This window comes from Ruegeria sp. CDSB114 (assembly GCF_059611025.1).
The window spans coordinates 1,075,932-1,186,607 of record NZ_JBXWOT010000001.1 but is presented as its reverse complement, the minus strand read 5'-3'; the positions used below and the strand labels follow the sequence as shown (position 1 = coordinate 1,186,607).

Genomic DNA, 110,676 nt, shown 5'->3' with positions numbered 1-110,676 from the left:
CAAGCTGGGCATGCGCGGATCAAACACGGCGGAATTGATTTTTGATGACGTCGAGGTGCCCTTTGAAAATGTTCTGGGCGAAGAGGGTAAGGGTGTCGCGGTTCTGATGTCAGGGCTGGACTACGAACGCGTTGTGCTCGCCGGGATCGGAACCGGAATCATGGCCGCCTGTCTGGACGAAGTCATGCCGTATTTGGCCGAGCGCAAGCAGTTCGGCAAACCGATTGGCAGCTTTCAGCTGATGCAAGGCAAGATTGCTGACATGTACACGGCCACGAATTCTGCCCGGGCTTATGTCTACGAGGTCGCCAAGGCCTGTGACCGTGGGGATGTGACCCGGCAAGATGCGGCAGCGTGCTGTCTGTATGCTTCGGAACAGGCCATGACGCAGGCCCATCAGGCAGTCCAGGCTATGGGCGGCGCGGGGTTCCTGTCGGATTCGCCGGTCAGCCGCATTTTCCGCGACGCCAAGCTGATGGAAATCGGCGCCGGCACTAGCGAAATCCGCCGGATGCTGATCGGACGGGAATTAATGAACGAAATGCTCTGAGCAAAAAAAACGCCCTGCCGACGAGGTAACGGCAGGGCGTTCTGTGTAAAGGATCAGAAGCGGTGAACGTAGGATACGCCGACCAGCCAAGGATCGATTTCAGCGGTGCCGATATCGGCACCGTTCAGTGTGACATCCGAGTCGATATCGAACCAGCGAACGTTCAGACGCACGGCGCCTTTTTCGGTGACCATATAGTCCAGACCGGCCTGCAGTGCGAGGCCGACCGAGTTGTCGAGTTCGAGATCACCCAGAGCCGATTTTTCGTCGAAGAAGATGGTATAGTTGATGCCCGCGCCGACATAGGGTTTCCAGACCGAGTTGGTCGGGAAGTGATAGTTCAGCGACAGTGTGGGCGGCAGGTGTTTGACGGTCCCTGCGTCGAGGCTGCCACCCAGAGTGACCTCATGGCTGAACGGTGTGGCGGCCAGCAGCTCGATACCCAGATTATCCCGAACGAAATACTCGGCAGTAAAGATCGGGCGTGTGTCGGAATCGACATCTGCATCCAGCCCGGCGAGGGACCCATTGTCGGATTTCGGGTCGAGATAGCCGACACCGACACCAACGGTCCAGTCGCCCTGATTTTGGGCGAAAACGGGCGCAGCAAACGCGACGAGCGCGGTCGAAAGAGTCAAAGCGGCGAGTTTCTTGGTCATTTTACGGCCTTTGGATTTGTTGATGACCGGGTTTTGCATGAAGCAGAGCCCGCCGACTCTGATCTGCATCAAATTCCCGTGACCGTCTTTGGTGGCTCGATTCAGAAAAGACATAGAAAAACAAAGGGTTTCGGTAATGTGTCCCGCTGAAGGCATACCTGGTTTGCATCAGGGTGGGGGCTGGGATCTGCCGGACCGGTTGAACATGGCGCGGCAATGCTTGGAACAGCCCCCAGAGCAGACGGCGATCATCGACCTGACCGGGGGTGAGGGCAAGGTCGTCACGTTTGCACAACTCGGACGCTTGGCCGATGACATCGCACTCGCCTTGCTCGATCGGGTGCGGCCTGGGGATCGCGTTGGAGTACTGCTCAGCCAGTCACCCGGCTGCGCGGCTGCGCATCTTGCGATCTGGAAGATCGGCGCGATTTCGGTGCCTTTGTTTAAATTGTTCAAACATGACGCGCTGGCCTCGCGTGTCGCGGATGCAGGGGCGCAACTGGTGTTGACAGACGCAGAGGGTGCTGCGCTGCTGGGGGATTTGGCCGTACCGGTTCGGGTCGATCAGATAGCTCCGTCTGATGATCCGGTGCCCTTTGCGGATACCGGCCCCGAGGATCCGGCAGTTCTGATCTATACTTCCGGCACCACGGGCAGCCCCAAAGGCGCGCTGCATGGGCATCGGGTTTTGACCGGCCATTTGCCGGGGGTCTCGATCAGCCACAACCATCTGCGCGAAGGTGACTTTCTGTGGACGCCCGCCGACTGGGCATGGATTGGCGGGTTGTTCGATGTGTTGATGCCAGGGCTGGCGCTGGGCATTCCGGTGGTCGCGGCCCGGCTCGAGAAATTCACCCCCGAGGCCTGTGCGGATGTGATCGCACGTGGCGGGGTACGGAACGTGTTCTTTCCGCCTACCGCATTGCGGATGCTCAAGGCCACGGATCAGGCGATCCCCGGTCTGCGCTCGGTCGCTTCCGGAGGGGAGCCGCTGGGTGCCGAGATGTTGGAATGGGGGAAGCAGGCGTTCGGCCTGACGATCAACGAATTCTACGGCCAGACCGAATGCAACATGGTGGTGTCTTCCTGCGCTCAGGATTTTCCCGTGCGCCCGGGTTGCATCGGTAAACCGGTTCCGGGGCATGAAGTTGCAGTGATCGACCAGGATGGCCAGCCCACAGATCAAGAGGGCGACGTGGCCATCCGCCGAGGCTCGGCCTCGATGCTGCTGGAATACTGGAACCGGCCTGAGGCCACGGCCGAGAAGTTCCGCGGCGATTGGCTGATCACCGGAGATCGCGGCGTGTGGGAGGGTGAGTACTTACGCTTTGTTGGCCGCGATGACGATGTGATCACTTCCGCCGGGTATCGCATCGGCCCCGCCGAGATCGAGGATTGCCTACTGACCCACCCGGCGGTGGCGACAGTTGGTGTGGTCGGCAAGCCCGATCCGTTGCGGACCGAGATCGTGAAGGCGTATGTGGTGTTGAAACCGGGAGCCACGGTTGCGGAGCGAGAGTTGCAGGATTGGGTCAAAGACCGTCTGGCGCAGTATTCCTATCCTCGCGAGGTGGCGTTTCTGGAGGAACTGCCGATGACTGTGACGGGGAAAGTGATCCGGAAGGAATTGAAGGCGCGGGCGGCGTTGGAGGTCAGAAGATGAGTTTCAGAAACTCCGCGTCATTTGGAAAGCGCATCGAATATTGGGTTATCGGGCTGCTGCTAAAAGATGGCTTCGATGTATTTGTACCGCTTGTCGATGATGATGGCATTGACGCGATCATCCGAGGCAGAGCAGGACAAAAGATCGACCTGCAAATCAAAGCACGTTCGGGTCAGGTGAAATTTGGTTCTTCCGCTTTGTTCGGCGTCGGGCAGTCTCATCCGAAGGAACGAGATGGTTATTACTTTTTGTTCTATTCAGAACGTCTCGACGAAATGTGGCTAATGTCGTCAGCGGATTTCATAAAGAACTGCGTGACCACTTCCTCTGGAAAAAATGCAGGACATCGGAGTATTTGGATGAATGGGCGCTCGAAAGTCAGAAATCAAGAATATCCGAACCCAAGGTTTGATACATGGCGCATTTCAATGCAGGGCCAACCCGACTTTTCGCGATTGAGACAGGCGCTAGGGGAATAAGATGAAACTCAGATCAAAAGCCATACCCACCTCTGAGGGCTTTAAAGTAAACCGCGCGGCTCATCTCGACGCGCTGGGGCAAATCTCTGACGTTGCCGAAGCGGCCCGTATGGGCGGGGGTGAGAAATCCCGCGCGCGGCATGAATCGCGGGGCAAGATGCTGCCCCGGCGCCGGGTTGCGAACCTGCTGGACCCAGGGTCCCCGTTTCTGGAAATCGGCGCGACGGCGGCGCATGGGATGTATGGTGATGCAGCGCCAAGCGCTGGTGTGATTGCGGGCATTGGCCGGGTGCAGGGGCGCGAGGTCATGGTGGTTTGCAACGACGCCACCGTGAAGGGCGGCACTTATTATCCGATGTCGGTCAAGAAACACCTGCGCGCGCAGGAGATTGCCGAGGAAAGCCAACTCCCCTGTATCTATCTGGTCGACAGCGGCGGGGCGAACCTGCCCAACCAGGATGAGGTCTTTCCCGACCGTGACCACTTTGGCCGCATCTTCTATAATCAGGCCCGAATGAGTGCCAAAGGAATCCCGCAGATCGCGGTGGTCATGGGTTCGTGTACGGCGGGCGGGGCCTATGTGCCCGCGATGTCGGATGTGACGATCATCGTCAAAGATCAGGGCACGATCTTTCTGGCCGGTCCGCCCTTGGTCAAAGCCGCGACCGGAGAGGTTGTCAGCGCCGAGGATCTGGGCGGTGGCGACGTCCATACCCGTCTGTCCGGCGTGGCCGATTACCTGGCTGAGGACGACGCCCACGCGCTGGCCTTGGCGCGGCAGGCGGTGGGATCTCTGAACCTGCGCAAACCGCAGACCGTGGATTGGGCCAGCCCCGAAGACCCGGCTTATGACCCCGAGGAAATTCTGGGCGTTGTTCCCGCCGACCTGCGCACGCCCTATGATATCCGCGAGGTGATCGCGCGGCTTGTCGATGGCTCTCGGTTCGACGAATTCAAACCGCGCTTTGGTGAGACGCTTGTGACCGGGTTTGCCCATGTCAAAGGCTGCCCGGTTGGGATCATCGCCAACAACGGCGTGCTGTTTTCCGAGGCCGCCCAAAAGGGCGCGCATTTTGTCGAGCTGTGCTCGCAACGCAAAATTCCGCTGGTATTCCTGCAAAATATCACCGGCTTTATGGTGGGCCGCAAATACGAAAACGAAGGCATCGCGCGGCACGGGGCAAAGATGGTGACAGCCGTTGCCACGACCTCGGTGCCCAAGATCACCATGCTTGTCGGGGGCTCGTTCGGGGCCGGGAACTATGGCATGGCGGGGCGGGCCTATCAGCCCAGGTTCCTGTGGACTTGGCCGAACTCGCGTATTTCTGTAATGGGGGGCGAGCAGGCGGCGGGCGTGCTGGCCACCGTCAAACGAGACGGGATCGAGCGGCAGGGTGGCAGTTGGTCGGCTGAGGAAGAGATCGAATTCAAGCGCCCAACATTGGATATGTTCGAGGAACAATCTCACCCACTCTATGCCTCGGCGCGCCTATGGGACGACGGCATCATCGACCCGCGCAAAAGTCGCGATGTTCTGGCCTTGTCGCTGAGTGCCGCCCTGAATGCCCCGATTGAAGAGACACGTTTCGGCGTGTTCAGGATGTGAATATGCCAACGTCATTCGAAAAACTGAGCATTGATTGGAATGCAGATCCAAATGCTCCGCTGCCCAAGGTTGGAATTGGGAAAAACCAGTGCTGGCTGCGTTTTGCTCCGAACGTATGGAGCAATCCAACTGAGTTGTCACATGGTGCGCTGTATTTGAAATTCGAAAAATGCCACAGGTTCCGGTTTTTGCCAGTCAATGATGAAGGTTGGTACAAGGGTCAATGCCGCTTCAGTAAACTCGCGCCAGAATGGGGAGAGTTCTTTGCTGTGACCGGTGATCTCTTGGAGGAACAGGAAAGAACTCCCTGGGTTATTGTTGGAGAAAAGCCGGCGCTTACCAATCACTACATATTCTATCTCCGTGATGAAACGTTCGAATGCACAGCGTCTTCATGGGATATCAAAACTGAAATGCCGAATGGCGTGTCATTCGAAGGGCCGGTTTACAATGTTCAACAAAATCCTGATTGCTAACCGGGGCGAGATTGCCTGTCGGGTGATGGAAACGGCTCAGAAAATGGGTGTGTCCTGTGTTGCAGTGTATTCCGAAGCGGATGCCTCCGCCAAGCACGTGCAAATGGCAGATGAGGCGGTGCATATCGGCGGGGCCGCCCCGGCGGAGAGCTATCTGAAAGGCGATGTGATCATACAGGCCGCGCTGGATACGGGCGCGCAGGCGATCCACCCCGGCTATGGGTTTCTGTCTGAAAACCCCGGTTTCGTTGACGCGGTTGAGGCTGCGGGTCTGATCTTTATCGGGCCCTCGGCGGATGCGATCCGCAAGATGGGCCTCAAAGACGCGGCAAAAGTGTTGATGGAGCAGGCGGGCGTGCCCGTGGTTCCGGGTTATCACGGCGATAACCAAGACCCTGATCAGCTGGCGGGCGCGGCCCAGACCATCGGCTATCCAGTGCTGATCAAAGCCGTTGCGGGGGGCGGCGGCAAGGGGATGCGGCTGGTAGAGCACCCCGAAGACTTTACTGAGGCTCTAGACAGTGCGCGGGGAGAGGCGAAAACCGCCTTTGGCAACGATGCCGTTCTGGTCGAAAAATTCGTATCCAAGCCCCGGCATATCGAGGTGCAAGTGTTCGGCGATGGCACCCAAGCGGTACATTTGTTCGAACGCGATTGTTCGCTGCAACGGCGGCACCAGAAAGTGATCGAAGAGGCCCCGGCTCCTGGAATGACAACTGAAATGCGTGAGGCCATGGGGCAGGCGGGCGTGCGGGCCGCCGAGGCGATTGGCTACAAAGGCGCAGGCACGGTTGAGTTCATCGTCGATGCCTCGGACGGGCTGCGCCCGGATCGGTTCTGGTTCATGGAGATGAACACGCGCTTGCAGGTGGAACACCCCGTGACCGAGGCGATTACCGGCGTTGATCTGGTCGAATGGCAGTTGCGAGTCGCTTCGGGTGAGGCGTTGCCAAAAACGCAGGATGACCTGACGATCAACGGGCATGCGTTCGAAGCCCGGCTTTACGCCGAGGACGTGCCCAAAGGGTTTCTGCCCGCAACAGGTACGCTGACACATCTGCGCTTTCCTGCGGAATGCCGCGCCGATAGCGGAGTGCGGTCCGGCGATACAATCAGCCCTTGGTACGATCCGATGATTGCCAAGGTCGTGGTGCATGGCCCGACGCGTGCGGTGGCGCTGGAAAACCTGCACCGGGTTCTGCGGCGGACCGAGGTTGCCGGGACGGTCACGAATCTCTCGTTTCTTGGCGCGCTGACCCGGCACCCCGGATTTGCGGCGGGCGATGTCGATACCGGGCTGATCGGTCGGGATATCGACGGGCTGGTCCGAACTTCTGATGCGCGCGCGCGCTTGATTGTTGCAGCAGCCATGACGGCGCTTGATCTGGTCGAGACCGGGCCCGACACGGGTTTCAGCCTGTGGGCGCCGCTGCACCGGGCCGTCCAGTTGAAGTGCGATAGCGAGCTCATTGATCTAGACGTACAGGTCGAAGGACCTGACCGGCAGGTCTGGCAGATCAAGGACACAACGGTTCTGGCGCAACGGCGCAATGGAGGCTGGTACATTGATGACCGCCCGATGCCGCCCGTGGCACTGGCTGGTGCGACAATCACAGTATTCGATGACTATGGGCAAGTGTTTGAGCATGTCGATCCGCTGGATCGCGATGCAAGCGCCTTGGGTGATACCAATGTGGTCGAGGCGCCGATGCCCGGTCTGGTCAAGGCCATGTTCGCCACCGTAGGGCAAGCCGTTTCAGAGGGTGATCGACTGGCCATTCTGGAAGCGATGAAAATGGAACATTCCTTGCTGGCTGCCCGTGATGGCGTGATCGCCGAGGTGCTGGCCGAAACGGGCGCTCAGGTCGAGGCTGGCGCGGCGCTGGTCCGGCTGGAGGAGGAATGATCTGTCCCGCTGCGCCGCAACGTGGCACAGTCTGGACAACACGGCATAACGGGAGGCGAAAGCTATGGGTGAACGGGTCGACATTTTTGAAGTAGGGCCACGTGATGGGCTGCAGAACGAACAGCGGGAAATTCCTGTTGCCGAGAAGGTCGCTCTGATCGATTGCCTGAGCAAGGCGGGCTTCAATCGGATCGAAGTTGCCAGTTTTGTGTCTCCGAAATGGGTGCCCCAGATGGCTGGCAGTGCCGATGTTCTGGCCGGGATTCAGCGGGTTGGTAAGGTGCGCTATGCGGCGCTGACGCCGAATATGCGCGGGTACGAGGACGCCTTGTCTGCCAAAGCGGATGAGATTGCCGTATTCGCATCTGCCTCGGAAGGGTTCTCGAAGGCCAATGTCAACGCGACCATCGCCGAATCCATTGAGAGGTTCAAACCGATCCTAGAGGCTGCGCGCCATATTGATCTGCCGGTGCGCGGTTACGTGTCCTGCGTGACCGACTGCCCCTATGATGGTCCGACCCCACCCGAGAAGGTGGCCGAGATTGCGGACACACTATTTGCGCTGGGTTGCTATGAGGTATCGCTGGGAGATACGATCGGGCAAGGAACACCGGACACTATCGCCCATATGCTTCTGGCGGTGCGTGAGACGGTGCCTGTTACCCGCTTGGCGGGACATTTCCACGACACCAATGGTCGGGCCATCGACAATATCGACGCTGCATTGGCGCTGGGCGTGCGGACATTTGACTCAGCAGTCGGGGGGCTGGGCGGTTGCCCCTACGCACCTGGCGCCGCAGGGAACGTGGCCACCGAAGCCGTGGTCGCGCATCTAGAGCGTCTTGGATACGAAACGGGACTTGATCTGGGGATCGTGGAACAAGCGGCACAAATGGCACTGGCCATGAGGGCGGAGTAGGCAATGTTTGAAACGATCTCGGTCACGGTTGATCCACGTGGCGTTGCAACCCTGACGCTGAACCGCCCGGAGAAGCATAATGCGATGTCCGCGCAGATGATCCGGGAACTGACACAAGCGGCGGTGCAGTTGGGCAGCGATGGCACTGTGCGCGTCGTCGTTCTGACCGGAGCAGGCAAAAGCTTTTGTGCCGGTGGGGATCTGGGCTGGATGCAGGACCAGATGGCAGCGGATCCTCAGACACGCTTTGTCGAAGCACGCAAACTGGCCGAGATGTTGCAGGCGTTGAACGTGATGCCCAAACCGCTGATCGGAGCGTTACAGGGCAACGCCTTTGGTGGCGGCGTGGGCCTTGCCGCCGTCTGCGACGTGGCAATAGGTGTCGAGACCCTGAAAATGGGCCTGACCGAGACGCGACTGGGTCTGATCCCGGCCACCATCGGCCCCTATGTTGTCGCTCGGATGGGGGCGGCACGTGCGCGGCGGGTCTTTATGTCGGCCCGATTGTTTGACGCGGCCGAGGCCGTCGATTTGGGCCTATTGGCCAAAACGGTCTCAGCAGAAGATCTGGCGGACGCTGTCGAGGCCGAGGTTGAACCCTATTTGTCATGTGCGCCTGGTGCGGTGGCCTCGGCCAAGGCCTTGGTCCATAGTCTAGGGCCGCGTGTTGACGATCCCGTTATCGACCAAACGATCCGGGCGCTTGTTGCGCGCTGGGAAACCGACGAGGCGTATGAGGGAATCAGCGCATTCTTCGACAAGCGAAAACCTGTATGGAATAGTTAGGTTTACGTTCTGTCGGTCTGGACGTTTCACGGATCGAAGTTCGGCTGGAATGAAACGGAATATTAGGGTGCCATGCGGTTGTGTTTGGTTGACCCTCTGACCCCGCGCGGATAGAGAATGTCCAGTCAACACGCTAATTGACGGCGCTCCCCTACGGGGCACGCGCAGGAAAGGAGCTATTCGTGGAAGACCTGCTGCGGGAGTACCTCCCGATCCTGGTGTTTCTGGTCGTCGCTGCGGGCCTTGGAATCTTCCTGATTCTTGCCGCAGTGGTGCTGGCCGTCCGCAATCCCGACCCGGAAAAGGTCAGCGCTTATGAATGCGGCTTCAACGCCTTCGACGATGCGCGGATGAAATTCGACGTCCGATTCTATCTGGTCGCGATTCTTTTCATCATCTTCGATCTGGAAATTGCGTTCCTGTTCCCTTGGGCCGTGGCTTTCAAAGACATCAGCGATGTCGGATTCTGGTCCATGATGGTGTTCCTGGGCGTTCTGACCATCGGCTTTGCCTATGAATGGAAGAAGGGGGCCCTGGAATGGGAGTGATGACGGGTGCAAACACCGCCGGCGTCGATAAAGAAGTCGCCACCCAGGCCCTGAATGCCGAGCTGCAGGACAAAGGGTTCCTGCTAACTTCGACCGAGGATATCATCAATTGGGCGCGCACCGGGTCGTTGCACTGGATGACCTTCGGGCTGGCCTGTTGCGCAGTTGAGATGATGCACACCTCGATGCCGCGTTATGATGCAGAACGGTTTGGTATCGCGCCACGCGCGTCCCCACGTCAGTCGGATGTGATGATTGTGGCCGGAACGCTTACCAACAAAATGGCGCCTGCGCTGCGTAAGGTCTATGACCAGATGCCCGAGCCGCGCTATGTGATCTCGATGGGCTCCTGCGCCAATGGCGGCGGGTATTACCATTATTCCTATTCTGTTGTGCGCGGCTGTGACCGCATTGTGCCGGTCGATATCTACGTGCCTGGATGCCCTCCGACGGCTGAGGCGCTGTTGTATGGTCTGATGCAGCTGCAGCGCAAAATCCGCCGCACCGGCACCATTGTACGCTGAGGAGAGGGCAATGAGCGAAGCACTCAAAGAACTCGGCGCGCAGCTGGAACTCAAACGGACCGATTGCGTTCTGTCCTGGGATGTCACCCATGATGAGTTGAACGTGGACGTGGCCCCGTCGAACCTTGTGGAATTTATCGAATTCCTGAAGGGCGATGCCAGTTGCAAGTTTTCGACCCTGGTGGACATCACAGCCGTTGACTATCCCGAACGGGCGAAGCGGTTCGATGTGGTCTATCACTTCCTGTCGATGTACCAGAACCAGCGTATCCGCCTGCGCGTGTCGATCCGTGAGGATGACATGGTGCCGTCGATTGTCGACGTTCACCCCTCGGCCAACTGGTTCGAGCGCGAGGTGTTCGATATGTTTGGCATCCTTTTCTCGGGCCATCCTGATCTGCGGCGAATCCTGACCGACTATGGCTTTCGTGGCTATCCGCTGCGCAAGGATTTCCCGACCACCGGTTATACCGAAGTCCGTTATGACGAGGCGCAAAAGCGTGTGGTCTATGAGCCGGTCAATCTGGTGCAGGAATACCGTCAGTTTGATTTCATGTCTCCGTGGGAGGGTGCGAATTACATCCTGCCCGGCGATGAGAAACAGGAGAGCGAATAATGGGTGGCATTTGGTGGCTGATCCTTTCTGCACTGACCATCATCCCGATGGTGAAGATTTTGCCGTTCTTCGGGATTAACAAATACTGGTGCCTGCTCTGTCTGATCCCCTTTGGCACGATCGCGTTGCTGTGGTGGGTCGGGCTGAAACTGCAAGAGCTGGAGCGCCGCTGAGATGATGATGCTGGGGGAACTGATCGTGCTGGGTGCGCTGGGGGTCCTTCTGGCGGGGGCTGCAGCCAAGGCGGCCGAGGCCGAAAAGGTCCGGGTTCGGGCCGAAGCGAAAAAGAATAGGCGGGGGCGTTGATGGACGGCTCAAGATATGATGACGGCAGCACGGACGCGCTGAGCGGAGAACAGAAGATCCGCAATTTCAACATTAACTTTGGCCCGCAACACCCTGCGGCGCACGGGGTTTTGCGGCTTGTGCTTGAGCTGGATGGCGAGATTGTTGAGCGTTGCGACCCGCATATCGGTTTGTTGCACCGTGGCACCGAAAAGCTGATGGAAAGCCGGACGTATCTGCAGAACCTGCCGTATTTCGACCGTCTGGACTATGTGGCGCCGATGAACCAGGAACATGCCTGGTGTCTGGCCATCGAAAAGCTGACCGGGGTCGAGGTGCCGCGCCGCGGCTCATTGATCCGGGTACTGTATTCCGAGATCGGGCGCATTCTGAACCACTTGCTGAACGTGACCACTCAGGCGATGGATGTGGGCGCGTTGACCCCGCCTCTTTGGGGTTTCGAAGAACGCGAAAAGCTGATGGTGTTCTATGAACGCGCCTGCGGCGCCCGTCTGCACGCGGCTTATTTTCGCCCCGGCGGTGTGCATCAGGACCTGCCGCCGGAACTGCTGGACGATATCGAGGCGTGGAGCCACGAATTCCCCACCATTCTCGACGACATTGATGGTCTGCTGACCGAAAACCGCATCTTCAAACAGCGCAACGCCGATATTGGTGTGGTGACTGAGGATGACATCCAGAAATACGGTTTTTCGGGTGTAATGGTCCGTGGATCGGGCCTGGCCTGGGACCTGCGTCGCGCGCAGCCCTATGAATGCTATGACGAGTTTGAATTCCAGATCCCCGTCGGCAAGAACGGTGACTGCTATGACCGTTATCTTTGCCGCATGGAAGAGATGCGCCAGTCGCTGCACATCATCCGTCAGGCCATCGCCAAAATCCGCGAATGCCCCGGAGATGTGCTGGCCCGCGGCAAGATCACCCCGCCGAAACGCTCGGATATGAAAACCTCGATGGAAAGCCTGATCCATCACTTCAAGCTGTATACCGAAGGCTTCCACGTGCCCGCGGGCGAGGTCTATGCCGCCGTCGAGGCCCCGAAGGGTGAGTTCGGCGTCTATCTGGTCGCCGATGGCACCAACAAGCCTTACAGGGCCAAACTGCGCGCGCCGGGCTTCCTGCACCTGCAAGCCATGGATCACATCGCCGGAGGCCACCAACTGGCCGACGTCGCAGCCATCATCGGCACCATGGACGTTGTGTTTGGGGAGATTGATCGGTGAAGAAGCTCTTAGCGTTTACCTTAGCTATCCTTCCTATGGGCCATGCGGTATCGGCGGCGCCTTTGAGTGATTTTTGCCTCTTTCTATCCCCAGACCTTCTGGAGAAAGTAGCCGACTGTAGCGCAACGAAAGGTTGTTATCCGGTTGACGAGTTTCCGGAGGTGTTCGAGCACTACAGATCGCTTGAAGAGCGCGCTTCGAACTATGTGTTGAGCAAACTTAGCTCATCAGAAAGCTGCATGGTGTATTCTAGATTGTTGGCGGGGTCAGGCGTTGAGAACTGTCCCGCCGGACAAGAGCCATTTTTGTGGGCCATTTTTGATCTAGTGGACGCCAAAGTGATCTCGTCCAATAATTCAAATGATCCAAATTTATGGAAACTTGGATTGGCAGAAAATGGGGAATGTGCTTAATGCTCCGCCGTCTTCATCCCGAACAACCCGAAAGCTTCGCCTTTACCGCTGCCAACCGGCAATGGGCCAAAGCGCAGATCACCAAATACCCCGAGGGGCGTCAGGCCAGTGCAGTCATCCCACTGCTGTGGCGCGCGCAGGAGCAGGAGGGCTGGCTGAGCCGCCCGGCGATTGAATCTGTCGCTGACATGCTGGGCATGGCCTATATCCGCGTGCTCGAAGTCGCCTCGTTCTATTTCATGTTTCAGCTGCAGCCGGTTGGCTCGGTCGCGCATATTCAGGTGTGCGGGACCACGTCCTGCATGATCTGCGGGGCCGAGGATCTGATCGCGGTCTGCAAGGACAAGATCGCCGCCAAGCCGCATGCTTTGTCCGCCGATGGCAAGCTGAGCTGGGAAGAGGTCGAATGCCTTGGCTCTTGCACCAACGCGCCAATGGCGCAGATCGGCAAGGACTATTACGAAGACCTGACCGCCGAGGGTTTTGGCAAGATCATCGACGATCTGGCCGCTGGCAAGGTGCCGACACCGGGCCCTCAGAACGGGCGCTATGCGGCAGAGCCTTTGAAGGGGCTGACCAGCCTGTCAGAATATGACAGCGGCCGAACCCAGTATAACGCCAGCGTTCAGTTGGCGACTGATCTGGGGGATACCGTCAAGCGCATCGACGGGACCGAGGTTCCGATCCTGACGCCATGGCTGGGCAAGGATGGCAAGGCGGCGGCGACAAAGGCTGCTCCGAATCCTCCCAAGGCCCCCGCACCGGCCAAACCCGCGGTGAAACAAGCGGCTGAGGCGAAGGCGGTCAAAGAAGACCAGCCCGACACGCTTTCGGGTGCGCGGGACGGCAAGTCGGACGATCTGAAGCTGCTTAAAGGTGTCGGGCCTAAGCTTGAGAAGACGCTGAACGAGCTGGGCTTCTATCATTATGATCAGATCGCCAAATGGACGCCCGAGCAGGTTGCCTGGGTTGATGCGCGGTTGAAGTTCAAAGGCCGGATCGAGAGAGACGGCTGGATTGATCAGGCCACCAAGCTGGCGGCGGGTGAAGAAACCGAGTTCGCCAAGCGGGCCAAGGACGACGGTACATACGAAGACTAGGATGTGTGCCCGCTCTGGGCATTTAGGACAAGATGGACAAGGACAAGGAACAGGCCATGGCCCGCAAGGGTCGACATATCGGAGTGGTCATCGCCGTGACCATGCTGATCTGGCTTGCCATGACCATGTTCATTGGCCCTGCGATGGAACTGCCGGGACGCTATGCGCTGTTGTTTGATTTTGCTGCGTTGGCCGGGTTCATCTATGCGGGCGTCAACATATTTCAACTCTGGCGCATGCGTCAGGACAGCTGAAGGTAACACATGATGCTGAAGGATCAGGACAGGATCTTTACCAACATCTACGGGATGCATGAGCGTACATTGCGCGGTGCACAGGCCCGGGGGCATTGGGACGGCACCGCTAGCCTGATCGGCAACGGGCGCGACTGGATCATCCAGACGATGAAGGATTCAGGGCTGCGCGGCCGGGGCGGTGCGGGTTTTCCAACCGGTCTGAAGTGGTCCTTCATGCCCAAGGAAAGTGACGGTCGCCCGTCCTATCTGGTGGTAAATGCGGATGAATCCGAGCCTGGCACCTGCAAAGACCGTGAAATCATGCGCCATGATCCGCATACGCTGATCGAAGGCTGCCTGATAGCCTCTTTCGCGATGAATGCGCATACTTGCTATATCTACCTGCGCGGTGAATACATCCGCGAGCGTGAGGCGCTGCAGGCCGCGATTGACGAAGCCTATGACGCCGGTTTGTTGGGCAAGAACGCCGCTGGGTCAGGCTGGGACTTCGATCTGTTCCTGCATCACGGGGCGGGCGCCTATATCTGTGGTGAAGAAACTGCCCTGATCGAAAGCCTTGAGGGCAAAAAGGGCATGCCGCGGATGAAGCCGCCGTTCCCGGCGGGCGCAGGTTTGTATGGGTGCCCAACCACGGTGAACAATGTGGAATCCATTGCGGTAGTGCCGACGATCTTGCGTCGCGGGGCCGACTGGTTCGCAGGCTTTGGCCGTCAGAACAACGCGGGCACCAAGCTGTTTGCGATCTCGGGCCATGTGAACAATCCTTGCGTCGTTGAAGAGGCGATGTCGATTCCGTTTGAACAGCTGATCGAAACCCATTGCGGCGGCATTCGCGGCGGCTGGGACAATTTGCTGGCGGTTATTCCGGGTGGTTCGTCGGTGCCCTGTGTGCGCGGTGAGAACATGCGCGACGCGATCATGGACTTTGACCACCTGCGCAACGATCTGGGCTCGGGCCTGGGTACGGCTGCGGTGATCGTGATGGATAAATCCACCGATATAATTAAAGCGATCTGGCGATTGTCGAAGTTTTACAAACATGAAAGCTGCGGTCAGTGCACACCGTGTCGTGAAGGCACCGGATGGATGATGCGCGTCATGGATCGCCTTGTGCGCGGTGAGGCCGAGTTGGAAGAGATCGACATGCTGTTTGACGTGACCAAACAGGTCGAAGGCCACACGATCTGTGCCCTCGGTGATGCGGCAGCCTGGCCAATCCAGGGCCTGATCCGCAATTTCCGGGAAGAAATCGAAGACCGCATCAAGGCCCAGAAATCGGGCCGCACGGGTGCGATGGCAGCGGAGTGATTCAAATGGAAGTATTCTCGGACTATGGCCATGCACTTGCATCGGTGATGATCTTCACCCTCGTCGTCCTGTTCCTAGCCCCATTTTCGGCAATGGCCAAACAGGGTAAGGGGCTGGCGCCAGGCGCCACGCCCGAGCAAGATTATTCAGACAGGGCCTATCGGTTGAACCGTGCCTATCTGAACGGCACTGAAACGCTTCCTGCTTTTGCGGCGGTGACGATCGCGGCAATTTTGTTGGGGGTCAGCCCGTTTTGGGTAAACTTGCTCGCCTCGGTGGCACTGGTTTCGCGTCTGGCAATGCTGTTTGTTCATCTGCGTGGACTGGGTAAGCCGAACTCTGGCTTGCGCTCGGTTCTTTACGTGGTTGCCTGGCTTTGCATGTTCGTGATGGGGATCATGGCATTGGTGGCGGCGTTTTAATGATTGAACGAACTGTTGATCTTGTGACCAGAACCAAGAATGTTTCCCTCATCGGCGCAGTTTTACTGTTGGTGGCGGTTTCGGCCTGCGGGCTGATTAAGCCTTCGGAAGATCGTATTCTATTCGATGGCAAGTCGTTCAGAGCCAAAGCAAAGCACATCAACAAAAAAGCGTCTCCTTCGGATTTCACCGTTGTGATCAAAGGAGTATCTGCCTCATTGGATGGTGCACGCGAGGCCGGCCGTTATGAGGGCACCAAGTTTTGCATCGCGAATTTCGGATCCTCCAGGATCGACTGGAAGGTCGGGCCGGATACCGAACCACAAAACCTTCAGATCAACGATGACAGACTAACCTTTGCCGGGAGCTGCCGCCGTCCATGAAGCGGTTTTTTGCATATCACGCCGTGACAGGCCCATTGCTATTGCATAGCAATGCTGGCCTCCGTCGTCTTGGTCTTTCCAAGACGAAAGGATTTGTCATGTCTGGTATCAAAATGCTTGCCGTTGCAACGGCGCTGACACTGCCTGCGGTTGCTTTGGCTAAACCTCCCTTGCGCGAAGTCAAAGAGATCGACAACGAACTCTATTACATCGCTATCGCGAACGAAATTTCGGAATACTGCCCCTCCATCAGCGGGCGGCGTATGAAGGCGATTGGTGTGATGTGGGGCTTGCGGTCGAAGGCGAACCAGTTGGGCTATTCCGACAGTGAAATCCGCTCCTATGTCGATTCGGATGCAGAAAAAGACCGAATGCGCGCCAAGGGCGAGGCCTATCTGGCCCAAAATGGCGTGTCGTATGACCGGCCGAATTCCTTCTGTACGCTTGGTCGCGCGGAAATTGAAAGAAACAGCGCCATCGGCGTGTATTTGAGGGCGAATTGAGTATGGGTTTCAGAGCTTTGATGACGGGCTTTGCTGGTGTTTTGCTTTTGGTCTTAGCTGGATGCGAGTCAACATCCAGCCAAGCTTTGGACGCTGACACATCTCGCGCTCAGTTTCGTACACAGGTTCCGCAGAGCCTCTATGATGTGGCCTTTGCCAACGCTATGGCAGAGCAGATTGCAGGCGGTTGTCCGAATTTGTCGCTCAATCGTTCGCAGATCAGGCAAAGCATGAAAACGGTAGCTGACGACCTAGAAGCCAAGGGGTATCGGGAAAGTGATTTTGTCTATCTCGAAAGAAATTTGCCGCGGAAGCGGATACAGGACGACGCTATTCGCTATATCCAAGGAAACGGCATCGTGATTGGCGTTCCAGATACGATGTGCTCGGCAGGGCGAAGCGAAATCGCCAAAAAATCTGCTATCGGCACATTCCTGAAAGGGTAGTTTAAATCATGTCTGACCTCCGCAAAGTTAACATCGACGGACAGGAAATCGAAGTCGATGGTGCGATGACCCTGATTCAGGCCTGCGAACAGGCCGGGGTCGAAGTGCCGCGCTTTTGCTATCACGAGCGTCTGTCGATTGCCGGGAACTGCCGGATGTGTCTGGTCGAAGTTGTTGGGGGGCCGCCCAAACCTGCGGCCTCTTGTGCGATGCAGGTGCGCGATCTTCGTCCGGGGCCGGAAGGGCAAGCACCGGTGGTCAAAACCAACTCGCCCATGGTCAAGAAGGCCCGCGAAGGAGTGATGGAGTTCTTGCTGATCAACCACCCGCTGGATTGCCCGATCTGCGATCAGGGTGGCGAGTGCGATCTGCAAGATCAGGCGATGGCTTATGGCATGTCGGGCACGCGGTTTAAGGAAGCCAAGCGCGCGGTCGATGATCTGGATCTGGGTCCGCTGGTTGGCACCGCGATGACCCGCTGTATCAGTTGCACCCGCTGCGTGCGCTTTACAACCGAAGTGGCCGGGATCACTCAGATGGGTCAAACCGGGCGGGGCGAAGACGCCGAGATCACGTCATATCTGAACCAGACGCTGGATTCGAATCTGCAAGGTAATATCATCGACTTGTGCCCCGTCGGGGCGCTGACCTCGAAACCCTATGCTTTCACCGCGCGCCCTTGGGAACTGACCAAGACCGAAAGCATCGACGTGATGGATGCCTTGGGCTCGAACATTCGCGTGGATACCAAAGGGCGCGAAGTCATGCGCTTTTTGCCGCGCAATCATGATGGCGTGAACGAAGAATGGATCAGTGATAAGACGCGGTTTGTGTGGGACGGCCTGCGTCGTCAGCGGCTGGACAAGCCATACCTGCGTGAAAACGGTAAGCTGCGCCCGGCGACGTGGCCCGAGGCGTTGACCAAAGCGGCCGAGGCGTTGAAAGGGGCTGAAAAGCCCGCCGGTATCGTGGGCGACTTGGCCCCGGTCGAGGCTACGTTTGCTCTGAAGCAGATGATTGAAGGGCAGGGCGGGGTTGTCGAATGCCGTACCGATGGCGCCAAGTTGCCAACGGGCAACCGCGCGGCCTATGCCGGGACCGCCGCGATCGAAGATATCGACAGCGCCGAGCGCATTCTGCTGATCGGAACCAACCCGCGCGATGAGGCGCCGGTGCTGAACGCGCGCATTCGCAAAGCCTGGGCGCATGGGGCCGAGATTGCTGTGGTCGGCCCGGCTGTCGATCTGACCTATGACTACCACCATGTCGGCGATGATCGTGCGGCATTGCAGCAGGTGGTGGATATGGGCGGAGATGATGAGGTCAAGGGCAAAGGCTCGTTGGTCATCATTGGTCAGGGTGCATTGCAGGAAGCGGATGGCGCTGCGGTTTTGGCCGCTGCGCAAACCATTGCGGCGAATACCGAAAGCGGTTTGATTGTCCTGCACACAGCCGCCTCACGTGTTGGTTCTATGGATGTCGATGCCACCAACGAAGGTGGCATGGATGCAATCAGCGCGGCGGATGTGATCTATAATCTCGGTGCCGATGAAGTTGAAATCGGCGACGGCGCCTTTGTCATCTATCAGGGCAGCCATGGCGATCGAGGTGCGCACCGCGCCGACGTGATCCTGCCGGGCGCAGCCTATACCGAGGAAAACGGCCTGTTTGTGAACACCGAAGGCCGCCCGCAACTGGCGATGCGTGCCGGGTTTGCACCAGGTGAGGCGAAGGAAAACTGGGCGATCCTGCGCGCATTGTCTGCCGAACTGGGTGCGACGCTGCCTTATGACTCGCTGGCGCAACTACGCACCGCGCTGATCGAGGCGGTGCCGCATCTGGCCCGTATCGACGAGGTGATCGAAAACGAGGTTCAGGCGCTGAAGCTCGGCCCTCTGGGCAAGGCGAGCTTCCGTCACACCGTCAAGGACTTCTACCTGAGCAACCCGATTGCACGGGCCTCGCAGTTGATGGCTGAGCTATCGGCGCAGACGCAGGCACGCAAAGGCGAAAAGATCGCGGCGGAATGAACCGAAACTCTGTCATATCGCATTTCGACCCTTTGCTGGTCGGACAGGGGCTCGCCCCTGTTTTGCCTATGAAACGGAATAAAAAGGGTGGCGTAGAGGCTGCAGATGCTGTTTACACCAACGCGCCGACCCAGACGCACTTTGCGCAGGCACATGGCCTTAGCATTTCGTGCGGAAAACGGAATACCCACGGTGTGAGGACCAATGGCTGAATTCTTTAACACCCCAGGCGGAATAGCCCTCATCATTCTGGCACAAGTGCTTGCCGTTGTGGCCTTTGTGATGATCTCGCTGTTGTTCCTTGTCTATGGAGACCGGAAGATCTGGGCGGCGGTTCAGATGCGCCGTGGCCCCAACGTGGTGGGCGTCTATGGCCTGCTGCAATCCGTGGCCGACGCGCTGAAGTATGTGGTTAAAGAGGTGGTTATCCCAGCGGGTGCAGACCGCACCGTCTTTATCCTCGCGCCTTTGACCTCATTTGTTCTGGCGATGATCGCCTGGGCCGTGATTCCGTTCAACGACGGCTGGGTGCTGTCGGATATAAATGTCGCCATCCTGTATGTCTTCGCCGTGTCCTCGTTGGAGGTTTATGGCGTGATCATGGGGGGGTGGGCGTCGAACTCAAAGTACCCTTTCCTTGGCTCATTGCGCTCTGCCGCTCAGATGATTTCCTACGAGGTCTCGATTGGTCTGATCATCATCGGTGTGATCCTGTCGACCGGGTCGATGAACTTCGGTGACATCGTGCATGCGCAAGACGGGCGCTTTGGGTTCTTCAGCTGGTACTGGTTGCCGCATTTCCCAATGGTCTTCCTGTTTTTCATCTCGGCGCTGGCCGAAACCAACCGCCCACCGTTTGACCTGCCAGAGGCGGAATCCGAACTGGTCGCGGGCTATCAGGTCGAATACTCGGCCACGCCTTTCCTGTTGTTCATGGCTGGCGAATATATCGCCATTTTCCTGATGTGCGCGCTGACCACGCTGCTGTTTTTCGGCGGCTGGCTGTCCCCGATCCCGGGCCTGCCCGACGGCGTGTTGTGGATGGTCGCTAAGATGGCGTTCTTCTTCTTCCTCTTCGCAATGGTTAAGGCGATCACGCCGCGCTACCGCTATGACCAGCTGATGCGGCTGGGTTGGAAAGTCTTCCTGCCGTTTTCGCTGGCCTGGGTGGTATTCGTGGCCTTTGCGGCAAAATTCGACTGGTTCTGGGGTGCATTCGCTCGCTGGAGCGTAGGAGGCTGACATGACCCAAATCGACTACACCCGCGCCGCCAAGTACTTCCTGCTACAGGACTTCTGGGTCGGCATGAAGCTGGGACTGAAGTACTTCTTCGCACCGAAGGCCACCCTGAACTACCCGCATGAAAAGGGTCCTCTGTCTCCGCGTTTTCGCGGTGAACACGCCCTGCGTCGCTACCCCAACGGTGAAGAACGCTGTATTGCCTGCAAACTCTGCGAGGCGATCTGCCCTGCACAGGCCATTACAATCGACGCCGAACCGCGCGAAGATGGCAGCCGCCGTACCACGCGCTATGACATCGACATGACCAAGTGCATCTATTGCGGTTTCTGCCAAGAGGCCTGCCCGGTCGATGCCATCGTCGAAGGTCCGAATTTCGAATTCGCCACGGAAACCCGCGAAGAGTTGTTCTACGACAAGGATAAACTGCTCGACAACGGTGAGCGCTGGGAAGCCGAGATCGCCCGCAATCTGGAAATGGACGCGCCGTACCGATGACTGACGCCCCGACAAATCCGTTTGAGCTGATGATGAAGCAGGCGCAGGACATGGCCAAGGCGATGAACCCTGCGATGGAGAGCTTCTCGCCCAAAGGGTTCGAAACTCTATGGCCGACCATGCCAAAAGAAGTCATGGAGATGATGTTCGGCAACACCGTCAACAAAGACGGGTTGGATGCCAAAACGCGCCTGTTGCTGACACTGGCCGGGCTGACCTGTCAGGGCGCGCAGGCGGATGCGGCGGTGCGTCAGACCGTGCGCCACGCTGTGGAAGCCGGTGCCAAGAAACAAGAGATCGTGGAAGCGATCGGTCAGATGTCGGTCTTTGCCGGCATCCCGGCCATGACCCGCGCGCTGGAACTGGCGCAAGAGGTTCTGGGCGATAACGAGGATACGGATCAATGACCGTCTTTGCATTCTACCTGTTTGCCATCAGTGCCATCACCGGCGGGCTGTTCACAGTGATCAGCCGCCAGCCGGTGCACTCGGTGCTATGGCTGATCCTGTCGTTCCTGTCAGCGGCGGGGCTGTTCGTGCTGCTGGGGGCCGAGTTCGTGGCGATGCTGCTGATCATCGTCTATGTCGGTGCGGTCGCGGTTTTGTTCCTGTTTGTGGTGATGATGCTGGACGTGGACTTTGCTGAGCTCAAGGCCGAGATGGCGCGCTATATGCCGCTGGCTCTGCTGATCGGTCTGGTGATCCTGATGCAGTTCGTCATGGCCTTTGGGGCCTGGGACAGCGCGCAGGGAGCAGCTAGCAACCTAGCGCAACCGATCCCCGTGGACCGCCACAACACCGAGGCGCTGGGTGTCATCCTTTACGATCAATACTTCCTTCTGTTCCAACTGGCGGGCCTGATCCTGCTGGTGGCCATGATCGGAGCCATCGTGCTGACACTGCGCCACCGTAAGGACATCAAGCGTCAGGACATCGTCGGCCAGATGATGCGCGACCCGGCCAAGGCGATGGAGTTGAAGGACGTGAAACCGGGGCAGGGGTTGTGATGGCTCCTCGCACGTATTTCTTCGCACTCCTTTTTCTTGTTGGGTTGATTTCGTCAGCGGCCGATGCTTGTTCGCTTGTTTACAAACCATGGTGGGCAAATGAGAAAGTGCGAGCTGAAGAGGACTGCTCGTTCGATGGTGGTGGGCGATACGACTTTTTAAGAGGAAACGGCGCGCAGGACCTAGGTCAAGGTCGAGTCTATCAAGTGATCACGGATATCGCTGAAGAGACCGCTGTTGTTTCGGATTGCCGATCGGCTGAGCAAGTACAGGTCAACGGTCTTATCAAGGATGAAGGCTATGTTTCATGTGGGTCGCTACGAAAAACTATTCGGTTCCTAAAACCTGACGGAATCTTGGATCTCAGTTCCGGCGAGAGTATCGCGGAACTTTCAAAAATTTTGCGGCAACGAAGCTTTGAAGTGCGGACAGGCGTAACCTTTGACGACAGGGGCGCAAGACCGCGCGATTACCCTGACTTTTATTGCGGCTGCAAACTCTACTATCCCGACTCGCCAGGAGCGAAGCTATGATCGGACTTGAACACTATCTTACGGTCGCGGCGACGCTGTTCGTCATCGGCATCTTCGGTCTCTTCCTGAACCGCAAGAACGTTATCATCCTGCTAATGAGCATCGAGTTGATGCTGTTGGCGGTGAATATCAACCTTGTGGCGTTCTCCAGCTTCCTGGGCGATCTGGTCGGGCAAGTGTTTACGCTGTTCGTGTTGACCGTGGCGGCGGCCGAAGCAGCGATCGGGCTGGCCATTCTGGTTTGTTTCTTCCGCAACCGTGGCACCATCGCGGTTGAAGACGTCAATATGATGAAGGGGTAAGAGAACATGGAAACCACCATCCTCTTTGCCCCGCTGGTGGGCGCGCTGCTCTGCGGCTTTGGCTGGAGATTCATTGGCGAGAAAGCCGCCATGTGGACCGCCACGGGCCTGCTGTTTCTGGCCTGTTTGCTGTCGTGGATCGTCTTCCTGACGTTCGACGGCCACACCCAGCAGATCGAGATCATGCGCTGGATCGAAAGCGGCTCGCTCTCGACAAGCTGGGCCATTCGTCTGGACCGGCTGACAGCAATCATGTTGATCGTGGTGACGACCGTCTCGGCGCTGGTGCACCTGTATTCCTTTGGCTACATGGATCACGATCCGCAATGGCGCGAAGGCGAAAGCTATAAGCCACGCTTCTTTGCCTATCTGTCCTTCTTTACCTTTGCCATGCTGATGCTAGTGACGGCGGACAATCTGGTTCAGATGTTCTTTGGCTGGGAAGGTGTGGGCGTCGCGTCTTATCTGCTGATCGGGTTCTACTATCGCAAGCCCACCGCCAACGCCGCTGCGATGAAGGCGTTTATCGTCAACCGGGTTGGGGACTTTGGCTTTGCGCTTGGCATCTTTGCGCTATTCCTGCTGACCGACAGCATCAATTTCTCGGACATCTTCGCCTCTGCCCCGGCATTGGCCGAAGAGAAGCTGCACTTCCTGTGGGGTGAATGGACCGCGATCGAGGTGATCTGCGTTCTGCTGTTCATCGGTGCGATGGGCAAATCGGCACAGTTGTTCCTGCACACCTGGTTGCCGGATGCGATGGAAGGTCCGACGCCTGTATCAGCCCTGATCCACGCCGCGACCATGGTGACTGCGGGTGTATTCCTGATCTGCCGCATGTCGCCGCTGATGGAGTTTGCGCCGGGTGCGACCGGGTTCATCACCTTCCTTGGTGCGTCGACGGCGTTCTTTGCCGCGACCGTGGGTTTGGTGCAGACCGATATCAAACGCGTCATCGCTTATTCGACCTGCTCGCAGCTGGGTTACATGTTCGTCGCCGCGGGCGTTGGTATGTACTCGGCTGCCATGTTCCACCTGTTGACGCACGCGTTCTTCAAGGCGCTGCTGTTCCTTGGCGCTGGTTCCGTGATCCACGCGATGCATCACGAGCAAGAGATGACCGAGTATGGCGGATTGCGGAAGAAGATCCCTTATACGTTTTGGGCGATGATGATCGGCACGCTGGCGATTACCGGCGTTGGTATTCCTCTGACCACATTTGGCTTTGCCGGGTTCCTGTCGAAAGACGCGATCATCGAAAGCGCCTTTGCCGGAGGCACCGGCTACGCGTTCTGGATGCTGGTGATTGCAGCGGTATTCACCTCGTTTTACAGCTGGCGTCTGATTTTCCTGACCTTCTATGGCGAGCCGCGCGGGGACAAACACACGCACGACCATGCGCATGAAAGCCCGTTGGTCATGCTGGTTCCGCTGGGCGTTCTGTCGCTGGGTGCGGTTTTCGCCGGGATGATCTGGTATGGCAACTTTTTTGGCCACACCGACAAGGTCGGCCAGTTCTATGGCATTCCGGTTGCAGAGGCTTCGGTGGATGGCCACGCGGCAGAGGGCGCGCATGGGGAAGATACCCATGCCGAAGATAAACACGGCGACGATACGCATGCGGATGCCGGTCACGCGGAGGACAGCCATGGTGAGAAGGACGCGCAGGGCGGCGATCACCATTATGCCTTTGTTGGCACGCCCGGAGAAGGCGCGCTCTACATCGCACCGGACAATCATGTGCTGGACGATGCGCATGCTGTTCCGAAATGGGTCAAGGTCTCACCCTTCGTTGCGATGCTGCTTGGTTTCATCGTGGCCTATTGGTTCTATATCGTGAATACGACGTTGCCCGCGCGCTTGGCAGCAAACCAGCGTCCGCTTTATCTGTTCCTGCTGAACAAATGGTACTTTGATGAGATCTATGACGCGATCTTCGTCAAACCTGCCTTGGCACTTGGGCGGTTCCTGTGGAAACGCGGCGACGGCAACACGATTGACGGTTTCCTGAACGGGGTAGCGATGGGCATCGTGCCATTCTTCACCCGCCTCGCAGGCAAGGCGCAGACTGGTTACATATTTACCTATGCCTTCTGGATGGTCCTGGGAATTGCTGCCCTGGTCACCTGGATGTCGATCGGCGGAGGCGCACACTAATGGACAATATCCTCTCGATCGTCACCTTCATCCCCGCAGCGGCGGCCGCCATTCTGGCGCTGTTTCTGCAGGGCGACGACGCAGCCGCGCAACGCAATGCCAAATGGGTGGCCATGGTTGCGACGACGGTGACCTTCCTGGTCTCGATTGGCATCTATACTGGCTTTGATCCTGAAAACACCGGCTTCCAGATGGTGGAAGAGGGCCAGTGGCTGATGGGTCTGAAATACAAGATGGGTGTGGATGGCATCAGCGTCCTGTTCGTGTTGCTGACCACTTTCATTATGCCGCTGACAATTCTGGCCAGCTGGAATGTGACAGACCGCGTCAAGGAATACATGATTGCTTTCCTGCTGCTGGAAACGCTGATGCTTGGCGTGTTCATGGCGTTGGACCTGGTGCTGTTCTACCTGTTCTTCGAAGCGGGTCTGATCCCGATGTTCCTGATCATCGGCATCTGGGGTGGTAAAGAGCGCATCTATGCCAGCTTCAAGTTCTTCCTCTACACGTTCCTTGGCTCTGTGCTGATGCTGGTGGCTATGGTTGCGATGTATGCGGATGCAGGCACGACGGATATCGAAGCGCTGATGGCGCATCATTTCTCGTCCGACAGCTTTACCGTTCTGGGCATCCATATCGTAGGCGGTATGCAGACGCTGATGTTCCTGGCGTTCTTTGCCTCATTTGCGGTGAAGATGCCGATGTGGCCGGTCCACACCTGGCTGCCCGATGCACACGTGCAGGCGCCAACGGCGGGTTCGGTCGTACTGGCGGCGATCCTGTTGAAGATGGGTGGCTATGGCTTCCTGCGGTTCAGCCTGCCGATGTTCCCGGTGGGGTCGGCGGTGATGACCGATCTGGTGCTGTGGATGTCGGCCATCGCTGTGGTTTACACATCGCTGGTTGCTCTGGTGCAGGAGGATATGAAAAAGCTGATCGCTTATTCCTCGGTCGCACATATGGGCTTTGTCACCATGGGCATCTTTGCGGCAAACCAGCAGGGTGTCGACGGAGCCATCTTCCAGATGCTCAGCCACGGGTTCATCTCGGCGGCGCTCTTCCTGTGTGTCGGCGTGATCTATGACCGGATGCACACCCGCGATATCGAGGCCTATGGCGGTCTGGTAATCCGGATGCCTGCCTACGCGCTGGTCTTCATGCTGTTCACCATGGCCAATGTTGGCCTGCCGGGCACCAGTGGGTTCATCGGAGAGTTCCTGACCCTGATGGGCGCATTCCAGGTCAATACCTGGGTGACTGCTGTGGCCGCGACTGGTGTTATCTTCTCGGCGGGATATGCTTTGTGGCTGTATCGTCGGGTCGTATTTGGGGATCTTATCAAAGAAAGCCTCAAGGCGATGACTGATATGAGCTCGCGCGAGCGGTTGATATTTGCCCCCCTGATCGTCATGACGATCCTGCTGGGTGTGTATCCATCGCTGGTAACAGATGTGATTGGCAACTCGACTGCCGCGCTGATTTCGAACTATGATACGGCTCTGGCCGCGGCTGAGACCGCGACCCAGACAGCCGCCTCGCATTAAGGAGGCTTTGGAGACATGATCCAGGCTGATCTGACAATTGTCCTGCCAGAGATCGTTCTGGCACTATATGCGATGGCGGCATTGCTTGCGGCTGTTTACACCACCAAGGACGGGCTTGCGCCGACATTGGTCTGGGTGACAGCAGGGCTGATGGCGCTGCTGGCGTTCTGGATCGCCACCAATGGCGACGGGACGAACATCGCGTTTAACGGCATGTTCGTTGATGACGGATTCGCGCGCTTTGCCAAAGTGGCGATCCTGCTATCTGCCGCTGCCGTTTTGATGATGAGCCAGGACTATATGACCCGCCGCGGGTTGTTGCGTTTCGAATACCCTTTGCTGGTGGCGCTTGCCGCTGTCGGCATGATGATGATGGTCAGCGCGGGTGACCTGATGTCTCTGTATATGGGGCTCGAGCTGCAGTCGCTGGCACTCTACGTTGTGGCTGCGCTGCGTCGTGACAGCGCCAAATCCACCGAGGCTGGCCTGAAATATTTCGTTCTGGGCGCGCTTAGCTCGGGCTTACTGCTGTATGGGGCTTCGCTTGTCTACGGCTTTACGGGTACCACGCTGTTCTCGGGCATCATTCAGACCGTTCACCACGGCGATGTGACCCTCGGGTTGCTGTTCGGGTTGATCTTCCTGATCTCGGGGCTCGCGTTCAAGGTTTCGGCTGTTCCGTTCCACATGTGGACGCCGGATGTCTATGAAGGATCGCCCACACCAGTCACTGCCTTCTTCGCCACGGCGCCCAAAGTGGCCGCCATGGCCCTGTTTGCCCGCGTGTTGCACGACGCATTTGGAGGTGTCGTAAAGGACTGGCAGCAGGTGATTGTACTCTTGTCTGTTCTGTCTATGCTGTTGGGGGCCGTGGCTGCCATCGGACAACGCGACATTAAACGGCTGATGGCGTTTTCGTCGATTGCCCATATGGGGTATGCGTTGATCGGACTGGCGGCTGGGACCGAGCTGGGTATCAAGGCGATGCTGATGTATCTGGCGATTTACGTGACCATGAATGTCGGAACTTTCGCCTTTATCCTGATGATGGAACGGGACGGTAAACCTGTTACTGACATTGACGCTTTGCGCCAGTATTCCAAACGCGATCCGGGTAAGGCTCTGGCCGTGCTGATCCTGATGTTCAGCCTTGCCGGTGTTCCACCGATGCTTGGGTTCTTTGCGAAATTTGGCGTCTGGCAAGCGGGTATTGAGGCTGGCCTGACCGGTCTGGTTATCATGTCTGCCATCGCCTCGGTGATCGGTGCATTCTATTACCTACGGATCGTATACTATATGTATTTCGGTGCCGAGAATGAGGACCCGATCGACGCAAATTCGTCTCCGGTTCTGTGGATTGCTCTGATGGGGTCAGCTGCATTGATGTTGGTTGGCGTATTCTATCAGTTTGGGATAGAGGGCGCAGCGGCAGCTGCAGCGGCGACGCTTGTTAACTGATTTCGACCATTGCCCGCGGCCTAATGTTCTTGTGACATGAGCGATTGGCCGGATGGATATGGCCTGCATGTATTGCAAGAGGTCGATAGCACTCTGAACGAAGCCGCCCGGATCGCGCCGATGGCTCAGGGTCCGGTCTGGATCCTGGCGCACCGCCAGACACAGGCACGCGGTCGGCGCGGACGGGTCTGGACCAACCCCGAGGGAAATCTTGCCGCAACGCTGCTGATGCGGCCCGCAGGACGCCCGGAACAGGCCGCTCTGCGCAGTTTTGTCGCCGCCTTGGCCCTGTTTGATGCATGTGTGGCGGTCACCGGACGCATATCGGGTTTGTCGCTAAAATGGCCCAATGATGTGTTGCTGAACGGTGGCAAGCTTGCGGGGATACTGCTGGAAAGTACCGGTCAGGGGCGGGACGTCTCGCATTTGGCAATCGGCATCGGCGTCAATCTCTCGCAGGCACCGACTGCAGATAAAGTCGAACCAGGTGCGCTAAGGCCGGTTTCGCTGTTGTCCGAGACAGGGGCAGATGTCACCACCGAAGATTTTTTGACCGAGCTTGCATCGGCCTATGCGCGTTTTGAGGCCCAGTTTGTAACCTACGGGTTCGAACCCATCCGCGCTGCCTGGTTGTCCCGCGCAGCTAAGCTGGGCGAGGTCATCACCGCGCGTACTGTCACCACTGAGACGGTCGGGACCTTCGAAACGGTGGACGCACGGGGTAACCTTGTCCTAAACACCGCGAAGGGCCGCGTCAGCATACCTGCGGCAGACGTATTTTTCTGAAAGGGGCACCAATGCTTCTAGCCATCGACTGCGGCAACACCAATACCGTTTTCTCGATCTGGGACGGTGAGGAATTCGTCTGCACGCTGCGCACGTCTACGCACCATGCCCGTACGGCGGATGCCTATTTCACTTGGTACTCTACGCTGGTCAAACATTATGAGATCCAAGCTGATATCACCGATGTGATTATCGCCTCGACCGTGCCGCGTGTGGTTTTCAATCTGCGCGTCTTTGCGGACCGGTTCTTTGGCTGTCGCCCATTGGTCGTGGGCAAGCCGGAGTGTCTGCTGCCTGTCAGCCCGCGCATTGATGAGGGTACGGTCCCTGGCCCGGATCGCCTGGCCAATGCGGCCGGGGCATTTGAACGGCATGGTGGGGATGTGGTTGTTGTCGATTTTGGAACGGCCACCAACTTTGACGTGGTGTCTTCGGATGGAGCATATGTCGGCGGCATCATCGCCCCAGGTGTAAACCTGAGCCTTGAGGCGTTGCACCAGGGGGCCGCCGCGTTGCCGCATATCGACATCACACGTCCCGAAAAAGTGATTGGAACAAATACGGTTGGCTGCATTCAATCTGGCGTGTATTGGGGCTATTCCGGTCTGATCGAAGGGCTGATTGCCCGGATCAAGGCGGAATATGGCATGCCAATGAAAGTCGTGGGAACCGGGGGGCTTGCGCCTCTGTTCGATCAGGCAGATGTTGGGTTTGACGCTATAGAAGACGATTTGACGATGCACGGACTGACCGTGATCCATCGCTATAACAAGGAAAATGGCTCAACATGAGCAGTGAACGACTGATCTATCTGCCCTTGGGCGGGGCGGGCGAAATTGGGATGAATGCCTATGTCTATGGCTATGGCAAGCCGGGAAAGGAGAAGCTGATCCTTGTCGATCTTGGTGTAACCTTCCCAGATATGGACACAACACCCGGTGTCGACCTGATCCATGCCGATATCAGCTGGCTAAAAGAACGTGCCGACCGGCTTGAGGCGGTATTCGTCACCCATGCCCACGAAGATCATGTCGGCGCTGTGGCGCATTGCTATGACGACTTGGGCGCCCCGATCTATGCACGCGCCTTCACCGCAAATCTCGCGCGTCGCAAGATGGAAGAGAAAGCCCATCCGACAGACGCGGTTCAGACCCTGTCAGCCTGGCCTGAACAGGTGACGGTTGGCCCGTTTACAGTCGGGTTTTTGCCGGTATCGCACTCTATCCCCGAAAGTGCGGCGCTTGTCATAGACTCGCCTGCGGGGCGGATCGTGCATACTGGGGATTTCAAGCTGGATGCCAACCCTGTAGTAGGTGAACCGTTCGATCAAGACCTTTGGGCAGAGATTTCAAAGGACGGTGTGAAAGCATTGGTCTGCGACAGCACAAATGTGTTTTCAACGCATGCGGGCCGCTCGGAATCCGAGGTCGGGCCCGAGATCACCAAATTGGTCGAAAATGCCAAATCAATGGTGGTTGCGACGACTTTTGCCTCGAATGTCGCACGGGTGAAGACGCTGGCCGAGGCTGGGCAGCGCGCGGGACGCTCGGTCGTTCTGTTAGGTCGTGCGATGCGGCGGATGATCGAGGCCGCGACGGAAACCGGTATTCTTACGGATTTTCCCAAGGTTATCAGCGCCGAAGAGGCCGTAGATATCCCGCGCCAGAACCTGATGCTGATCGTAACCGGCAGCCAGGGCGAACGCCGTGCGGCCAGTGCCCAGCTTGCACGCGGTAAATACCGCGGGATCGAGTTGAAGGAAGGCGATCTGTTCCTGTTCTCGTCGAAGACGATACCGGGCAATGAGAAGGGCGTAATCTTCATCATGAACCAGCTCAGCGAAAAGGGCGTTGATGTGGTGGATGACAGCTCGGGTCTGTATCACGTCTCTGGCCATGCCAACCGGCCTGATCTGGAAAAAGTGCACGCCATAGTCAACCCGCAGATGGTTATTCCCATGCATGGTGAACACCGACATCTGCGAGAACATGCTAAACTGGCCGAAGCGGGTAGTCGTACCGGGGTTGTGGCAGTCAATGGCACGATGCTGGATCTCAGCGGCAATGCCCCCAAGGTCGTCGACTACGTCGAGACAGGCCGAACTTATCTGGATGGAACCGTAAAGGTCGGAGCTTTGGATGGAGTTGTCCGCGACCGCATTCGCATGGCCTTGAACGGGCATGTGACCGTGACGGTTATTTTAGACGAAGAAGACGAACCGTTGGGTGAACCCTGGTGCGATACGATGGGCTTGGCCGAGACCGGAACATCGCGCGCAGCACTGGTCGAAGTTCTGGAAGAGGACCTGAACCAATTCCTCATGCGGGCGGATACCAAAACCCGGCGCGACGATGACAAGCTGGAAGAGGCATTGCGCCGGATCGTGCGTCAGACAGCAAAGACCGAGATCGGCAAAAAGCCCGAGGTGACTACGGTGATCAGCCGAATGAAGTAGGTTCGGCTAGAAGTCCTGTTCGGACATTGGATAGCCTTTGATCTGTAAGAACAGGCTTTGTTCTTCTTGATTGAGGAAGAACGGGACGCTTTGGGGTGGTTCGGGTCGTGTGACCCGGGCTGCAACTTCGGCCAGAACAACTTCGGTTATGAAGGGAAGATCAAGCTCGCGCGCCTTGTTCAACGGAACCCATTGCAGGTGAGACAACTCATCCGAAGCGCGGCCAAAGTCATCCAGATCGCCTTGCAGGGCGTCTGCATCTACCAAAAAGAATCGTGCATCAAAACGGCGCGTACGGCCGGGCGGGGTGACGGCGCGAAAAACAAACTGCAATGCCTGTGCAGAGGGCAGAAATCCTGCCTCTGCATAGCTTTGCCAGTCAATCGGCACCTCACCTGTCCAAGCGCCGGGAACTCCAAGCACCAGGCCGGTTTCCTCCCAGAGCTCGCGGATTGCGGCGGCCGCCAAAGCATTCTGCAGCCCGGGCGGAGACTGTTCAGTAAGCCGATCGCGGCAGAGCTGGGACATGTCAGCCGATAGCGGGACCAGGGCGTCCTCTGCGTCTACCGCGCCACCCGGAAACACGAATTTGTTCGGCATAAAAACGGCTTTTGCGCCCCTTTGACCCATCAAAATGGAAGGGTTCGACATCCGGTCCCGCAACACGATAACAGTTGCAGCGTCCCGTATAGCCGTTTTGTCTGTACTCATCTCAGGGCCGACCCAATCATTCCAGTCATCGGTCCGTTTCGAACCCATGCATCCGTCGTGCCCACTGATAGGCGACAACGGCCCCTTTCAGTCGCGGTAGCAGGAACAGTGTCAAGGCTGTACATCCGAAAGCAAAAATCAGGAACATGTTCAGCGGGTCAGGGCGCCACTGGACATAAGAGATGTGCAAAGCGGGCGCCAGCAGGTGACCGACCAACAGGATCGTCAGATAGGCTGGACCGTCATCCGCACGGTGATGAAACAGTTCCTGACCACAGCTGCTGCAGCTGTCATTCACCTTCAGGTAGCTGTGCAACAGCTTGCCTTCACCGCATTTTGGGCAGCGGCAGCGGAAGCCTTTGATTAGCGCAGGCCGGGTTGGACGGTCGTTCTCGGATATTGTGTCGATCGTTTGATCTGTCATTTTGAAACTCGCGCATTCAGATTGCCCTGATATTGCGCTTGTTTTGCCCCACAGAAAAGGGGGGTGCGTCGCTTTGTGCCGCGACGAGATGCCCGGAAATTAGGTGGTCGTTGGCAGTGAGCAACAGAAAAAAATTAAAATTGGGCGACGGAAACCGAAAACTGCACCGTTTTAACCTATGTGAGCAGCGACAAACCGGTCGCGAGAAACAAAGGAAAACGATATGAAAAGCGCGAAACTTATCCCGGCCATTCTGGTATCGGCCATTGCATTGACAGGCACAACCGCCTTGGCTGTCGGTCCGAAAGGCCGAGAGGACGTGACCTTTCAAGAGCTGGACCTGAACAATGATGGTCAGGTCACGCAGGAAGAAATGCAAACCTATAGGCAACAGCGTTTCACCAATGCCGACACCAATGGCGACGGCATGTTGAGCGTCGACGAGATGCAAGCGGCTAGCCAGAAGAAGGCGAATGAGCGTGTGAATCAAATGTTCGAAAAGCACGATGCCAATCAAGATGGCCTCTTGTCCGATGATGAGTTGCCCAAGCCGCGCCGTGCTGGCAAGATGTTTGACCGCATCGACGCGGACAAAAATGGCACGATCTCGGAACAGGAATTTGCCGATGCGAAAAACCGGATGGGCTGGCATCACAAAAAACGTGACAAGGCTGGCACCGACGACAGCTAATGAAGGATGCGGGACCTGAGTACCTCATCAACGGGGGCTCGCAGCCAAAGTCTGGCTGCGGGCGACCCCGGAGACGATGCATTGTTGCGGCGGTTCGCCGAGGGTGACGCTGATGCGGCACGCATTTTGACCGATCGGCTTGGGCCGCGCAGTTTTTCGGTGGCGCTCAGGCTGTTGAACGACCGGGCCGAAGCCGAAGATGTCACACAGGAAGCCATGATGCGCCTATGGAAGATGGCGCCGGATTGGGTTGCTGGACAGGCAAAGGTGTCGACTTGGCTTTACCGAGTCACTCTGAACCTGTGTGTCGATATTCGGCGGAAGAAATCGGCGGACAGTCTTTCTGATGTTGCCGAACCTGAAAGCGATGCGATCAGTGCAACCGAACACCTTCAGGATGCCGCCAGGTTGGACGCACTGCAGTTCGCGTTGGCGCAACTTCCGGATCGGCAACGTCAGGCTGTTGTCTTGCGCCATATCGAAGAGTTGCCCAATCCCGAAATCGCGGGAATCATGGATATTTCCGTCGAAGCTGTAGAGAGTCTGACAGCTCGGGGAAAGCGGGCACTGGCACAGCAGTTAGCCGCAAGAAGAGACGAGTTGGGATATGCCGATGGATGAAAATAGCGACCTGAATCACCTGTTTTTACGTGGTCGGCAAGAAAATGAGCCGTTACCCGATGCACTCGCCCTTCGTATTCTGGCCGATGCGGAAACCGTTCGTTTGCAAAGGCTTCAGAAATCACCCCAAGGGTTCTGGGCACAGGCATTGGATAGTTTCTTTGGCTGGCAGGGGATGGGAGGTCTGGCGGCCGCGGGCATTGCTGGCATCTGGATTGGATTGACTGCCCCGGCCTTTTTGCCTGATCCGGCGACGTTGCTTTATTCGCAATCCTCTGGCTTTGAGGTTGCGGATATGGATCTGAATACAATCTTCCTGGAGGAAGGCGAATGAGCGAACAGTCAAAACCTAAACGCCGGTGGATGCCTGTTCTGCTGATCGTGTCCCTTGCTATCAATCTGCTAGTCATCGGTGCGGTTGTTGGCACGGCGCTGCGCGTCAGAAACAATGACCACGTCAAAGCCCCTCCGGGATTTGGATCGGCGCTTTATCGCGCGCTTCCCAAGCATGAACGCCAGGCGATGCGGGCCGAGCTTTCGGGCCTGCACCGCCAAGGTGTCGATCATCGGACGGCGGATTTTCAAGCCCTTAGCGACGCACTTCGCGCCGAACCCTTCGCGGTTGACGCTGTAGAGACTTTGTTGGGTCAGCAGGCGCAGGTGATGTCAGAGATGCAGTCTGCTTTGCAGGAGCAGTGGCTGATCCGTGTGTCAGCCATGAGCCCGAAAGAACGCGTCGAATACGCTGATCGTCTGGAAGATGTGGTGCACCGAAAATCGAAAGCGGGCAGAAAACGCGACTGACCGGATCAGGCTGCGTGATTCTGGACCATGACCTGATTGCGTCCCGCCTTTTTCGCAGCATACAGGGCCGTATCCGCAGATTTTATCATGTTGTCCAATGGTGCGGGTGGGATGCCCTGGCGAAACGTGTTGTCATCGGCTGTAATGAGGCCGATGCTGATTGTCACTGCGATTGGTTCGGCGGCCTCGGATAGGTCAAATGGACACTGACAGATGTCGTCGCAGACGGTTCGTGCGATCCCCAATGCCCGCGGCCCCGTAGTTTCAGGCAGACCGATCAAGAATTCTTCGCCCCCAATCCGTGCCACAAAGCCGTCAGAACCAATGGAATTGCGCATGCGCTTGGCTGTTTCGATCAAGACCTGATCGCCTCCGGCATGGCCAAACTTGTCGTTGATTGATTTGAAATGGTCCAGATCGGCCACCATCACGGTAAACCCGAGCCCGGTCAGCGCAGACTGCCGGGCGATTTGCTTCAATGCTCGCATTGCATAGCGGCGGTTATGCAGGCCGGTCAGTGGATCCACCCAGGATTCCGCGATGCCACGCCGCAAAGAATCCCGCATCTGGTCAATTCGGCTTTTGCGGGCAAGCTGGTTATCAAGCCGCAACAGAGTTTCACGGGGGCAGAACCCCGCCATACAGATGGCATCCGCGCCGCGATCCAGCGCTTCGGCAGCCAGAGACGCGTCATCCTTTCTCAAGATGCCGATCAGCACTGTGTGCCGTGTTGCCCCGCGCGATTTCAAATCCGCCAGAACACTCAGGCCTGAAGATTCGCCATCAATTTCGACAATAACCGCGTCCGGGATGGGGCCGGAAAGCAGGCGGTGAAGGTTCGATATCGTGTGAATTGACAAACTGTGATGCGTATGTTCGGACAGCGCCTTCTGCCAAAGCGCCCCGGTTTTAGCGGATTGCGTCAGTAGGGCGGCGCGCGCAGCTTTGGGTGGCGTGGCAAAGGTGCTTGTCGCTTCGGCAAATCCCAAACATGGCGATCCGCTATTGTCTTGCAATTCCTGCGTATCGGCGCGTGCCCGTAACAAGCTGCGAACCCGAGCTAGCAACAACGTGTCCTTGAACGGGTGCGCCAATACATCGTCCAACCCATCTGACAATGCCCTCAACCTTGCGGATTTGTCGTTTTGCGGCGCGATAGCGACAATGGGAATATCCGCCAGATCCGGGTCGGCCATTACCACTTTCTTGACATCAGCCGCCGATCCATCCGGCAATGACTGCGCGGTTAAGATCAAATCGGGGCGCACACGTTTCAGCAGCCCATCAAGACCCCGCAGATTTTCCCCCTGTGCGACGTGATACCAGGCCGCAGTAAGCTGTACCTTCAGCATAATTCGATTGGTTGAGGTCCCGTCCAGGACAAGGATCGTTCCTTGCACCGACATATCAGTCACCGTTGATTGCATGCGTTGCTAAAGTGTTTATGACTCTGGTTAACAAACCCTTTCCAATATCAGATCAGGGGCTTCTTTATGCCAATTTCCGCTCAATCCGCCGAAACGCTGGCGCTGAATGCCCTTGCCTGGCTTGTGGGCAATGATGACCTGCTGCCTGTATTTCTGGGTTCGACGGGGGCTTCGGTGCAGGACATAAAAGACAGGGCGGCAGAGCCGGAGTTTCTGGGCTCTGTTCTGGATTTTCTAATGCTTGACGATTCGTGGGTAGTCGAGTTTTGTGACGTCAATTCTGTGCCGTATGATCAGCCGGGCCAGGCCCGCGCCTTGTTGTCTGGCGGCGCGGAAGTTCATTGGACCTGAAAGCCTACCGGGCAGGAGTTTCACAATGCCAATCCAAGCCATCCTGTTCGACAAAGACGGTACCTTGTTTGATTTCGCGGAAACCTGGGGCACGTTCGGGCGCAATTTTTTACTGCGAGTGACGAACGGAGATCATGCCCGGGCGGCCGAGCTTGGGCAGGTGATCGGCTTTGACCTCGAACAGGTTGCCTATTCTGAGGACAGCGTTGTCATTGCGGGCACCGTCGAAGAAATCGCCGAGGTTCTAGAGCCGCACCTCCCGGAAATGCCGCGCGAAGAGTTGGTGGATCTGTTGAATGCCGAGTCAGCCTCATCTCCGCAAGCCCAGGCCGTTCCGCTTATCCCGTTCCTTGATGAGCTGCGCGAGGCTGGGCTGAAACTGGGTGTTGCGACCAATGACGGAGAGATGCCCGCATCCGAACATCTTTCGTCTGCAGGGATCCGCGAACATTTCGATTTTGTAGCCGGTTATGACAGTGGGCACGGATTCAAGCCAGGTCCGGGTCAACTCTTCGCCTTTGCGCAGCATGTGGGGGTAAACCCAGAAAACATAGCAATGGTGGGCGACAGCCTGCATGATCTGCAGGCCGGACGGGCAGCAGGTATGAAGACGATCGGGGTTCTGACGGGTATGGCGCGTGCAGAAACGCTCGAAGCGATGGCGGATGTCGTCTTGCCAAACATCGGACATATACCTGCTTGGTTGTACGAAAAGGCGTGATCGGGCTGTAAATTCGGCGGTTCAGACGTCGAAACCGACATAGCCTGTCGCAGACAGAGCGGCCAACAGTACGCGTTCGGGGCTTGCTTCTAGAAAGCCAAGTTCCGAGGAGTGTCCAATGGCCGACAAGAAAGCACGCAGAGGTCGCAGCGGAGGACGGGCCGGTGCCGCCGAGAGACGGGGCGCAGCGGTTATTGATCAGATGCCGTGGAGCCCTCCGATCAACACCGACAAACCAACCGAACCGTTGGACGAGATTGGCGTCGCGGCGATCCACGAGGGCGCAATGCGGATTCTCGAAGAGATCGGGATCGAGTTCTACAACGAAGAGGCAATCGGAATCCTGCGTGAGGCCGGATGTACGATCAACGGCGACAACGTTCGAATGGGCCGGGACTTTGTCATGGAAATGGTGCGTAAAGCCCCATCCACCTTTACCATCACACCGCGTAATCCCGACCGCGCAATCGAGATCGGGGGCAAAAACCTGCTGTTCGGAAATGTGTCGTCCCCGCCGAACTACTGGGATATGGAGATTGGCACCAAGGTACCGGGAAATCGCGAGATGTGCCGGAACCTGTTGAAGCTGACGCAGTATTTCAACTGTATCCATTTTGCCGGCGGATACCCGGTCGAGCCAGTGGATATACATGCCAGCGTCCGGCATCTGGATGTTCTGTACGACAAGCTGACTCTGACCGATAAGGCGATGCATGCCTATTCGCTGGGCAAGGAACGCGTCGAAGACGTCATGGAAATGGTGCGGATCGCAGGGGGGCTGAGCCATGAAGAATTCGAAGCCAAACCGAGGATGTATACTAACATCAACTCGACCTCACCGTTGAAACACGATCAGCCCATGATCGACGGATGCCTGAGGTTGGCGCGGCGCGGGCAGGCGATTGTTGTGACGCCGTTCACCTTGGCCGGGGCGATGGCCCCCGTCACAATGGCCGGTGCAGTAGCGCAATCCCTGGCCGAGGCGCTGTGCGCGATTGCCTTGTTCCAATATGTGCGACCAGGGATTCCTTGTGTCATCGGTACGTTCACCTCAAATGTGGATATGAAATCTGGTGCTCCGGCTTTTGGAACGCCGGAATACATGCGGGCGACACAGATGACCGGCCAGATGGCCCGATTTTATGACCTGCCCCTGCGGTCTTCGGGTGTCTGCGCGGCAAACGTTCCGGATGGCCAATCTGTGTGGGAGACCTCGAACTCATTATGGGCGGCGGTGCAATCGGGCACCAACATGGTCTATCACGCTGCAGGTTGGCTTGAGGGTGGCCTGATCGCAAGCCCTGAAAAGTTCATTATGGATTGCGAGATATTGCAGCAAATTCAGCGGTATATGCAGCCGGAATTGACGGCAACCGGCCCTGACGAGATTGCTCTGGATGCGATCCGGTCAGTCGGCAATGACGGGCATTTCTTTGGCATTCAGCACACTCAGGATCGCTATACCACCGCGTTTTATCAGCCGTTTCTGAGTGACTGGAAGAACTATGAGGGTTGGGAACTCGCAGGAGGCGTCTGGACCGCTGAGCGCGCGCATCACATGTTCAAGGAAATCATCACCAGCTTTGAAGCTCCGGCAATGGATGAGGGCATCCGGGAAGAGCTTGCTGACTTTGTCGCACGACGCAAAACCGAAGGCGGAGCGCCGACAGATTTCTAGCGTAATCTCAGTTACTTCCACTTCGATACTTGCGTAAATTCTATGTGGTGACGCCCGTGTGTTGGGTGTTTGTTAACAAATTTCAGAGCAAACTGCGTGAGAAACCAATTTGAGGTCTCTCATGCATGGTCTGATCAACCGGGCGATTCAATCCTTTGTTGCGGTGACCTACGGACAGCCGTGCTGGATGCGCGTGATGGATTCAGCCGAACTGGGCTTTGCCGAGTTCGAGGCCATGCTTGTTTACGACGATGATGTTACCGAGCAGGTATTGGATGAGGTATGCACGGTCCTGAAACGTTCACGCAGTGACGTTCTTGAAGATCTGGGAACGTACCTTGTGTCTCATCCCAACATGGAAGACCTGCGCCGTCTGTTGCGATTTGGCGGTGTCAGCTATCTGGAATTTCTCCATTCGCTTGATGATCTGTCTGACCGGGTCAGATTGGCCGTATCGGATCTGAATCTTCCGGCGCTTGAATTGCACGAGCTTTCACCGACGGAATACAGATTGTCCTGCCATCCAGGTCTACCTGGGTTTTCAAGCGTCATGGTTGGCGTATTGCGCGCGATGGCTGATGATTACGGGGCTCTGGCCATGCTATCGCATGAGGGCCAGCAGGATGAGATCGAGTTTATCTCAATCGTTCTGGTAGAAAGCGCTTTTTCAGAAGGTCGGCATTTTGATTTAGGGGCGCGAAAAGCATGATGAACGCGAATAATCTGGCAGAGCTTTTACAAACCCTGTGCCCGATGTTTTTGCTGGTGAACGAGGATGGAAAAGTGACCCGCGTCGGATCAACCTTGCAAAAGCTGCGCCCTGAAAAGCCGATGGAAGGTCAGAGCTTTCTGGATATCTTTGAGCTGCTTCGCCCTAGGGCGGTTACCACGGTTTCAGGCTTGATGTCCCAGGCCGGCACCAAGTTACAGCTCAGGTTCCATGACGCCCCGCGCACAGCATTGAAGGGCCTTATCGCTCCGCTGCCCAATGGTAAGGGGGCGGTCATCAATCTGTCTTTCGGAATATCGATTTTGGATGCGGTCCGGGACTATGCCCTGACCAGTGCGGATTTCTCGGGCACTGATCTGGCGATCGAATTATTGTATCTGGTCGAGGCGAAATCGGCAGCGATGGAGGCGTCCAGATCTCTGAACCTGCGCCTTCAAGGAGCGATGCTTGCCGCCGAGGAAAAGGCATTTACAGATACACTGACGGGGCTGAAAAATCGCCGGGCGATGGATGTTCTATTGGATCATATGATCTCGTCCAAATCTCCATTCGCGCTGATGCATCTGGATCTTGATTTTTTCAAATCGGTCAATGACCAATTCGGGCATGCCGCAGGCGACTATGTGTTGCAACAGGCGGCGCGGATCATGGGTGAGGAAACCCGCGGAGACGATACAGTGGCGCGTGTCGGCGGGGACGAATTTGTAATTATATACAAAGGATTGACGGACGAGGGTGTTCTCTCTGCAATCGCCAGCAGGCTGATCGAACGGCTGCGGGAACCGATGATGTTCGACAACCTGTCGTGCCAGGTTTCGGCCAGTATAGGCACGGCGCTTTCGACCCAGTTTCCATCGCTTAAACCGGCTGAGATTTTGCATGCGGCAGACCTTGCCCTGTATGCGGCCAAGCGAAATGGCCGGTCTCGCCACTGTCTATATTCGCAGCTTGTGGATCACTCACACAGATAGGTTTCCCCCTAAAGGAACCGGCAAAGTGTATGTGGTCAGACGACTCTATTTCGATGAAGAAAAAGCTTTGAGAACGGACGCTATGTGTTGCTGCACCAGCGGCAGTTCACCTACAACCGGTAAAACCTGTCCCTTGAACTTGGCCTTGCTTAGTTCTTGCGGCACATCCTCAAGAACATGGCCACCCGTGCAGGCAAAAAATGGCAAACACAGGGTTTGGGCGCCGGTTCCTGCGGCGGCCACAGAAATCGAAGGGGCCTCTTCGACAAACCCAAGGCGCAGGGATCCAAGTGGAATCAGTTGCAACAAAGCGTCGCCGAATGCCGTTGCAACGGCGGATGGGTTTCTGCTGCGGCCCGATCCATGCGCAGCGATCACAAGGTCCGTTTCTTGTGACCGCCAGTCTTTGTCCTGCAGCGTTCCCTCAAGGGTTTGCGCGACCAACTGGGGCAATTTCGGGTCCGCGCCCAAGGGATCTAGAATAGGGTTTCGGCGGTCACCAATACGTTTTGGCAGCACATCTGTGACAAACCACCCTTTGGCCATGAATAGGGGATAGATGACGGCGTCGCCGGGAATCTTGTCCAGTGCGCTGTCAAGTGCCCCAGGGGCTGCCAGCGTTGCAGAATGAACCGAAACACCGGCACACAGGGCATTTACATCGGCCGCATAAGCCGCCAAGGCCGCTTCGGCTGGTTCTGGGTCAGAAGGTTGGCCATGGGTAACGATAAGGGCGTGTGTCATAAATCTGTCCTGTCCGCTTTAGCGATAGGTGCGCCGCGTCGTGTAAAAGTCAATCCGCCTGCCGCACCGTCAGCCCAATAGGGTCAGCCAAAACCAGACGCTCAGGATAGATACTGCCGTACCCAACAGAACAGAGGATGCAGCAACCCGTTTGGCGCGGCCATAGATGTTTGCAAAGATATAGGCGTTGAAACCAGGGGCCATGGCGGCTGTCATCACTCCGGACCGGAATAGATCCTGTGGCAGTCCAAGGGTGGATCCGAAAAGCCAGAAAAGGCTCGGGTGCAGCAGCAGAGAAACGCCGCAGACAAAGGCGATCGCCCTTAGGTCACCTTCGGGTCTGTATTTAACCAGAACGCCCCCAAGCGCGAATAGCGCGCCGGGAAGGGCCGCGCGGGTCACCAGGCCAAGGGCATCATCCACAACGGCTGGCACGCCGAGCCCGGACAGATTTACGATGAAACCCAGTGAGATCCCGACAATCAGAGCGTTGCGAAACATCGCGGTCAGGACCGAGCGAACCATTCGCGATCCTCCGTGACCCCGGTTCCGGATCACCTCCATTACCGTGATGCCTAGGCCGTAACAAAACGGCGAGTGAAAGGCGATGACGGCATAATTGCCCGTAAGGCTTTCAGGGCCATAAGCCCGTTCAGTAATCGGCAATCCCAGCAGGACGGAATTGGAGAACAGGCAGCAAAAACCGATTGCGACGCAATCCTCCCATTCGCGGTTGAAGATCAGTCGCGCGCCGAACAGGCCGGCACAAAAGCAAAGCGCAGCAGCAGAATAAAAGCTGATCAACAGCTTAGGATCAAAACTGACACTGAGGTCGAGATGTGAAATCGCAAGAAACAGAAGGCAGGGGATTGCAAAACCCTGAGTGAACTTCATCAGCCCATCAATGTGGTTTTCCTTGAAGTATCCAAGAAGAGTGGAGACGTAACCTGCTCCAATAACAAGAAAAACTGGAAGGATGACTTCAATGAGATTTTGCAGCATGTCAGCGTTCCGCAACAGTTTTCAGCGCGGGAAGGGATATCTGCATGATCTCGGCCAGGGCTCTACAGAGCCTGATGTATCACCATGCCGTCATAAGCAGGGGTGATGTTGTCTGCGGTTTCTGCGTCGACCGTGGTATAGTCAAGATCGATATGCATGTTGGTCAGAACCGCGGTTTTTGGTTGCAACAGGTCGATCCAGCCAAGGGTCTTTTCCAGATGCGCATGGGTCGGGTGCGGGGACCGGCGCAGCGCGTCGATCACCAGACAGTCCAGACCCTCTAATGTGGTCCAGGCATCGTCATATATCTCTGCCACGTCCGGCAGGTAGGCCAGATTGCCCATTTTGAAACCAAGCGCGTCGATTGAACCGTGGTTCACCTTAAAGGGGTGAAATGGGATAGGGCCTCCGGGGCCAGTGATCTCGAACGGGCCGTCGATTGTCTTGAGGTTGAGGATCGGCGGGTAGGGTGAGTTTTCGGGTTGGATGAAGGCATAGCCAAATCGGCCCAAAAGATCATTCTGGGTGTCACCATCAGCCCAGACCGGCACCCGTTCGCGCATGTTGAAGACAATCATGCGCAAGTCGTCAATGCCGTGGACGTGGTCGGCATGGGAATGGGTATAGACCACCCCGTCCAACCGCCCGGTGCCGGTGTCCAGTAGCTGGCTGCGCATGTCCGGCGTTGTGTCGATCAGAACCGTGGTGGTGCCTTCGGGCCCGTCACGCTCGACCAGCATCGAGCAGCGGCGGCGGATGTTCCTGGGGTTTTCGGGGTCGCAGTCGCCCCAGTGACCGCCAAGACGTGGCACTCCACCTGACGAACCGCAGCCCAAAATGGTGCAGCGCAGCGTGGTCATGCCGCCGCCTTGTAAGAGGCGACCTTGGTGAAAAGTCTTTCGAAATTGGCCTGCGTCTGCGCCGCGAAATCGGCATAGTCCATGCCAAAGACCTCCGCGCCTTTGCGGGCGGTGTGGGCGGTATAGGCCGGTTCATTCCGTTTGCCGCGAAACGGGGGCGGCGCCAGATAAGGTGCATCGGTTTCAACCAGGATGCGGTCTACTGGCGCATTTGCGAAAATATCGCGCAATTCCTGGCTTTTGGGAAAAGCGGCGATGCCCGACATGGACAGGTAAAACCCAAGATCCAGGGCGGACTGTGCCAGCTCGGCCGAAGACGAAAAACAATGCATCACACAGGAATAGGGGGCATTGCTGTGTTCTTCGGCCAGAATGCGGGCCATGTCTTCGTCCGCCGCGCGCGCATGAATGATCAAAGGCAGTCCGGTACGCTGGGCGGTCTCGATATGAACGCGCAGGGATTGCTGCTGAACCTGCGCACTGTCGGCGGTATAATGATAATCCAGCCCGGTTTCACCGATACCAACAAACTTGGGGTGCTGTGACAGTGCCACCAGCTCGTCCACAGTTGCCATCGGTTCATCGACTGCACTCATCGGATGCGTGCCTGCCGCGTAGAATACCGGCGCGTGAGCCTCAGCTATGGCGCGCACAGTGGGCTCGTTCCTCAGCCTGGTGCAGATCGTCACCATCCGGGTCACACCGGCTTCGGCCGCATTTGCGACGATCAAGTCCAACTGTCCTTCAAAATCGGGGAAGTCCAGATGGCAATGGCTGTCGGTGATTTGGGGGGTGTCGCTCATCTGTTCTGACCGGCGGTTTCCTCTATCTTGAACACCGTATCTAGGACCAGAGCGGCAGGGTCAAGGTTCACCGCCTGCCCGTGGCGGGCGCGGGCGGTGATCTGGGCTGCGGTTTCCGCCCAAAGGCGTGCCTGCTCCGGCGATTTGGACAAACGGGACAGGATATCACCTTCGTTTGGCGCGGCCTCTGGCAAGGGCGGGGCACCGGTCGCACCGGTCACCGCAAGCCGTGACAAGGCAATGTCGATCAGCGTCAGCAGCAATTCAAACCGCTCAGCCGCTCCGCGCTGTGCGGCGGCCTCGGCCAAGGCCAGAGCGCGTTGCCTGTCCATCCGGGGCAGGGTGCCCAGGATCGCGATGAACTCGGCATAGATTTCGAGCCCACCAAGATTTATCAGGCGGACGGCGTCCCCAACGGACCCGCTGGCCAGAGCGGCCAGATGGTCGGGGTTTCCAGTCAGCTCAACCCCGGTCTGGGTCAGTGCGGCGTTCATATCTTCCGCGTTCAGCGGCGAAAGGCGCAAGGTACGGCACCGGGATCGGATCGTGGGCAAAAGGCGGGACGGTTGATGCGAAATCAACAGCAGCGTCGTCCGCGCGGGCGGTTCTTCGAGCATTTTCAGTAATGCGTTGGCGGCGCTGACATTCATTTCATCCGCAGAATCTACGATGACGACACGGCGGCCCCCATCGGCCGAGGACAGGCCGAAGAACTTCCCAAGTTTGCGAATGTCGTCCACAACGATTTCATTTCGCAACCTGCCCTGATCGTTCACGGATCGTTTGATGGCGGCCAGGCCAGGCTCGGCACCCGCCAGAATACGATGAACAACCGGATGATCTGGTGGAATCTCAAGCGTTTCAGGGGGAGGTGGCGCGCCAAACAGCCCGTCCTCTTCGACAGCCGGGGTCGCCAGCAGAAACCGGGCGATCCGCCAGGCCAGCGTCGCCTTGCCCACACCTCGGGGGCCGGTCAGCAGCCAGCCATGGTGCAGACGATCAGAAGCATAAGCGCTAAGAAAGGCCTGCTCGGCCCCTGCCTGCCCAAACAGATGTGGCGTTTCGCGCGGATGAAGGGCACCGTGTGCCTGATCCGGGATCGGGATGTCGTTGTTCATCAATCGTCCGTCACAAGGCTTGCATGACGATATCTGTCACATCACGGGCAACGCTGTCCATGTCCCTATTGCCATCGACCAGGCGAAACCGGTCGGAAAATTCATCCGCCAGTTCCAGAAAACCGGCCCGCATCTTCTGTTGCAGGTGAATGCCGAAATCCTCGAACCGTTCTTCGGTGCCCTGCCGGCCCTTGGCCCGAGAGAGGCCGGTTTCAGGATCCATGTCGATCAACACGGTCAGATCCGGTTCACGTTTGATCATCAGCTTATGCAACTGATCGACCAAACCACGCAGGTCGCCGCGAGATAGGCCCTGATACATGCGGGTGCTATCGGCGAAACGGTCGCAGATGACGATCTTGCCCGCAGTCAAAGCGGGTTCAATGGTGCGTTCCAGATGGTCGCGTCGCGCAGCAGTGAACAGCAGGATTTCCGTCTCAGCTGACCAGCGATCGGGATCGCCTTCAAGAACCAGTCTGCGGATTTCCTCGGCCCCGTCAGAGCCGCCAGGTTCACGCGTCAGAACGACATCATGCCCGAGCCCGCGCAAATGCTCGGCCAGCAGGCGCGCTTGCGAGGATTTGCCCGATCCGTCAATGCCTTCGAAGGTTAGAAACAACCCGCCCGCCGTCACATCGCGCCCAACGGGTTACCGATGACATCTTTCGCAACAATGCCGCCAACTGTCATAATCCGCACGAAGAAACCGCCCTTTTCGACGCTTTCCGCTGCAACCAGGGGTCTGCGTATCTCGGGCAGGCCATCGGGCTTGATGACAAGCTCAGCGATTTCCTGTCCTTTGGCGATGGGGGCCTCAAGCGGACCGTCATAGACGATTTCGGCCTCAACATTCTTATCCCCGAGAACAGGCAGCAGCAGTGTCAAATCCTCTTGAGGGACAAGATCAACCGTTTTCGAAGTGCCCATCCAGATATCGGCTTGTCCTATCGGTTTTTCTGCTTCGGCAAGCTGCCTCTCGACAAAATTTCGAAACGACCAGTTAACGACGGCCTCAGCCTCCTCTGCGCGGCGGGCGACGCTGTCGAGCCCCGACAAAACGAAAATGACCCTGCGATCCCCCTGCTGTGCCGATCCTACAAGGCCATAGCCCGCTTCTTGCGTGTGGCCAGTCTTTAGCCCATCCGCACCAATCCCAAGTTTCAGTAAGGGATTCCGGTTACGCGAATTTGACGGCACCCGGTTGTCGAATTCGAACTCTTCCTCGGCGAACAGAGGGTAATATTCGGGAAAGTCGCTAATCAGATGGTCGGCCAGAATGGCGAGGTCACGCACAGACATCATGTGGCCTGCGGCTGGCCATCCGTTCGAATTCGCAAAGTTCGAATTATTCATGCCCAGCTGTTGCGCGCGTTGGGTCATGAACCGGGCAAACCCAGCTTCGGTTCCGTCCGGGCTGAGGGCTTCGGCGATAACAACACATGCGTCATTTCCTGACAGGACTATGATCCCGCGCAGCAGGTCTTCGACCCGGACACGGTCCTGCGTGTTCAGGAACATGCTTGAGCCCTTATAGCTGGTCGCATGTTCGGAAACCGGAAGTTCCTCATTCAGTTCCAGGCGACCGTCCCGCAGCGCTTCGAATGCTACAAACAGGGTCATGAGTTTGGACATGGACGCGGGCGGCAACGGCTGGTCTGCGTCTTTGGACAAAAGAACGGTTCCTGTCGTTTGGTCCATGACATAGGCAGCACGGGCTTGCGTATCGAAAGCTTGTGCGGGCAGGGCAAACATAGCCAAACCGAGGGTCAGTACAGATGATCGAAATGAGGACAGCACGAGGGGGACCTCCTTTTGCTTAATTCTTCACGGTATAGGCGTCAGAAAAGCCCAGATCTTTGACGTCGCTTTGCATTGCGTTTCGTTCCGCCCGCGTCAAAGTAGGACCAACGATCACCCTCCAAACAGTTTTGCCATTGGCTTCGAGTTTTTGAACTTTCGCAGGCAACCCGTTTCGCCGAATTTTCTCGGCAGCACCTTCGGCATTTTCTTCAACTGTGAAGGTGCCCACCTGAATAAACGGTTTTGAAAGCGATGAAACGGTGGTTGCCTCAGTGCTGGCTGCGGTTGCTGCCGGGGTAGGGGCGGCCTCTTCGATGGCCGCTGCAGCGCCCTCAATCGGGTCCAGAGGTGTTTCGGTGATTTCGTCGGCAGGCTTCTTTTGCCACCATTTCCGCTTCGGTGCAGCCTCGGTTGGCGGCGTGACAGTGGGATCGGTCAGATTTGCGGTTGGTGCTGGCTCAGGCGCCGCCTCGATAATCTCTGTTGCCGCCTCATCGGTCTTTTCTGCGGTTTCAGCCACGGCTGCAGCTGTCGCAGCACCAGCTGCGGCAACTGGAGCCTTCTTTTGCCACCATTTACGCTTGGCTGGTTTATCAACGTCTTCGGACACATCTGCCGTGGCCTGGCTATCGGTTTTCTTGTCCTGAGGTTCAACCGCCTCAGCCGTTGGGGTCTCTTCGGGTTCAGCGACCTCTTCGGGCTCAGGAGCTTTTTCTTCTACTTTCTCGGCAGGCTTGCGCCGCAGGGCAACAACTTCAACCCGAGTCGGTGCGCCTGCGAGGATACCCAGTTTTGCGGCGGCAGCCGAAGACAGTTGCAGCGCAGGGCCCGGCAGGTTGCGTTCACGGCGGAAAAGTGCGCCGGTTACGGATTTGTTGTTCTTTGTATTCGTTATCCGAACACGTTCAGGCTGTGTAACGTCCGGGTGCGCGACCCAGATTCCGCCCAACGAGGGGCGCCCATCCCACAATCCGGCTTCGGTGACCTTGAAGACATCAGGAGCTTCAACATCATCACGCGCGTTCCTTGTCGTATTGGGAAACAGCTCTAATTTGCCGTCGTCCTGCACGCTTTCGTCCGCCTGCTCGGTGGATGTTCCACCCGATGTCAGGGCCTCGTCGCACCCTGACAGAGCCGCAACTGTTATTACCAGAACCGCCAGTGCCCGCGGTTTTGCGCGTGTCGTGGTCGCTCGATCCATATTTGCAATCCCTTGCCTGAAAGGGGCCTCTTTCATCGTACCCCGCCGCCGATCGCTGGTTCTGAATTGCCAGCCTGTCACGGTCTTTCACGCAAAGCATAGCCTGCACGTTCGGCCATGGAAAGTCTGCTGCACAGGCTTCGGCAAGATTTCCCTATTTGGTCTTGCCACCGTTTAAAGATAGCCTTAGACCCGGCCCCACGCGGGGAGGTGGCAGAGTGGTCGAATGCGGCGGTCTTGAAAACCGTTGGGCGTGAGAGCGTCCCCAGGGTTCGAATCCCTGTCTCCCCGCCACTCATACCTGTCTCACTTCAGTTGTGTTTTCTGATCCGGAATTGTGCCGCAATTCCCGCGAGTTGGCGCATGCGCTTTCAATCAGAGACGGAGCAAACCGTACACTCAGAACGCAATTCAGGCCTCAGTCTCAGTGGCGCATTTTGGCGGGGTCGCTTTGGGAGGGATTTCCCTAATACCCGGCAATTTACAGGGAATTTTCGTGAGATGGGTCTGGAACCCAGAGTTTCTCCTCTCAGAAATGTATGTTTTTCAGAGGTCTATGCTGCAAATTCCCAAAAAGGTGGAGCAGGGAATTGTTCCCACGGATCAAGGAGGGCGAACCCTGTATCTGGGAGGCCGGTTCTTGAGGTGTCAAAAGTCGAACGACATTCCTGTTCGGCCCAATCAAGTGCGTGGGTAACGCTGACCAGACGCTTGAGTGTGAGTTCGGGCGGCCGGGTGCCGTCGAGAATCGCGACCTGAATCTTCGGTGAGAGAAAGGCAGTCAGGTCGCAACTCCCGATGAAGCGAGAGAAATCCTGGACTTGAAAGGAGGGGACCGCGTCGCGTTTTGAGGATAGGATGACTGACATCAACTCCCATCGAGCAACATATTTTTGGATTTCTGAAAACCCCAGGAGATCGAACCATGCGAGTGAGTGTTTTGACATTCAGCGCGCTTCTTACAGGATTTACTGCCGTTCAAGCTCATGCTCAGAACGCGGCTCAGGACATCACCAATCTTTTGCTCAGCAACCGGTCTGGAGACTGCGCGGACTATGCTGGAGTATATTCTGCTTCAGTGGAAGACGTCACGCGACAACAACAATTTCGGCCCATTGATTTCCGTTTGGCTGCGTGATTCATCGCGCTCAAATGAGCGGTGCACATGTCTGATCGGGCGCACCAAGGCCGGCATGAACACAAAGTTACATGCGGTTTGTGACAGATGAGCCCTTTTGCGCTATTGGTTCAAGCACAATGGCGAATGAAGCCCCTGGAATCTGTTTTTCACTGCCGGTTAGGTCAGCAACTACATTAGCGCGAGGGCATTGGTCAGCAGCCCGCCAAATGTCGAATGGTTGCTGGGTGAGCGCGGATATGATGCCGATTGGTTTAGAGAAGCGTTGAAAGACAAAGGGATACGCGCGTGCATCCCAGGCCGCAAACAGCGCAAGACAACTGTCCGATACGACAAGTGCCGCTTCAAACGCCGCAATCGGATTGAGATCATGTTTGGCAGATTGAAGGACTGGCGACGCGGTTCGACAGATGTCCCAAAGTCTTCCTCTCAGAAATCGCTCTCGCCGCTTTGGTCATCTATTCGCTTTGTGTCCTGAGCCTAATGCTTCCTATCTCGACCTCCCTTTTGCGTTTAGACGAAGCAACCGCGGCGAGAACGATGGCCAATGATTTTAGGTTGGTTCTTGCAGATGTTGAGGGCTCTCGGTCGTCTTCAATTGAACAAAGAAGCTCCCCCATGGCGCCACGAAACCCGTCGTTGAACCATTGTCCTTCGAGTGCAGGCCGCGCAATGCCATGCGCTGTCTCAAGTGTCACAGATTGCGTCGACAGATCCGGTCCAACTGATGTCAGGCTACCGGTCGTACCTGCAACGTATGTTGTATCGCGAGGCCCATAGGGAACGCCCCCGTCAAAAACCAGGCTTGCTTGGCCTTGGTCCAAACGAACCAGAGCCTGCGACATCAGAGGCACTTTGTTGGCCTGGCCGCGTGCAGATGTAGCAGTTGCAAAGACGCTTTCTGCTCTATCTCCGACAAGAGACGCAAGAAAGTCGAACCAGTGAATTCCAAAGTCGTAAAGTATCAGCTGGTCGATTTCGTCAAACGGGGTACCTGCAGTCCAGCTGTGATCCCAGTGAATTGAGATATGGGCCGACAGAACATCACCGATCAATCCGGCTGAAACCGCCTCACGCATCCAGGACAGGTGTGGGGCCCAACGACCGTTCTGGTTTACCCCTAGTTTAACGCCCTGATCATCTGCCAGCTTCACAAGGTCATTACCCAGATCGAGGTCGGTAACAAAAGGCTTCTGGCTGAGCACGTGTTTGCCTGCTTGCAGGGCAGCTCTGATGATTGGCACGCGATGTTCAGGGTGCAGCGTGACATCGACAATGTCGATCTCGCTATCGGCAAGAAGCGCCTCCCAGTCATTTTCGATGCGGGCAGACGGGCAGTAAACAGCAGCTTTCTCTTCAGCCTTCGCGCGCGTACGGTTCCAGATTGCAGCGACGTCCCAGCCTGCTGTTCGGTAGGCATCAAGATGGCTTGCAGAAATCCCACCCGTACCAATAACCCCGATCCGGGGTCTATAGCGTCGAGGCATTGGTGGAAGATACTGCAGATCCGGCGCATCGATTTCGTGCCGATGCGCAGATTTTAGTGCGTACTGGTCTGTATTGGCACTGTCTGAGGTCATGCGAGTAACCGAAGTGTTCGTTTTTCATATGCCGAGCGGAGCGCCGTATCGACGATCCGTTGCGCTGTCAGGCAAAGTGCTGGATCCAGTGGCCCTTTGACCGGGTTTTCTCTGGATATGCAGTCAAGGACGTACTCAATCGCATTTCGTTCACCTAACGGTAGCGGAGTCACTGGTATCTCGTGCCGGTCAGGTCGTGTGCGGGTTTGAACCGTTATGTGATCGGCATAATCGGGCGATGAAATGGTGCCGTCTGTGCCCACAAAGACGAATCCGCAAGTTGGTTGAGGTTGCGTTGTCCACGGGTCGGTGAAGGTGCCCCAGCGCGTTTCCATTTTTGAGAGCCCGGTTTCATAACGGCAAACGGCAATGGCGTGTTGATCGACCTCAATCCCCGGTGTCTCATCGACTGTGCATGTCACCTCGATCGGCTCCTTTCCCCCTAAATACCAGGTTCCAAGCGTCGCACCGTAGCCAAGGTAATCCAACAGCGACCCACCGCCCGATGCCCGCTTATACCACCATGAGTTCGGTTTCTGACGCTCAACCTCGTCCGGGGTGACTTCGACCTTGTCGGCCAGATGGTATAGGGGGCCGCGATTTCCGTCGTAGAAATGCACTTCGCGCAGGTTGCCGATCATCCCCTCATCAATCAACCGTTTGGCCGTGACGTGGCTTTCGACCCATCGTAATGGCCAGTTGACGATCAACTGCTTGTCGGTCCTATCCATTGCAGCCATCATGCGGCGCGCATCATCAGAAGATGCGGCAAAGGGCTTTTCGACAAAAACATGCAGGTCGTAAGAGGCCAGACGTTCGGTATATTCCGCATGCTGAGCCGTTGCCACGCAAAGAATTGCCATGTCGTAGGGTCCCGCAGCCATGCATGTGTCGAAGTCGGTAAAGATCCGATCTTCGGGAACGCTGAATGCCGTTGCCGCTGCCTTCATCTTGTCCCAATCAGGATCGAATATACCGGCGATTTCAGCGTCTGGATGATCGTGCACCATCCGAAGCAAGTCACCCATATGCATGTGATCGAAACTGATGCCGACGATCCGGAATTTGGCCATTGGAAACTCCCTTTAGCGCGTGCCGGTGATCCTGACGTAGAGTGCGGTAACTGCAAGAATGATCAACCCAAACAGGGCCGTGCGCGCACCTTCCGGCATTTGCATCAATGTTAGCATAGTATCCAGCACACGCAGAATAAGTGCGCCCACAATCGCACCTGCGAAACTGCCACGACCTCCGAAGATTGATGTGCCGCCAATCACCGCCGCAGCGACAGAGGGTAACAACAAGGGGTTGGCAAGGCTCAGCGAAGTTTGACGGATCATGCCGAGATAGAGCAAGCCAGCCAGCGCAGCGATCAAACTTGAAAGCACGTAGAGCCCCAGATAGACCTGCCATGCTCGGACCCCGGACAGCTTAGCGGCCTGCTCATTGGAGCCTAAGGCGAACAGCAGCCGACCAAATCCTGTATAGCGCATCAGCCACAGGATAAAGAGCGCAAACGGGATGAATACAAAAAGGCCGTTCGGCATTCCAGCGGTGCGGCCGGTTCCGAGCCAGGCAAGGAAGGCGGGAATTTCGGTGCCAGCATTGATAACGAGGCGTTGATAGACCTGCAGACATCCGGTGGCGATTAACCCCGATCCCAGTGTCATGATCAATGGATGGACCCGGACCAATCCCACACCGATGCCATTTACAACGCCCACAACTAGGCCAGCTGACAGCGCGATCAATACTGCAGGTGTCACGCCCCAAATCGCACTAAGTGTTGCGCAAACGAAGGCTGACACGGTGGCAACTACCCCGACCGAGAGATCAATTCCTGCGGTTAGCATTGTCAGCACCTGACAAGCCGCAAGCATCGCCAATGGAATTGCGAACTTGATCAGGTTGCCAACCCAAAAGGTTGAAATCAGCCCATCACGACCTGCTCGGACCGGGGTAACGATACCTGGCCGCAATACTTCCAGCACAGCGATCATCAGGACAAGGAAGACCAATAGCGGGATAATTGGGTTGTCGCGCAGATAACGGCCAAAGCGGACCATCGGTGGATCTATGGTGTCCATGCTCATCCGCGGGCTCCCTTTAGTGAAGCCGCCGTGCCCAGCATAACGACGAGAACCATAATCGTGCCTTCGATAATCGTGGTCACGTTTGGATCGACGGCCAGCAATGTCAGGATCGTCCGAATGATCCGCAAAATGAACACCGCGATGATCGGTCCAAGCAGACCGCCTTTGCCACCGCCCAGTACGACACCGCCCAGAACTACGGCCGCGACCGAGGCCATAAGATATGGCCCCGGTACCGGCTCTCCAATCCCGGTCAGCGCAGCGAGGCTTAGACCGCCCATGGCACAAAACAGCCCGCATAGCGCATAGGCTGCTATCTTTGTTCTTCCCACTGAAACACCAGAGCGGAAGGCGGCAAGCTCGTCTGATCCGGTGGCGTAGATCGATAGTCCGAGTTTGGAGCGCCGGATTGGCATCCAGACAACAGCGATGCCCAAGGCAATGACAAGCAGTGCCTTGGGCAGTCCGTTGAACAGAAAGTGACCGCGTATTGCCTGTTCCAGCCAATCTGCAGTCGCGCCGCCCGGAGTCTCAAGGATCAACAGCGCGACGCCTTCCCACACAAACAGCATGGCGAGTGTCACAACGATATCGGGCACGCGCGTTACAACGATCAAAAAACCATTGATCAACCCCATCAAAAACCCGACCCCCAACACGATAAACAAGGCCGGTACACCGGCCATGCGCTCCATCAGAACGGCTGCAGTCACAGCACAGACAGCCATCATAGACGCAACAGACAGGTCGATACCGCCGACGATTACGACGATGGCCATACCGGCGGTTGCGAAAGCAAAGGGCAGGGCGGCGCGGGCAATACTCTCCAGTCCTGACGCACCGAAAGTTGGTTGTATCAATTTTGTGATGGTCAAAAGGACCATGAGAAGAATCGCTAACCCCATGACCCATGCGTGTTTTCGGATGGCCACGCTCACGCCGCGCCCTCCGTCTCGGTCAGGCCATAGGCAGCACGCATCAGTGTTTGTTCATCCGCGTCAGCGGCATCAATCACATCAACCACGCGACCGTTGAAGATTACGACCGCGCGGTCACAGGCAAGTGGGATTTCTTCCAACTCGGACGTGTAGAATAGAACCGCCGCTCCCTGATCTGCCAACTCACGGACAAGCGGGTAAATCTGGCGTTTTGTGCGCACATCGATGCCACGAGTCGGATCGAATAGAAGCAGGGTTTCGACACCTGTCGCGAGCCAGCGACCAATGGTGACTTTCTGTTGGTTGCCACCTGAAAGCCTTTGCACCTCGCCCTGCGCGCGTGTGTCGATCTGCAGTTTCTCGACCGCATAAGCGACCCGATCGCGCTCATGCCGCAATTTTATTGGTCCCCAGTTCTTGAGCCGGGCAGAAAATGGCAGAGCGATGTTTTCTTTAACTGACCTTTGCGCCAGCAGAGCGTCTGAACGATCGCCCGGAACGAAAGTTATCCCGACGGCAATGGCGTCGGCGGGGTGGGCGAAGTTTACGGGCTTTCCATCAACTTCCATCGATCCTGAAGACGGGCGATCAAAGCCCGCCAGAACCTCAAACAGTTCATCCTGCCCCTGACCCTCAAGCGCGACCACCCCTAGGACCTCGCCGGGGAATAAGTCGAACGAAACATCCGAGAAACTGGGCTCAAAAGCCAGTGACTTAATGCCTAGGCGCGGTGTCTTGGCCTGTGGTTCATTTGCTCGAAGGATCTGACGTGTTCCAATGTCAATCTTCTGACCCAGCATCAATTCGACCACGCGTTCTTCTACGCCGGGTTCAATGTCAAGATCTCCGACAGTCATGCCATCCCGCAACACAGTGGCCCGATCGCACAGTTCCGAAATCTCGGTGAAACGGTGAGAAACATAGATCACACCCATCCCGTCATTTGCTTTGCGCCTTACGGTCTTCAATACGCGTTCAACCAGATCCGTCGGCAGCGCCGCGGTCATTTCGTCCAGCAAGAGGACATCTGGTTCAACTGCCAGCGCGCGTGCCAGATCGAGGATGCGCAGCGTAGCAAGTGGCAGGTCGCCAATCATTGCCGATAGTTTCAGGCCTTCGATGCCAAGTTCTGTAACCCAGTTTTGAAACTGATCGACAGGTGTGTCTGTCAGCCGAAGATTGTCGGATACGTCGAGATCAGGAATGAGTGAGGGTTCTTGATAAACCGGCACCAAACCGGAACGGCGCGCCTCGGCGGGGCTTCCGACAAACGCTTGTTTGCCTCTGATCAATACCTGACCAGCGTCGGGTTTAAGGGCACCGGTAATGATCTTGACGAAAGTGGACTTGCCAGCGCCATTTGCGCCCATCAAGGCAACGATCTCGCCTTCGGCAACCGTGAGGTGCGCATTGGTCAACGCCCGTACGGCGCCAAAACTTTTGGCCACGTCAGACGCGTCGAGAAGTGGTGTGCTGCTCATGGAAGTCCTTGAATGCCGAGTGGGTTGGATTTGCCTTCCGCCCAGCTAAAGGCGGAAGGCCAGTCAATTCGGATCAGCCCTCGCCGGGTCCCTTACAGTCGATGATTTGTTCCATCGTGTAATCGGTCCAGCCGGGAACGGTCACTGATACGGGCCACTCTGGGTCAAGGTTAGGATTCTGAGCCGCTGTGATCGTTTCACGGCCAGCGTCCGTCGCATTCTCCCAAAGCACAGGATCTACAAGAACGGTTTTGTTCTCAGGTGCCTTGCCGTTCAGAATGTCGACAGCCAGAGCAATGCCTGCGCCGCCGACTGAGCCAGGATTTGTCACGGCCGCGCCGTTCAATCCCTCAACCTCGGTCAGATATTGAACAAATCCTGCGTTGTCTGCGCCAACGATCGGAACCAGGGGAGCGCCGGATTCAGTGAACGCGTCGACAATTACATTGTCGATGCCGCTGGTCCAGACACCGTCAAACGGGATGCCGGTGGCCAGGTAATCAAAGATCTGTTGCTTGCCCTGGTCTTGCTGCCAGCCGGTGAAAACTTCATGCACCACATTGATATCGGGGTGTTCTGCCAACGCGCGTTTAAAGCCGTTGTCGCGGTCAGTATCCGCCGAAACCCCAGCAATGCCACGCATATAGACAACGTCACCTTTGCCACCAAGCTGTTCAAACAACCACTTGGCGCCAAGATAGGCGTATTCTTCTTGATTGTTTGAAAGAATGTAGGCGCCTTCAGCCGAAACGCCGGCATCCACAGCAACAACTACGATGTCCTGAGACAGCGCCTTTTCCAGTGCCGAGTTTAAAGCATCGGGGTTGGATGGGTTCAGCACGATGGCGTCTACACCCGCTTCAATGAGGTTGTTGATGTCTTCCAGTTGCCCGGCTGAATCGGTGTTGCGATGCGCAACGATCAGGTTCGTCACATCGGCTTCGACCAGAGCTTGCGCACGCATGGCGCAGATCATCTGTTCGCGCCAACCATTACCTTGAACGGTGTTGGACACTCCGATTGTGTATTGCTTGTGCCCGTCAGCCATCGCCACAGTTGAAAGAGACGCTGAAACTGCAAGAGCAGCAACACCATAAAGTAGGTTCTTCATTTTAGTTTCCTCCCAGTTTTAGTCATTTCAAATTTGATAATTTCTTCACTTGATGAATGGTGACAGGACATCCCGGGCCAGCAGAAAACCCCGCTTGATCTTTTCGTCAGTCCCTTCGAACAATCTGTCTTCATGTTCGATAATGATCGGACCGTCGTATCCTGCGCGGTACAGGCCGGAAAAGAAACCGGACCAGTCCACATCGCCCAGCCCGCAAAGCCGTGGGATTTGCCATCCCATGCCGGTAGACATCACACCGTTCTCATAAAGCCCGTCCTTATCAACCATCACGTCTTTGGCATGGACATGAGCCATGTATGGGCCAAATTCTTTGATGAACCGTTTTTGATCGATGAACTGCCAGATCAGATGTGAAGGATCGAAGTTCATGCCAACCGCATCGCCCCATTCCTCGAATATCCGCCGCCAGATTCTTGGCGAGTAAGCAATGTTGTGACCCCCGGGCCATTCGTCATAGCTGAAGATCATCGGGCAGTTTTCAAAGCACAGACGTACTCCAGAGTTTTGAGCGTGCTTCACGATCGGGTCGAAAATTTCGGTGGCACGCTCCCAGTTCGCGTCGAGATGCAGAGTGCGATCTCCGCCGACGAATGTGTTGACAACTTTGATGCCCATCACACCAGCGGCGGTGATTACCCTGTTAAGATGCCCAATAACTTCAGCCCGATGCTCTGCATCGGCGTGGAGCGGGTTGGGATAGTATCCCAGACCTGAAATCTCGATCCCCTGATCGCCGAGTTGCCCGACAATTTCATTGCCCTGATCCGCGGAAAGGCCATCTACGTTGATGTGGCTGGTTCCCGCATAGCGCCGTTGTTCGCCACCTGAAGATGGCCAGCAGGCGACCTCCATCGCCGAAAACCCATTGGAACCGGCCCAGGCCGCCACCTCAGTCAATTGAGAGTTTTCGAATGGTGCAGTCAGTAAGCCCAGTTTCATGTCATCGCCCTCAAATCTCGCTCAAATCGACCCAGCGGCTCTCACTCGCCGATTTCACGACGGCATCGCAGAACTGCATCTCGTAATGGCCGTCCTCAAATGTGGCCCATGTGCTGCCTTGTTGCCGCCCGCCTGCGATGACGTCGGCATAGACCGCCCGGAAAAAGTTGAAGAATGAATCTGCGAACCCTTCAACATGCCCGGGCGGCAATGTGGCGGCTGCGATCCCCGGACCGTTCATCAAGGTGAAGTCACGCATCAGGGTCTGGTTGGGTGCGTCACGATGCCCAATGAACAGGTGGTCGGGTGTTTCGCTGTCCCAAGCGGCGCTGGCTTTCCCCCCGGCGATGTCCCATTGCAATGAGTTCTTTCGGCCCATGTTCACCTGAGACGTGCTCATCACGGCCCGCGCTCCGTTCTCATATCGGATAAGGATCATGGCAGCATCGTCGGTATCGATGCGCACAGTCTCGGTTTCGCCGGTTCCGCTGGTAAATGTCTCAACCGGGCCAAGAGGTTTCTGGCGTTCCGGAAGGAAGGTTGTCAGCTCTGCAAAGACAGAGGTCGCCTTCAACCCTGTGACGAAGCTGGTCAGATCAACCCAGTGCGTTCCGATGTCACCAACCGATCGCAGCGCGCCGCCCACTTCGCTTTCCAACCGCCAATTCCAGTCTGTGGGTTTGGCCAGCCAGTCCTGATGGTAGTGCCCGGTAACAAAACGGATATCACCCAGATCCCCGGCCATGACCATGCCATGGGCTTGTTGGTTCAGCGGATAAAAGCGAATGTTGTAACAAACCGCTGCAATCTTGCCAGAAGCCTTGGCAAGGTCGACCATTTCAGCGCTTTCAGCGGATGTCATGGCAAGGGGTTTCTCGCAGATGACGTGTTTGCCCGCAGCCAGGATTGATTTCACTTGCGGATAGTGTGCGTGGTTAGGGGTCGTTACGTGCACTACATCGATGTTTTCATCCGCCAACAGATCCTCCAGAGAGTCATAAGCCCGGGCTACGCTCATTGCCCGCGCTCGTTCCCTTCCGCGCTCTGGCGATGACCCAAGAACACCTCTTACGTCCACGCCCAGACGCCGAAGCGCCTGAACGTGCACTGTTCCTATGAAGCCGGTCCCGATCACCGCAGCGCGGATTTTTGCGAAGTCACTCATCGTGCGCTCCTGTCAAACAACCGAATACCCTCCGTCCACGATCACGCAGGCACCGGTCACAAAGGCTGCCGCATCGGATGCGAGAAACAAGGCTGTTCCAGCGATATCTTCTGGGTGACCCCAGCGTGCCAAGGGTGTGCGTGCTTCTACAGCTGTTGAGAAACTGGCGTCTTTTCGGGCTTTCGCCGATTGCTCGGTCACAATGAACCCGGGCGCGATCGCATTCACCCGAATACCGTCTTTGGCCCACGCAATCGCCAGTGATTTTGTTAGTTGTTCCACGCCGGCTTTTGACGCGCCATAGGCTGGGTTGAGCGGTGAACCAAAGCGCGCATACATGGAGGCCACATTTATGACGCGCCCTTTCGCGACCGAAAGGGCAGGGTGCAGCGCTTCGGCGCAGCGAAAAGACCCGGTCAGATTTACGTCCAGCACGTGGGAAAAGAACTCAGGTGCCATTTCTTCACCGCGTCGAGTCACCGCCGCACAGTTTACCAAGACGTCAATATGGTCGCGTGTGCTTGCGAAATTGTAGACTTCGTCGGTGTCGGTTACATCCAGTTGAATGTAGTCAAACCGGGCGGCGTCCTCTTCGACGCATTGCGGTTCCACACCGGTAATCTCCACTGTGGCACCCGAGTCCTGGAATTCTCTTGCAATAGCGGCACCAATGCCGGCTCGGCTGGCACCGATCACCAGGACCTTTGCCCCGGCAAAGTCGAATGTGACCTTCGAAACCATCAAAGAACCTGGCTTTTGTTGCGTTTGAATTCGGATGCCATCAGGTTCCCTCGTTTGGAGAAATCGTTACTGCAATCGATTACATTATGGGAAAAACCTACTTTCCAAATTGTGTAATCGATTACATAATCGGCATCACATGAGATTCGAGTCAAGCCAGAAATCGACTGCCAAGCAATGAGCAAGATACCCAAACCCGCCACAATACAGGACGTCGCACGTGTTTCGCAGGTGTCGACAGCTACTGTCAGTCGTGTTCTGTCCAATCCCGATCTGGTGTCAAAATCAACACGTGTTGCTGTTTTGGAAGCTATTCGCGAGACGGGATATCGCGTTAATCAGGCAGCCCGAAACCTGCGGATGAAAAGGGCGGGGGCCGTACTGATCCTTGTTCCCAACCTCGGCAAACCTTTCTATTCGGGCATACTTGCCGGTATCAGTGAGGGGTTTGCGGGCTCGGACTATGCAGTTCTGATTGCCGATACCGAAAGTAATCCGCTACAGGAAGAAACTCTTGCCGGGTACTTTCGAGACGGCCGGATAGATGGCGCAATCTCTTTGGATGGTGGCATTCCTTCGACCGCACTTCAGCAATGCGTCACATACGGCGCCGGCGACCGCATAGTATTTTTGTGTGAATGGGTGGAAGGCGAGGCCTTTCCGGTGATTTCCAGCGACAACGCCGAAGGTGCGCGATTGGCGATCAGGCACCTGCATGATTTGGGCCACAAAAAAATCGCGCATGTTACCGGTCCCGACGGGAATGTTCTGACGACCGCTCGGCGTAAGGGCGTGGTCGAAGAACGGACACGCTTGGGGCTTCCAGCGCGGCCCGAGTGGATTATCAGGGGAGACTTCTCGCTGGAATCCGGACATGAGGCCGCCAGACGAATACTTGCGATGGATGAGCGCCCAACGGCGGTGTTCTGCGCTGCGGATATGGTTGCCTTTGGGTTGATTTCTGGGCTGGTCGCGGGTGGGTTGAAGGTGCCCGGTGACATTTCGGTTGTTGGTTTCGACGATATCGAAATGTCAGGATCTTATGTTCCGGCTCTGACAACAATCCGACAGGACCGACACCAACTGGGACGCCGTGCGGCAGAGGTTTTGCTGGGCCAGTTGGCGAACACTGGCAAAGCGCTTCCAATGAAATCAGCGCTTCCCGTAGAGCTTGTAACACGGGCGAGCTCCGCGCCGCCCAATTAGCGAAGTCAAAATTCAGGCGCCTTTGCTATAGTCTACGAAGAAGCGGGAGGCGCTGTGAGCGATGGAGAAAGGGGAAATGAGTAAGTCGACCATACCCATTGGCTCTGAACTCACTGCTCGGGATTATTCCCTGACTGGTGCGAATACGCGTCAAGCGATAGAAAACGGTCTGTCGGCCGCAGAGTGGTACCACAGCGATGTTCCTCGTAAGAAGCTGAAATCGCTTATGAAGCGCAGGGATGCGCCGGCCATTCGTGACACAGTGATCTGGATCGCTTTGCACTTTGTATTTGCGGCTGGCGGTTTGTACTTCTGGGGTAGCTGGCTTTGCGTGCCTTTCTGGTTTGCATACGGTGTCGTGTATGGTTCGGCCTGCGACAGCCGTTGGCACGAATGCGGACACGGAACAGCCTTTCGAACCCGATGGATGAACGACGTCGTGTACCACATCGCGTCCTTCCAGATCATGCGAAACCCGGTCAATTGGCGCTGGAGCCACGCGCGGCATCACACCGATACACTCATTGTTGGCCGCGATCCGGAAATAGCGTGGATGCACCCGATCAGCCTGATCCTGAAGGCGTTTGCATTTGTAGGGATTTTTGAGACCTGGACTTCACTCAAAACTCTAATGCGAAATGCCACGGGGAACTTGTCGCAAGAAGAGCAGGATTACATTCCGGAAAGCCAATGGCCCAAGGCGGTCTTTTGGGCGCGGGTTCACATTGCGATCTACGCCGCTGTATTGTTGATTTCATTTGTTTTGCTTGTCTCCGGGGCCGCATGGAAATCCCTGATCCCCATACTCTTGATCGGAGGTCCTCGGGTCTATGGGTGCTGGCATTTTGTAATGACGGGGTTGCTTCAGCATGGAGGGCTTGCGGAGAACGTTCTTGATCACCGGTTGAATTCCCGCACACTATATATGAACCCGATAAGTCGTTGGGTCTACTGGAACATGAATTACCATATTGAGCATCATATGTTCCCGATGGTTCCGTATTACTCTCTTCCAGCGCTTCATGATCTGATCAAGGATGATCTGCCGCCGCCGAATACTTCGATTTGGGACGGCTACAAAGAAATGATGGGTTCCGTCATGAAGCAGCGTGTTGACCCGAGTTACGCCATACGAAAGTCTCTCCCGCCGACGGCCCGCCCATATCAGGAACATTTTCACTTGGCAGTTCCGGAGAGAAACACGGGGTTAGAAATCGGTGATCGAGGAGGAACGTAATGCCTTGGGTTGACGCATGCGCCGTAGACGATGTTGAGGAAGAAGATCTCATTCGTTGGGACCACGACGGTAGAACCTACTTGATTGTTCGCAGTTTGGACAATGAGTTCTATTGCACCGACGGCCTCTGTACACACGAACAAGTGCACTTATCGGACGGTCTGGTGATGGACAACGAGATAGAGTGCCCCAAGCATAATGGGCTATTCGACTATCGCACGGGCAAAGCTTTGAGGGCACCCGTATGCGAAGATCTTCGCACCTACGAAACCAGAGTAGGAAATGGTCGCGTTATGGTATTGGTGGAATGATTTTTTGGGCTAGGAGTGGTTAGTGATCGAGCTGTCTGCAACAGGTATCCGGCTTTCATTCGACTTGCAGTTGGGGTTGATCGAGAGTTTCAGTGTGTACGACGGTGACGCTGAGATTTCACCGCTACATCGCGCACCTTGGGTCGGCACAGACGAAGTTATGCCCGAAGGTATAGCACCTCATTTGGAAAAACTCGGCGGTGATTTCTTTTGCGCCCCATTCGGGTCAACTGAGGGGACATCGCCGCTGCATGGGTGGCCAGCTAACTCTCGTTGGAGACTTGAAGAAAAGACCGACAGCTATTTGCGCGCTGAGCTCGACAGAACGGTCTATGGAGCTAGGCTGCAAAAAGAGATTACACTGCATCCTGAGCATCCATTCGTCTACCAGCGTCACACTTTCATTGGTGGCGACGGCGCGATGCCGGTTGCAAATCACGCAAATGTATCCTTGCCCAATGGTGGGATCATTCATACCTCTCGAAAGCAGTGTTGGAGAACGCCTAAGGTTGAACAGGAAGTTGATCCGGCCTTAGGCTATTCAGCGCTTAGATATCCGGCTGAAAGCCAAACGTTGGCGTCTTTTCCCGGGAAAGACCGCGAAGTGAATCTGTCAAACTACCCATGGTCTCCACAGAGTGAAGACTTTGTTGTTGGATTGGATTCGCCTGAAGAGAAATTGGGTTGGACCGCGGTAACTCGCCCCGTGGAGGGCGACATGTTCCTGTCGCTTAAATCGGCTCAGGCTTTGCCGATGACGATGTTGTGGCATTCGAACGGTGGTCGATATTATGCTCCTTGGTCGAGCCGCCACTTCGCCTGCCTTGGGGTTGAGGAGGGGGCCGCTTCGCCCATCCTGGGAAATGTCGAAAACAGTTTCCCGAACGATCACGGCGTCATTCATCTAAACCCCGATCGCCAAGTTGAGGTTACACATGTCATCGGGGCGCTTCGTTGGTGTAGTGGAGCCAGGGTGATTGCAGTTGAAACTCTGGGAAACCAACTTTTGATCCGAGGTACAGAAAATCAGGAGATTCTTGTGCCATTCGATCCGCAAGCCCTGAACATTTGAACGGGTGGTGCAGGGGAAATTGGCTTGAGACAGGCAGGGCAGTTTCGTAGCTTCGCTTGATGACAAAAACGCTCACTTTTTTGCTGCTTCAAAACCAACCCTGAGATCATTCGTCTAGCAGTGATCGTGTACGTTCGATTCTGGTTGAATAGGTTTGGCCCTATCTGTGCCGCAGAAAATAGCCGAAAACGCATAGATCGGATGCGATGTTTCGCGAACTGGTAGCGGCATCTAAATAAGGTTATTGTTGAAGATCAACGGCAAGCAATATCACCTGTGGCGGGTAGCCGACCATGAAGGCGAGGTGCTGGATATCTATGTCACGAAGCGCCGGGATCGTGTTGCGGCCTTTCTACACTTGAAGAAAGCGATGAAACGATACGGCCAGTCAGGTTTCGTCGTCACTGACAAGTTGCACTCTTACGACGCGGTGATGAAAGTCATAGGTAATGCCTCAAGGCAAGAAACTGGCCGTTGGAAGAACAATCTTGCTGAGTATTCACATCTTCCGTCGGCGAAAAGAACGTGCGATGCTCTGCCTCCGGCAAATGTGATGTTTGCAAAATTTTGCCGCAGACGACACTTCCGTCCATAGTCACTTCAATCATGAACGGCAGCTTTACTCACGCGACAAGTTCAAACTCAGTTGTACTGCCGCCCTTTCGGCGTGGAGCCAATTTAGTTTCGCCTAATTTTTAGCTTTCTGAGGTAGACTGAGACTGGTTCGAATTTGCCTGACAGCACGGCCACTCAGCCTGTTTCACCAAGCAACCTGCGATTTCTTTCTTCTGCAAACGCAGATTGGCTTCGCTGCAAGAATGTGCGTCGCGCTGCAGATCCTTCGAGAATATTTCCCACGAATAAGGGTCAGTTGCCCTGATTGCGGGCTTCCAACCGTTCAAGGTTCACAACGGTCGACAACATCAACCTGTCATGGCTCCAGTCGTCTACAGGCTGCAATGACGCAGCGCCTAACGCCAATGTCACAGCAAAAGCTGCGCTTAAGGCAAAGAACAGAGGGGGCATTGTGGGTTGGATTGCAGGGGCATCTGCCAGGGCAATCACACGTTGACGCAAGACGCGTTTGGCCTTGCCCCCTTTAACCAAAGCCACATTCAATACACGCGGGCTGCCGCGCATTACTGTATTGGAGCAATAGTTCAGCAGGCAGGAGGTGTATTCGACCGCGTTGATTCCACGGCGCGAAACGACGGATTGATCACAGGCCAGCTCGCGCAGCCGATCGAATTGAAACTTGAGAATCAGATATGCCGGGTTCCAGAACAGGAACGGCCGCAAAAGCTCGAACCCCAGTTCCCATTCAACATCGGCAGCCCTGACATGTTGCAGCTCGTGTGCAAGGGCAAACCGCATATCGCTGGGGGTGTTGAGCAGATGGCTGGGCAATACCACATGCCTGCGCCACAAACCGCGAACGGCGAAGGGGACTGTGACCCGGTCGGACAGGCGGATATCGACCTTTTCCGAGCTTCGCCACAGATAGCTGGAGCGAACAATGCCTCGGATTGCCAACCCGTCACGGATAATGCGCAGGATGCAGACCGCAGAATAGAGCGCCATTACCACCAAGATTGCCGATATAATCGGGTTTTCGCCTGAGAGGGTCTGTTCGATCCACCTTTGCCGGGTATTTAGCAGGGCCTCGAACTGGGTGGCGGGCATGGCGATATCGCCACGCAGATAGGCGGCAACCGCAAGATCCCCAATGGCGACCCCGCTTTCAACGGAATACATCGCCATGACCAAACCAGCCCCGATTGCCAAAAGGGGGCTGAGCAGGACGCAAAGACACAGAATTTTCAATGCGCGTAGCTGTGCAACAAACCCGTGTCGCATCTGCGTCATTGAAACCACGTATCTTGCCGCGATCCATACAATAGCCGCTAGGGCAAGAACCAGATTCAGTTCGAGAAATGCGTCGAGAACCGGTTTAACCGCTGTCATTTTGCAGTCTCCTCTCTACCAGTGCCCGAATATCCTCAAGATCTGCCTCGCTCAGACCGGCGTCATCTACCAACCGTGCAACCAGCGTGGCTGGTGTGTCATCGAACAGGGTTCGTGACAGGTTCTGCAGTGAACGCGCCTGATACCTATCCTTTTCCAGAAGCGGCGTATAACTTAGGGTCTTGCCGTTTTTGCGACTTTCTACAAAGCCTTTTTCGTCAAGAATGCGAAGGATTGTGGCCCCTGACGTATAGGCCAGGTTCCGATCTGGTGGCAGCCGGTCCAGTACATCACGCACCGAGCCCTGACCCAGAGCCCAGAGTTCGTTCATGAACTCCAGTTCGACCTCGGTCAGCAGGTTTGTCGTCTTTTTCTTTCGCATTGATCCCAGTGCCGTCATTTTACCTGTGCCTGACAGACAAGCATCCTTTGATGGTTTCGCAAAGCTTAAACTTTCCAGAACACGAAAACGCCCCAGCCGATGGACAGGAACAGCGGTGTCCAGACCGGTTGCCCGACTAGCCCTAACCAGGCCAGAAAAATATAGGCTGCCCCAAGCAATGTGATGAACAGCCGGTCGCCCAATGTGGTGGTCAAGCCCAGAACGCCGCGCCGTTCAATCCCGTCGCGGAATTTGAATCCTTCCAGCAGACCGATCAGCGCGATGGCTGAAAAGATGCCGACAAATACGGCCAGGGTCGCTGGTGTCCACGCCATCCAGAAATCTGGCCACAAGGGCGCAGTCCAGGAAAACTCTTTTTCTTCGGGCTGACCCACACTTCCCCACCCGGCCTGTGCTTGCGCCAAGGCCGAACCCGGGATCAGAAGGGGGATCAAAAGCAGTTTACGCATATCGAACCTCATACACGCCCCATCGCGAAACCACGCGCGATGTAGTTGCGGACAAACCAGATGACGATGGCGCCGGGGATGATGGTCAGCGTCCCGGCGGCGGCCAGCAGGCCCAATTCGTACCCGGCGCTGGACGCGGTTCGGGTCATTACGGCAGCGATGGGTTTGGCCTCGACCGCTGTCAGAGTCTTGGCCAACAGCATTTCGACCCATGAGAACATGAAGCAGAAGAATGCCGCGACGCCTACACCCGCTTTGATATTTGGCAGGAATATCGTGACGAAAAAGCGCGGAAAGGAATACCCGTCGACATAAGCGGTTTCGTCCAACTCCTTGGGGATGCCACGCATGAACCCTTCCAAAATCCACACCGCTAGCGGCACGTTAAACAGCGTATGCGCCAGCGCCACCGCCAGATAGGTGTCAAACAACTGGATTGACGAATAGAGCTGAAAGAACGGTAAGGCGAACACCGCAGCCGGTGCCATCCGGTTGGTCAGCAGCCAGAAGAACAACTGCTTGTCCCCTAGGAACCGATAGCGTGAGAACGCATAGGCCGCTGGCAGGGCGACACAGACGGAAAGTACCGTGTTCAGCGTCACATAGGTGATCGAGTTGATGTAGCCCCAATACCACGTCGGGTCTGTGAAGATCGTGATGTAATTTTCCAGCGTAAAGGTCTGCGGGAACAGAGAAAAACCCGACAGGATCTCGTTCGTGGTCTTGAAGGACATCGCCACCAGCCAATAGATCGGCAACATCAGGAACGCGATATAGAGAATCGGGATGAGGGAGCGCTTTTTCATTCGGCGTCATCCTTTGTCATCAGAGTGTAGAAGACCCATGAGACCAGCAGTGTGATGGCGAAATAGATCAAGCTCATCGCAGCCGCAGGGCCAAGGTCGAACTGTCCCAGCGCGATCTTTACAAGATCAATCGACAGTAAGGTGGTCGAGTTTCCGGGACCCCCGCCAGTCAAAACGAAGGGTTCGGTGTAGATGTTGAAACTGTCCATGAACCGCAGCAGGATGGCGATTGTCAGAACCGTCTTCATCTTGGGTAACTGGATATACCGGAACACTGACCACGGGCTGGCACCGTCGATCTTGGCCGCCTGATAATAGGCGTCCGGGATCGAAACCAGGCCCGCGTAGCACAGTAGAACCACCAGCGAAGTCCAGTGCCAGACATCCATGACGATGACAGTGATCCAGGCCGACAAGGGCTGCTGCGTCATGTCATAATTGATGCCCAGAACGTCATTCAGAAAATACCCCAGCAGGCCGATTTTTGGCAGGGTAAAGATGTTCCACATCGAGCCGACTACGTTCCAGGGGATGAGCATCGGCAGAGCCATCAGCACCAGACAGACCGGCACCCAAAAGCCTTTGCGCGGCATCGACAGGGCAACAATGATGCCCAGCGGCACCTCGATGATCAGGATCATGAAGGTAAACAGGAACTGTCGCCCCAAAGCGGCCTGAAAGCGGTCGGAGCGCAGGATTTGTTCGAACCATCCCAGCCCTTCCCAGAAGAACTGGTTATTGCCGAAGGTCTCCTGCACCGAGTAGTTGACCACCGTCATCATTGGCACCAGCGCGTTGAAAGCGACCAGTGCCAGAACCGGCAGGACAAAGAACCATGCTCTTTGGTTTATTGTTCTCATTGGGCCCGCTCCTGCGTTGCGATCCAGCCGTCGCGATAGACGCGGGACTGCTCGGGTTTGAATTGCAGAAAGACCATCGAGCCTTGTTCGGGCGCATTGTGTTCGGTGACGGCCTTGATCGGCGTGTTCCCAACCAAGGCACTGACCACGTAATGGCGCCCGATATCGGCTACTTTGGTGACATGTGCCGGTATGCCGGATTGGCCGAAGCCTACATATTCCGGGCGTATTCCCAGATCGGTGCGACCACCTTCACCATGGGTCGGACCTTCCAAGGCCACCTCATGCCCTTCGAAAATAGCGCGATCGCCCTTGGTCTCGCAGGGTAAGACATTCATGCCGGGCGAGCCGATAAAGTGACCAACGAATGTATGCTGAGGCCGCTCGAACAGTTCAACCGGCGTACCGATCTGAACCACTTCTCCATCCTGCATGACCACGACTTCATCAGCAAAAGTCAACGCCTCGGTCTGGTCGTGGGTGACGTAGATCATTGTGGCTTTTACGCGCTGGTGCAGCTCTTTCAACTTGGACCGCAGTTTCCATTTCAGATGCGGGTCGATCACGGTCAGCGGCTCATCAAACATCACCGCATTCACGTCATCGCGCACTAGTCCGCGCCCCATCGAGATTTTTTGCTTGTTGTCCGGGCTCAGGCCAGAGGCTTTGGTGCCCAGCATATCCGCGACATCCAGCATTTCGGCAATCTCATCAACACGCCGCTTGATGGTTGCAGCGTCAACGCCCCGGTTTTTTAGAGGAAAGGCTAGGTTCTCGCCTACGGTCATCGTGTCGTAGATCACTGGAAATTGAAAAACCTGCGCAATGTTGCGCTGATCAGGGGGCAGGGCGGTCACGTCGCGGTCATCAAACAGGATCTGCCCCTCAGAGGGCGTCAGCAGGCCCGAGATGATGTTCAGCAGCGTAGACTTGCCGCAGCCCGATGGCCCCAGCAGCGCATATGCCCCACCATCGCGCCAAGTGACGTCGATTTCCTTCAGCGCATAATCCTCGGGGCCTTGCGGCGATGGCATATAGCTGTGTCGAAGGTTTGAAAGCTTGATCTGTGCCATGTCAGGCCACCCTTTTGCCGTCTTGGCCGAAATACCGGCAATGGGCCGGATTCATATAGAAACTATGGTCTTCGCCAACCTGATAGGGATGTACGCCCGCCGCCAATGAAACCCATGCGTCGTTCCCATGTTGGAAATGCGCACTGGAGTCAGATCCGGATAGCTCGGTCACGATCACACGCCCGGTCAGTTCTATATCTGCGTCCGATGTGCGGAATGGCGTCACGCGATGCGGGCGTACCGCAACTGTGTATTCACCGTCTGCGATGCCGGTGACGGCCCATCCACCGCCCCCTGCAAGTTGCGCCTGCGCACCCGAGACGGTGATATGCGCGACGTTGATGGGCGGATCCGAGAACACACGTGCGGCAGCGATGTTTTCCGGATTGCGGTAGATATCAGCGGTTGGCCCAAATTGGGTGACCCGGCCGTCTGCCATCAGAGCGGTATGACCACCGAGTAGCAATGCTTCTTCCGGTTCTGATGTCGCATAGACCACAACGGCCCCGCGCCCGGCAAAAAGATCAGGAAGTTGCTCGCGTAGCTCCTCGCGCAGTTTGTAGTCCAGATTGGCCAGAGGTTCATCAAGGAACACGGCCCGGCTTTCCTTGGCAATCGCGCGGGCCAATGCGGTGCGTTGTTGTTGCCCACCCGACAGCTCGTGCGGGCGGCGCTGCAGCATCGGGCGCAGCTGCAGCAGATCAGCGGCCTCTTCCACGCGGCCTTCGATTTCGCTTTTCGCCATGCCTGCTACGCGCAGGGGCGAGGCAATGTTGTCGAAAACGCTCATATGGGGGTAATTGACGAAAAACTGGTGCACCAGACTGATCTTACGCTTCTGCGTATTCAGCCGAGTCACGTCCTGACCGTCCATCAGGACCTTGCCTGCGGCGATCGGATCCAGTCCGGCCATCATCTTGATCAGTGATGTTTTCCCGGAACCGGTGGCACCCAGTAACACATTGAAATGGCCTGTTTGCAGCGTCAGATTCGTGGGTTTGATATGGATGACGTTGCCGACCCGTTTGGTCGCGTCTTGAAGTTCGATCATCTGGTGTTCTCTGGGGGTATTTGGGGGTAGGCCGGGTCTGAGCCCGGCCTACGAGTTTACGCTTACTGGGACTGCCAGCGCTGAACCAGTTCGTCATAGTTGACGGTCTGGCCTTGCGGCTTTTCGTTCTCCAGCTTGGCTTTTGGCGAACCCGGCTTTTCCAGCCAGAAGGACGCATCCTGCGGCTCGTTCAAGCGCGGACCACAACCGCCGTAGACACCGGCGCTTTCATCCGCGGCCTGCATCCGGCCCATTGTGATGTCCATCTCTTCGGCCAGACGATCCATCGCTTCTTGCGGAGTGAAGGCACCCGAGTTCACGTCACCAATCTGCTGCCACCAGATCTGGGCCAGCTTCGGATAATCCGGCACGTTGATGCCGGTCGGCGACCATGCCACGCGGTCAGGTGAGCGATAGAACTCGACCAAACCACCCAGCTTGGGCGCGCGTTCGGTGAACGACTCGTGGTTGACCGAGCTGTCGCGAATGAAGGTCAGACCCACATGGGACTTCTTCACGTCGACCGTCTTGGACGTCACGAACTGGGCATAGAGCCAAGCCGCCTGAGCACGATCCGCAGGGGTCGACTTCAGGAAGGTCCAGGATCCCACGTCCTGATACCCAACCTTCTGACCATCTTCCCAATAGGGGCCATGCGGGCTTGGCGCCATCCGCCAAAGCGGTGTGCCTTCGTCGTCGACGGTGTTGTTGCCTTCGGACTTCGGCTTCACCATGTCGGCAGTAAAGGCGGTGTACCAGAAGATTTGCTGGGCCACGTTGCCTTGGCTAAGCGCCGGCAGCGACTGGTAGAAGTCATAAGACGCGGCACCTGGAGGCGCATAGTTGCGCAGCCATTCGTCCCATTTGCGGATCGCATAGACCGCAGCCGGACCGTTTGCAGCACCACCGCGCGACACAGATGCGCCAACAGGGTTACAGGTGCCCGCTTCCATGCGGATGCCCCATTCGTCAACGGGGATGCCGTTCGGCTCACCCTTGTCGCCAGCACCAGCCATCGACAGCCACGCGTCGGTCATACGCCAACCCAGGTCAGGTGCGCGCTTGCCGTAATCCATGTGGCCATAGATCGCGGTACCGTCGACTTCTTTCACATCGTTGGTAAAGAAATCGGCGATGTCTTCGTAAGCGGACCAGTTGACCGGAACGCCCAGATCATAGCCGTACTTCTCTTTGAACGCGGCTTTGTTTGCCTCATCGTCGAACCAGTCCTTGCGGAACCAGTAGAGGTTCGCAAACTGCTGATCAGGCAGCTGATACAGCTTGCCATCCGGACCGGTGGTGAACTGAATGCCCATGAAGTCATCCAGATCCAGCGTCGGAGAGGTCGTGCTCGCCCAGTCGCCACCCATCATGTCGGTCAGCGGATATGCCAACTGCAGACGCGAGTGGGTGCCGATCAGGTCACTGTCGTTCACGTAGCCGTCATACAGATTCCGACCTGTTTGCAGCTGGGTTTGAACGGCTTGAACTACTTCGCCTTCACCCAGAATCTGGTGATTGACCTTGATGCCGGTAATTTCTTCGAACGCCTTGGTCAGAACCTCAGATTCGTAAGAGTGCGTAGGGATGCCTTCGGACAGGACGTTGATTTCCATGCCATTGTAAGGCTGTGCAGCTTCGATGAACCATTGCATCTCGGCCATCTGTTCGTCTTTCGACAGGGTTGATGGCTGGAATTCGTCGTCGATCCAGCGTTGTGCTGCGGCTTCGTCGGCCCAAACGGGACCGTGCCCCGCAATGACGGCAGCCGCCGCCACTGCGGAAAGTAGATGTCTCCGCATCTGTTTCCTCCCAAAGATTATGTGATCCGGCGCAGACCGGATGACGATCAGCATCAGCGATTTGCCTCCTGCGTGTCAAACTAAATTTTTAGTAATTGAGGTGGTGGCCGGGATAAATTTCTGAAAATGAATTGATTTATATCATGTTTTAAAGCACCATTTGCCCATTAATTTCAGTTCGCAGACCCCTTGAATGCAGGGTCGCGTGCATGGTTTTTCGGCAGACGCTGTGATGTGGGTCCAATTGAAAAGCAGACCTTTGTGACCGTTTGCTGCACGATTTGAGCTCAATCAAGTTTTCAGGCTAAGAGGATCAGCAATGTCCCGAAGTCTTCTGAAGTTTACCCGCGTTCTCGAGATCGTGGGGGATACGCTAAAGACAAAAGTTCCGAGTGACGGGTCCGCTGACGCGACGGTGCGTTTCAACGATCTGGCCGTGATCGAAACTGTCGATGGGCACAGAACGCTGGCGCAAGTCATCTTCATCGACCGCGATGTGATAACCTTGCAAGTGTTCTCGGGTACCAAGGGGATTTCGACCGAGGCGACAGCAACGTTCCTTGGTCATCCGATGCAAACCCCGTATTCGGCCAATATTCTGGGCCGGGTGTTTGACGGCGCAGGCGAGGCGATTGACGGCGGCCCGGACTTGTCTGCCGAACCGCGCATCGACATTGGGGGACCAACGGTGAACCCGGTTGAGCGGTCGGTTCCCAACAAGATGATTCGCACGGATGTGCCGATGATCGACGTGTTCAACACGCTGGTCGAAAGCCAGAAGATCCCAATTTTTTCGGTATCCGGCGAGCCGTTCAACGCGTTTCTCAGCCGCATCGGCATTCAGGCGGATGCGGATATTGTTGTGTTTGGCGGGCTAGGGCTAATTTTTGACGACTACCACACGTTCAGAACCTCGTTCGAGGATGCGGGCGTGTTCTCGCGGACCGTGATGTTCGTCAATCAGGCCATGGACCCGTTGGTCGAACGCCTGCTGGTGCCGGATATGGCGCTGGCCGTTGCCGAGAAATTCGCTGTGGAAGAGGGCAAGCGTGTTCTGGTCCTGCTGACGGATATGACCGCCTATGCCGATGCGATGAAAGAGGTTGGGATCAGTCAGGAACGCGTCCCATCGCAGCGTGGATATATGGGCGATCTCTACTCGCAACTGGCACGACGGTATGAGAAAGCTTGCGACTATGCCAAGGGTGGATCGGTTACTGTGCTGACTGTCACAACCATGCCCGGGAATGACGTGACGCATCCGGTGCCGGACAACACCGGATATATCACCGAAGGCCAGTTTTACCTGCATTCCGGGGTGATCGACCCGTTCGGCAGTTTGTCGCGCCTCAAGCAGAATGTAATCGGCAAAACCACACGCGAAGACCACGGCCAGATCATGAACACGATGATCCGGTTCTATTCCGAAAGCCGAGATGCCGCGCAGAAACAGGCCATGGCGTTTGACCTATCGGATTATGACAACCAGTTGCTGAAATTCGGCGCTTTGTTCCGCAAACGCTTTATGGACATCAACGTCTCGATCCCGCTGGAGGATGCGCTAGATCTGGGATGGAAGACACTAGCTGAATGCTTTGCCCCCGAGCAGTTGCTGATGAAGCAGGATCTGATCGACAAATACTTCCCAAAGGATGCACATGGCGCGGTTGCAGCTGAATAAATCGTCGCTTGCGCGCGAGCAGACGCAGCTGAAAAGCTATGAGCGGTTCTTGCCGTCTCTGGACCTGAAGCGTCAGCAACTGATGGCTGAACGGGCCAAGGCACGTAAAAATGTGCAGCACCTGCAGGAGGAGGTGACGCGCTTGGCACAGCAGGTCGGGGGAAAGCTGCCCATGCTGGCGCAACTAGGTGTCGACCTGGAAGGGTTGGTCGAACTAAAGGATTACCGGCTGAAGAAGGTCAACGTGGTTGGCGTTACCATGCCCGATCTGGACCGAATCGAGGTCGCGGTACGTCCGTATTCCCTTTTGGCCAAACCACATTGGGTGGATGCAGTGGCGCGTTTGTTGCATGACATGATCGAAGCCCGATTGCGCGTGAAAGTGGCCGAAGAAAGGGTCAGGATTTTTGACAAATCAGTCGCCACGATCACCCAGCGCGTCAATCTGTTCGAGAAGGTGTTGATCCCGCGCGCCAGGGCCAACATCAAGAAAATCCGCATCTTTCTGAGCGATGAACAGATGCAATCCGTTGTGCGCTCGAAAATCTCCAAACGCAAACATGCGAAGGAGGTTGCGGCATGAGTGTTGCAAGGCTGAAAAAACTGTCTTTGGTCGGCCGTGCCGCGAACAAGGGGGACACTCTAGGCGCGCTGCAGACATTGGGATGCATGCATGTTTTGCCTTTGGCACCGCCGCCGGCAGAGCCAGAGCGGATCAACGAGCGTGGAGCCCGAGATGCGTATAAAGCATTGCGGTTTTTGAAAGAATCGTCGGAAACGCGCCGTCAGGTTCGGCGCGATTCTGGTTTTGATATGGACCAGTTCGTTGGTGAAGTCCTGGACTTGATGCAGCGCATAAGGGATATGACCGACCACCGGGATTTTCTATCCCACCGGATCGCTCAGGTGCGCCCGTGGGGAGATCTGGATTTTCCGCCGAGTGATGTGTTGGCAGGCAACCGGCTTTGGTTCTATCAACTGCCGCTAAAGCACCGCGAGGCACTGGCGGAGCTTCAGTTGCCCTGGGCCATCCTGCAAGAGGATCACCGGTTTCTCTACGCCGTTCTGATCGCCCCGGAAGATCCCGAAGACGACATCCTTCCAGTGCCGCGCACCCATACGGGTTCGTTGCCCATTCACGAGCTTGAAGCTCAGCTGGAAGAGGCCGAAATCGCCATTGAGGCGCTGGAAGCCGAGCGTATCGGGCAGACCCGTTTTCTGACGTTGATGCGGCGTAATCTTGCCGCCGCCGAAAGCGCAGCCGAACTGGCCCATGCCACGCAAAAGGTCCGCGACGAAGGCGAAGTGTTTGCCCTGCAGGGTTGGGTGCCCAGCGATCAGGTCGAGGCTGTCCTGGATATGGCCAATTCGCAGAACGCCGCTGTATTGATCGAAGACCCGGGCCCGAACGAGATGCCTCCGACGCTGCTTGAGCAGCCGGAAAATCGCAGTGCAGCGGTAGACCTTGCCCTGTTCTATCAGGTTCCTGGGTACCGAGAATGGGACCCCAGCATAATCGTGTCCGTCTCGTTCGCGATCTTCTTTGCGATGATCGTTGCGGATGCCGGCTATGGCCTGGTTATCCTGCTGGGGCTGTTGGCCTTCTGGAAACGTCTCGACAATACACCGGCGAAAAGATCGTGGCGGCTTTATGGTCTGATCATCTCGGGCGCGACGGTCCTATACGGGATTTTGGTTGGAAGCTATTTTGGCGCTTCCCCGGCCTCGGGCACGATCTGGGGGAAACTCAAGCTGTTGGACCTGAACAATTTCGACTCGATGATGATGATTTCAATCGTGGTCGGCGTTCTGCACCTGATATTGGCGAATGCGCTTGCAGCACGCGCGTCTTGGGGGCGGCGCAGTTCCGTTGCCAATCTTGGCTGGATCGCGGTGTTGATCGGCGGGTTCATACTGTGGCTGAGCTATATGAAAGGCGGACCAACTGCACCGGGGGCCGCGATCATGATCGCTGGGGCCTTGGCGATCCTTCTGTTCACCAGCGAGCGCGAGATTGCCAAACCCTCTGACTGGCTGTGGCGCCTGATAGAGGGCGTGCAGGGGTTGGCCGGGGCGATGGGGGCCTTTGGCGATGTGCTTAGCTACATGCGCCTGTTTGCGCTGGGGCTGGCCTCGGCTTCGCTGGCGATCACGTTCAACGATCTGGCGGTCTCGGTGATGCAGTCCCTGAAAGGGCTGGGCCTTCTGTTTGGCGTGCTGATCCTGATCGCCGGGCACATCCTCAATTTCGCGCTCGCCATGATGAGCGGCGTCGTTCACGGATTACGTCTCAATTACATCGAATTCTTTAAATGGGGTCTGCCGGATGAAGGCATCGTCTTTCGCCCGTTCGCCCGCAAGGAGGTTCAGGAATGAATGAGCTTGTACTTACATTGGGCTGGTTGGGAATCTATGCCCCCATGGCGCTGGGCGCCGCAGCAAGCGCGATTGGCTGTTCCATTGCTGGACAGGCCAGTATCGGAGCGATGACGGAAACCGAAGGCGGGTATGGCCGGTTTATCGGCGTGTCGGCCTTTCCATCGACGATGGTGATCTACGGCATCGTCATCATGTTCACGCTGAACCGCGATGTGACGCCTGAAAATGCAGGCGGGCTGTTCGGGATCGGTATCCTGTCGGGCATCGCCCTGATGTATTGCGGCATCTGGCAGGGAAGGGCCTGTGCTGCAGCGATTAATGCAACCAAGGAAAAGCCCGAGATTTTTGGCCTGGCACTTGCGCCGGCTGCAATCATCGAGGGCTTTGGCGTATTTGCCTTTGTCTTTGCTTTGGTCATCAGCGCGGGGATTAGCTGATGGCACAGGACGGGATGATTTCGCATGGGGTGGATGCGCTGATCGACAAGCTGCGCAGCGATGGTGTGGCTGCCGGTCAGGCCGATGCAGACAAGCTGCGCGCTGATGCCAAAGCCGAGGCGGCCAAAATTCTTGCCGATGCCAAGCGCGACGTAGATGAGTATCGGAAAAAGGCCCGTGCCGAGGCGGATAATTATCGCACAGCCGGAGAAGAGGCGCTGAACACAGCGATGCGTGATGCGGTGCTTACAATGAAGGCCGGTCTGACAGATCGATTCCGCAAGGATGTTGAACGGCTGGTCACCCAAGAAATGACTGATCCTGAACTGCTGAAACAAATGATCCTTGAAGTCGTCGGTCGCGCCGCGTCAGACGCCAGACTGGAAGGGCCCGCGCAGGTCATACTGCCCCCCAGGGTCGCTACTCAGGATGACATCAAACAAAACGCCGATGATATTCAGTCGGGAAAGCTGACGCGTTACGTTCTGGGACTGACGGCTGAAATGCTGAAGGAACAGGTTGAGCTGCACAGCGCGGATGACACCCAGAATGGCATCCGCATCCGGGCTGATGAACAGGGGGTTGTTCTGGATCTGACCGATAAGGCAGTCGCCTCGTTGTTGATGGAACATTTGCAGCCGCGCTTTCGTGCCGTTTTGGAAGGTGTGATCCGGTAACATGTCGGACCCTGACGCCTATATCGCGCTGATCAGCAGCCTGCCGGGCTCGGAACGGTTGTTCATCGCCAAACAACCTCCGCTGTCGCGGCTCAGGCTGGACCGGCGCTTGCGGGCGCTGACACCAGCGGATGCGCGGGTTCTGGAGGTAATGGAACACGCTCTGAACTGGAACAACTATGATATGAACGTCACGGATGCACAGACCATTGAGCGATGCAAAGAAGCGCTCCGGCACATTCCACAACCGACCTTGCGCAAGCTGTTCATGGAACGGATGGATTTGAGGACGGCGGTTGCCGCGCTGCGCCTGCGCAAACAGGGGGGTGCTGCACCCAGTGGCGTCTATGGCGTTGGACGCTGGAGCCGACACATTCCGGCCAACTGGGGCGACCCTGCCTTTCGGCTGGAAACCCCAATGCCCTGGATCAAAGAAGCCAAACACTTGCTGGATGTCGATGATCCCCTGGGGCTTGAACGGTTGCTTTTGTCGGTCAGCCATAAGCAACTGAAACGCTACGCCGCGCGCCATCTATTCGATTTCGAAGCCGTGGCGATTTATGTTCTGATCTGGAATATTTTTGATCGCTGGGCGCAAAGCAATGCGCGTGACGCGGCAACGCGCTTTGAGAAACTGGCGCAACACGCCATGGCAAGTGCGATCGACTTGGATTTTGACGGAGTAAGCGCATGACAGCCCCAACCTCCGCCACGCAGACCTCTACTGCCCGCGTCGTCTCGGTACAGGAAGGGCTGGTACAAATTCAGGCGAACCCTGATGCCACAGGCCATCCCGGACAGCTGGTCAAGAATGAGGTCGTTTTCATTCTGCCCACGCGGCCCGGCCCCGGTGGACGTCAGGAACGTCTGAAAGCCGAAGTGTTACGGGTGCGGGGCGACACTGCCGATGTGCAGGTTTACGAAAGCACTGATGGCGTCGCCGTGGGCGACCCAGTCGAACAATCCGGGCAGCTGCTCTCGGTCGAACTTGGTCCTGGGCTGTTGGGGCAGGTGTTTGACGGCTTGCAGTCGCCTTTGGCCAAAGTGGCGGCAGAATTCGGAACCTTTCTGCCGCGTGGGGCGGACGTGGCGCCGCTGGACACTCAGGCAAAGTGGTCGTTTACCCCATCGGTCAAGGTGGGCGACACGGTCACTGCAGGCGACAGCATCGGGGCGGTGCCCGAGGGGCATTTCACCCATAAGATCATGCTGCCCTTTAATTGGGTTGGGGATTACAAAGTCATTTGGGTTCAGAAGGGTGCGGCCATGATCCATGATATCGTGGCGCGGCTTGAAGATGCACAGGGAGGTGAGCACACGCTGACCCTGTCGCAGAAATGGCCGGTACGGCGGGCTTTGCCGGAAAACGTTCTGAAACGCACCTTGTCCGAGCGGCTCTATCCAACCGAACCTGTCCTGACCTCTCAGCGCCTGATCGACACGTTCTTTCCGATTGCCCGCGGTGGGACGGCCTGTATTCCCGGTCCGTTCGGCGCAGGCAAGACGGTGCTGCAGAACCTGATTGCACGCAACGCCAAGGTGGACATCGTGATCGTGGTGGCCTGTGGTGAACGCGCGGGTGAGGTTGTCGAGACGATTGCGGAATTCCCGAAGATGACCGACCCGACCACTGGCGGCAGTCTGATGGACCGGACGATCATCATCTGCAACACCTCCTCGATGCCCGTAGCCGCGCGCGAGGCGTCTATATTCACCGGGATCACCCTGGGCGAATATTACCGTCAGATGGGGTACGACGTGCTGCTGATTGCGGACAGTACCAGCCGCTGGGCACAAGCGATGCGCGAGACATCCGGCAAACTGGAAGAAATCCCCGGCGAGGAAGGCTTTCCCGCCTATCTGGAAAGCTCAATCAAAGGGCTGTACGAGCGGGCCGGAGCGATGAAGACCAATGATGGGGACACCGGCAGCCTGACCCTGATCGGGACCGTGTCACCGGCAGGTGGGAACTTTGATGAACCGGTCACGCAATCGACGCTGTCCACGGTGAAGTGTTTCCTCGGCCTGTCGTCCGAACGCGCCTATAAGCGGTTCTATCCTGCGGTCGATCCGATGCTCAGCTGGTCGCGTTATCTGGAACAGCTCTCGGACTGGTACGACACCAACGCCGAAGCCGGATGGACGGGCAAAGTGCGCGACTTGCTGGCATTGATCGAAAGGGGTGAACAGGTTGACCAGATGATGCAGGTGACCGGCGAGGAAGGGGTCACGATCGAGGATTTTGTGACTCAGCAAAAGGCGCTGTTTGTCGACATGGTCTATCTGCAGCAGGATGCCTTTGACCCGGTGGATGCGTCGGTGCCGCTAGAGCGTCAGAAGATGACGTTCAAACTGGTCTATGGCGTCACTCAATCCACCGCGCAGTTCGCCGACAAGGCCGAGGTGCGCCAGGTCTTCACTCAGCTTACGGGATTGATGAAGAACTTCCACTATGCCGCCGAAAACACGCCGGAATTCAAATCTGTCTGGGGACAGGTGCAGGCCCTGTGTCAGGAAAAGTTCGGTGTGTGAAGAAATGGTAGCCCGTAGGGGAATCGAACCCCTCTTTCCAGGTTGAAAACCTGGCGTCCTAACCGATAGACGAACGGGCCGCATTGGCTAGCCTTGGGAATTCCACGGCTAGCTATGGCCAACCCGCTGGAAAATAGGCGAAAATTCAAGCTGGTAGCCCGTAGGGGAATCGAACCCCTCTTTCCAGGTTGAAAACCTGGCGTCCTAACCGATAGACGAACGGGCCACGCTAGCTTGTGGGGGGCCTTTTACGGTTTCACTCTGACCCCCGCAAGCCGAAAAACGCAGGGTTGTGAAAGTTTTTTGGCGGTGGCGAATGCGGCCTTAGATCGCTTCGGCGGCATCTTCCAATCTGAGTTGTACGGTTTGCCGTCCACCCCATGTGTTTACCTCAAGTCGTCCGGCGAAATGAAAGCGCGCGCCGCCGTGATTGGTCAGCCGTTCCCCCATTGGTCCGTCAAAGGCGCCAAACGCAATGGCATCCAACCCGGCACCCACCCCGTCCGATAGCGACAGCTTCAGATGGGAGTCGCCGACCCGCTTGGCAAAGCGCACCTGTAAGTCCGGAAAGGCATACCGCGGAGCCGGAGCACTGGCGCCGAAAGGCCCTGCTTTTTCAATCTGTTCAATCAGATCGACAGTGGCCGCGCCGGGCATAAGTGTGCCTTCCAGTTTCAGGTCTGCAGGGCCGGTATGACCTGCCCCTTGTTTTGCCAGCAATTCGCTGAGCCGTTCCATCGCCGGTTCCAGCTGATCACGCATGACCGTCAGGCCAGCCGCCATCTTGTGGCCGCCGCCCTTGACCAGCAGACCTTCCGCAGCCAGCCGCTGAATCGAAGCGCCCAGATCGACGCCGGTCACTGATCGGCCCGATCCTTTGCCCTCATCCCCGTCCAGACCGATGACGATGGCCGGGCGGTTGGCAGTTTCTTTCAAGCGCGACGCGACGATGCCGACAACGCCCGGATGCCAGCCTTCCCCGGCCGCCCAGACCAAGGGCGCATCAAGGCCCCGTTCTTCGGCCTGTTCCATGGCGGCTGCCCGAACCGCATTTTCAATATCGCGCCGCTCGGTGTTCAACTCGTCCAGCCGTTGGGACAGAGCCTCTGCTTCATGGGTTGAATCGGTGCTGAGCAGCCGGGCACCCAGATCGGCCTGACCGATCCGACCACCCGCATTGACGCGCGGGCCCAGCATGAACCCCAGATGATAGCTGTTGGGCGCGGAATCCATCCGCGCCACATCCGACAGCGCCACCAGACCCGGTCGCTGTCGTTGCGCCATGACCTTCAGCCCCTGACGCACAAGCGCGCGGTTTGCACCGATCAACGGAGCCACATCCGCCACCGTAGCCAGCGCCACAAGGTCTAGCATTGCAATCAGGTCAGGCCCTTTTGCACCCGCTTCGCGCAGTTGCCGTCCGGCCTCGACCAGCATCAGGAACACAACGGCGGCGGCACAAAAATAGCCAAGATCGCCGCTTTCGTCCTGTCTGTTCGGGTTCACCACGGCCACGCAATCGGGCAAAGTTTCACCACCAAGGTGGTGGTCCAGGACGATGACATCGGCCCCCTTTGCGGCGGCGATGGGTTCATGGCTGAGGGTTCCGCAATCGACGCAGATAATCAGATCATGCGCGGCGGCCAGTTCCTGCATCGCCGGGACATTGGGGCCATAGCCCTCATCAATCCGGTCAGGCACATAGAGCGTCGCCTGCAGGCCCATCTGACGCAACCACGTGAGTAGCAGAGCTGCCGAGCTGCCGCCATCCACGTCATAATCGGCAAAGATCGCAATGCGCTGCTTTAGACGGACCGCAGTCAGAAAACGGGTCGCCGCGGTTTCCATGTCTTTCATCGCGCGCGGATCGGGCAACAGCTCTTTCAGTTTGGGTTCTAAAAAGCCCGGTGCTTCCATTGCCGGAACACCGCGCCGGGCCAGAACCTGACAGACAGCCCTCGGCAGGCCGGCTTGTTGTACCAGCATCTCGGTCGCGCGCTCTACATCCGCCGAGGGGCCGACCCAGCGACGTGCTGACAGTGAATGTTCAACCCCAAGAAAGCTCATGTCCTGCCCCTGATGTGCCAAGGCCGGACCCTCGCGGACCCGGCCTTATCATTTCTATGGATAGCCCTGCACGATGGTCAGGCGCAAGAACTTAGCCGTCGCTATGCGACCACGTCGGCGTGCGGTAGGACATGCGCCGAACCGATCCGGTTTTCGACCGCATCAGCAGAGTGGTGGTTTCAACCCAGCCCGGCTCGCGCTTGATACGCGGCAGCAAAGAGCCGCCGGTGACGCCGGTTGCGGCAAAGATCACATCTGCGGTTACCATCTCATCGCGCGAATAGATGCGGTCCAGATCGGTGATGCCCGCTTTGGCGGCGCGGCCGCGTTCGTCATCATTGCGGAACAGCAGGCGGCCAAAGATCTGCCCGCCCATACATTTCAGCGCTGCGGCGGCCAGAACACCTTCGGGGGCGCCGCCTTGGCCCATATACATGTCGATCCCGGTGACTTCGCTTTCGGCGCAGTGCATGACGCCAGCAACATCACCATCGGTGATCAGGCGGATAGATGCACCGGTTTCGCGAACTTCGGCAATCATAGCCTCATGCCGAGGGCGTTCCAGAATGCAGACGGTAATGTCGGCAGGCTCGCAATCCTTGGCCTTGGCCAGTGCTTCCACACGTTCGCGCGGGCTCATGTCCAGGCTGACAACGCCTTCAGGGAAACCCGGGCCAACGGCCAGTTTGTCCATATAAACGTCCGGTGCATGCAGCATTGATCCGCGCGGGCCCATTGCTATCACAGTTAACGCGTTGGGCATGTCCTTGGCGGTCAGCGTGGTGCCTTCCAGCGGGTCCAACGCGATGTCGACGCCGGGACCATTGCCGGACCCGACCTCCTCACCAATATACAGCATCGGTGCCTCGTCGCGCTCGCCTTCACCGATGACAACGACACCGGCGATATCCAGAAGGTTCAGCTGTTCGCGCATGGCATTCACAGCGGCCTGGTCAGCGGCCTTTTCATCACCCCGTCCAACCAGCGAAGCCGAAGCAAGCGCAGCCTGTTCCGCAACCCGCGCCAGGCCCAGAGACAACAGGCGGTCATTGAAATCAATCTTGGCAGCACTCATTTTCACTATCCTCAGGTCAGTATCGGCGTCTTGTCCGGCATAGCCTGCGTATCGTGCAGGCCGCAAGGGTCAAACCTCTTCAATCCGCAAAGCAACCGGTGTGCCCGAAACAACATCGGTCTCGTGCAGGCCCAGCAAGGCGACATCCAGCGTGGCACGGGTGGTTTTGTGGGTAACTATCAGAACCGGCGCGGTGCTTTCCGCATGGGCGTATTGGCGCATGCGATCAATCGAGACCCCGGCATCGCCCAGGATGGCCGCAACTTTGGCCAAGGCGCCGGGTTTGTCCAGCAGACCCAGACGCAAATAATAGGGGGCAGGGCGACCAGTCAGCGCTGGCACTGCGTCCTGCAACGAACTGGCAGGGCGGCCGAAGGTCGGAATCTGAAGCCCACGTGCCAGATCGCAGACATCGCCCATCACCGCGCTGGCCGTTGGCCCTTCGCCAGCTCCGGGGCCACGCAGAACAACCTGCTCGACCGCGTCGCCTTCGATCACCACCATATTGGTGCCGCCTTCAAGCTGGCCCAGGGGCGAGTCACTGGGCACCAGACACGGCTGCATCCGCTGTTCAAGCCCCCGTGCCGTGCGCTGAGCCACGCCCAACAGTTTGATCCGGTATCCCATGTCATGGGCCTGGTCGATGTCATCCAGACTGATCTGCTGAATGCCTTCGATCTCGATCCCGTCGAAATTCGGTTTGGTGCCGAATGCGATTGAGGCAAGCAGCGCCAGTTTATGGGCGGCGTCTATCCCGCCCACATCCAGATTTGGATCGGCTTCAAGGTAACCCAGCTGCGCGCATTCGTCGAACAGGGCGTTATATCCCTGCCGCTGCGATTGCATCCGGGTCAGGATATAGTTGCATGTGCCATTCATCACCCCCATGACGCGGGTGATTTCGTTACCCGCAAGTCCTTCGGTCAGGGATTTGATCACTGGAATGCCGCCAGCCACGGCCGCTTCGAAGCGGATCACACGGCCCGCGGCTTCGGCCATTTCGGCCAGTTCCTGACCGTGAATGGCCAACAGGGCCTTGTTGGCGGTGACGACATCCTTACCACTGGCTAGCGCCGCTTCGACCGAGGCTTTGGCAGGTCCGTTTTCCCCGCCCATCAGTTCAACAAAAACATCAATATCGTCGCGCTGCGCCAATGCGACAGGGTCAGTTTCCCAAGCATAATCCGACAGGTTCACACCGCGATCCTTGCCAGCGTCACGCGCGGAAACCGCTGTGATCTGGATGGGACGACCCGTTCGTGCCTGCAGCAGGTCGGCATGGCGGCGCACGATCCTGACGACACCCACACCAACAGTTCCCAAGCCCGCAATTCCAAGCCGCAGCGCCTGTGTCATCCTGTGGGTTCCTTTCCGCTCGAATATCCTAAACTGGGGTGTTTCCCCGTTCCCGCTGCCTTAGCGGGTTCGGCGCCGAGGCGCAATCCGCGACACCCATGCCGGGCGGCAGAAAACCTGAGGATTAATTGGTCTGAGCGTTTTGCAATGCCGTTGCCTTTTTCTTCAACGCCTTGCTGCGGTCGGTCAGTTCACTTTCGACCTCTGCCGCTTCGTACAGCGGGTCAACAGGCACAGCGAAAACATCTGCCAGTGGGGTTAATTTGGGGTAGGGGGCCGATTGCACATTTGGCCCTTCGCGGTCTTTCAGCTCGGGAAAATTGGTGCATCCCAGGCAGAGCAAAACTAGGGGCAGAAGAAGAAGGGGCTTCATGATGAAACCTTATTGTGGCAACTGGCATCCGTGATGCACTTTTTGTCCGGTCGTTTCAAGCGGGCTTCTATCTGAACATCCGTTCAGATATGGTGGATACATGGCACGTACACAAGGCTCACACTCGGACATTACCGGCCCGCGTATCCGGCAGGCAGCGCTTCGGCTTTTCGCGCGCCATGGGTATGCTGCTGTTTCCATGCGGAAAATTGCGGGCGAGGTTGGGGTGCAGGCCGGGGCATTGTACAATTACACCCCGGATAAGCAGAGCCTTCTGTTCCGTTTGATGCGCGACCATATGCAGGATTTGTTGTCCGCCTATGGCGAGCAAAAGCAAACTGGCGATCCGCAGGATGCTTTGCGTCGGTTTGTCGGATTTCACATCCGGTTCCACCTGCAGCGCCCTGACGAGGTATTCATCGCTTATATGGAACTTCGGAACCTCACGCCCGAAAACTTCGCCGAAATAGAGGATCTGCGCCGCAAGTATGAAGACGGGCTTGAGGCCATTTTGCGCGAAGGTCAGCGGGCGGGTATCTTTGCGGTCGCGGATACGAAGATTGCGACATTGGCGGTCATCGCCATGCTGAACGGCGTCATGACGTGGTATCGCGCCGGTGGGCGGCTTTCGCTGGACGAGGTTGAAGCCGTCTATTGGGACATGGTCCGAAAGGCGATGACTGCTTAAGGGGCAGTCAATGTGCCGGCCGAATAAACGTCCCGTTGCGCAATTCGCGAAAAGCCTGTTCCAGCTCGGTCCGGGTGTTCATGACGATGGGGCCGTGCCACGCGACCGGCTCATTGATCGGTGCGCCGGAAATCAGCAGGAACCGGACACCTTCCGGACCTGCCTGAACGGTCACTTCGTCACCACTCCCAAAGCGAACCAGTGTTCGGTCTCCCGACATGTCACGAATGTTCACCTCTTGGCCGCCAACTTCTTTTTCCAAAAGGACCCCCGCAGGCCGCGAGGAATCAGCAAAGGCGCCCGCGCCTTCGAATACATATGCAAATGCGCGACGGTAGGTGTCTATGGGGAAGGTCTTCTTCACACCTGCCTGAATTTGGATGTCCAGATACTGAGGGTCGGCGGCGATGCCGTCGACTGGGCCTGTCTTGCCCCAAAACGTCCCCACGATCACGCGGACAACGGTTCCGTCATCGTCCATGATTTCAGGGATCTCTTTACGCGGCACGTCCTGATATCGCGGTGTTGTCATCTTTTGGGCCGCGGGTAGATTGCCCCACAGCTGAAACCCGTGCATTTGGCCGGTTTGGCTTCCCTTGGGCATTTCCTGATGCAGGATTCCGGACCCTGCCGTCATCCACTGCACATCACCCGCGCCAAGTGTTCCGTTATTGCCAAGTGAATCCGAATGGTCAACCGAGCCGGACAGGACATAGGTGATCGTCTCGATCCCGCGATGCGGATGCCATGGAAATCCAGCCTGATAGTCCTGCGGGCGTTCATTGCGAAAGTCGTCGAACAGCAAAAAAGGATCCAGTTCTGACGGATCCTGAAAGCCGAAGGCGCGGTGCAGTTTAACGCCTGCACCCTCCATTGTCGGTATGGCCTTTCGGGTTTCCAAAGTCGGTCTGAGGGACATTGCTGCGCTCCTGTTGCTATGGGGAAGATGTACCGCACTGCCATGGCGGGTCAATTTGCGCTGAAACACGCAACCTGTGCGAAATTCAGCAGGTGCGTTCGCCTCTGTTGTTTGGCTGGGAAAGTGGCTAAACCCAACTGCAAAGTGGGAGAGCAGCAAATGCAACAAGAAGTTCTGGCCGTGGTCAAAGCCTCATCACCCAGGCGGTGGATGGGTGTCGGAATGTTGTCGACCGTGGGCTTTCTGGTTGTTTTCGTCGCGCTTGCCGCGCCGCCGGAGCCATCCTGGCAGGCATTCCTGTTTGTGGTAGGCGCGGCGTCCTTCTGGCTGGCCTATCGCATGTGGCAGGCAACCTCGGATTGGATCGAGCTGACTGAGACCGAACTCAGAACCGGGGCAGGGCAGCCGATCGCCGCAATAGAAGACATTGAAACCGTCGAAAGAGGCGCGTTTGCCTTCAAGCCGTCGAATGGCTTTCTGGTAACAACCCGGCAATCAGGTGCAAATAGATGGGCGCCGGGGCTGTGGTGGCGCTTGGGACGCCGCGTTGGCATCGGCGGCATGACATCCGCCGCCGAAACCAAATTCATGTCCGAGATTTTGTCTGTGATGGTGGCAGAGCGCGGCTAGGTCAGACCTTCAGCGCCACCTCGTTATTCGAAGGCGGGGTGGAAGGCACTAAGATGCCAACCCACCCTGTCCTAGTTCGTTGCGCTTTCCGCACTCGCACCGGAATCCCCTGTGCCAGGGTCCTCGATTTCACCGATCTCGCCAGACCCGTCGGGATTTTCCTCAATTTCAACAACGCCCGACACATTTGCCGCAACCTCATTGGTAAAGCGTGGGCGTGTAAAGACGAAATTTTCAAAGACATGTTCGCCTTTGAGGAAATCTACCCCATAGATCGAGTCAAAGACCGGAATGTAAGCATTCGCCGTTTCAACAATGATCAGTGTGTCCTGGTTCGGCATAGGCGGCAGGTTATCACGCATGCGGTCGATATTGTCGTCGGTCCAGATGCTGTCGTAACCGCGCGCGGTTGACCATCTGACGTAATGACGATCATCCTGTTCGTCGAACACAACCAGCGACACGCGCAGATTCATCTGTGATCGGTTGTTGACCATCGCCACCAGCAGCGAATGCAATGAGGTGATATAAGTGTCCGTGATCGTGCCGGTTTCGCGAGAGATCAAATCGCCAACAGTATACGCCGCTTTCAGGTTAGATGCGCTTTGGCGGAAGCCGTCGAAATACGTGAAAGCGCCTGTGATCGTCCAAACCAGCATCGGAAAGACAAGCAAAGCCTCAACCGTGAGTACCCCACTCTCGTCTTTCGTCTTGGATTTCAGAAGATTCCGGAGCTTTGAAATGAAAAACATAGGCTTACAGAGGCTCCTGTACGAAGGCAGTCGTCGCGGTAAGTTCGATCTGGCCTGATTCATCCGACAAAATACGCCCCATCGCCGATGTAGGGAAAATCGGATCGACCTTTGCGCAGGCCCGAAGGATCATCAACTCGTTCGAAAGGCCATTTTCGAAAGCGCGAACTGGGTTCACTTCTTCAGAATTGTCAGTGCAATCCGGAACAGGGGGAAGGTCCAACCCGACAAACGCGCTTTGTTGCAGCATCTCCAGCTGCAAGTTGGTGGTACAGCGTTTGATCACTACGACGCGATCACAGATCGTATCTTTGATCTGATCATGCGTTGGGTTGGTGCCCGTGCCGAGGCGAATGTCGCGAACTGTCTGGTCCACAGCCCGCTCTAACATCGCCTGCTGCAAAGTGACCACAGAATACTCCAACGCACTCAGGATGAAGAACATGAATGCAGGGAAGATGATCACAAACTCGACGGTGACCGCCCCATCTTCCCTGCGTTTCAGGCTTCGCAGCTTTGAAACAAGGGCTCTGATCATTGGGTCAACCGCAGTTTTCTGATCGACGACGCGATAGAAGCAAATGCGTCTTCCAGGTCCAGACCGTTCACATTGTATACATGGCTGTCCGAGCTGGCGCAGTCCTTGATGGTTTTGTACCCGGCTCTGGGTGCTTCGAAGGCGATGCCATAGACAATGACGCCCTCATCTTTGGCTGCGTCACAGATATGCTTGGTGCGCTGGTTCTTGGCCGAAGTTTCAACTTTGGCATACGCTTTCGAGTACCACTCGGCCCATGCACTTGACTGCCAGTAATAGTTATATCTTGCATTCCAGGCCAAAGACACACGGTTGAAGAGTTCTGGATAGGTCAGGCGAACAGCCGTACCCAATTCTTCGTTGGCTGGTGTCTCTGGATCAGGATTGCCGAACGGATGGTCCGCCCATGTGTTCTGCTGTGGCCAGAAAAAGTTAGGCCGACCCTGCGAATGGTAGACTGTGTATTCGGAGGCCTCAGCATTGTACCAGACATCCGACAAGCCCTCCCGAAGGGACGGGTTCAGCATATACTGGTCCGTGTTCTGACCGTCGGTCATTACGATTACAATTTTCAAGATGTCCGAGTTATAGTCTGACGGGCGGGTCCGGAAGTGATTTGGAACGATGTTGTCGTCAGCCAGGTCGCTCACAATGCCACGAACGCTTGGGTCCAGGAAGGCCACGCCCCATTTCATGCCGACATCTATCGAGGTGTTCCCGGTTGCAGTCAACGCCTTGATCTGTTTGGTCAATGCCTCCAGATTATCGGTAACAGGCGTAATCGCACTGCCATCGCGGACCGGGCAAACCGGTGTTCTGATCGAGCCTTCGGAATAGGTGAAGGGGTCAAAATGCGCGGTGCGTTCCAGCGTGTCATCACGCTCCAGGTCTGTGTCGCTATACTGTTCAGGGATAAAGTTCACACAATGGGAGTAGTTGTGCTCTGCTGTAACGTTGGTGAATTTGCTCAGGATGGGTTCACCCGCATTGACCTGAGTTGCGTAAGGCACGATCGAGATCGAAATGCCCGTGCGGTTCGGATCATCTGAATCCAGCATCAGCGTGACAAATTCTGTGGCCGCATCCTGCAGAAGCGCAATTTTGCTCTTCCCGCCAGAACTCGAATAGTTGTTCATTGAGCCTGAGATGTCGAGAACCAGCGAGATTTCAACAGCTCCAATGCTTTCGACGGCCGTGCTGGCCGCGTTGGCGGTCAAGCTGTTGACGCCAGAGAAATGCATAAAGTGGGTTTTGATGGTCGCCTCAGCGGTGGCTGATACTTTGCGTGATCCAAAGCCTTCTTCCACCACGACGGAAGTGATTTTGCCGCCCAGCCCGGCCTTCTCGAAATAGGCATCGACAATTTCGCGTGCGGGCTTTTTCTGATCAAGGTCAGCGGCCGCAAGAACGGCGCGGTCCAATGTCGATTGCAGATTGGCGCGGTCGCGTTCAAAATTCATTAGGTCAACGCCAGCCCCAGTCGAGGCGATGATCACCAGGAAACCCAACAATACAAAGATTGTGAATGTACCGTCTTCGCTTTTTGCGAACCGGCGCGCGCTTAGCGCGGATTTAGTGCCGCTTTTGCTTTCGCGTAGAAACTTGGGCATTTTCATCTTGCAGACCTCGCTGAGCAGACATCCAAAGCTGCTAAGGAAAAGTTAACGTATGGAAATTAACTGCGAAACGTGGCGGGAATTGGGCGAAAAGGGCCCAGTTTTGGCTGGTTTGAGGGAAATTGAGGGATAATTCCGGACTGTCGCGCGGGGCTGTATTCGATGCGTGAACAATTCGGCGGATAATGTCTGGGTTTGGCGACTCAGCCAGAGTTCGAATATTTCCCCGTAACTTGAGATTTTATTTCTGCTTAAACATTGATCGTTTAGCAAAGGGGTGCGACAAAACGTCAGAACGCAAGTCGTTCGCCGGCACGGAGGTTTAAATGACGGCCACAAAAGAACCCAGCTTTCGAGAGAGTGTAGATCTTATGTTTAACAGGGCAGCGTCCCTGATGGATCTGCCTCCGGGCCTTGAAGAAAAGATAAGGGTCTGCAACGCCACCTACACTGTACGCTTCGGCGTCCGGCTGCGCGGTGACATACACACATTCACCGGATATCGATCGGTGCATTCTGAGCATATGGAGCCGGTGAAAGGCGGTATCCGCTTTGCCTTGGCGGTCAACCAGGACGAAGTCGAAGCGCTTGCGGCGCTGATGACCTATAAATGTGCTCTGGTCGAAACGCCGTTTGGCGGATCAAAGGGTGGGTTGTGTATCGACCCACGCCAATACGAAGAGCATGAGCTTGAACAGATCACCCGCCGGTTCGCCTATGAGTTGGCCAAGCGCGACCTGATCAACCCGTCACAGAACGTGCCAGCCCCGGATATGGGAACGGGTGAGCGTGAAATGGCGTGGATGGCGGACCAATACGCCCGGATGAATACAACTGACATCAACGCGCGCGCCTGCGTGACAGGCAAGCCGCTGAATGCTGGCGGTATTGCCGGACGGGTCGAGGCCACGGGCCGCGGCATTCAATATGCGCTGCGCGAGTTTTTCCGCCATCCTGAGGACATTCAAAAGGCAGGGCTGTCGGGCAAGTTGGACGGCAAGCGCGTAATTGTTCAGGGTTTGGGAAATGTGGGCTACCACGCTGCCAAGTTCCTGAGCGAGGAAGATGGCTCTCGTATCGTAGGCATCATTGAATGGGATGGTGCGCTGTATAATCCCGACGGGATCGACGTCGAGTCGGTTCGCCAATGGATCATCAAGCATGGCGGTGTCAGCGATTATCCCGACGCCACCCATTCCGCCGAGGGCGGGGCCGTACTGGAAGAAGAGTGCGACATCCTGATCCCGGCGGCGCTGGAAGGTGTGATCAACCTTGATAATGCCGATCGCATCAAGGCCCCGTTGATCATCGAAGCTGCAAACGGCCCGGTGACAGCTGGTGCAGACGAAGTTCTGCGCGATAGGGGCGTCGTGATCATTCCTGATATGTACGCAAATGCTGGCGGTGTGACTGTTTCGTATTTCGAGTGGGTTAAGAACCTCAGCCATATCCGGTTTGGCCGCATGCAGCGTCGCCAGGAAGAGTCGCGGCACGAGCTGATCGTCAGTGAACTGGAACGGCTGGACCGCTATCTGGGCGATGCCTGGTCCATGTCTCCGAACTTCAAGGCGAAATACCTGAAAGGTGCGGATGAGCTTGAGCTTGTTCGTTCTGGGCTCGATGACACTATGCGGATTGCTTACCAGTCGATGCGTGAAGTCTGGCACAGTCGCGACGATGTCGAGGATCTGAGGACCGCTGCCTACATCGTGGCCATTGACCGTGTCTCGAAAAGCTACCGCGCTAAGGGGCTTTGACAATACTCTCTGCGGGCGGCTGGCATCTGATCCATCGCCCGCAGGACCAAGGCGCAACAGGGCTGCGCAAGATGCAATTCGACGATGGCGCGCATCCGCGCCCGGCAGTAGACTTTAGCGACGAGAACGAATCCCGGAGACCACCATGTTGCGTATTGCCGTTGCGGCTATTTTACTGGCCACACCTCTGGCTGCTCAGGAAACAAAAGAACAAAGCTGCCAGCATCAGGCGGATGTCGTGGCGGCGATCCAGCAGGCGCGACTTGACCGCGTGAAAGAGCGCGACGTGCCGCAAGCCGTGGCCGATACAGGTCCGACCTGGCCCGCGAACTATAATGCCGCGATCCCGCTGATCACCCCTTGGGTCTATGAGCAGAAGATGCGCGATGTGCGCAAAAAGGATCTCGGCGCCACGTGGATGGAGCTGTGCCTGCAGCAGTAATCCAAAACCTTGCGATTTCTTTGCGGACAAACGCGCGCCTTCCCCTTGGCGCGCGTTGCCGTTTCTGTCAGGTTTAACCCATGTCATTACCACCCGGTTTTCTGGATGAGTTGCGCACTCGGCTGAGCTTGTCTCAGGTCGTCGGGCGCAAAGTCATGTGGGACGCGCGCAAGTCCAATCAGGGCAAGGGCGACATGTGGGCTCCGTGCCCGTTCCATCACGAGAAGACAGCATCGTTCCACGTCGATGACCAAAAGGGATTCTATTACTGCTTTGGCTGCCATGCCAAAGGGGATGCGATCAGCTTCGTGAAAGAGACCGAGAATGTCTCGTTCATCGAAGCGGTCGAAATTCTCGCGCGTGAAGCCGGATTGCCGATGCCAGAACGTGACCCTAAGGCGCAAGAGAAACAGGATCGTCGCACGCAACTGGCCGAGGTGATGGAACAAGCAGTGCAGTTCTTTCGGTTGCAACTGAAAACAGGGGCAGGTGGGGAGGCGCGCGATTATCTGGCGCGGCGCGGCTTGAAAGAGCAGGCGCTGGATCGGTGGGAAATCGGCTTTGCTCCCGACGGTTGGCAGGCGCTTTGGGATCATCTACGCGGCAAGAACGTGGCCGAAGATCTGATCCTTGGTGCGGGTCTGGCCAAACCCTCGAACAAAGGTAAAAAGCCCTATGACACGTTTCGGAACCGGATCATGTATCCGATCCGGGATCCGCGCGGGCGTTGCATTGCGTTCGGTGGCCGGGCGATGGACCCCAATGACAATGCGAAATATCTGAACTCGCCCGAAACCGAACTGTTCGACAAGGGGCGCAGCCTCTATAACCAAGGCCCCGCGCGGCAGGCTGCCGGCAAAGGGCAGCCATTGATCGTGGCAGAAGGATATATGGATGTGATCGCGCTTGCCGAGGCCGGTTTTGGCGCATCGGTGGCCCCATTGGGCACCGCAATCACCGAGCATCAGTTGCAACTGCTGTGGCGTATCTCGGACGAGCCGATCATAGCGCTGGATGGCGACACGGCGGGTTTGCGTGCTGCGATGCGGGCGGTCGATCTGGCCCTGCCGCTGCTTGAGGCAGGAAAGTCCTTGCGCTTTGCGCTGATGCCCGAGGGCAAGGACCCTGACGACCTGTTGCGGGCGGAAGGACCGGCAGCCGTGCAGGCGGTGTTGGAAGGGGCAATGCCGATGGTCAGGCTGCTCTGGCAGCGCGAAACCGAAGGCAAGGTGTTCGACAGCCCCGAACGCAAAGCAGCTTTGGACAAGGTCTTGCGCGACAAGATCAAGCTGATCCGTGACCCGTCGATCCGGTCGCATTACGGGCAAGAGATCAAAGACCTGCGCTGGCAGCTGTTTCGCCCTCAAAGGCAGCCACAAAACCGCACCTGGCAAACGCGCGGGAAATGGAAGCCCCAGCCACAACCGGCCACACCGGGCGCGCGGGCGTCATTCCTGGCATCGTCCGACAATGCCGATATCCAGATGCGCGAAGCCGCCATTCTGGCCATCGCCGCATTGAACCCCCAAGTCGTGGTGCAGTTTGAACACCAACTGGAAGAAATGGAGTGCCGTGACCAAGATCACGCGGGCCTGCGCGATGCCATTCTACGGCACGCGATAGATGATCCTGAGAACCTCAAACAACATATTGCGGAAACTTTGGGACATCACGCCCTTGAAAACCTGCTGGCCCTTCGCCATGTCGCAGTGATCCCCTGCGTGAATAAACCGGGCGACGTTGAAAAGGCCGAAATGACATTGGCTGAGGAACTCGCCAAAATCAAAGCTCTCAGGGGTCTGGACGCAGAGATTGCCGAAGCCGCAGAGGAGCTGTCTGATCTGGACGATGAAGCGTTGACCTATCGCTTGGCGCAAGCCGCCGAAGAGCGCAACAGAACAAGCCGAAGCCAGAATGAAGACAGGGCCGTTTTCGACATCGCTGACAATGGTGCGCGAATCAACCGCGACGAGAAGGATGCGTTTAAGGCAATCATGTCAGGTATCAATTTCGAGCGAAAACGCCGGTAATGTGGTGTTTTCGTAAGGCACTGGAAAAGAAAAACAGGTAAACGGGTGGCCGAATCACTTCAACGCGCTAATGATTCGGTTCAATCGAATCACCCATCCCTGCAGGAGCATTGAATGGCCGCCAAGGATACAAACGAAGACAGCAAATCCGACGAGCAGGAACAGGAAATCTCGCTGGACATGAGCCAGACTCAGGTCAAGAAGATGATCGCCGAGGCTCGTGAGAAAGGCTACATCACCTACGACCAGCTCAATCAGGTCCTGCCGCCTGATCAGGTCAGCTCGGAACAGATCGAAGACGTTATGTCGATGCTGTCCGAGATGGGGATCAACATCATCGAAGATGAAGAGGCGGAAGAGGAAGAGAATAAAGGCTCGACCGACCTGATCACAACGGAAAGCAACCGTGAGGTCACGCTGGCCGGTGCCGCCGCCGAAAAGCTTGATCGTACCGATGACCCGGTGCGCATGTATCTGCGCGAAATGGGTTCGGTCGAACTGCTCAGCCGTGAGGGCGAGATCGCTATCGCCAAGCGGATCGAGGCTGGTCGTAATACGATGATCCTGGGGCTTTGTGAAAGCCCGCTGACCTTCCAGGCGATTACGATCTGGCATGATGAATTGCTGTCCGAAGACATTCTGCTGCGCGACGTCATTGATCTGGAGGCCACTTTCGGCAATCAGATGGACGAAGACGGCGATGTCGAAGAGCCGGTCGTCGACACTTCGACCGTGCAGGCCGCAAAGCCCGCCAAGGAAGAAGGCCCCGAGCTGGATGCCGATGGCAACCCGATTGCGACCGATGATGACGATGACGAAGACGAGCAGGCGAACATGTCGCTGGCTGCTATGGAAGCTGCTCTGAAAGATCAGGTTCTGACGACGCTCGAGCGTATTTCGACTGATTTTGCGATGCTGAGCGAAATGCAGGACAGCCGGATTTCGGCAACCCTGAACGAAGACGGCACATTCAGCGACACGGACGAAGCGACCTATCAGAAGCTGCGCGCCGAGATTGTCGAGCTGGTGAACGGCCTTCATCTGCACAACAACCGGATCGATGCTTTGATCGACCAGCTATATGGCATCAATCGTCGGATCATGTCGCTGGACAGCTCGATGGTGAAGCTGGCGGATCAGGCCCGCATCAACCGTCGCGAATTTGTTGACGCCTATCGTGGGCGTGAACTGGACCCGAACTGGCTGGCTGAGATGGCTGAAAAGCCGGGCCGGGGCTGGCAGATGTTCATCGAACGCTCGACCTCCAAGGTCGAGGAACTGCGCAACGATATGGCTCAGGTCGGGCAATATGTTGGCCTGGACATCAGCGAATTCCGCCGCATCGTACAGCAGGTCCAGAAAGGCGAGAAAGAGGCGCGCCAGGCCAAGAAAGAAATGGTCGAAGCCAACCTGCGTCTGGTGATCTCGATCGCCAAAAAATACACGAACCGTGGTCTGCAATTCCTTGATCTTATTCAGGAAGGTAACATTGGCCTGATGAAGGCCGTAGACAAGTTCGAATACCGCCGCGGGTATAAGTTCTCGACCTACGCCACCTGGTGGATCCGTCAGGCGATCACCCGGTCCATCGCGGATCAGGCACGCACGATCCGTATCCCGGTCCATATGATCGAGACGATCAACAAGTTGGTTCGGACCGGACGTCAGATGCTGCATGAAATCGGCCGCGAGCCGACGCCGGAAGAACTGGCCGAAAAGCTGCAGATGCCGCTGGAGAAGGTCCGCAAGGTGATGAAGATCGCCAAGGAACCGATCAGCCTGGAAACGCCGATTGGCGACGAAGAAGACAGCCAGCTTGGCGATTTCATCGAGGACAAGAATGCTGTGCTGCCGTTGGACAGTGCTATTCAGGAAAACCTCAAGGAAACGACCACGCGTGTTCTGGCCTCACTTACCCCGCGGGAAGAACGGGTTCTGCGGATGCGGTTTGGCATCGGTATGAACACGGACCACACCCTGGAAGAGGTCGGCCAACAGTTCAGCGTGACTCGCGAACGTATCCGTCAGATCGAGGCGAAGGCGCTGCGAAAACTGAAACACCCCAGCAGGTCGCGAAAGTTGCGGTCGTTCCTGGATCAGTAACCTAGAAAAGGCGCCTCGACCGAGGCGCCTTTTTCGTTTGAAACCAATGTTCACGGTGGCTTGTAAAAACATCAATTTGGCGAGAACTCACAAGAAGCCCGCTGCGCGTCTTCCTATATCCGCAATGTCCACTCATGGGACGGGCCGGGGCGAGGCTGCAAGGCTGACGACCCCCGGCTACCTCAAAGTTACGATCAAGGATCCAGGCGGCTGCGAAAAGCGCTGGGCGCGCGACCCGTCCACCGTTTGAAAGCGGTGGAAAAGGCGGGTTGGTCTGCGTAGCCAAGTGAGAATGCAATTTCAGATAGCTGCATACCGTTGGTGATGAAAGTTTGGGCCAGATCACAGCGCAGATCGTCTGCGATCTCTCGATAGCTTGACCCTTCATCCTTTAGCCGACGCGCAAATGTTCGCGGGCTCATGCCGAGATTGGCGGCTATGTCATCGGATTGCGGAAAATTCCCCGGCATCGAACGTGTAATCAGACCCTCGACCTGCGCCCGCAATTTTTGCTTAGGCGAAGCCCTTTCTGCCAGGACGCGTTCCCCGTACTCAATCAGATGCTCTCGAAGCATCGGGTCATATGTGGGCACGGGAAGATCCAGAGATGAAGGCGACAGAACAATCTCTAGGTTTTCTGCTCCAAATTCTACCGAAAATCCTGCAAGCTTCTGAAATAGATTTCTTTTCTCTCCAACCTCGTGTTGAAAGCGAATTGCTATGGGGTGGAAGTCTGACTGCGTCAGGTTCCGCATTCGCGCCAGCGTCCCAAACATCAAAAACTCTGTGCGTCTATGATACCGGGCAAAACTTGCGTCTTCCCATTCCGCCTCGAAGGACACAAAATTCCCGGCATGGCGCAGACTGAAGGTGATTGTGGGATCTATGATGCGAGAGAAGCGGGTTGTGTTTTCAAACACCTGTCGGAGGTCACGAGAGTACTTGCTGATATAGGCCGTAATACTAGAGGCCGAACTGACTTTCGAACCCGCATAGGCGGCAAAAGTTATGTCGCGCATAGCGTCGCAGGCATATCTGATGAACATCGCCTCAGTTTGCGCACTGTAGACTGTAGTGGGGGGAGCGATTGCCGCTCGGCTTAGACCGCTGCGTTCCAAAAGCTGGTCTGCTAACTCTGGGCCGCCCGAACGCTCATCTACCGTTCGGGTCAGGTGTTGAATTCTGGCAATATCAAGCTCCATATCCAATTCTTAATGCTTTCGCGAAAAATTTGAACCCAGTTTGCACGGGTGCAGGCAAACCCATCTGGCAGGTTTTCACAAGTTTCTGGCGCTTTTCAGCAAGGATATAGCAACGCAAAGGCATAGTTACCTCGTGTTGTCGGGTCAGCACCTTGTGGGGATGAGGGTAGAGCTCCGGTCGTCTCAGACTAGCGATCGGTGGCTCCCCGGCACGTTTCATCTGAAAACCTACGTGTCGCATTGCGGATTTTACCCTTCAATGGCACGGTCCGGTTGTGGCGAAATTGATCTGGTATCCAATGCAAGACCGGGCGATCTCAGATGTGGGAACCGAGCAGAACCTCATCGTTTTTGATGGAGAATGCGTGCTGTGTTCTCGGTTTTTCAGGTTCATGCTGTGGGCTGACACAAAGAAGCGGTTCAAGTTTGTAATTGCCCAGTCCCCCATAGGACAAAGCCTTTACCGGCAACTCGGCCTGCCCACCGACGAGTTTGAAACCAATCTTGTGATCGTTGACGGTGTTGTGCATCAGCGCTTGGATGCTTTTGCTGCTGCAATGCGCAGCTTACCAGCTTTGTGGCCTGTTCTGTCGGCCTGTCGATTTCTTCCGCGGTTTTTGAAGGATCCGCTTTATCATTTCATCGCGCGCCACCGATTTGCATTCTTTGGACGGTTCGAAACGTGCTTGGTTCCGGATTCATCCCTGAAAGCGCGGTTCTTCCCCGGAGGGTATGCGTGAGGCCGGACCCATTTCTGCAGGCCCTTCCAGCCAATTCTGAGGTGCCGGATGCGGTCCGAAAATTCCACAGTGAAACGGCAGAGTTTACAGGACTATGCAGCATCCAAAGAGGAACCGGGTGGTTGACCTCTTTGTCATTGTGGTTGGGTGGGTTTCCCCCCGCTGCAGATACTCAGACGGTCCGCATTCGAACCAAACTCAATGGCCAGGAATGGGAATGGTTCAGGGATTTTGGCGGGCATGAGACGCTGTCTCATCTGGTCTACGACGCAGACAGGCGGTGCGTGAAAGAGAGGATCGGAGGGCTGACCATCTGGATGCGCCCACAGGTTCGAGGTCAAAAGCTGCATTTGAACATCCTGCACCTCACTCTATTGGGGGTGCCATGCCCAAACTTTCTTTTACCGCGTTCGGCGACGGTGGAATGGCAGGATGATCAAGGCCGGTTTCGGTTCGATGTTTCGGCAGAAATGCCGATGTTGGGTCAACTGATCCGATATCGGGGCTGGCTGATGCCGGTTCACGTAAATAGGAACAATGCCTGAATTGAACGTGAGGTGGCTTTGCCATGGCCTCCTGCAATCTACTTTAATATTTATCAAGAAACATGAGAGAGTAGCATTATGAAAAAAGTGATCACATCTGCGGTTCTGGCCGCCGCCACGTTGTTTGAACCGGGGGCGGTGACAGCAGCACCAAACGGTTTTCAAACTGTTGCAGTAAACGACAAAGTGTTTGAGGTGATCCCGCGCGCGCGCAGGGATGTGGATGGCTATTGGTGCGCTGCTGCAGATTTTGCTCGTCGCAGCTTGGGGGCAGGGTGGCAGCAGAATATCTATGTTGTGCGTGGATATGGCCCAAGCGAAGCCACCGGTCGCCGCACGGCGGTCCAATTTTCGTTGACCCCTCCGGCAAATGTCGAGCAGAGCACAAGCTTTGTTTCCATTGGTTTCCAGCCGGGGCAGAGCAGGTCCGTCCAGAACGCGAATGGCCTGTGTTTCCGGCAGCCAATTTTTGACTGAAGAAAGTAAGACCCGCGTTTTGCAGACCGAGTTTATCATTTCAACGCAGGGGCCGGGGCTGTATGAGTTCACCTCGGGTATACGAGACTGGCTTGCCCCAAGCGGTCGCGACGGATTGTTGACCCTGTTTGTGCGCCATACCTCGTGTTCTCTGGCCATTCAGGAAAATGCGGACCCCGAGGTACGGACGGATTTGCAGGCCTTTTTCGAACGTCTAGTGCCACCGGCGGATGATCCGTCGATGGCGTATTTAAGGCACACCTATGAGGGGCCAGACGATATGCCAGCACATATCAAAGCTGCGTTGCTGCCTGTGTCGTTGGGCATTCCTGTCGCCGCAGGGGTGCCCATGCTGGGGACGTGGCAGGGCGTTTATCTGTTTGAACACCGGACCCAATCACACAACAGAGGCGTCGCTGCGCATTTCGTGTGACCCCTTTATTTAGCGGTGAAAATTTCCGACTACCCAAATCCTAGAGGCTGCCCTATAGTTGTGGATAAGTGGGCCACAGCGCTTACTAAAAGAGGCGGAACAAGAGACGAGGAGACGGCGGATGCGCTGCCCGTTTTGCGGAAATATCGACACTCAGGTCAAAGATTCACGCCCGGCAGAGGATCATGTCGCGATCCGCAGGCGCCGTTTCTGTCCGGCCTGCGGCGGCCGGTTCACCACCTATGAACGCGTTCAGTTGCGCGATCTGGTTGTGATCAAAACCAATGGAAAGCGCGAAGATTTCGATCGAGACAAGCTGGAACGTTCGATCCGGATCTCGATGCAGAAACGCCCGATTGATCCGGAACGCATTGATCAGATGATCTCGGGTATTGTGCGGCGGCTGGAAAGCATGGGCGATACCGACATTCCGTCCAGCAAGATCGGTGAAATTGTTATGGAAGCTCTGGCGCGGATCGACACCGTTGCCTATGTTCGGTTTGCAAGCGTGTATAAGAATTTCCAGGCGGCCGATGATTTCGAGGAGTTTGTCCACGAACTGCGCCCGCCGCAGCCTTCGACGGACGAGTGAGCGAAACAGATAAGCGATATATGGCGCTGGCCCTTGCCTTGGGGCGGCGCGGACAGGGGACGTGCTGGCCCAACCCATCCGTTGGCTGCGTACTCGTACAGGACGGGCGGATTGTTGGGCGTGGTTGGACGCAACCTGGTGGTCGGCCACATGCAGAAACCGAAGCGTTAAGACAGGCAGGATCGCAGGCGCGTGGCGCGACTGCTTATGTCTCGCTTGAACCCTGCGCCCATCACGGACAGACCCCGCCTTGCGCTCAGGCCTTTATTGAGGCCGGTGTGGCGCGTGTTGTTTCAGCCATCGAAGACAGTGATCCGCGTGTTGCCGGGCAGGGCTTTGCCATGCTGCGCGACGCTGGGATTGACGTGACAACCGGTATCCTTGCCGATCAGGCGGCCCGCGACCACGCCGGTTTCTTCTTAAAAACCGAACAGGGCCGGCCATTTGTCACGCTTAAACTGGCCAGCAGTTTTGACGGGCGCATTGCGACCGAAAGCGGCCATAGTCAGTGGATTACGGGTCAGACCTCGCGGCGGGCTGTTCATGCCATGCGGGCAACGCATGATGCTGTTATGGTTGGGGCAGGTACGGCGCGCGTAGACGACCCCTCTCTGACAGTTCGGGATCTTGGGATTGAACGTCAGCCTGTGCGCGTCGTCGTTTCGCGCCATCTGGATATCCCGTTGATGGGTCAACTGGCACGCACCGCCTCGAAAATTCCGGTGTGGTTGTGCCATGGTCCGTCACCGGATGCCGAACGTGCAAAAGCGTGGGAAGGACTGGGCGCAAGGCTTATCCCCTGCGCGTTACGCGATCATCACATTGACGCCGCTGACCTGTTGCTGCAGTTGGGGCAGGAGGGTTTGACCCGCGTCTTTTGCGAGGGCGGATCGTCCCTGGCTGCGTCGCTCTTGGTGGATGAACTGGTTGATGAGTTGATCGGCTTCAGTGCCGGGCTTGCGATTGGTGCCGAAGGTTTGCCTGCCATCGGGGCGCTTGGTATGGATCGTCTGGATGAGGCACCACGGTTTGAGCTGCTGGAGACCCGCATCATCGGTCAAGACGTGATGCATCGCTGGGCGCGGGCATTGCGCTAACGGCGCCAGAGATGCGCCTGTGTTGCGAAAACGCCCTGTAGTTTCGAGAGCAGTCTAAGGCCGGGGCCAGATCGGCTCTGGTAGCCGTCTGTCAGCCTTTCCAATACCACTTCCGGAGGGCAGGGCATGCCGGTGACAGGGTCCAGATACCTCGGGTAATCGATCAGTGCGGCATGGATCAATCCCAGCAGGGAGGGCCGTGCACCACGACGGGCGGGGACGGACCCCAAATCCTGCGTCAAACCCCAACCAGCATAAAAGGGTGCACCGAGCGTTGTGACCGGCAATCCGCGCATCAGCGCCTCGAACCCTAGCAGAGAGGTCATGGTCCAGACCTCCTGAACCTCACCCAACAATCCGGCGGGATCGGTGTTCGTGACGATCAGGTCTGCTAGCCCCTCAGCCTCGGCCTCACCTTCACGCAGGCCAGCTTCGACATCGGGATGCGGTTTATAGATCAGAACGGCGGTCGGGTTCATCTCGCGGGCGGCGCGCAGAAGTTCGGTGTTGGTGCGAACGGTGCTGGTTCCAAACAGGATTGAGGCATCGTCCTCGACCTGTCCGGGCACCAGAATGCGGTGGCCTTTTGGCAAGCCCGGAACCGGGCCGCCGGTGTTATATTTGCTAACCGCTCCAGCTATGATCTGTGTCACCAACCGCTCGGCCCGCAATTCCTGATCCGGCCGCAGGGTTTCACGCTTGGCGATCATCTCTTCCAGCCTGCTGGGTTTGGTCGGGTCGTAATAGATCCCAAGGTCATCCAGCGACAGCGACAGAGGCGGCACAAGGCTGGCCCCCAACCCACGGGACCGAACGAAGCCATCCTCGACCCGTGTGACGTTTTCCATATCACGGCCGTGCCGCGCCCAAACCATGTGGGGACGATCTGGGTTTTCGGGAACGTCAGGCGTGAATTTTACCTTTTTCTCGCGCCCAAACATGTGCTGCAGGTGCCTGCGTTTCCAAAGCCGCATCCCGGATGCCGTCCAGCCCTTGTGATCTTGTCGCCAGGCGCGGGTCAGACCTTCAAGCGTGTCCAGCACGGATTCGAATTCGCACAGCTGATCCCGATAGGGATCGTACCACTTGGGATAAAGAACCATGGTGGCGGTGAAGAGTTGCGCGCGCGTCAGGTTTCGTTGGCGTCTTGGGAAATGGGCTTCGTCTTGGGTAAGACCCCATCCGGCGTAAAACGGTTGGCCGAAGACGCGGGGTTTGTGACCGGCCAATATGGCCTCGAACCCAAGTTGCGAGGACAGGGTGTAGACGCCCACAGCGCCCTCTAACAAGGTCCAGGGGCTGATGGCGCTGTGCTGAAAGGATACGCGGTCGGTCAGATCATCGGCAGAGTAATATCCGGGCCGGTGCCCTGCGATCGTGTCGGGGTGGGTTTTGATCAGAACGGTCGCGCCGGGGTTCTCCTCTTGCGCCATAACCAGCATCTCGCGGAACCGGGCCTCATCGCCGCCGCTTGCCCTTACAGAAGCATCGTCGCGTGCTTGATCGACAACCAGGACATACCCTGGGTCCGGCGCAGGGGTCGCGGGATCATAGGCGGAATACTTACTCAGATGCAGTTCGCGCAGCCGCGCCATCCCGCCACGTGCCCGGTTCAGCAAGGCCGTATTATCCAACGGGTCGGTCGCAAGAAGTGTTTCCAGATCCGAAGGCTGTGTTGGATCAAAATGCACACCGCTGCGATCAAGCAGCAGACCCAGCGGAGCCTCGCCACTGCGTCCTGAGTGCAGAGATCGCAGGAATGCATCCTCTACGCGCAAGATCGGAGCATTGTATTTGGTCGCTATACGCAGTCCACGATGTGCCGTCGGGCTATTGCCCCAGATACCCACCAGATCCGACCCCTTGGGCGTGCCGATGCCGATATCATATCCGGTCAGTGACAGAATTCTCCGCACGCGCGCGGCTGTCAGAAATCCGCCATTATAGACCAAAAGACGACTGCGTTCGGCCTCGGCATGCGTTCCTTGTGGAACGGAGGGCATCATCCGCCTGTCAGGGTCGTGACATTGGCAAGCGGGGTCAGGCCACCGGCGATCAACGAGATGGATTTGCTCCATTGCGCATAAGGTGCTTCGGTGACGTAAATTGTGTCATCATCGCGGATGACAAAGTCGCGGGCGATGAAAAGGCCATTGGGTGCTGTCAGGTTCAGCACGTAGATCATGCGCTGCTCTCCCTGCAGGTCCGGTTTTCCCATGACTGACCGGACAATGTCCTGTCGTTCCTTTCGTAGAACGAAAATGCCGGTCGGGTCCGAAGACAGGGGCTGTAAGCCACCAACCTGTGCCAGCGCTTCCAGCGCGGACAGATCCTGACTGTCGAATGCCACGCGCGACTGACCGCCCGTCGCCCCCAAGGCGACATAGGACCGGTTGTCGGCTTCGACTAGAATGCGGTCGCCACCCCGCAGGGCAACGTCAAATTCCGGGTTGCGGAACAAGTCATTGTACCAGACCGTCCCTTTTTGATTGCCTCGGATCAGTGTCACTAGGGCGATGTCGGACCCTTCGATCACGCCGCCAGCCCGTGTCAACATTCCGGCCAGTGTGCGGGTTGGTCGTTCGATCGGATAGATCCCGGGCGCGGACAGGGTGCCCGACAGAGAAACGGTTGATCCGTCCCCGGCGATACGGCGCACTTCGACCTGAGGATCAGGGGTCTGGTCCTGGAGCTTTTCCGTGATCAACGTGCGAAGCTGTTCCGGCGTGTTTCCGGCTGCGCGCAGGCGCCCGGCATAGGGAACAAAGATGAAGCCCTCGCTATCGACCTGTACCTCTTCCAGGGATGTTGAGGCACCGGTCTCTCCGGATAACAGCCCGTCATCCACGTTTTCCCAGACTGTCAGGCCCAGTACATCACCCGGACGAACCGTGTCGGCGGTCAGGTTCTGAGCGCTACGGAAGGTTTGCGAGAACCCGTATTGAGGCACTGCGGACGTGACCTGCGCCACCCGGTCGTCAACCTCAACAACATAGGCGTTTCCACCTTTCGTGGTCGAACCGGCAAGGATTTCGGATTTGTTTGGGCCAGTTTTAGGTAGTTGGCACGCGGCCAGCAGGCCAAGAGCGGCCACAAGGGTTACACCCCGTCCCCATCGGATTGGAAAGCGCTGCACTGCCGAATATCCTCGAACGTCTTGGTTTTGGTCTTTTGTTTCCAGCAGCGTACTTGTTTCCAACTGCAATCGCCAGCATCAAGAGGGGTGATTTACTCAACGATCCTCAACTGTGGCGTCCGCGCCTCTTTGTCGGTCAGCACGGATTGGTAGGGATCTTTCGCCCTTAGCATCATATCCACGGCGCGCCTAAGCAACTGTCGCCGCCCACGGCGTGAATAAAACCCGCCGGGGACCTGACTGGTTTCAAGCAGAAAACGCCTATAGCTTTGATAGGCTTCGGTATCGGGGATATCTGGATTGGAAAAGAAATCAGTGATCGGTTGGCTGGAAACGAATTCGGGCTTGTCATAGACCGAATTGCCAAAGGCGCGCAGAGGAATGCCGCGCCACAATACCTGCTGACCCGCAGTTGAATTGATCGTCACGGCCGAGCTTGCTTCGTTGAGCAATGTGGCCAGTTTGCCCCCGGGTACATAATGGACCCGATCAGCGATACCCAGTGTTTTGGCCAGTTTGCGTGCCACCAGGCGCAATGGTTCCCGATGGTTTTCCAGCGGGTGTTCTTTGATGACCAGATGATGGTGCGTTGGTGCGCCATTTGCAAAACCGTGCAGTACCTGCTCAAGAAACTCGGACATGCAGTCAAAGTCCGAGTGTGACTGAACCGAACTGTCATGTCCCAGTTGCAGCAATGCCAAGTGATAGGGAAACCCGCCCCGCCGGACCCGCTCCGTCGCCATACGCCGCCGGATTCTGTGGAACGGCATCATTGCCAGCCGTTTGAAATAAAGCCTGAACTCTTTCGAAACCGGTAGGTCACGGTGGGTTCGAAAATTGCGATACTTGCCGTTCAGGAACAGAACAAACCAATGATACAGCGCGCCATAGAAAATATGCTGTCGCATATCACCCCAATGCGTCGGAGGGGGCGGCATCGGCGCATCAGTACGCTCCAGCGCTCGCTGCATCTGGGTAACTTCCAGATTCATCAGATGCGAATTGCCATTCGTACCTGTGCGTTCGTAGGTGACCCACCAAGGCCTCAGATACCCTTCTTCGAAAACATGAACAGTGATCCCGTGGGCGCGGGCGATGCGGATGGCTTGGGCGTGGATTGGACGCGTATCGCCATACAGGACTATGTCTGTCACCTCGCGGCCGACAACCAGGTCAACAAATTTTGCCGGCCAGTTCTCGGGTTTGCCAGCATAGGGAATAAAGCTGGCCTTATCAGACCAGAAAGCCTGATCCCCGGCGTTGAACCCCACGCGCCACACCTCGGAACCCGCGGCGCGCAGGATCTTACCAAGCGCGCCAAAAAACGGCCCGTGCGGTCCTTGCAGGAAAAGAAATACGCGTTTTTGCGCAGCGCCGTTGAGTGGTAACATTTCTGCTGCTCTTGTCGTTAGATGAGGAATTATGCCTGTTTGTCGTATTTGCGGCAACCTGGGGCTTGCCCGTAGGCGCGCTTACGCTTACCTCGACGGTGAGCGCTGGCATCAGGTTAGAAACAGAGGATTAACGCAATGTTTACGGGGATCGTCACAGATATCGGCACCATCACCGAACTGGAGCAGCAAGGCGATCTGCGGGCGCGGATCAAAACCGCCTACAATACCCCGGGGATTGATATTGGTGCATCCATAGCCAGCGACGGCGTTTGCCTGACAGTCATCGCATTGGGCGAAGACTGGTATGATGTGCAAATCAGCGCGGAAACCGTTTCGAAAACCAATCTGGATCGCTGGACCGTCGGTAAACGTGTCAATCTAGAGCGGGCGCTGAAGGTCGGAGATGAGTTGGGCGGTCATATCGTGTCTGGTCATGTTGATGGCGTCGCAGAAGTGGTCGCCGTTCTGGACGAGGGCGACAGCACGCGGGTAACCTTGCGCGCACCCAAAGATCTGGCTCGCTTCATTGCGCCCAAGGGATCAGTTGCGCTGAACGGTACTTCTTTGACCGTAAACGATGTGGACGGGTGCGATTTTGGTATCAACTTCATTCCGCACACCAAAGAGGTGACGACCTGGGGGGATGTCGGCATCGGCGACCGGGTCAATCTTGAGATCGACACGCTGGCTCGCTATGTCGCGCGCCTCGCTGAAATGTCCTAGTCCACAATTCAACGTCGCGTCTGACCGGAACGGTGCCGCATGCGGTCTGGTCTTTGACCGCGCGGTGGTCTATCCACCCGGTCAAACTTGGCATGTGAAAGGCTGCCCCATGAGCTTTGAAACTCCCGGACCGGTCGAGGCCCAGCTGCGCGCGGCAATCAGCCCGATCAAAGAGATCATCGACGAGGCGCGCAAAGGCCGGATGTATATCCTGGTTGATCACGAAGATCGCGAGAATGAGGGCGATCTGGTGATTGCCGCCGAGTTCGCTGATGCTGAGGCAATTAATTTCATGGCCACCCATGGTCGCGGCCTGATCTGCCTGCCGATGACGGCGGAACGGATTGACACGTTGGGTCTGCCTATGATGGCGGTGAACAACTCGTCACGTCATGAGACCGCGTTCACCGTGTCGATAGAAGCGCGCGAGGGAGTGTCGACTGGCATTTCCGCTGGTGACCGGGCGCTGACTGTGGCGACTGCGATCAACGAGCAAAACACGATGGCCCATATCGCCACGCCGGGTCACGTCTTCCCCTTGCGGGCCAAGCGGGGCGGGGTGCTGGTGCGCGCGGGCCATACCGAGGCCGCCGTTGATATCTCACGCCTGGCCGGGCTGAACCCTTCGGGCGTGATCTGCGAGATCATGAACCCTGACGGAACCATGGCGCGGCTGCCTGACCTGGTCGAATTCGCCAAGGAACACGGGTTGAAGATCGGCACGATCAGCGACTTGATCGCCTACCGGTCGCGCAATGACAATCTGGTGGTTGAGACATCTCGGGAAACCGTCACATCCGAATATGGCGGCGACTGGGAAATGCGGATTTTCACCGATCAGACCCATGGCATCGAACATGTCGTGATGGTCAAGGGTGACATCACCACGCCCGAGCCGGTTTTGACCCGGACCCATGCGCTGCACGAGGCGCCCGACATTCTGGGTCTTGGCCCGAAATCCTCACGTGAGCTGCCGCGCGCGATGGAAAAGATTGCGGATGAAGGGCGCGGCGTGGTCTGTCTGTTCCGCCAACCGCGCAACTCGCTCTATGCGGCTGAAGATGAGGGCCCACGCACCATCAAACAAACCGGTCTGGGGGCGCAGATCCTGTCCAAGATGGGGATCCAGGAACTTGTGCTGCTGACCGACTCGCCGGAAACCGTTTATCTCGGGCTCGATGCTTTTGGCCTGTCCATTGTCGGGACCCGTTCAATCCTCAGGGAGGACTGATTGTGGCTGAACAAGACAAACACGGCGTATTGCCGACACCGAGTTTCGACAAACCCGTCAAGCTGTTGATCGTTGTGGCCCCGTTCTATCGCGCCATCGCCGACAATCTGGTGGCTGGCGCAAAGGCCGTGATCGAAGGGGCAGGCGGCACCTGTGATGTGGTCGAAGTGCCTGGCGCCTTGGAAATCCCGACGGCTATCGCCATGGCAGACCGTCAGTGCAATTTTGACGGCTATGTCGCGCTGGGCTGTGTCATTCGCGGAGAGACCACGCATTACGAAACCGTCTGCAACGACTCCAGCCGTGCCATCCAACTGATGGGTCTGCAGGGGCTGTGCATCGGCAACGGTATCCTGACAGTCGAGAATGACGATCAGGCCGAAGTGCGCGCCAATCCGGAAAAAATGAATAAAGGGGGCGGGGCTGCCGCTGCGGCCTTGCATCTGATCGCGCTCAGCCGTAAGTGGGGCTCTTCCAAAAAGGGCGTCGGGTTCAAGCCGCCGTCCGAGTCCATCCTTGTGGCGGGCGACAGCAACGGACCCACAACAGCATGACCAAGACAGACGCGCCAAAACCGGCCAACCAGAAACGCCTGATGAAATCCGCCGCTCGGCTCTATGCCGTGCAGGCGCTGTTCCAGATGGAGCAATCGGGTCAGACAACCGATCAGGTTGTGACCGAGTTTCTGGATCACCGCTTTGGCGCCGTCTATGAGGGCGAGGAAATGCTGGGCGGCGATATTCGCCTGTTCCGCAAGCTGGTTGAAGATGCGGTCAATTATCAGGCACCGATCGATCAGATGACCGATCGCGCTTTGGTTGCCAAATGGCCGATTGCCCGGATCGACCCGACCCTGCGTGCGGCCTTCCGGGCCGCCGGAGCAGAGCTGACACAGAACGACACACCGCCCAAGGTGGTCATCACTGAATTCGTCGATGTGGCGCGGGCCTTCTTCCCCGAAGGTAAAGAGACCAAATTTGTCAACGCAGTGCTGGATCACATGGCGCACGAGGCCAAGCCCGAGGCGTTCTGACGCGTTTACACGGATCAAATATGCGTTAAACTGAATATTATAGCGCAATGAGGTCCGCCATGCCCAAACTGATCCGTTTGTATATCACGCAAGTGGCCTGGGGCTTTGCCATCTCGGCAATTTTTGTCGGGGTGCTTCTGGCCCTGAACGTCGCCAACCTGCGTCATCTGATTACTGGTTCTGATATCGGTCTGGTTGCTCTGGCGATGATCTGGTTCATGAACGGGATCGTCTTTGCCGGTGTACAGTTTGCCTATGCCATTATGAGCATGGCCGAAAAACCTGGTGGCCCGCGCGGCGGAACGCCGGTTTCTGTCAGGCTAAAGCCTGCCCTGATCAAACAAGAGGCACGTACAGGGCGTTAAGACACGTGACACACCGGCTTAGGTGGACGCGGAGCTTGCCCGCCGTAATTGGTAGGTCAGGGCGTCAGTTTTAGTCTGACTGCGTTTTGTCTTTTCTCTGACAGGGTTCGGGTCATTCGGCAGACAAGGCGACACCCTCCACGGTAACCCTATGCATCAATCGTCGAAATCCATGATAGTCATTGACCGCTTTGTGCCATGTGGCCCGGTTGTCCCAGATGGTCATGTCGCCTGTTTGCCAACGAATGCGGCATTGGAACTCGGGTTGCTGGCAATGGTCATATAGCATTGCAAGGATGGCTGCTGATTCATCAGCGCTCAGGCCTTCGATATGGGTTGTGAACACTGGATTCACATAAATACCGCGCCGCCCGCTGAGGGGGTGTTTTATGATCACAGGATGTCGCGCGTCTTGGGTGGCTGCCTGTGCATTGCTTAGCCGACCACTTTGCGCCGCTTCACTGTCCTGTGTGCTTGTTCCAAAAACGTGCCGAGAGGAATGAACCGCCCAGAGCCCATCCAGAAAGCTCCGCATGGTAGGTGACAGCGCCTCATAAGCCGCACCCATCGAGACGAACAGCGTGTCGCCTCCAAAGGGCGGGGTTTCCAAAGCATGCAGGATAGACCCCATCGCCGGGATTTGGTCGTAGGAATGATCGGTATGCCAGCCCTCTCCGATGGCCTCTTTCTGATCCTTTTCCTTCAACACCATAGCGATTTCTGGATGCCCATCGACCGGCCTGAAGAAGCGGTTGATGTTGATCGCGCCAAAGCGTTGGGCAAACGCCAGATGCTCATCCGGGCCGACATCCTGCGCTCTGAGTACGATGACAGAGTGCTGAGCAAAGGCCGTATGAATGGCGTCGAACTGGCTGCCGTCTCGGATATCGGCGCCGATGATCTCTGCGCCCACACCGCCGGTAAGTGGTCTGATGTCCATCTGCTTTCTCCCTGAGTTTCAAACGCAGGGTAGCGCATTGCAAAAGGTCGAAAAAACTGATTTAAAATTTATAAAAAGAAGATTTTATTGATGATACGTTTCACTTTGCGCCAGTTGTCGTTCTTCGCCGAGACGGCGCGATGTGGCGGTATCGCGCAGGCAGCCAGGAACCTGAATGTTTCGGCCGCCGCTATTTCATCGGCAATCGACAAGCTCGAAGATGTCACTGGTTTGACGTTGTTTGACCGCTTTCCCGCACGCGGGATGAGGTTGACCCGCGTTGGCGCAGCCATTTTGACGGATTCCGAAGCGTTGCTGATGCAAGCAGGCGCGCTCGGCAATCGGGCCGCTGTGATGGCTGAGGGTAAAACAGGGTCTATTGTGATCGGGACACATTATGCGATTGCGCAGAAGATCATTCTACCAGCTGTTCTGGCTTTTCGCCAAAGCCATCCCGGTATCCGCATCGAGGTTGTTGAGGATGATTTCCCGAACCTCGTTGCTGCGCTGGATGCGGGCGAGTTGGACGCGCTTGTGGTGTTTGATCAAGGGTTTGAACCCCGACGTCATCACGTTGAAGTACTTAAAGAACTGGCGCCTCTGGTTTTACTCCCGGCCTCGCACCCATTGGCGCATGCCGCCAGCATACAGCTTGAGCAGCTGACAGGCATGCCCTACATCGCAGTGTCGCGTTCCGGTCCGGGTCCAAGCTATCTTGACCTGTTGCAGGCCGCCGGGCTTGATCCAGAAGTGCCGCTGACCTCGCAATCACGAGAGTTGGTGCATGCCTATGTTGGCAAAGGGCTTGGGTTCACGCTGGTTGGTTTCCCGCCAGAGGCGAGCCGCACGATAGAAGGCGATGCGGTCGTCGCGCGTCCGCTGGCACAGGATATCGGGTATTTCAATGTTGTGATTGTGCAGCCCCGCGCCATTCGGCAACCCGAACCCGTAAAAGCATTTCTTGATGCCTGTCTGCTCCAGGTATGATTAGCGCGATCTGGCCCGCAGGTCAGAACCCAGAGCTCGTAAATCCGGCTATTTCCTGCCGGAGTTTGGATCGAGTGTGGCGGGACCACCAGTCAACCGTGCGGTTTGATTCCCGAGGACCTGTATGTACAGGTGGGCGCCAGGTAATCAGGCCAGGACCTGAACAGAGCCAGCCCCCTCGGAATTGCTTAAGGCCACCAGAATGCTACCAGTCACAAGAAGGGCAGAACCCGCCACGGGCCTAAGTAGGGCGTCCGGCGGGTTCGCACAAGGGGTCAGGCGTCAACAGTTTCGTGCAAGGCCACGCGCATCTTGCCGAAATGCTCGTCCCAGCCATTGTCCAGCGCCAGGATCAGGCCAAAGGCATCGGCACCTTGCGGCAGACCTTCGTGCAACAGGTCAAGGCGTGTACCGCCCGCAACTGGTTCCAGCGTCCATTTTACGATGCTGACTGCGTCGCCCATTGGCTTAACCGTAAACGAATACTCCAGATATGACGGCGGGCGCGCTTCGCGGACTTCTCCCCAG

General features: G+C 56.8%; 117 protein-coding genes, 3 tRNA genes and 2 pseudogenes (2 of these 122 running past the window's edge). 76 read left to right on the top strand and 46 right to left on the bottom strand.

The genetic code is table 11. The features are described 5' to 3' along the window. On the top strand, positions 1–550 hold the end of the coding sequence (locus tag AC2FIP_RS05895) for an isovaleryl-CoA dehydrogenase (RefSeq protein WP_496785516.1). It extends 614 nt beyond the left edge of the window; 550 of the gene's 1,164 nt are visible here — the last part of the coding sequence; its start codon lies beyond the left edge, outside the window; the stop codon is at positions 548–550. Between the two features lie 53 nt (positions 551–603). On the opposite strand, the gene AC2FIP_RS05890 is transcribed toward AC2FIP_RS05895, so the two are convergent. Then, positions 604–1,209, bottom strand: coding sequence for an OmpW/AlkL family protein (locus AC2FIP_RS05890; RefSeq protein ID WP_142635181.1), 606 nt, complete (start codon positions 1,207–1,209; stop codon positions 604–606). 136 nt (positions 1,210–1,345) lie between these two features. On the opposite strand from AC2FIP_RS05890, the gene AC2FIP_RS05885 reads away from it, so the two are divergent. From AC2FIP_RS05885 to AC2FIP_RS05720, 34 genes are all read left to right on the top strand, one after another. Then, positions 1,346–2,872, top strand: a complete 1,527-nt coding sequence (locus tag AC2FIP_RS05885) for an AMP-binding protein (protein WP_496785515.1) — start codon at positions 1,346–1,348, stop codon at positions 2,870–2,872. Beyond that, the gene (locus tag AC2FIP_RS05880) at positions 2,869–3,351 is read left to right on the top strand and encodes a DUF4365 domain-containing protein (protein WP_281994878.1); all 483 of its coding nucleotides are present in this window, start codon (positions 2,869–2,871) and stop codon (positions 3,349–3,351) included. Before AC2FIP_RS05885 ends, AC2FIP_RS05880 begins: the two co-directional genes overlap by 4 nt. 1 nt (position 3,352) lies before the next feature. Next, a complete protein-coding gene (locus tag AC2FIP_RS05875) occupies positions 3,353–4,957 on the top strand; it encodes a carboxyl transferase domain-containing protein (protein ID WP_496785514.1) in 1,605 nt (534 codons plus the stop codon). A gap of 2 nt (positions 4,958–4,959) precedes the next feature. Beyond that, positions 4,960–5,433 (top strand): hypothetical protein, encoded by a 474-nt coding sequence (locus AC2FIP_RS05870; RefSeq protein WP_496785512.1) that lies wholly within the window; start codon positions 4,960–4,962, stop codon positions 5,431–5,433. Continuing rightward, positions 5,408–7,339 carry an acetyl/propionyl/methylcrotonyl-CoA carboxylase subunit alpha gene (locus AC2FIP_RS05865; protein WP_496785511.1) on the top strand — a complete coding sequence of 644 codons (1,932 nt, stop codon included), beginning with the start codon at positions 5,408–5,410 and terminating at the stop codon, positions 7,337–7,339. The genes AC2FIP_RS05870 and AC2FIP_RS05865 overlap by 26 nt, the downstream gene beginning before the upstream one ends. A 64-nt stretch (positions 7,340–7,403) precedes the next feature. Further along, positions 7,404–8,258 carry a hydroxymethylglutaryl-CoA lyase gene (locus AC2FIP_RS05860; protein WP_496750169.1) on the top strand — a complete coding sequence of 285 codons (855 nt, stop codon included), beginning with the start codon at positions 7,404–7,406 and terminating at the stop codon, positions 8,256–8,258. Positions 8,259–8,261: 3 nt separating this feature from the next. Beyond that, complete coding sequence (locus AC2FIP_RS05855; protein ID WP_496785509.1) at positions 8,262–9,044, top strand: crotonase/enoyl-CoA hydratase family protein; 783 nt, start codon at positions 8,262–8,264, stop codon at positions 9,042–9,044. A gap of 182 nt (positions 9,045–9,226) precedes the next feature. Beyond that, positions 9,227–9,592 (top strand): NADH-quinone oxidoreductase subunit A, encoded by a 366-nt coding sequence (locus tag AC2FIP_RS05850; RefSeq protein ID WP_496785508.1) that lies wholly within the window; start codon positions 9,227–9,229, stop codon positions 9,590–9,592. Beyond that, complete coding sequence (locus AC2FIP_RS05845; RefSeq protein ID WP_037307875.1) at positions 9,583–10,116, top strand: NuoB/complex I 20 kDa subunit family protein; 534 nt, start codon at positions 9,583–9,585, stop codon at positions 10,114–10,116. Before AC2FIP_RS05850 ends, AC2FIP_RS05845 begins: the two co-directional genes overlap by 10 nt. A gap of 10 nt (positions 10,117–10,126) precedes the next feature. Beyond that, the gene (locus AC2FIP_RS05840) at positions 10,127–10,732 is read left to right on the top strand and encodes an NADH-quinone oxidoreductase subunit C (protein ID WP_271950203.1); all 606 of its coding nucleotides are present in this window, start codon (positions 10,127–10,129) and stop codon (positions 10,730–10,732) included. After that, on the top strand, positions 10,732–10,905 hold the full coding sequence (locus AC2FIP_RS05835) for a hypothetical protein (protein ID WP_170433422.1): 174 nt from the start codon (positions 10,732–10,734) through the stop codon (positions 10,903–10,905). The genes AC2FIP_RS05840 and AC2FIP_RS05835 overlap by 1 nt, the downstream gene beginning before the upstream one ends. 1 nt (position 10,906) lies before the next feature. Beyond that, positions 10,907–11,038, top strand: a complete 132-nt coding sequence (locus AC2FIP_RS05830) for a hypothetical protein (protein WP_281972810.1) — start codon at positions 10,907–10,909, stop codon at positions 11,036–11,038. Beyond that, positions 11,038–12,261 (top strand): NADH-quinone oxidoreductase subunit D, encoded by a 1,224-nt coding sequence (locus AC2FIP_RS05825; protein WP_185956626.1) that lies wholly within the window; start codon positions 11,038–11,040, stop codon positions 12,259–12,261. The genes AC2FIP_RS05830 and AC2FIP_RS05825 overlap by 1 nt, the downstream gene beginning before the upstream one ends. Beyond that, positions 12,258–12,674 (top strand): hypothetical protein, encoded by a 417-nt coding sequence (locus tag AC2FIP_RS05820; protein WP_496701741.1) that lies wholly within the window; start codon positions 12,258–12,260, stop codon positions 12,672–12,674. The genes AC2FIP_RS05825 and AC2FIP_RS05820 overlap by 4 nt, the downstream gene beginning before the upstream one ends. After that, a complete protein-coding gene (gene nuoE / locus AC2FIP_RS05815; protein WP_496785505.1) occupies positions 12,674–13,774 on the top strand; it encodes an NADH-quinone oxidoreductase subunit NuoE in 1,101 nt (366 codons plus the stop codon). Before AC2FIP_RS05820 ends, nuoE begins: the two co-directional genes overlap by 1 nt. A gap of 32 nt (positions 13,775–13,806) precedes the next feature. Beyond that, positions 13,807–14,028 carry a DUF5337 domain-containing protein gene (locus AC2FIP_RS05810; RefSeq protein ID WP_271950193.1) on the top strand — a complete coding sequence of 74 codons (222 nt, stop codon included), beginning with the start codon at positions 13,807–13,809 and terminating at the stop codon, positions 14,026–14,028. Positions 14,029–14,040: 12 nt separating this feature from the next. Next, a complete protein-coding gene (gene nuoF / locus AC2FIP_RS05805) occupies positions 14,041–15,339 on the top strand; it encodes an NADH-quinone oxidoreductase subunit NuoF (protein WP_496785806.1) in 1,299 nt (432 codons plus the stop codon). A gap of 5 nt (positions 15,340–15,344) precedes the next feature. Continuing rightward, the gene (locus AC2FIP_RS05800) at positions 15,345–15,761 is read left to right on the top strand and encodes an MAPEG family protein (protein ID WP_142634887.1); all 417 of its coding nucleotides are present in this window, start codon (positions 15,345–15,347) and stop codon (positions 15,759–15,761) included. Further along, positions 15,761–16,144: a hypothetical protein gene (locus AC2FIP_RS05795; protein WP_142634885.1), complete on the top strand. Its 384-nt coding sequence runs from the start codon at positions 15,761–15,763 to the stop codon at positions 16,142–16,144. The genes AC2FIP_RS05800 and AC2FIP_RS05795 overlap by 1 nt, the downstream gene beginning before the upstream one ends. A gap of 98 nt (positions 16,145–16,242) precedes the next feature. Beyond that, on the top strand, positions 16,243–16,647 hold the full coding sequence (locus AC2FIP_RS05790; protein ID WP_271950189.1) for a DUF5333 domain-containing protein: 405 nt from the start codon (positions 16,243–16,245) through the stop codon (positions 16,645–16,647). Positions 16,648–16,667: 20 nt separating this feature from the next. After that, positions 16,668–17,093: a DUF5333 family protein gene (locus AC2FIP_RS05785; protein ID WP_271950187.1), complete on the top strand. Its 426-nt coding sequence runs from the start codon at positions 16,668–16,670 to the stop codon at positions 17,091–17,093. A gap of 8 nt (positions 17,094–17,101) precedes the next feature. Next, entirely contained in the window at positions 17,102–19,123 is a 2,022-nt protein-coding gene (nuoG, locus tag AC2FIP_RS05780; protein WP_496785503.1) for an NADH-quinone oxidoreductase subunit NuoG, read from the top strand. Between the two features lie 204 nt (positions 19,124–19,327). After that, entirely contained in the window at positions 19,328–20,365 is a 1,038-nt protein-coding gene (gene nuoH / locus AC2FIP_RS05775; RefSeq protein ID WP_142634879.1) for an NADH-quinone oxidoreductase subunit NuoH, read from the top strand. Position 20,366: 1 nt separating this feature from the next. Further along, positions 20,367–20,861: an NADH-quinone oxidoreductase subunit NuoI gene (nuoI, locus tag AC2FIP_RS05770; protein ID WP_496785501.1), complete on the top strand. Its 495-nt coding sequence runs from the start codon at positions 20,367–20,369 to the stop codon at positions 20,859–20,861. Next, positions 20,858–21,268, top strand: coding sequence for a carboxymuconolactone decarboxylase family protein (locus AC2FIP_RS05765; RefSeq protein WP_496785500.1), 411 nt, complete (start codon positions 20,858–20,860; stop codon positions 21,266–21,268). The genes nuoI and AC2FIP_RS05765 overlap by 4 nt, the downstream gene beginning before the upstream one ends. Continuing rightward, positions 21,265–21,867 (top strand): NADH-quinone oxidoreductase subunit J, encoded by a 603-nt coding sequence (locus tag AC2FIP_RS05760; protein WP_472723312.1) that lies wholly within the window; start codon positions 21,265–21,267, stop codon positions 21,865–21,867. The genes AC2FIP_RS05765 and AC2FIP_RS05760 overlap by 4 nt, the downstream gene beginning before the upstream one ends. After that, positions 21,867–22,400, top strand: coding sequence for a hypothetical protein (locus tag AC2FIP_RS05755; protein ID WP_496785498.1), 534 nt, complete (start codon positions 21,867–21,869; stop codon positions 22,398–22,400). Before AC2FIP_RS05760 ends, AC2FIP_RS05755 begins: the two co-directional genes overlap by 1 nt. After that, positions 22,397–22,702 carry an NADH-quinone oxidoreductase subunit NuoK gene (gene nuoK / locus AC2FIP_RS05750; RefSeq protein WP_005984024.1) on the top strand — a complete coding sequence of 102 codons (306 nt, stop codon included), beginning with the start codon at positions 22,397–22,399 and terminating at the stop codon, positions 22,700–22,702. The genes AC2FIP_RS05755 and nuoK overlap by 4 nt, the downstream gene beginning before the upstream one ends. Positions 22,703–22,708: 6 nt before the next feature. Then, positions 22,709–24,859 (top strand): NADH-quinone oxidoreductase subunit L, encoded by a 2,151-nt coding sequence (nuoL, locus tag AC2FIP_RS05745; protein WP_496785496.1) that lies wholly within the window; start codon positions 22,709–22,711, stop codon positions 24,857–24,859. Beyond that, complete coding sequence (locus tag AC2FIP_RS05740) at positions 24,859–26,403, top strand: NADH-quinone oxidoreductase subunit M (RefSeq protein ID WP_271950170.1); 1,545 nt, start codon at positions 24,859–24,861, stop codon at positions 26,401–26,403. Before nuoL ends, AC2FIP_RS05740 begins: the two co-directional genes overlap by 1 nt. Before the next feature lie 15 nt (positions 26,404–26,418). Then, the gene (gene nuoN, locus AC2FIP_RS05735) at positions 26,419–27,861 is read left to right on the top strand and encodes an NADH-quinone oxidoreductase subunit NuoN (protein WP_496785494.1); all 1,443 of its coding nucleotides are present in this window, start codon (positions 26,419–26,421) and stop codon (positions 27,859–27,861) included. 36 nt (positions 27,862–27,897) lie between these two features. After that, positions 27,898–28,647: a biotin--[acetyl-CoA-carboxylase] ligase gene (locus tag AC2FIP_RS05730; RefSeq protein ID WP_496706451.1), complete on the top strand. Its 750-nt coding sequence runs from the start codon at positions 27,898–27,900 to the stop codon at positions 28,645–28,647. A gap of 11 nt (positions 28,648–28,658) precedes the next feature. Then, entirely contained in the window at positions 28,659–29,438 is a 780-nt protein-coding gene (locus tag AC2FIP_RS05725; RefSeq protein WP_271950166.1) for a type III pantothenate kinase, read from the top strand. Further along, positions 29,435–31,102, top strand: coding sequence for a ribonuclease J (locus AC2FIP_RS05720; protein ID WP_496785492.1), 1,668 nt, complete (start codon positions 29,435–29,437; stop codon positions 31,100–31,102). The genes AC2FIP_RS05725 and AC2FIP_RS05720 overlap by 4 nt, the downstream gene beginning before the upstream one ends. A 6-nt stretch (positions 31,103–31,108) precedes the next feature. On the opposite strand, the gene AC2FIP_RS05715 is transcribed toward AC2FIP_RS05720, so the two are convergent. Both AC2FIP_RS05715 and AC2FIP_RS05710 read right to left on the bottom strand, forming a co-directional pair. Beyond that, complete coding sequence (locus AC2FIP_RS05715; protein ID WP_496785805.1) at positions 31,109–31,813, bottom strand: NUDIX hydrolase; 705 nt, start codon at positions 31,811–31,813, stop codon at positions 31,109–31,111. Positions 31,814–31,838: 25 nt separating this feature from the next. Next, entirely contained in the window at positions 31,839–32,237 is a 399-nt protein-coding gene (locus AC2FIP_RS05710) for a DUF983 domain-containing protein (RefSeq protein WP_271950164.1), read from the bottom strand. Positions 32,238–32,460: 223 nt separating this feature from the next. Here AC2FIP_RS05710 and AC2FIP_RS05705 point away from each other — a divergent pair, with 223 nt between their 5' ends. From AC2FIP_RS05705 to AC2FIP_RS05690, 4 genes are read left to right on the top strand one after another with little or no spacing between them, the layout of a single operon-like run. After that, positions 32,461–32,928 carry an EF-hand domain-containing protein gene (locus tag AC2FIP_RS05705; protein WP_142634858.1) on the top strand — a complete coding sequence of 156 codons (468 nt, stop codon included), beginning with the start codon at positions 32,461–32,463 and terminating at the stop codon, positions 32,926–32,928. 6 nt (positions 32,929–32,934) lie between these two features. After that, positions 32,935–33,549 (top strand): RNA polymerase sigma factor, encoded by a 615-nt coding sequence (locus tag AC2FIP_RS05700; RefSeq protein WP_496785491.1) that lies wholly within the window; start codon positions 32,935–32,937, stop codon positions 33,547–33,549. Next, positions 33,542–33,883, top strand: a complete 342-nt coding sequence (locus tag AC2FIP_RS05695; RefSeq protein ID WP_496785489.1) for a hypothetical protein — start codon at positions 33,542–33,544, stop codon at positions 33,881–33,883. The genes AC2FIP_RS05700 and AC2FIP_RS05695 overlap by 8 nt, the downstream gene beginning before the upstream one ends. Then, positions 33,880–34,353 carry a periplasmic heavy metal sensor gene (locus AC2FIP_RS05690; RefSeq protein WP_496785487.1) on the top strand — a complete coding sequence of 158 codons (474 nt, stop codon included), beginning with the start codon at positions 33,880–33,882 and terminating at the stop codon, positions 34,351–34,353. Before AC2FIP_RS05695 ends, AC2FIP_RS05690 begins: the two co-directional genes overlap by 4 nt. 5 nt (positions 34,354–34,358) lie before the next feature. Here the strand turns inward: AC2FIP_RS05690 and AC2FIP_RS05685 are convergent, their stop codons facing one another. Continuing rightward, positions 34,359–35,759, bottom strand: a complete 1,401-nt coding sequence (locus AC2FIP_RS05685; protein WP_496785485.1) for a diguanylate cyclase — start codon at positions 35,757–35,759, stop codon at positions 34,359–34,361. 87 nt (positions 35,760–35,846) lie between these two features. Here AC2FIP_RS05685 and AC2FIP_RS05680 point away from each other — a divergent pair, with 87 nt between their 5' ends. The 5 genes from AC2FIP_RS05680 to AC2FIP_RS05660 all read left to right on the top strand — a co-directional run bounded on the left by AC2FIP_RS05680 (position 35,847) and on the right by AC2FIP_RS05660 (position 40,231). After that, on the top strand, positions 35,847–36,131 hold the full coding sequence (locus tag AC2FIP_RS05680; protein ID WP_142634849.1) for a DUF3572 domain-containing protein: 285 nt from the start codon (positions 35,847–35,849) through the stop codon (positions 36,129–36,131). A gap of 25 nt (positions 36,132–36,156) precedes the next feature. Further along, positions 36,157–36,852, top strand: coding sequence for an HAD family hydrolase (locus AC2FIP_RS05675; RefSeq protein WP_496785484.1), 696 nt, complete (start codon positions 36,157–36,159; stop codon positions 36,850–36,852). A 118-nt stretch (positions 36,853–36,970) separates the two neighbouring features. Beyond that, the gene (locus AC2FIP_RS05670; protein ID WP_496785482.1) at positions 36,971–38,530 is read left to right on the top strand and encodes a trimethylamine methyltransferase family protein; all 1,560 of its coding nucleotides are present in this window, start codon (positions 36,971–36,973) and stop codon (positions 38,528–38,530) included. Positions 38,531–38,651: 121 nt separating this feature from the next. Continuing rightward, on the top strand, positions 38,652–39,239 hold the full coding sequence (locus AC2FIP_RS05665; RefSeq protein ID WP_496785481.1) for a heme NO-binding domain-containing protein: 588 nt from the start codon (positions 38,652–38,654) through the stop codon (positions 39,237–39,239). After that, positions 39,236–40,231, top strand: coding sequence for a diguanylate cyclase domain-containing protein (locus AC2FIP_RS05660; RefSeq protein ID WP_496785480.1), 996 nt, complete (start codon positions 39,236–39,238; stop codon positions 40,229–40,231). Before AC2FIP_RS05665 ends, AC2FIP_RS05660 begins: the two co-directional genes overlap by 4 nt. A 45-nt stretch (positions 40,232–40,276) precedes the next feature. On the opposite strand, the gene AC2FIP_RS05655 is transcribed toward AC2FIP_RS05660, so the two are convergent. The 8 genes from AC2FIP_RS05655 to AC2FIP_RS05620 form a co-directional block, all read right to left on the bottom strand. Beyond that, positions 40,277–40,975, bottom strand: a complete 699-nt coding sequence (locus AC2FIP_RS05655) for a CbiX/SirB N-terminal domain-containing protein (protein WP_496785479.1) — start codon at positions 40,973–40,975, stop codon at positions 40,277–40,279. Positions 40,976–41,044: 69 nt separating this feature from the next. Next, the gene (locus AC2FIP_RS05650; protein WP_142634838.1) at positions 41,045–41,977 is read right to left on the bottom strand and encodes an AEC family transporter; all 933 of its coding nucleotides are present in this window, start codon (positions 41,975–41,977) and stop codon (positions 41,045–41,047) included. Between the two features lie 62 nt (positions 41,978–42,039). Beyond that, on the bottom strand, positions 42,040–42,837 hold the full coding sequence (locus AC2FIP_RS05645; RefSeq protein WP_496785478.1) for an MBL fold metallo-hydrolase: 798 nt from the start codon (positions 42,835–42,837) through the stop codon (positions 42,040–42,042). Further along, positions 42,834–43,640, bottom strand: coding sequence for a TatD family hydrolase (locus tag AC2FIP_RS05640; protein WP_496785476.1), 807 nt, complete (start codon positions 43,638–43,640; stop codon positions 42,834–42,836). The genes AC2FIP_RS05645 and AC2FIP_RS05640 overlap by 4 nt, the downstream gene beginning before the upstream one ends. Then, complete coding sequence (locus AC2FIP_RS05635) at positions 43,637–44,758, bottom strand: DNA polymerase III subunit delta' (RefSeq protein WP_496785475.1); 1,122 nt, start codon at positions 44,756–44,758, stop codon at positions 43,637–43,639. The genes AC2FIP_RS05640 and AC2FIP_RS05635 overlap by 4 nt, the downstream gene beginning before the upstream one ends. Before the next feature lie 10 nt (positions 44,759–44,768). Continuing rightward, complete coding sequence (gene tmk, locus AC2FIP_RS05630; protein ID WP_496785474.1) at positions 44,769–45,392, bottom strand: dTMP kinase; 624 nt, start codon at positions 45,390–45,392, stop codon at positions 44,769–44,771. Next, on the bottom strand, positions 45,389–46,555 hold the full coding sequence (locus tag AC2FIP_RS05625; protein ID WP_496785472.1) for a D-alanyl-D-alanine carboxypeptidase family protein: 1,167 nt from the start codon (positions 46,553–46,555) through the stop codon (positions 45,389–45,391). Before AC2FIP_RS05625 ends, tmk begins: the two co-directional genes overlap by 4 nt. A 19-nt stretch (positions 46,556–46,574) precedes the next feature. Continuing rightward, positions 46,575–47,759, bottom strand: coding sequence for an SPOR domain-containing protein (locus AC2FIP_RS05620; protein WP_496785471.1), 1,185 nt, complete (start codon positions 47,757–47,759; stop codon positions 46,575–46,577). 204 nt (positions 47,760–47,963) lie between these two features. On the opposite strand from AC2FIP_RS05620, the gene AC2FIP_RS05615 reads away from it, so the two are divergent. Next, positions 47,964–48,053 (top strand) — tRNA-Ser (locus tag AC2FIP_RS05615). Between the two features lie 260 nt (positions 48,054–48,313). On the opposite strand, the gene AC2FIP_RS05610 is transcribed toward AC2FIP_RS05615, so the two are convergent. Continuing rightward, positions 48,314–48,706: a hypothetical protein gene (locus tag AC2FIP_RS05610; RefSeq protein WP_496785469.1), complete on the bottom strand. Its 393-nt coding sequence runs from the start codon at positions 48,704–48,706 to the stop codon at positions 48,314–48,316. A gap of 222 nt (positions 48,707–48,928) precedes the next feature. Here AC2FIP_RS05610 and AC2FIP_RS05605 point away from each other — a divergent pair. Continuing rightward, positions 48,929–49,365, top strand: a pseudogene (locus AC2FIP_RS05605) (transposase); the annotation flags it as partial. On the opposite strand, the gene AC2FIP_RS05600 reads toward AC2FIP_RS05605, so the two are convergent. The 9 genes from AC2FIP_RS05600 to AC2FIP_RS05560 all read right to left on the bottom strand — a co-directional run bounded on the left by AC2FIP_RS05600 (position 49,356) and on the right by AC2FIP_RS05560 (position 58,966). Beyond that, a complete protein-coding gene (locus AC2FIP_RS05600; RefSeq protein WP_496785467.1) occupies positions 49,356–50,477 on the bottom strand; it encodes a Gfo/Idh/MocA family protein in 1,122 nt (373 codons plus the stop codon). The pseudogene AC2FIP_RS05605 and the gene AC2FIP_RS05600 sit on opposite strands and share 10 nt — an antisense overlap. Beyond that, positions 50,474–51,550, bottom strand: coding sequence for a Gfo/Idh/MocA family protein (locus AC2FIP_RS05595; RefSeq protein ID WP_496785466.1), 1,077 nt, complete (start codon positions 51,548–51,550; stop codon positions 50,474–50,476). Before AC2FIP_RS05595 ends, AC2FIP_RS05600 begins: the two co-directional genes overlap by 4 nt. A gap of 12 nt (positions 51,551–51,562) precedes the next feature. Next, positions 51,563–52,570 (bottom strand): ABC transporter permease, encoded by a 1,008-nt coding sequence (locus tag AC2FIP_RS05590; protein ID WP_496690824.1) that lies wholly within the window; start codon positions 52,568–52,570, stop codon positions 51,563–51,565. After that, a complete protein-coding gene (locus AC2FIP_RS05585) occupies positions 52,567–53,508 on the bottom strand; it encodes an ABC transporter permease (protein WP_496785465.1) in 942 nt (313 codons plus the stop codon). The genes AC2FIP_RS05590 and AC2FIP_RS05585 overlap by 4 nt, the downstream gene beginning before the upstream one ends. Next, positions 53,505–54,989, bottom strand: a complete 1,485-nt coding sequence (locus AC2FIP_RS05580) for a sugar ABC transporter ATP-binding protein (RefSeq protein ID WP_496785464.1) — start codon at positions 54,987–54,989, stop codon at positions 53,505–53,507. The genes AC2FIP_RS05585 and AC2FIP_RS05580 overlap by 4 nt, the downstream gene beginning before the upstream one ends. Before the next feature lie 73 nt (positions 54,990–55,062). Continuing rightward, complete coding sequence (locus AC2FIP_RS05575) at positions 55,063–56,100, bottom strand: ABC transporter substrate-binding protein (RefSeq protein ID WP_496785462.1); 1,038 nt, start codon at positions 56,098–56,100, stop codon at positions 55,063–55,065. 45 nt (positions 56,101–56,145) lie between these two features. Continuing rightward, positions 56,146–57,060 (bottom strand): sugar phosphate isomerase/epimerase family protein, encoded by a 915-nt coding sequence (locus tag AC2FIP_RS05570; RefSeq protein ID WP_496785461.1) that lies wholly within the window; start codon positions 57,058–57,060, stop codon positions 56,146–56,148. A gap of 10 nt (positions 57,061–57,070) precedes the next feature. After that, positions 57,071–58,225, bottom strand: a complete 1,155-nt coding sequence (locus AC2FIP_RS05565) for a Gfo/Idh/MocA family protein (RefSeq protein WP_496785459.1) — start codon at positions 58,223–58,225, stop codon at positions 57,071–57,073. A gap of 12 nt (positions 58,226–58,237) precedes the next feature. Beyond that, positions 58,238–58,966, bottom strand: a complete 729-nt coding sequence (locus tag AC2FIP_RS05560; protein WP_281972355.1) for an SDR family NAD(P)-dependent oxidoreductase — start codon at positions 58,964–58,966, stop codon at positions 58,238–58,240. Positions 58,967–59,143: 177 nt separating this feature from the next. Here AC2FIP_RS05560 and AC2FIP_RS05555 point away from each other — a divergent pair, with 177 nt between their 5' ends. The 5 genes and pseudogenes from AC2FIP_RS05555 (at position 59,144) to AC2FIP_RS05535 (ending at position 63,484) form a co-directional block, all read left to right on the top strand. Then, entirely contained in the window at positions 59,144–60,172 is a 1,029-nt protein-coding gene (locus AC2FIP_RS05555) for a LacI family DNA-binding transcriptional regulator (RefSeq protein ID WP_281972354.1), read from the top strand. A 76-nt stretch (positions 60,173–60,248) separates the two neighbouring features. Beyond that, on the top strand, positions 60,249–61,409 hold the full coding sequence (locus tag AC2FIP_RS05550; RefSeq protein ID WP_496785458.1) for a fatty acid desaturase family protein: 1,161 nt from the start codon (positions 60,249–60,251) through the stop codon (positions 61,407–61,409). Then, positions 61,409–61,720, top strand: coding sequence for a MocE family 2Fe-2S type ferredoxin (locus AC2FIP_RS05545; protein WP_271946204.1), 312 nt, complete (start codon positions 61,409–61,411; stop codon positions 61,718–61,720). The genes AC2FIP_RS05550 and AC2FIP_RS05545 overlap by 1 nt, the downstream gene beginning before the upstream one ends. A gap of 22 nt (positions 61,721–61,742) precedes the next feature. Beyond that, entirely contained in the window at positions 61,743–62,792 is a 1,050-nt protein-coding gene (locus tag AC2FIP_RS05540; RefSeq protein ID WP_496785456.1) for a hypothetical protein, read from the top strand. Between the two features lie 105 nt (positions 62,793–62,897). Beyond that, positions 62,898–63,484: pseudogene (locus tag AC2FIP_RS05535) on the top strand (DDE-type integrase/transposase/recombinase). Positions 63,485–63,659: 175 nt separating this feature from the next. Here the strand turns inward: AC2FIP_RS05535 and AC2FIP_RS05530 are convergent. The 8 genes from AC2FIP_RS05530 to AC2FIP_RS05495 all read right to left on the bottom strand — a co-directional run bounded on the left by AC2FIP_RS05530 (position 63,660) and on the right by AC2FIP_RS05495 (position 71,201). Continuing rightward, on the bottom strand, positions 63,660–64,757 hold the full coding sequence (locus tag AC2FIP_RS05530; protein ID WP_496785453.1) for a M56 family metallopeptidase: 1,098 nt from the start codon (positions 64,755–64,757) through the stop codon (positions 63,660–63,662). Beyond that, positions 64,744–65,139 (bottom strand): BlaI/MecI/CopY family transcriptional regulator, encoded by a 396-nt coding sequence (locus tag AC2FIP_RS05525; RefSeq protein ID WP_142634715.1) that lies wholly within the window; start codon positions 65,137–65,139, stop codon positions 64,744–64,746. The genes AC2FIP_RS05530 and AC2FIP_RS05525 overlap by 14 nt, the downstream gene beginning before the upstream one ends. Positions 65,140–65,204: 65 nt before the next feature. After that, positions 65,205–65,609 carry a DUF2160 domain-containing protein gene (locus AC2FIP_RS05520; RefSeq protein ID WP_496785452.1) on the bottom strand — a complete coding sequence of 135 codons (405 nt, stop codon included), beginning with the start codon at positions 65,607–65,609 and terminating at the stop codon, positions 65,205–65,207. A gap of 8 nt (positions 65,610–65,617) precedes the next feature. Then, positions 65,618–66,415 (bottom strand): carbohydrate ABC transporter permease, encoded by a 798-nt coding sequence (locus tag AC2FIP_RS05515; RefSeq protein ID WP_142634711.1) that lies wholly within the window; start codon positions 66,413–66,415, stop codon positions 65,618–65,620. Further along, complete coding sequence (locus tag AC2FIP_RS05510) at positions 66,412–67,275, bottom strand: carbohydrate ABC transporter permease (protein WP_496750135.1); 864 nt, start codon at positions 67,273–67,275, stop codon at positions 66,412–66,414. Before AC2FIP_RS05510 ends, AC2FIP_RS05515 begins: the two co-directional genes overlap by 4 nt. Further along, entirely contained in the window at positions 67,272–68,348 is a 1,077-nt protein-coding gene (locus tag AC2FIP_RS05505) for an ABC transporter ATP-binding protein (RefSeq protein WP_496785451.1), read from the bottom strand. The genes AC2FIP_RS05510 and AC2FIP_RS05505 overlap by 4 nt, the downstream gene beginning before the upstream one ends. Before the next feature lies 1 nt (position 68,349). Further along, positions 68,350–69,399, bottom strand: a complete 1,050-nt coding sequence (locus AC2FIP_RS05500; RefSeq protein ID WP_496785449.1) for an ABC transporter ATP-binding protein — start codon at positions 69,397–69,399, stop codon at positions 68,350–68,352. Positions 69,400–69,461: 62 nt separating this feature from the next. Beyond that, a complete protein-coding gene (locus tag AC2FIP_RS05495; RefSeq protein WP_496785447.1) occupies positions 69,462–71,201 on the bottom strand; it encodes an ABC transporter substrate-binding protein in 1,740 nt (579 codons plus the stop codon). Between the two features lie 319 nt (positions 71,202–71,520). On the opposite strand from AC2FIP_RS05495, the gene AC2FIP_RS05490 reads away from it, so the two are divergent. Genes AC2FIP_RS05490 through AC2FIP_RS05460 form a run of 7 tightly spaced genes read left to right on the top strand, consistent with a single transcriptional unit; the run spans position 71,521 to position 78,907 of the window. Beyond that, entirely contained in the window at positions 71,521–72,882 is a 1,362-nt protein-coding gene (locus AC2FIP_RS05490; RefSeq protein WP_496785445.1) for a V-type ATP synthase subunit B, read from the top strand. Further along, entirely contained in the window at positions 72,860–73,465 is a 606-nt protein-coding gene (locus tag AC2FIP_RS05485; RefSeq protein ID WP_496785444.1) for a V-type ATP synthase subunit D, read from the top strand. Before AC2FIP_RS05490 ends, AC2FIP_RS05485 begins: the two co-directional genes overlap by 23 nt. Beyond that, positions 73,462–75,258 (top strand): V-type ATP synthase subunit I, encoded by a 1,797-nt coding sequence (locus AC2FIP_RS05480; protein ID WP_496785443.1) that lies wholly within the window; start codon positions 73,462–73,464, stop codon positions 75,256–75,258. The genes AC2FIP_RS05485 and AC2FIP_RS05480 overlap by 4 nt, the downstream gene beginning before the upstream one ends. Further along, positions 75,255–75,698 (top strand): ATP synthase subunit C, encoded by a 444-nt coding sequence (locus AC2FIP_RS05475; protein ID WP_281972343.1) that lies wholly within the window; start codon positions 75,255–75,257, stop codon positions 75,696–75,698. Before AC2FIP_RS05480 ends, AC2FIP_RS05475 begins: the two co-directional genes overlap by 4 nt. Then, a complete protein-coding gene (locus AC2FIP_RS05470) occupies positions 75,698–76,375 on the top strand; it encodes a hypothetical protein (protein WP_142634693.1) in 678 nt (225 codons plus the stop codon). Before AC2FIP_RS05475 ends, AC2FIP_RS05470 begins: the two co-directional genes overlap by 1 nt. Position 76,376: 1 nt before the next feature. Further along, positions 76,377–77,069 (top strand): hypothetical protein, encoded by a 693-nt coding sequence (locus tag AC2FIP_RS05465; RefSeq protein WP_496785441.1) that lies wholly within the window; start codon positions 76,377–76,379, stop codon positions 77,067–77,069. Further along, a complete protein-coding gene (locus AC2FIP_RS05460; RefSeq protein ID WP_496785440.1) occupies positions 77,066–78,907 on the top strand; it encodes a V-type ATP synthase subunit A in 1,842 nt (613 codons plus the stop codon). Before AC2FIP_RS05465 ends, AC2FIP_RS05460 begins: the two co-directional genes overlap by 4 nt. Before the next feature lie 5 nt (positions 78,908–78,912). Here the strand turns inward: AC2FIP_RS05460 and AC2FIP_RS05455 are convergent. The 6 genes from AC2FIP_RS05455 to AC2FIP_RS05430 form a co-directional block, all read right to left on the bottom strand. Next, positions 78,913–78,987, bottom strand: a tRNA-Glu gene (locus AC2FIP_RS05455). A gap of 71 nt (positions 78,988–79,058) precedes the next feature. After that, positions 79,059–79,133 (bottom strand) — tRNA-Glu (locus AC2FIP_RS05450). A 98-nt stretch (positions 79,134–79,231) separates the two neighbouring features. Then, complete coding sequence (gene recJ, locus AC2FIP_RS05445) at positions 79,232–80,974, bottom strand: single-stranded-DNA-specific exonuclease RecJ (RefSeq protein WP_496785438.1); 1,743 nt, start codon at positions 80,972–80,974, stop codon at positions 79,232–79,234. Between the two features lie 91 nt (positions 80,975–81,065). Next, positions 81,066–82,049, bottom strand: a complete 984-nt coding sequence (glpX, locus tag AC2FIP_RS05440; protein WP_271946243.1) for a class II fructose-bisphosphatase — start codon at positions 82,047–82,049, stop codon at positions 81,066–81,068. 69 nt (positions 82,050–82,118) lie between these two features. After that, positions 82,119–83,405 (bottom strand): homoserine dehydrogenase, encoded by a 1,287-nt coding sequence (locus AC2FIP_RS05435; RefSeq protein ID WP_142634682.1) that lies wholly within the window; start codon positions 83,403–83,405, stop codon positions 82,119–82,121. A gap of 124 nt (positions 83,406–83,529) precedes the next feature. Then, complete coding sequence (locus AC2FIP_RS05430; protein WP_142634680.1) at positions 83,530–83,778, bottom strand: hypothetical protein; 249 nt, start codon at positions 83,776–83,778, stop codon at positions 83,530–83,532. A gap of 100 nt (positions 83,779–83,878) precedes the next feature. Here AC2FIP_RS05430 and AC2FIP_RS05425 point away from each other — a divergent pair, with 100 nt between their 5' ends. Beyond that, on the top strand, positions 83,879–84,466 hold the full coding sequence (locus tag AC2FIP_RS05425) for a TetR/AcrR family transcriptional regulator (protein ID WP_142634678.1): 588 nt from the start codon (positions 83,879–83,881) through the stop codon (positions 84,464–84,466). A gap of 7 nt (positions 84,467–84,473) precedes the next feature. Here AC2FIP_RS05425 and AC2FIP_RS05420 read toward each other — a convergent pair whose 3' ends face one another. Further along, positions 84,474–85,385, bottom strand: a complete 912-nt coding sequence (locus AC2FIP_RS05420; protein WP_496785436.1) for a pirin family protein — start codon at positions 85,383–85,385, stop codon at positions 84,474–84,476. Positions 85,386–85,544: 159 nt separating this feature from the next. On the opposite strand from AC2FIP_RS05420, the gene AC2FIP_RS05415 reads away from it, so the two are divergent. After that, complete coding sequence (locus AC2FIP_RS05415; RefSeq protein ID WP_281972336.1) at positions 85,545–86,015, top strand: hypothetical protein; 471 nt, start codon at positions 85,545–85,547, stop codon at positions 86,013–86,015. A 71-nt stretch (positions 86,016–86,086) separates the two neighbouring features. Here the strand turns inward: AC2FIP_RS05415 and AC2FIP_RS05410 are convergent, their stop codons facing one another. Genes AC2FIP_RS05410 through AC2FIP_RS05400 form a run of 3 tightly spaced genes read right to left on the bottom strand, consistent with a single transcriptional unit; the run spans position 86,087 to position 88,921 of the window. Next, positions 86,087–86,767, bottom strand: a complete 681-nt coding sequence (locus tag AC2FIP_RS05410) for a TadE/TadG family type IV pilus assembly protein (RefSeq protein ID WP_496687444.1) — start codon at positions 86,765–86,767, stop codon at positions 86,087–86,089. A gap of 4 nt (positions 86,768–86,771) precedes the next feature. Beyond that, the gene (locus tag AC2FIP_RS05405) at positions 86,772–87,305 is read right to left on the bottom strand and encodes a TadE/TadG family type IV pilus assembly protein (protein WP_496785434.1); all 534 of its coding nucleotides are present in this window, start codon (positions 87,303–87,305) and stop codon (positions 86,772–86,774) included. Next, positions 87,302–88,921, bottom strand: a complete 1,620-nt coding sequence (locus AC2FIP_RS05400; RefSeq protein ID WP_496785433.1) for a TadE/TadG family type IV pilus assembly protein — start codon at positions 88,919–88,921, stop codon at positions 87,302–87,304. Before AC2FIP_RS05400 ends, AC2FIP_RS05405 begins: the two co-directional genes overlap by 4 nt. A 326-nt stretch (positions 88,922–89,247) precedes the next feature. Here AC2FIP_RS05400 and AC2FIP_RS05395 point away from each other — a divergent pair, with 326 nt between their 5' ends. The 4 genes from AC2FIP_RS05395 (at position 89,248) to rpoD (ending at position 95,253) form a co-directional block, all read left to right on the top strand. Next, positions 89,248–90,678, top strand: coding sequence for a Glu/Leu/Phe/Val family dehydrogenase (locus tag AC2FIP_RS05395; RefSeq protein WP_496749167.1), 1,431 nt, complete (start codon positions 89,248–89,250; stop codon positions 90,676–90,678). 145 nt (positions 90,679–90,823) lie between these two features. After that, positions 90,824–91,120, top strand: a complete 297-nt coding sequence (locus AC2FIP_RS05390) for a hypothetical protein (RefSeq protein ID WP_142634663.1) — start codon at positions 90,824–90,826, stop codon at positions 91,118–91,120. A gap of 80 nt (positions 91,121–91,200) precedes the next feature. After that, positions 91,201–93,150: a DNA primase gene (dnaG, locus tag AC2FIP_RS05385; RefSeq protein ID WP_496785432.1), complete on the top strand. Its 1,950-nt coding sequence runs from the start codon at positions 91,201–91,203 to the stop codon at positions 93,148–93,150. Positions 93,151–93,264: 114 nt separating this feature from the next. Beyond that, positions 93,265–95,253 carry an RNA polymerase sigma factor RpoD gene (gene rpoD, locus AC2FIP_RS05380; protein ID WP_142634659.1) on the top strand — a complete coding sequence of 663 codons (1,989 nt, stop codon included), beginning with the start codon at positions 93,265–93,267 and terminating at the stop codon, positions 95,251–95,253. A gap of 194 nt (positions 95,254–95,447) precedes the next feature. Here rpoD and AC2FIP_RS05375 read toward each other — a convergent pair whose 3' ends face one another. Continuing rightward, positions 95,448–96,455 carry a helix-turn-helix domain-containing protein gene (locus AC2FIP_RS05375; protein ID WP_496785430.1) on the bottom strand — a complete coding sequence of 336 codons (1,008 nt, stop codon included), beginning with the start codon at positions 96,453–96,455 and terminating at the stop codon, positions 95,448–95,450. 299 nt (positions 96,456–96,754) lie between these two features. On the opposite strand from AC2FIP_RS05375, the gene AC2FIP_RS05370 reads away from it, so the two are divergent. The 6 genes from AC2FIP_RS05370 to ribD all read left to right on the top strand — a co-directional run bounded on the left by AC2FIP_RS05370 (position 96,755) and on the right by ribD (position 100,339). Then, complete coding sequence (locus AC2FIP_RS05370) at positions 96,755–97,195, top strand: thiol-disulfide oxidoreductase DCC family protein (protein ID WP_281995007.1); 441 nt, start codon at positions 96,755–96,757, stop codon at positions 97,193–97,195. Next, positions 97,138–97,740 (top strand): DUF4166 domain-containing protein, encoded by a 603-nt coding sequence (locus AC2FIP_RS05365; protein WP_496785429.1) that lies wholly within the window; start codon positions 97,138–97,140, stop codon positions 97,738–97,740. Before AC2FIP_RS05370 ends, AC2FIP_RS05365 begins: the two co-directional genes overlap by 58 nt. A gap of 78 nt (positions 97,741–97,818) precedes the next feature. Further along, positions 97,819–98,217: a hypothetical protein gene (locus AC2FIP_RS05360; protein WP_142634653.1), complete on the top strand. Its 399-nt coding sequence runs from the start codon at positions 97,819–97,821 to the stop codon at positions 98,215–98,217. A 19-nt stretch (positions 98,218–98,236) separates the two neighbouring features. Beyond that, positions 98,237–98,650 (top strand): secondary thiamine-phosphate synthase enzyme YjbQ, encoded by a 414-nt coding sequence (locus tag AC2FIP_RS05355; RefSeq protein ID WP_496785803.1) that lies wholly within the window; start codon positions 98,237–98,239, stop codon positions 98,648–98,650. 121 nt (positions 98,651–98,771) lie between these two features. Beyond that, the gene (nrdR, locus tag AC2FIP_RS05350) at positions 98,772–99,242 is read left to right on the top strand and encodes a transcriptional regulator NrdR (RefSeq protein WP_142634651.1); all 471 of its coding nucleotides are present in this window, start codon (positions 98,772–98,774) and stop codon (positions 99,240–99,242) included. Next, a complete protein-coding gene (gene ribD, locus AC2FIP_RS05345) occupies positions 99,239–100,339 on the top strand; it encodes a bifunctional diaminohydroxyphosphoribosylaminopyrimidine deaminase/5-amino-6-(5-phosphoribosylamino)uracil reductase RibD (protein WP_496785427.1) in 1,101 nt (366 codons plus the stop codon). Before nrdR ends, ribD begins: the two co-directional genes overlap by 4 nt. Here ribD and AC2FIP_RS05340 read toward each other — a convergent pair. The 3 genes from AC2FIP_RS05340 to AC2FIP_RS05330 all read right to left on the bottom strand — a co-directional run bounded on the left by AC2FIP_RS05340 (position 100,336) and on the right by AC2FIP_RS05330 (position 104,866). Then, on the bottom strand, positions 100,336–102,342 hold the full coding sequence (locus AC2FIP_RS05340) for a capsule polysaccharide biogenesis protein (protein WP_496785802.1): 2,007 nt from the start codon (positions 102,340–102,342) through the stop codon (positions 100,336–100,338). The two genes, ribD and AC2FIP_RS05340, sit on opposite strands and share 4 nt — an antisense overlap. After that, on the bottom strand, positions 102,342–103,475 hold the full coding sequence (locus tag AC2FIP_RS05335) for a polysaccharide biosynthesis/export family protein (protein WP_496785426.1): 1,134 nt from the start codon (positions 103,473–103,475) through the stop codon (positions 102,342–102,344). The genes AC2FIP_RS05340 and AC2FIP_RS05335 overlap by 1 nt, the downstream gene beginning before the upstream one ends. A 92-nt stretch (positions 103,476–103,567) precedes the next feature. After that, positions 103,568–104,866 carry a capsule polysaccharide biogenesis protein gene (locus AC2FIP_RS05330; RefSeq protein ID WP_496785425.1) on the bottom strand — a complete coding sequence of 433 codons (1,299 nt, stop codon included), beginning with the start codon at positions 104,864–104,866 and terminating at the stop codon, positions 103,568–103,570. A 138-nt stretch (positions 104,867–105,004) separates the two neighbouring features. Between AC2FIP_RS05330 and AC2FIP_RS05325 the strand changes: the two genes are divergently transcribed. The 5 genes from AC2FIP_RS05325 to AC2FIP_RS05305 all read left to right on the top strand — a co-directional run bounded on the left by AC2FIP_RS05325 (position 105,005) and on the right by AC2FIP_RS05305 (position 108,221). Beyond that, positions 105,005–105,592 (top strand): riboflavin synthase, encoded by a 588-nt coding sequence (locus AC2FIP_RS05325; RefSeq protein ID WP_142634640.1) that lies wholly within the window; start codon positions 105,005–105,007, stop codon positions 105,590–105,592. Positions 105,593–105,701: 109 nt separating this feature from the next. Then, positions 105,702–106,823 (top strand): 3,4-dihydroxy-2-butanone-4-phosphate synthase, encoded by a 1,122-nt coding sequence (gene ribB / locus AC2FIP_RS05320; protein WP_496690792.1) that lies wholly within the window; start codon positions 105,702–105,704, stop codon positions 106,821–106,823. Positions 106,824–106,825: 2 nt separating this feature from the next. Then, entirely contained in the window at positions 106,826–107,377 is a 552-nt protein-coding gene (locus AC2FIP_RS05315; RefSeq protein WP_496785424.1) for a 6,7-dimethyl-8-ribityllumazine synthase, read from the top strand. Then, complete coding sequence (gene nusB / locus AC2FIP_RS05310) at positions 107,374–107,856, top strand: transcription antitermination factor NusB (protein WP_496785422.1); 483 nt, start codon at positions 107,374–107,376, stop codon at positions 107,854–107,856. The genes AC2FIP_RS05315 and nusB overlap by 4 nt, the downstream gene beginning before the upstream one ends. A gap of 59 nt (positions 107,857–107,915) precedes the next feature. Next, positions 107,916–108,221, top strand: coding sequence for a hypothetical protein (locus AC2FIP_RS05305; RefSeq protein ID WP_142634632.1), 306 nt, complete (start codon positions 107,916–107,918; stop codon positions 108,219–108,221). Between the two features lie 112 nt (positions 108,222–108,333). On the opposite strand, the gene AC2FIP_RS05300 is transcribed toward AC2FIP_RS05305, so the two are convergent. Continuing rightward, positions 108,334–109,161 carry a TauD/TfdA dioxygenase family protein gene (locus AC2FIP_RS05300; protein ID WP_281972324.1) on the bottom strand — a complete coding sequence of 276 codons (828 nt, stop codon included), beginning with the start codon at positions 109,159–109,161 and terminating at the stop codon, positions 108,334–108,336. 90 nt (positions 109,162–109,251) lie between these two features. On the opposite strand from AC2FIP_RS05300, the gene AC2FIP_RS05295 reads away from it, so the two are divergent. Beyond that, on the top strand, positions 109,252–110,148 hold the full coding sequence (locus AC2FIP_RS05295) for a LysR family transcriptional regulator (RefSeq protein ID WP_496785421.1): 897 nt from the start codon (positions 109,252–109,254) through the stop codon (positions 110,146–110,148). A 275-nt stretch (positions 110,149–110,423) separates the two neighbouring features. Here AC2FIP_RS05295 and AC2FIP_RS05290 read toward each other — a convergent pair whose 3' ends face one another. Next, positions 110,424–110,676, bottom strand: partial view of an SRPBCC family protein gene (locus tag AC2FIP_RS05290; RefSeq protein WP_496678221.1) — the 3' portion only. It continues 173 nt past the right edge of the window; only the last 253 of its 426 coding nucleotides appear in the window; the start codon falls outside the window, past its right edge; it ends in the stop codon at positions 110,424–110,426.

Excerpts from the sequence above, each read along its gene's own strand:
- nusB (WP_496785422.1), top strand. The coding sequence starts at position 107,374 with ATGACCAAGACAGACGCGCCAAAACCGGCCAACCAGAAACGCCTGATG.
- AC2FIP_RS05670 (WP_496785482.1), top strand. The coding sequence starts at position 36,971 with ATGGCCGACAAGAAAGCACGCAGAGGTCGCAGCGGAGGACGGGCCGGT.
- AC2FIP_RS05600 (WP_496785467.1), bottom strand. The coding sequence starts at position 50,477 with ATGACCTCAGACAGTGCCAATACAGACCAGTACGCACTAAAATCTGCG.
- AC2FIP_RS05785 (WP_271950187.1), top strand. The coding sequence starts at position 16,668 with ATGACGGGCTTTGCTGGTGTTTTGCTTTTGGTCTTAGCTGGATGCGAG.
- AC2FIP_RS05730 (WP_496706451.1), top strand. The coding sequence starts at position 27,898 with ATGAGCGATTGGCCGGATGGATATGGCCTGCATGTATTGCAAGAGGTC.
- AC2FIP_RS05855 (WP_496785509.1), top strand. The coding sequence starts at position 8,262 with ATGTTTGAAACGATCTCGGTCACGGTTGATCCACGTGGCGTTGCAACC.
- AC2FIP_RS05495 (WP_496785447.1), bottom strand. The coding sequence starts at position 71,201 with ATGCGGAGACATCTACTTTCCGCAGTGGCGGCGGCTGCCGTCATTGCG.
- AC2FIP_RS05680 (WP_142634849.1), top strand. The coding sequence starts at position 35,847 with ATGCCAATTTCCGCTCAATCCGCCGAAACGCTGGCGCTGAATGCCCTT.
- AC2FIP_RS05545 (WP_271946204.1), top strand. The coding sequence starts at position 61,409 with ATGCCTTGGGTTGACGCATGCGCCGTAGACGATGTTGAGGAAGAAGAT.
- AC2FIP_RS05870 (WP_496785512.1), top strand. The coding sequence starts at position 4,960 with ATGCCAACGTCATTCGAAAAACTGAGCATTGATTGGAATGCAGATCCA.
- AC2FIP_RS05425 (WP_142634678.1), top strand. The coding sequence starts at position 83,879 with ATGGCACGTACACAAGGCTCACACTCGGACATTACCGGCCCGCGTATC.
- AC2FIP_RS05790 (WP_271950189.1), top strand. The coding sequence starts at position 16,243 with ATGTCTGGTATCAAAATGCTTGCCGTTGCAACGGCGCTGACACTGCCT.
- AC2FIP_RS05800 (WP_142634887.1), top strand. The coding sequence starts at position 15,345 with ATGGAAGTATTCTCGGACTATGGCCATGCACTTGCATCGGTGATGATC.
- AC2FIP_RS05695 (WP_496785489.1), top strand. The coding sequence starts at position 33,542 with ATGGATGAAAATAGCGACCTGAATCACCTGTTTTTACGTGGTCGGCAA.
- AC2FIP_RS05415 (WP_281972336.1), top strand. The coding sequence starts at position 85,545 with ATGCAACAAGAAGTTCTGGCCGTGGTCAAAGCCTCATCACCCAGGCGG.
- AC2FIP_RS05405 (WP_496785434.1), bottom strand. The coding sequence starts at position 87,305 with ATGATCAGAGCCCTTGTTTCAAAGCTGCGAAGCCTGAAACGCAGGGAA.
- AC2FIP_RS05875 (WP_496785514.1), top strand. The coding sequence starts at position 3,353 with ATGAAACTCAGATCAAAAGCCATACCCACCTCTGAGGGCTTTAAAGTA.
- AC2FIP_RS05840 (WP_271950203.1), top strand. The coding sequence starts at position 10,127 with ATGAGCGAAGCACTCAAAGAACTCGGCGCGCAGCTGGAACTCAAACGG.
- AC2FIP_RS05470 (WP_142634693.1), top strand. The coding sequence starts at position 75,698 with ATGGCACAGGACGGGATGATTTCGCATGGGGTGGATGCGCTGATCGAC.
- AC2FIP_RS05580 (WP_496785464.1), bottom strand. The coding sequence starts at position 54,989 with ATGAGCAGCACACCACTTCTCGACGCGTCTGACGTGGCCAAAAGTTTT.
- AC2FIP_RS05295 (WP_496785421.1), top strand. The coding sequence starts at position 109,252 with ATGATACGTTTCACTTTGCGCCAGTTGTCGTTCTTCGCCGAGACGGCG.
- AC2FIP_RS05390 (WP_142634663.1), top strand. The coding sequence starts at position 90,824 with ATGTTGCGTATTGCCGTTGCGGCTATTTTACTGGCCACACCTCTGGCT.
- AC2FIP_RS05865 (WP_496785511.1), top strand. The coding sequence starts at position 5,408 with ATGTTCAACAAAATCCTGATTGCTAACCGGGGCGAGATTGCCTGTCGG.
- AC2FIP_RS05650 (WP_142634838.1), bottom strand. The coding sequence starts at position 41,977 with ATGCTGCAAAATCTCATTGAAGTCATCCTTCCAGTTTTTCTTGTTATT.
- ribB (WP_496690792.1), top strand. The coding sequence starts at position 105,702 with ATGAGCTTTGAAACTCCCGGACCGGTCGAGGCCCAGCTGCGCGCGGCA.
- recJ (WP_496785438.1), bottom strand. The coding sequence starts at position 80,974 with ATGAGCTTTCTTGGGGTTGAACATTCACTGTCAGCACGTCGCTGGGTC.
- AC2FIP_RS05830 (WP_281972810.1), top strand. The coding sequence starts at position 10,907 with ATGATGATGCTGGGGGAACTGATCGTGCTGGGTGCGCTGGGGGTCCTT.
- nuoN (WP_496785494.1), top strand. The coding sequence starts at position 26,419 with ATGATCCAGGCTGATCTGACAATTGTCCTGCCAGAGATCGTTCTGGCA.
- AC2FIP_RS05505 (WP_496785451.1), bottom strand. The coding sequence starts at position 68,348 with ATGGCACAGATCAAGCTTTCAAACCTTCGACACAGCTATATGCCATCG.
- AC2FIP_RS05595 (WP_496785466.1), bottom strand. The coding sequence starts at position 51,550 with ATGGCCAAATTCCGGATCGTCGGCATCAGTTTCGATCACATGCATATG.
- glpX (WP_271946243.1), bottom strand. The coding sequence starts at position 82,049 with ATGAGTGCTGCCAAGATTGATTTCAATGACCGCCTGTTGTCTCTGGGC.
- AC2FIP_RS05645 (WP_496785478.1), bottom strand. The coding sequence starts at position 42,837 with ATGACCACGCTGCGCTGCACCATTTTGGGCTGCGGTTCGTCAGGTGGA.
- AC2FIP_RS05755 (WP_496785498.1), top strand. The coding sequence starts at position 21,867 with ATGGCTCCTCGCACGTATTTCTTCGCACTCCTTTTTCTTGTTGGGTTG.
- AC2FIP_RS05525 (WP_142634715.1), bottom strand. The coding sequence starts at position 65,139 with ATGCGAAAGAAAAAGACGACAAACCTGCTGACCGAGGTCGAACTGGAG.
- AC2FIP_RS05710 (WP_271950164.1), bottom strand. The coding sequence starts at position 32,237 with ATGACAGATCAAACGATCGACACAATATCCGAGAACGACCGTCCAACC.
- AC2FIP_RS05375 (WP_496785430.1), bottom strand. The coding sequence starts at position 96,455 with ATGGAGCTTGATATTGCCAGAATTCAACACCTGACCCGAACGGTAGAT.
- AC2FIP_RS05665 (WP_496785481.1), top strand. The coding sequence starts at position 38,652 with ATGCATGGTCTGATCAACCGGGCGATTCAATCCTTTGTTGCGGTGACC.
- rpoD (WP_142634659.1), top strand. The coding sequence starts at position 93,265 with ATGGCCGCCAAGGATACAAACGAAGACAGCAAATCCGACGAGCAGGAA.
- AC2FIP_RS05435 (WP_142634682.1), bottom strand. The coding sequence starts at position 83,405 with ATGACACAGGCGCTGCGGCTTGGAATTGCGGGCTTGGGAACTGTTGGT.
- AC2FIP_RS05885 (WP_496785515.1), top strand. The coding sequence starts at position 1,346 with ATGTGTCCCGCTGAAGGCATACCTGGTTTGCATCAGGGTGGGGGCTGG.
- AC2FIP_RS05685 (WP_496785485.1), bottom strand. The coding sequence starts at position 35,759 with ATGTCGGTGCAAGGAACGATCCTTGTCCTGGACGGGACCTCAACCAAT.
- AC2FIP_RS05565 (WP_496785459.1), bottom strand. The coding sequence starts at position 58,225 with ATGAGTGACTTCGCAAAAATCCGCGCTGCGGTGATCGGGACCGGCTTC.
- dnaG (WP_496785432.1), top strand. The coding sequence starts at position 91,201 with ATGTCATTACCACCCGGTTTTCTGGATGAGTTGCGCACTCGGCTGAGC.
- AC2FIP_RS05420 (WP_496785436.1), bottom strand. The coding sequence starts at position 85,385 with ATGTCCCTCAGACCGACTTTGGAAACCCGAAAGGCCATACCGACAATG.
- AC2FIP_RS05560 (WP_281972355.1), bottom strand. The coding sequence starts at position 58,966 with ATGGTTTCGAAGGTCACATTCGACTTTGCCGGGGCAAAGGTCCTGGTG.
- AC2FIP_RS05460 (WP_496785440.1), top strand. The coding sequence starts at position 77,066 with ATGACAGCCCCAACCTCCGCCACGCAGACCTCTACTGCCCGCGTCGTC.
- AC2FIP_RS05715 (WP_496785805.1), bottom strand. The coding sequence starts at position 31,813 with ATGAGTACAGACAAAACGGCTATACGGGACGCTGCAACTGTTATCGTG.
- AC2FIP_RS05880 (WP_281994878.1), top strand. The coding sequence starts at position 2,869 with ATGAGTTTCAGAAACTCCGCGTCATTTGGAAAGCGCATCGAATATTGG.
- AC2FIP_RS05835 (WP_170433422.1), top strand. The coding sequence starts at position 10,732 with ATGGGTGGCATTTGGTGGCTGATCCTTTCTGCACTGACCATCATCCCG.
- AC2FIP_RS05655 (WP_496785479.1), bottom strand. The coding sequence starts at position 40,975 with ATGACACACGCCCTTATCGTTACCCATGGCCAACCTTCTGACCCAGAA.
- AC2FIP_RS05300 (WP_281972324.1), bottom strand. The coding sequence starts at position 109,161 with ATGGACATCAGACCACTTACCGGCGGTGTGGGCGCAGAGATCATCGGC.
- AC2FIP_RS05700 (WP_496785491.1), top strand. The coding sequence starts at position 32,935 with ATGCGGGACCTGAGTACCTCATCAACGGGGGCTCGCAGCCAAAGTCTG.
- AC2FIP_RS05825 (WP_185956626.1), top strand. The coding sequence starts at position 11,038 with ATGGACGGCTCAAGATATGATGACGGCAGCACGGACGCGCTGAGCGGA.
- AC2FIP_RS05430 (WP_142634680.1), bottom strand. The coding sequence starts at position 83,778 with ATGAAGCCCCTTCTTCTTCTGCCCCTAGTTTTGCTCTGCCTGGGATGC.
- nrdR (WP_142634651.1), top strand. The coding sequence starts at position 98,772 with ATGCGCTGCCCGTTTTGCGGAAATATCGACACTCAGGTCAAAGATTCA.
- AC2FIP_RS05520 (WP_496785452.1), bottom strand. The coding sequence starts at position 65,609 with ATGCGTAAACTGCTTTTGATCCCCCTTCTGATCCCGGGTTCGGCCTTG.
- AC2FIP_RS05370 (WP_281995007.1), top strand. The coding sequence starts at position 96,755 with ATGCAAGACCGGGCGATCTCAGATGTGGGAACCGAGCAGAACCTCATC.
- AC2FIP_RS05725 (WP_271950166.1), top strand. The coding sequence starts at position 28,659 with ATGCTTCTAGCCATCGACTGCGGCAACACCAATACCGTTTTCTCGATC.
- nuoL (WP_496785496.1), top strand. The coding sequence starts at position 22,709 with ATGGAAACCACCATCCTCTTTGCCCCGCTGGTGGGCGCGCTGCTCTGC.
- nuoK (WP_005984024.1), top strand. The coding sequence starts at position 22,397 with ATGATCGGACTTGAACACTATCTTACGGTCGCGGCGACGCTGTTCGTC.
- AC2FIP_RS05555 (WP_281972354.1), top strand. The coding sequence starts at position 59,144 with ATGAGCAAGATACCCAAACCCGCCACAATACAGGACGTCGCACGTGTT.
- AC2FIP_RS05575 (WP_496785462.1), bottom strand. The coding sequence starts at position 56,100 with ATGAAGAACCTACTTTATGGTGTTGCTGCTCTTGCAGTTTCAGCGTCT.
- AC2FIP_RS05550 (WP_496785458.1), top strand. The coding sequence starts at position 60,249 with ATGAGTAAGTCGACCATACCCATTGGCTCTGAACTCACTGCTCGGGAT.
- AC2FIP_RS05635 (WP_496785475.1), bottom strand. The coding sequence starts at position 44,758 with ATGAACAACGACATCCCGATCCCGGATCAGGCACACGGTGCCCTTCAT.
- AC2FIP_RS05480 (WP_496785443.1), top strand. The coding sequence starts at position 73,462 with ATGAGTGTTGCAAGGCTGAAAAAACTGTCTTTGGTCGGCCGTGCCGCG.
- AC2FIP_RS05465 (WP_496785441.1), top strand. The coding sequence starts at position 76,377 with ATGTCGGACCCTGACGCCTATATCGCGCTGATCAGCAGCCTGCCGGGC.
- AC2FIP_RS05510 (WP_496750135.1), bottom strand. The coding sequence starts at position 67,275 with ATGAGAACAATAAACCAAAGAGCATGGTTCTTTGTCCTGCCGGTTCTG.
- AC2FIP_RS05305 (WP_142634632.1), top strand. The coding sequence starts at position 107,916 with ATGCCCAAACTGATCCGTTTGTATATCACGCAAGTGGCCTGGGGCTTT.
- nuoE (WP_496785505.1), top strand. The coding sequence starts at position 12,674 with ATGCTCCGCCGTCTTCATCCCGAACAACCCGAAAGCTTCGCCTTTACC.
- AC2FIP_RS05400 (WP_496785433.1), bottom strand. The coding sequence starts at position 88,921 with ATGAAAATGCCCAAGTTTCTACGCGAAAGCAAAAGCGGCACTAAATCC.
- AC2FIP_RS05610 (WP_496785469.1), bottom strand. The coding sequence starts at position 48,706 with ATGTCAAAACACTCACTCGCATGGTTCGATCTCCTGGGGTTTTCAGAA.
- AC2FIP_RS05530 (WP_496785453.1), bottom strand. The coding sequence starts at position 64,757 with ATGACAGCGGTTAAACCGGTTCTCGACGCATTTCTCGAACTGAATCTG.
- nuoI (WP_496785501.1), top strand. The coding sequence starts at position 20,367 with ATGACCCAAATCGACTACACCCGCGCCGCCAAGTACTTCCTGCTACAG.
- AC2FIP_RS05860 (WP_496750169.1), top strand. The coding sequence starts at position 7,404 with ATGGGTGAACGGGTCGACATTTTTGAAGTAGGGCCACGTGATGGGCTG.
- AC2FIP_RS05765 (WP_496785500.1), top strand. The coding sequence starts at position 20,858 with ATGACTGACGCCCCGACAAATCCGTTTGAGCTGATGATGAAGCAGGCG.
- AC2FIP_RS05705 (WP_142634858.1), top strand. The coding sequence starts at position 32,461 with ATGAAAAGCGCGAAACTTATCCCGGCCATTCTGGTATCGGCCATTGCA.
- AC2FIP_RS05740 (WP_271950170.1), top strand. The coding sequence starts at position 24,859 with ATGGACAATATCCTCTCGATCGTCACCTTCATCCCCGCAGCGGCGGCC.
- AC2FIP_RS05325 (WP_142634640.1), top strand. The coding sequence starts at position 105,005 with ATGTTTACGGGGATCGTCACAGATATCGGCACCATCACCGAACTGGAG.
- AC2FIP_RS05360 (WP_142634653.1), top strand. The coding sequence starts at position 97,819 with ATGAAAAAAGTGATCACATCTGCGGTTCTGGCCGCCGCCACGTTGTTT.
- AC2FIP_RS05690 (WP_496785487.1), top strand. The coding sequence starts at position 33,880 with ATGAGCGAACAGTCAAAACCTAAACGCCGGTGGATGCCTGTTCTGCTG.
- AC2FIP_RS05845 (WP_037307875.1), top strand. The coding sequence starts at position 9,583 with ATGGGAGTGATGACGGGTGCAAACACCGCCGGCGTCGATAAAGAAGTC.
- AC2FIP_RS05660 (WP_496785480.1), top strand. The coding sequence starts at position 39,236 with ATGATGAACGCGAATAATCTGGCAGAGCTTTTACAAACCCTGTGCCCG.
- AC2FIP_RS05490 (WP_496785445.1), top strand. The coding sequence starts at position 71,521 with ATGTCCCGAAGTCTTCTGAAGTTTACCCGCGTTCTCGAGATCGTGGGG.
- AC2FIP_RS05590 (WP_496690824.1), bottom strand. The coding sequence starts at position 52,570 with ATGAGCATGGACACCATAGATCCACCGATGGTCCGCTTTGGCCGTTAT.
- AC2FIP_RS05570 (WP_496785461.1), bottom strand. The coding sequence starts at position 57,060 with ATGAAACTGGGCTTACTGACTGCACCATTCGAAAACTCTCAATTGACT.
- nuoF (WP_496785806.1), top strand. The coding sequence starts at position 14,041 with ATGCTGAAGGATCAGGACAGGATCTTTACCAACATCTACGGGATGCAT.
- AC2FIP_RS05485 (WP_496785444.1), top strand. The coding sequence starts at position 72,860 with ATGGCGCGGTTGCAGCTGAATAAATCGTCGCTTGCGCGCGAGCAGACG.
- AC2FIP_RS05410 (WP_496687444.1), bottom strand. The coding sequence starts at position 86,767 with ATGTTTTTCATTTCAAAGCTCCGGAATCTTCTGAAATCCAAGACGAAA.
- AC2FIP_RS05720 (WP_496785492.1), top strand. The coding sequence starts at position 29,435 with ATGAGCAGTGAACGACTGATCTATCTGCCCTTGGGCGGGGCGGGCGAA.
- AC2FIP_RS05890 (WP_142635181.1), bottom strand. The coding sequence starts at position 1,209 with ATGACCAAGAAACTCGCCGCTTTGACTCTTTCGACCGCGCTCGTCGCG.
- AC2FIP_RS05795 (WP_142634885.1), top strand. The coding sequence starts at position 15,761 with ATGATTGAACGAACTGTTGATCTTGTGACCAGAACCAAGAATGTTTCC.
- AC2FIP_RS05500 (WP_496785449.1), bottom strand. The coding sequence starts at position 69,399 with ATGATCGAACTTCAAGACGCGACCAAACGGGTCGGCAACGTCATCCAT.
- AC2FIP_RS05620 (WP_496785471.1), bottom strand. The coding sequence starts at position 47,759 with ATGGATCGAGCGACCACGACACGCGCAAAACCGCGGGCACTGGCGGTT.
- AC2FIP_RS05340 (WP_496785802.1), bottom strand. The coding sequence starts at position 102,342 with ATGCCCTCCGTTCCACAAGGAACGCATGCCGAGGCCGAACGCAGTCGT.
- nuoG (WP_496785503.1), top strand. The coding sequence starts at position 17,102 with ATGTCTGACCTCCGCAAAGTTAACATCGACGGACAGGAAATCGAAGTC.
- AC2FIP_RS05395 (WP_496749167.1), top strand. The coding sequence starts at position 89,248 with ATGACGGCCACAAAAGAACCCAGCTTTCGAGAGAGTGTAGATCTTATG.
- AC2FIP_RS05760 (WP_472723312.1), top strand. The coding sequence starts at position 21,265 with ATGACCGTCTTTGCATTCTACCTGTTTGCCATCAGTGCCATCACCGGC.
- AC2FIP_RS05675 (WP_496785484.1), top strand. The coding sequence starts at position 36,157 with ATGCCAATCCAAGCCATCCTGTTCGACAAAGACGGTACCTTGTTTGAT.
- AC2FIP_RS05475 (WP_281972343.1), top strand. The coding sequence starts at position 75,255 with ATGAATGAGCTTGTACTTACATTGGGCTGGTTGGGAATCTATGCCCCC.
- AC2FIP_RS05330 (WP_496785425.1), bottom strand. The coding sequence starts at position 104,866 with ATGTTACCACTCAACGGCGCTGCGCAAAAACGCGTATTTCTTTTCCTG.
- nuoH (WP_142634879.1), top strand. The coding sequence starts at position 19,328 with ATGGCTGAATTCTTTAACACCCCAGGCGGAATAGCCCTCATCATTCTG.
- AC2FIP_RS05515 (WP_142634711.1), bottom strand. The coding sequence starts at position 66,415 with ATGAAAAAGCGCTCCCTCATCCCGATTCTCTATATCGCGTTCCTGATG.
- AC2FIP_RS05810 (WP_271950193.1), top strand. The coding sequence starts at position 13,807 with ATGGACAAGGACAAGGAACAGGCCATGGCCCGCAAGGGTCGACATATC.
- AC2FIP_RS05640 (WP_496785476.1), bottom strand. The coding sequence starts at position 43,640 with ATGAGCGACACCCCCCAAATCACCGACAGCCATTGCCATCTGGACTTC.